Here is a 115,343-nt window from a genome sequence, read left to right on the forward strand (position 1 = left end):
GCAAAAGTACGTATTACAGGAATAAATCGTGCAAAAATTAGAGTTTTTCCACCATGCTTTTCATAAAAAGCATGAGTTTCCTCCATGTGTTTTGGATTAAAAAGCCTGGATTTTTTTTGGGTAAACATACGGGGGCCTATTTTTTTACCAACCCAGTAATTGACTTGATTGCCTAAAATTGAAGCCAGCAGAAGTAATGCAAACAAAATTAAAATTTGCAATGAATTACCAGGTTGCGCTGCAATGCTCCCCGCTGCAAAAAGTAACGAATCTCCAGGTAAGAAAGGAGTCACAATGAGTCCCGTTTCGCAGAAAATAACTGCAAATAAAACAAAATAGGTAAAAATACCATATTGTGAAACGAAACTGTTTAAGTAAACATCTATATGCAGAATCATATCGAGAAGGTGGTGTAAATAATGCATTGTACCTCTGTTAATCTTTTATGCTCGAACCCGTTTCAATATTTGATACTAAGCACGCTGGTAAATTAGTTATTATTAACGAATTCTATTAATAAGTCTAAATAAAATAAAAAAACATGGAAAAAAATCCATACAAAATATACAATTAATATACAAATCACGATGAGCGATAGTAAGTTAATCATTATAATGAATCAGGGAGGATGCAAATGAGAATCTGGCAATCAATAATAATGGGGCTTGTTCTCTCCTTATCAATCAACAATGCTAACGCTCTCGGGACAATTTTAACTAATTTTATTCAATTAGTCAGGGCTGTTGAAAATGGTGATGATGTTAAAGCCATTATACGTTTTGATAATTGTGACCTGAGGGATGAATTTTTTTCGAGTCAATTTCAGGGACAAATAAGAAGAAGACTAGAAGGGGCTTCCACTCGATTTAATTTTACAAAATATTTTCATTCTAAAGAAAGAATTAACGAGCAACTAAGAGATACAGTAACTACTTCCATGACAAATCACATAGATCTACCTTTAGGAACAGGTGAATTATGGACTGTATTCGGGCGTTTAAGCGTGTTCGACGATAATACGGCAAACCTCCATGTTGGTTTGTTTGATCCCCAGCATAAAAACCGCCTCAATATTGAGTGGGACTGTGACATAAGTAATGGCAGAGATGACAACGGGTTAGTGTTGTTTGATTTTCCCTAGCACAGCATCATGACACAATGCTATTGTGGTCTGGTGTTGCAGAATAACCAATTGCTTTACTTCCACGTCTCGCGACTTGTTCCAGAGAGTTGCTCAGCAAATTTAATCATAACTCATTGAGTAATTTGTTAATTTAGTGGCAAAAGAACTGCAGCCACCAAAGTGATTATTACGGTTAATGGTCCAACTTAGTACCATAGAGTCTATCACCTGCATCTCCCAAACCGGGAATGATGTACCCTTTATCATTCAATTCTGTATCTATTGCGGCAGTATAAATAGTAATATCCGGGTGTTCTTCGTGAAATGAAGAGACCCCTTCCGGGGAGGCAAGTAAACAGAGAAATTTAATGGATTTGGGATTCATTGCCTTGATTTCATTAACCGCTGCTATGGCCGAATTGCCAGTTGCCAACATGGGGTCCACTACAATGACATCTCGATCTTGAGTGTGTTCTGGTAATTTAAAATAATATTCAACAGGTTCTAATGTTTTAGGATCCCGGTACAGGCCAATATGACCTATTCGTGCGGTGGGAACCAATTGCAACATGCCATCAACCAGACCATTCCCCGCGCGCAATATAGAAACAAAAACCATTTTTTTCCCCTTTAATACTGGAGACATCATGGTGGACAGAGGGGTTTCAATTTCTTCATATTCAACTTCTAAATCACGGGTTACTTCGTAAGCAAGTAGCATACTGACTTCGTGCATTAAGGCGCGAAATTTAACTGTGCTTGTAGACTTTTTGCGCATAATGGTTAGTTTGTGTTTTATTAAAGGGTGGTTGATGACAACGGTTTGTGGTTTATCCATTATAATTCCTTATTAAAAGACAGTTCCATCACTAATAATCTGGATGGGGGGAGTTCCTTGTGCTCGATTTTTTTTTGCAATTCTTCGTCCAGCTTCCCAGGTACCACCTTGCAAAATTTTAGCCAAGGGGAGTGTGGTCTCGTCCTGGTCAAGTTGCTTTCTGATTAATTCGGCAAGTTCATCAAGAAGGGATACAGTTAATGCCCGCCATTCGATTATGGCCTCAGAGCCTGGATCCTGCGGTTGTAATAAAAGATTTTTATTTTTTATCTGTAATAATTCTGTATCGATCAGCAACCCCCCATTCCTGTATTCAGGCAATCCCGTTAGCTTATCCAAGTCAGTTACAGCAATTCCTGTTTTCTCAAGCGGTTCAATTAAAGAATAGGATAACCATTGCGATAATTTGTGAAAAGGGATGTATTCAGAGCCAGGAGTATTTGTTTTTAAAGCGTTATGAATCCATACATCGCCTAATGAAACATTCTGAAATAACAATCTCACCGGCCATACATTACTAAAGCCATTTAATACTGCTTGGAAAATTTGGCTTATTGAAATAGTGTTTCTCGTTTTTAAGGTGGTGATGTAAGAATAGAAATCACCCAGGCGACCCTGGGTACCGAAATATTGGGAATTTTGGTTGATGGTGCTGCCTAATCGGTTAAGTAATGTGACACGCCCTTGGACTCCCTCAAGAGGATTGGTTGGCGTTACTTGAAATCCATTTAGCAAATCTTTTTCATTGAATTGAAGCAATTGTTGGGCATCAACACGCAGCGGTTCTTTTGGATTATTACTAAAACTGCCATTTTGGTAAAGAGCTAAACTGGCAAGAGCCAGTCCTTCGGAGCGGCTGTATTCTTTTTTGGTCTCTTGATCGATATAACGCCATGATGAGCCAGCACCCGCATCCAGAAAAACACTGATAATAATCAGTTCATAAAGGATTTTTCCTCGCTCTTCCGGGCTTAAGTGAGTCAGTTTTTCTTGCAGATTTTTTATTCTATCAATCTTCCCAACTTCGAAATGTCGCCATCGGCTGTGATAGGGAATATTGAGATCAGGGTATTGATCTTTAATCACATCAATAACAAAAGAAGCAGTAGCGGTCATTTTTTCTGGATCGATGGTAAAGTGCTCCAGACGATCTTGCTTTGCCAGATTTAAAATACGATGTGCTTGTAAACGAATTGTCGCGGGATCGCGAAGCTTGGTGATTATCTGGTTTGCTTGCTGTTCTTCGTTATTCATGAAGACCCCGTCCTTTGGGTTGAGCCAACTCGTTAATGTCCAGGATGCCATCAGGGGAATAGTAACCTGCTGCGCGTTTGGCATCCATCTCCACCTTGGCATCTTGAGGAATTAGTTCATCCGGAATTTTGACTCGTTCTCCTACATCGATTCCTGACTTCTGTAAGGATTCAAATTTCATATTAGACATGGAAACAAATCGATGAATTTTGGAAATTCCCAGCCAGTGGAGTACATCAGACATTAATTCTTGAAAGCGCATGTCCTGAACTCCAGCAACACACTCCGTTCTTTCAAAATATTTCGCAGCAGTATCGCCGCCTTGTTGTCTTTTACGCGCATTATAAACCAGGAATTTAGTGACCTCGCCTAAGGCTCTTCCTTCTTTACGATTATATACAATCAGGCCAGCCCCGCCTCTCTGCGCTGATTCGATACACAGTTCAATTCCGTGGGCGAGATAAGGCCTGCAAGTACAGATATCAGAACCAAAAACATCTGACCCGTTGCATTCATCATGAATTCGGCACGTTAATTCGATTTTGGGGTCGTGAATGGTGGTTATATCACCAAAAAAATAAGCAGTTAATCCGCCTATAGGGGGTAAAAAAACGTCCAAATCGCTGCGGGTGACTAATTCGGGGAACATACCACCGGTTTGTTCAAACAATGTTCGTCTTAATAAGGACTCTGAAACTTCAAATCGTTCTGCAATACCTGGTAAATACCATACCGGCTCTATTGCTGCTTTGGTTACTACTACATCTCCAGACTCACTCAGAATTTTACCATCGGGTTTTAATCGTCCCTTCTGCATCGCGGTATGTAATTCAGGAATATTAATATGAGCCCTGGTAACGGCTATAGTAGGTCTAATATCATACCCTTGATTTATTTCATCCTGGAACACCTCCGCTACAAGATGTCCCCAGGGATCAAGGGAAACTATCTTACCTGATTCACTCCATTGTTTGTGAGGGCCTAATGCTATTGGTGGAGTAGTGTTCGTTAAATCAGGTACGTGTTCGGGATCAAGAACTCCTGCAGCCACTGCAAGAGCGCGATAAACAGAGTATGAACCAGAATGAGTACCTATCGCATTACGGTTTTTAATATTAGTAAGAGACGCTAAAACTGGTCCACGTTCTTTAGGATTGGCTTCCCCCCATTTAATTTTTAAAGGTGCGGCTGTATGGCCGGCAGGGTGGGAGGATAAAATAATGTGTCCTTTGGATTTTTTCTTTAGATCATCTGGTGTCATAGTACTAATCCCTTTATTTTCATGAACATGGAGTACTTTAATTCCAGGCTCTTAACTTTATCATAGCAGATGTAGATGTTGGGTAGAAGACGGTCAGGACAGGTGTTTTGCAAGATGGGTTTATCAACAGGTCGTGATTTGCTTATATTTTTTATATTTAAAAATGATAATTGAATTGGGTTTTTAATCTGGTTATGATGCATGCAATAGTTACGTTATTTTCCAGGAAAATCCATAATGACTACTTTGTTGGCGTGTTTGCTTATTGCAATTATCTTACCTTACCTGGTTAAACTGCCTGTAGGGTACGCAATGCAGAAAGCAAAAGGAGGTTATGACAATAACCATCCACGTGAACAACAAGCCACTTTGACCGGATTTGGCGCTCGGGCAGTTGCTGCTCATCAAAATTGTTTTGAATCGCTGGCTGTATTTTCTACTGCAGTGTTGACTGCTTTGGTAACGCACCATGTTTCTCTATCCATCCAGACTCTGGCTGTTATTTATATTATTTCACGTTTTATTTATGTTTTTTTATATTTAATAAACCTGGCTGCGTTAAGATCAATTATTTGGTTTATTGGGGTTATCTGTTGTCTTTCAATTATGTTTTTATGTCTTTCCTAGTTCTTGATTAAGTTACCAATTTTATTTTTGCAGCATTGAGTTTTTGGGAGGGAACCAACGAGTGAACTCTTTTTTATCAGGATTAGGAAAACCCAATTTTGAGATAGGTAATGCGCCAGGTTACACCCTTTTATGCATCACACCAAGAAACAGCTCTGAATTTAAAAAAGTGTGCAACCAAGCCTGAAGGTGTCTATATTCACTGTCCTCAAACCATTGCTTATCCACCATGTAAAACTGTCTGATGAACGGAACAAGTGCGATGTCAGCAAAACTGATACGGTTAGCGAGTAAGTAACCGTTATTCTTCAACAATAAATTTAATTGTTCAAGGTATGTTTTGGCTTTTTCTCTGTAGTAAAAGGGATCTTTTTTCTCTGATTTTTGTGGGTACTTATAATGATCCAGAAGGGGTTTAAACGTGATGTCATTTAAGTAAATTAATTCATTACCCTTATCTTTAAATTCTGTACTCAACCAACCGTCAGGATCAAATTGACTTAATGCCCAAATGACAATATCCATGCTTTGTTCAATGACACGACCATCCTCAAACAATAGGACTGGTACAGTACCTTTAGACGATGCTGCAAGTAATTCCGGAGGCTTATTTTTAAGGTCAACCTCGTGCTGATTCACCTCAATCCTGGCATAGGTTAATGCCATTCTGGCTCTGATGGCATACGGACATCGCCTGAACGTATACAGTATTGGATAATCCATAAATTTTAAACCGTTTTGTTGTTAAAACAAGAGGGTATAATCAGCCACCCTCTCTCTAATTCTCAATTGATCTTCAGTGATCATAGTGCAAAAGACTAATCAATGACAATTGAGATGAGTTATTTAAATTTATCGATTATTTACCTGTTGGCGAAACCCCCGAGTTCTTGTTGAACGTAGATTCTGAACTGAAGCCTCAAAGATTCAATTAAAAGAGCAGGGGATGACAGCTGGAGCGTCATATTGATATCAAAATGCTGATTTATTGATTTTTTTGAGCGAACCGATGAAAAAAATAACCCTTAATATATCCTTAATAATAATCAATTAAAATGCATTATAATTTATTTGATTGAGGTGATAATGCCATTTCCTAACGATAAAATTACTGATTTTAAAAATAAAATAAAAAAAAATATTAACTTGTTAGATAACTTGAATCCAGATAATAACACCGATGCTCTAGTTAAATTTGAAAATCAACTCAGTTTGAATGAGCTGAAAAATTGCTTGGATTCATCTTCCGACCCTGACGAATTGGGGAAAAGCCTGGAGATTTTTCTGGCAAAGCGTTGGGAAAGGATCGCTAATTCATCTGCCTGTTACACGCAACAGCCAGTAAATGAAGTCAACTTGTTGTGTCTTGAGTTGGCAAACATCCTCTCTCCTCTCCCGGCGGATCGAGAAGATTATAATAATCTAGAGTTCGGCATAGGGCCTTATTTTTTAATGATGCCCAGTTTAAAAGTACATCAAACCGTTTCATACGAAAATATTCACCAATTAAAATTACATGAGTTTGTTTTGTCAGATAATGGCGAACTCTATATTCCTGTAGTCTCCTGCCTGGATCGCGCTTTTATCAGTGATACAGGGGAAATGACTCATCTCATGATGGTTCCCGGGTCAGGTGCATTTTTACCTCCGCCATTAACATCAACCGAATTGGCGCGGGTTACGGGGCATTCTGAGGAAGTTATAGAATATTATAATTTAATAAAGAAATACAACCAGAGAAGACTTCATGATTCTAATTTAGGCAATGAATTATCAAAATTAGCCCAGGCTCTACTCGCTGGAGGTATGCATCAGAGAGGGCAGGATACAAATGCCGGAGTTGCAGCAAATCTGGGTATATTCGAATTTACGGAGTTCTGGAAAGACTATCCTGAAGAGGAAAAGAAATGGGCTTTAGCACATTACCAAAATCCTTCATTGGAGGATATTCTGGGACGTTTAATGCGACCTGCTGATACGGACTATTTGAGCGTAAGCTATTGTGTCGAGCTTATCGCAAATAACTATATTGGTCCCCTGGTAGAGCAAATTCAGCAAGAGGAAACTGAACTCCAGGAGCTTAAACACCAAGTTAATGCTCAACAAACAAATGTTGAGATGGCGATGCAATCAACTGCTTATCCCGCACTCATCCAATACATCACAGCGAAAAAACCCAGGATTATTCGTGAAATTTTTGAGCTAAGAGAGCAAAAAGATGCAATTTTTGCGCACACCCCTTGTCCCAGTGCGTTGCTTTATGCGCTAGAATACGAACCTCTAACTTTGCCTCAATATATCGATCTTTTAGATGAAACTGAGAAGTCTCTGCTGATTTCCACTCAATTTGTGAATTCTAAAACCGCGTTAACTATTGCTGCAAGAGCAGGAGGGAAGGAGTCAGTCGCTGCCAGCCAAGGAAGCGAGGAACGAGCGAGGCTGGTAGTCCCTGGTAGCCTTAGAGCCGGATGTTTTGCCGCAGGCAAAATATAAGGCATCCGAAAAGGCGTCAGTCATTGGGGTAGCGTTGTTTTTGAACCCCGAATGGGGTGAAAAAACAAGCGGACACAGGACGGCCAGGGCCGCCGGAGGCATACTTGTCGCGTTTGCGAGTCGATTTCAGCCATGGATGGCTAAAATCAATCACGAGCTTAGCGACACTATCGAGCGTTATTACTTGGACTAGGTGCTAATGCAAATGCCGTGGACGATAAGGGTAATACCCCTTTACATTGGTCTGCAGCTAACGGGCATAACGAGGTTGTCACGCTTTTACTAGATAATGGCGCTATTTTAGATTGCACAGGTGCTCATCAGAAGACCCCCCTTCATTATGCCGTGATGCGAGGGCATACTGCTGCTGTGGCCACCCTGCTTGATCGGGGTGCTAGTATAACTGCAACTGCAAAAGTCTACCAACAAACAGGTTACTGGCGCAGGGAGCTAAATGCTATCGACTTAGCAATAGAATATTGTCCGGAATTAATTCCACTATTGCTGTTAAAAGCCATTACCTTGGATGCTGTTCAACAACAATCCTGCTTCGAACTCATAGAAGGTAATAATTCAAATGTCTTGCTGTATGCTGCAAAAAATCATCCATTGCTCTTGGATGATTTAGTCGCTGAATTTAAAAAGCAATCGCCAGATGCAATACAATTGATTTTAGACGCAACAAATCAGAGCGGTAAAACACCATTAATGTTGGCCGCCAAAATAGGGCGCAATAACGCTGTTCGGGATTTACTCGAATTAGGTGCTGATATAACTACCAGAGACTTGAGGGGCGACAATGCGCTTGATATCGCAAGGGAACAACAAAATTCCAAATCAATAGAACTCTTGCTTTTAAAAGCCTATACCTTACTACCTGAGCAACAAAAATTATGTTTAAGCCAGATTGAAAACGGCGCTTATGATAGTGTACTGGTTTATGCAATGTGTGAGCATCCTGAGGCAGTGAATGGCTTATTGCTAAGCAATGGAAGGTTAGAGCAATGCCTTGCTGGGCAGCAGGCAATGGATGATTTCTTTGATATTGACGAGCATATTGACACCTTTAGCAAAAAACTCAAAGAGATGGAACCCAAGGTGAGTAAAAATTATCGTTATGTTCAAGCTGTGCAGTCAACTAAAACTTTAATAAGAGACTTAAAGATAGCAAAAGCCGAGTTTATATTAAATCAAGAAATGAGCCTTGAGAATAAAAAAGCTGTATTCAAGCAGAGATGTCTCGATGCTGCTGAGGATGCTCGCCCTGTTTTAAAAAACCATCGGGAGTTGGGGAAACTGATTGCTTCGCTCACTCTAATAATACTGACTCTTCCTATTTCGTTGCCTCTCCTAGCCTTGGGAATTTTTTCATTGAAAACCAATTCGGCGCAGAAATTAGCTTCATTTAAAGAAGATGTGGATTACCTGAGCACATCAGATAATCTTAATACTATGGGCCAGGGTTAGAAAAAAATAGTGGCACTATTTGCTTTGTAAACCAGCCTATATAGGATTCTTTCCGGGCGTCATTCCTAAAGGCAATGGCGTCTGGTTTGTGGGCCATACTCTTCCAGGAAATGAATCGTTGTTTCCAAATGCAATAAAAAGGGTGACGGTTTCCTGTATGGAACGGTTTCGTTGTAGATAATATTCTATACTGTTTATATTGATTGTCTTGAATTAAGATAAATTTATCTGTATCAATATAAGTGTAAGTGGAGAAATTATGAAGCTACTCCTGGCCCAAATTTTCGATCTCCTGGCAGCGATGCAAGACATTGCGACCGCACAAGGCAAACATTCATTAAGTGAATTACAAATTTCTTCAATGCGCGCAGTCTATCAGCACGTTTTTACCCATGAAGATGAATTGGAATTTTCAATGCTGCCATCAATGACTGCACAGAAATTCCCGCAATGCTTTTCGGAAAAAAATACAGCTGAGTATGTATTACGTTTTTTGGTGGTTACTGCCTTAATGGATGGTGAAATTAATCAGGAAAAAATTCAATCTGTATTGGATTATGCTAAAGCTGCCAACCTTTATCCTCATTATTTATTGCAATTACAAAAAACCCTGGATGGAGATATGCCATGGTTAATAAAAGACATCATGCACAAAAATCTTGAAAGCTTCGATCTTTTTCCTGACCTCCATGATGATAAGGAAATTGATAATTGGCTTTTTCCATATCGAGGTGATAATAAAAATCCAAAGCTTGTGGCGGAATACGAACATTTAAGCACATTACCCAAAGATTCCTTTGGTCATGGTATCTGGAAACAGTTTAAAGACAATCAATATCATTTTCCAGGAGAGGAGGAGGGGGTGAATTATACCTTTGTTATGCCTCATGATTCCCTGCATGTATTAAGTGATTATGACACAACTCCACTTGGCGAGTTATTGGTCTCAACGTTTACCTCAACGATGTTGGAAAAAAAATCAATAGAAGGGCATATTATTCCCGTAATGTATTCTTTCTATTTGGGTATTAAGATAAATGATCTTGCTGGGGCTTCACGTATTAACATGAATCCTTATGCTTTTTGGGAGGCATGGTATCGAGGTTCCCAGATGCAAGTTAACTTATTCTCTTCCAATTGGAGTATTTGGGATGTAGCGGAAATACCTCTTGCCAAATTACGTCAATTATATTGTGTCTTGCCAAAACGCATCAAATAAGTATTTCTTGGTACAAGGTCGCTGCTGATATTATTTAAAAGGATTCTAACGACCAAACCTGATAGGAAGGTACTTCATAAGGATGGGCAAATTTTAATGCGGCAATCACCTCGTCAATGCAGGATTTGTCACAAACAGTTTCTACCTTGTACTCGGCAACTTGTTCTAATTGACATACGTCACCAATGAATGCGTTACTCCCAGCTAATGGCATAAATTGTCCTTCACCGCATACTTGCCAGCAACAATGGCTGTATTGACCCATCCTTCCAGCACCAGCATTAAAAATAGCATGTTTAACGTTCTCCAAATGAGTTTCTGGAACATGAAAACAGAGCTTGTACATATTATTTCCTATAAGAATTAATGGAATCTGGGAAACAGTTATTAGTTATGGCAGTTTGGGATTGGAACCAAAATACTCATTATAGATGTTCAAGTAACTTCCATCCTTTTCCATATCGATCAGGATGTTATTTATTTTATTAATTAATACGGTATTACGTTTAAGAGTAATAACACCATAGCCGCTTCCTATGGGAATTTTACTGCCAATCAGTTTTACTTTTGCTCCACTCATGCCAATCATATATTTAGCTGCATAATGATTTATCAAAATAAGATCTATGGTTTTTGCCACCAGTGCATTTAATAATTCGGCAGGATCGGTGTATTCTATGAATGTATTATTAGCGTTGTATTTACGCAATACCTCTGAATCAGTGAAAATAAATTTAAAATAACCAATCTTTTTTTGATGAATATCACCCACGCTGTTTAAAGAGCCAGATGCCAAGGCTAAAAATTGCCCATGGCTAGCTAAATACGGCAAGCTGAATACATATTTGTCTGATTTTGAAGAGGTAGAAATCGGGCTTGGTGTGAATGTGACATCCATAATACCCTTATCCAGCCCATCAAATTCGCCATTCTTGGGAATTGGCACAAACTCACATTGATCATGAAGCCGCTCACAAATAACATTCATCAGGTCAATTACAAAACCATAATAATGATTGGTAGTATCCGATTTTGATGAAAAAGGTGGAGCAAATTGCAATACTCCTACCTTAAGTGATTCGCTATAAGTAAGCACATTACTTATAAATAACACAAAAAATACTATCAATTTCATGCTTTAAATCCTCCAAAGATATTGAGACTTTATGTGGAACAAGGATAGTTGTCAATTGAAAGAAAAATTTGCTAGATTTATGATTCAGCTTCCTATAAAGGCATATTGATCACTTATGTTTATAAAAAACAGTAGAGAATACTTTAAAAAAATTATCATTATTTTTTGGACATTATGGTGGTTTATTGCCTTATGGACAGATATAGTCGGTGGCCTGGCTCATTATGGTTTGCTTGTAAAAAGTTGGGCACCAGATACCAATTATCCTTTTATACTCAATTCATTAAAAATGTATCCTTTGCCAGAATGGATTCCTCCGTTGCTTTTTATAGGTATCTTGCTTTGGTCTTTACTATCCACTGTTGTTTTTTGCTGGGCTTGTGCCAGTTTGAATAAAAACCCCAAAATATGGATGCATCGGGCTGATATCGCCTTTATTGTTTCACTTGGCTTTTGGCTTGCTTTTTTCCTGGCAGATCAGCTCGTAATGAAATTTGATTTGGAGGAAAATCATATGGTGCAAGGTGGATTCCAGTTATTGACTTATTTAACCCTTTATTTATTACCCTCTGGTAACCAAAGGACTAATCAATAGCCTCTTTTTTCTTGCTTTTTAGGACTTATCCAGCTTTCGTATCAGATGCCGCGAGACGTCCAAAGAGGGGTGATAACATTTATTGCCCCATGTTTTATTTTCGTTTCTCTACCAAACGCAATTTATCCTATACTTCATATGTTAGCTGTATTGTAACAATTTTTAAAAGTGCACATTATTCCATGCAACCAAAGTAATTATTGAACATACAGGGAGTACTAACATGGATACCTCTAAATTCTTAAGCAAGGTTATTGGAATTTATCTGATTATCATCAGTTTAGCTATGTTTGTTAACATCCATCAGTTCACCCAGTATTTTTATAAAATGATTAATGATGTTCCATTGATGTTTGTTGCAGGCTTTTTCACTCTGATTTTGGGGTTATTAATTGTGGTAAGTCACAATATTTGGCAATGGAGCTGGCGGGTGATAATAACCATTATTGGCTGGCTAATTTTGTTAAAAGGAGTGAGCATCATCTTCTTTCCAGAATTCATCGATAGTCTGTCTCTGAGTTTTGTACACCATCTGAGTTTTGCTTATATGAGTGCTGGTTTTGATTTTATTCTTGGCGCACTCCTGACTTACTTGGGATTTAAACGCTCTTAAGATAAATTGACTACCTTAATTTATGTGAAATCATGCTATGAATGCCGACTGCTTTAGGTGGGTAGTTGAATCTATCTATTATAGAAATAATTAAGCCGGGATTTAAAGCTATTGTGAGTTAACTTAAGGAAACGTGTTAAAATGGTACTGAATCAGCAGGCGTATGTCCTGCATTAGGGGAATACTGGCTGTCCACGGATCCTTTGATAATTTAAGGAACGTAACGTAACGTAACGTTGCTTAACTGGCAGAGACTTTTAGCGTGGGATGTTTTAATCCTTTAGAAGAAATAAATTTTTATGAGTCAGACTTTATCATTTAAAAAAATTACAGCTATTATTATGGGGAATGCAATTGAATGGTATGACTACTTTGTCTATTCCTTTTTAAGTGTCTACCTGGCTAAAATTTTTTTTCCAAGTTCGAACGATTTTAATTCCCTTTTAGCTATAACCGCGACTTTTGGAGCAGCATTTTTGATGCGTCCCTTAGGTGGTATTGTTTTGGGGGTAATTGCCGATAAATATGGTCGGATCAGAGCAATGAACTGGTCTATTGGACTGATGATCCTTTCATTGGCTTTAATTTCATTTGCCCCTACATACAATCAAGCAGGGATCATCGCTCCATTAATTATTTTATTTGCCAGACTCATCCAGGGGTTTTCTGCAGGAGGGGAGTGCGGTATCTCACCTGTCATTTTATTTGAGTCATCATCGCCGGAGCAAAGGGGATTTTATTGTTCCATGCATACCTTTAGTCAGATGGTTGCAGTACTATTAAGCTTAATTGTAGGTATCTCATTAGCAAAAAATTTATCAGATTCTCAAATTGAAGCTTGGGGATGGCGTATTCCCTTTCTGTTTGGATTGGTAATAATTCCCGTTGGACTCTATATTCGGCAATATTTGAAGGATCCTATTCCAATAGTCTCCAATGGAGTGCCCCATTCACTGTTACATACATTGCGATGCAATATAAAAAACTTATTTATAGTAATAGGGCTAGTTAGTGGCGGCACTGTTGCGATGTATGTTCTTTTATCCTTTATGCCAACTTACGTGTCGTTGTATCTGCATCTTCATGTTTCTGATGCTTATGCTTCAACCTTGATTGGTGTCGGTCTGATGATTTTCTTTATTCCTTGCTTTGGTTGGCTATCTGATAAAGTGGGAAGAAAAAATTTATTATTACTGTCCATGATTGGTTGTTTTATTGAAATCTATCCTTGCTTTGTGTGGCTGAACACAGCCCCTTCATTTCAGCGACTTGTTATCATTCAATGTATTATTTGTTTCACACTTTCAATATATTATGGGGCAATACAAGCTGCAATAACGGAGCTGTTTTCCTTTGATATTCGTTCAACCTGTTTATCCTTTAGTGTGAATGTTTCCGTATTACTGTTTGGGTCGTTCGCTCAATTTTTTGTAACCCTGCTTATTAAAGTATTTGCTAATCCATTAGCAGTAATTGTCTACCCGTTAATGAGTATAGGAATTTCTTTAATAAGCGCTATGTTTTATCAGGAAACTAAGATACTCCAAGAGGCTACTTTACAAGAAGAATGGTTGACAACTTAATCTGTACTTCAACAGCAATTGGATTATATTAATAGATTATAAAGGCTCATCGTTACATTTTTATCATAACACAGGGTATCATAATTTATTTTCTTCCATTTTTTGCAGGCTAACTGCAGCTTGTTCGCGAATGGATTTTTGTTTTTCCTGTCCAAATTTATCCCATGTAGAGTAAACATAATTCATGCGCTGATTACCACGGAATGTGTCATCATGTCTCGCTAAAAAATCCCAATAAAGCGCATTAAATGGACAAGCTTTTTCGCCTATCATTACCTCAGGATCATAGACACATTTCTGGCAATAATTGCTCATGCGATTAATGTATTTTCCGCTCGCTGCATACGGCTTGCTGGCTACTACACCACCATCACTAAACAGTGCCATGCCCAATGTATTGGGCATTTCCACCCATTCGTAGGCATCAGAGTACACTGCGAGATACCACTCCTGAACCTGTTTTACGTTGAGTCCGGTAATTAATGCAAAATTACCTGTAATCATCAGTCGCTGTATGTGGTGAGAATAGGCGTGGTCGCGCGTCTGGCGGATGGCCTCACCCATGCAGAACATTTTTGTTTCCGCTGTCCAGTAAAATTCAGGCAGTGGTGTGGTCGCGTTTAGGCTGTTACGTTTACTGTAGTCGGGCATAAAATACCAGTACACACCGCGAATATATTCCCGCCAGCCAAGAATTTGGCGGATGAACCCTTCAACGGCATTGAGCGGCGCAATCCTGGCATTATAGGCTGCTGATGTGGTCAAGCAAATTGATACACACCAGTTAAGCGACTTTTTTTAATTGTATTATTTGCTCATTTTCAAACTGATTTGGACTTTTATATCCAAGGAATGAATGTAAGCGGTTACTGTTATAAAACATTGTAATATAATTCAGGATGTCTTGTTGTGCCTCAAAGCGAGTTTGGTAATTGCGCCATTGGACTCGCTCTTGTTTTAACCTCCCGAAAAAGCTTTCAGCAACAGCATTATCCCAGCAGTTACCTTTACGACTCATACTACCGATGCAACCATAAGTAGTTAATAGCATGCGATAAGCATTACTCGCATATTGAACGCCTCGATCGGAATGGGTTATTACTCCAGTATTGGGTTTGCGTTGCCAAAGCGCCATTTTAAGGGCGTCACAAGCCAGGCTTGCCTTCATCCGCGAACTCATACTCCAACCGATAACTTTTCTTGAAAACAAGTCGATAACAACAGCTAAATACAACCAACCCTCTTGTGTCCAAATATAGGTAATATCGGAGGCGTAAGCTTGATTAGGCTTTTCTACAATAAACTGTCTATTAAGTACATTTTCAAATATAGGCTGCTTATGCTTGCTGTTTGTTGTTACCCTATATTTCTTTCTGTAACGTGCGTGTATTCCTGCTTCCTTCATTAGATTTCGGGCTTTATTTCTCCCAACAGGATAACCTAATGCATTTAATGCTTTTTTCATTCGACGGCTTCCATAAGTATAATGGCTTGATTCTGCTAATTTTTTAACCCAATCAAGCATCTCCACATGCAATGGATCTGGTGGTTTATTACATTTAAGATAATTGTAAAAACCACTTCTTGTAACACCCAGCAATTGACACATCACGTCAATTGGCCAGGCCTTCTTATTCTGGGCAATAAATGAATATTTCACTTCATTTCTTTTGCAAAGAAGGCCGTCGCCTTTTTTAATATTTCTTTTTCCATTGTTACGCGTCTTAATTCTTCTCGTAAACGACGTATCTCTAGTTGTTCGTCAGTTAATTTACCATTACCTCTAAATGCTTGCCCTTCCTCTTTGGAGTGTTCTTTGATCCACCGGCTTATCAACCTGGAATCAATGCCCAGACTTTGTGCAGCTTCTGATTGCGTATAATTCTGCTCCAAAACAAGACTAATAGCGTCTAGTTTAAATTCTTTAGTATATTTCGTTGCACCCATTTTATTACCTCCAGTTAAGATGATTATCTCTTATCTGGAGTGTACAAATCCATTAGACCACATCATGCTGCTGAAAAACAAATACAAGGATGGAGTCGCAAGAAGAAGGAGGCGCTAATGAATAGAAATTGGGCAGCATTATCATATCATGCAAAACGTAAAAACTGAATTTTGTGTGTGCTGTCGAGACAGCGCTAACCCTTCACCTCACTACGAACGGATTTGATAATAATTATAAAGCCAAACCCGCAGCTCATGGCTAGGTAATAATGTGTCATTAATGAGTCTGCATTTGCCCCAAATGAAAAGGATAATCGTGTCGGCAACGGGCATAGGATGCGCCTATTTTTGATGGATTAGCATAAAAAGCGTAATGAGTTGCGTTGTAGGCGCAGCAAGGAACTGAGCTGATAAAGCATCCTCTTTTGGCATTCCACACGTACCCCACCTCAGACAGATCCAATGTCCTTCCATCAAAACAGACGTAACGAGGCTGAGAAGGCTGGCCTCCCTGGATGCAGCCCTGAGCCTGGATTCCATTCGTCATCATCAGCCCAATAAGGATTATTTTTATTCTCATTTTTTTTACCTTAACTTGCTATACTTCTACTAATAAAGTTAGTTCATGTTTTGATCTATGCAAGGGGTAGGGAAAAAATAGTGGCAAAATTTAAGGATAACTTAAGAAATAAAGCTTAAAATGAACATATACAAGATTCGCGGAGCAAATTTATGGCTATGAATTCAAGCTTTTTAACGGCACTTCATTCAATTTATCGGGTAGCAGAAATTGCAGATTTAACACAACGCGCACAACACGAAAAAATGCGTGATGATGCGTTAGACGCCGTATTAAAAAGCGATCCTTCGAACACTGATGAGTTTAGGAAAGCAGTGAGTGACCATAACGCTTTTTGGACTTTGTTTCTGTCTATGCAAGGTGCTGTTGACTCTAGCCAATTGCTGGATCCTAATGATTCTGATCCACAACTTTCTTTCTCCAAATTACATCAAAAGGCTGCGGAAGAAAGAGTTCGAGCTAACTTATATAAAGTCGATAATCAAGTGTTAATTGCTATTCTTGCTAATAATCCTGATGAGTGTCGTGCCTATTTAGCTGACAAAACAGAACTGGGTTTATTAAAAAACGCCAAAGGTTGGCTTCCAAACGTAACGGTTCTCAATCCTACAACAAATACCCAAGTTCCTGCAGTACCTCCTCAAAATAAATCTGTTGCTGTTTTACCTGATGAGGCAATAAAGCAAATTCAGCAATTTGCCAGCATCTATTTATTAAATAACTTAATATTTAAATCTACTGATAAAGTAGCTTTAAAACAACTACTAGATGCAAGCAATCAGTCTGAGTTAAATGCAGCTATGCAGGCCTTGGGTTTTCCACAACAAGCACTTTCTCCTCCAGCACCAATTCGTATAACTCATCCGTTAAATAAATTGCTATCTGATAATTTTAAGGGTCGTGAACTGGAAGTAAGACAAACTTGGGCAAAGGATAATTTTGAAACATACGTAAAAAATCTTCCCATAGATCAACTGCTGGGAAAAAAAGAAGCTCTAGAAGCTACAACTTTGGAAAATTACCGTAAGGGTCTTGGTGAAATTTATAAAAACGATCTATCTGAACCAGATTTAAAGGATTCTATTGGCATTTTAGGCGCGCGTTATTTACAAGTTGTCATATCTCAAACTGAAGAAAATGAAAACTTCCTGACAGCATTGAATGCAAATGATAGCGACCTGGTGAACGCTATAGGGTCTTTTGAAGACGTGAGAGAATCTGATTACATAGCAGCGGCGGTAAAGTTTGATGCACCGGGAATAAGACAGGGGTTGCTTCAACGTTTTATTAGTAGTTTGGATACGAGTGCCGCGAATATAAAGCTTCTTTCTGAAATCAATTCTGTAAAGACTACAGAGGACTTTATAGCAGGATTGAGAAAGTTGGGAATTACTAATGTTGACTGGATAAATAAAGATGAGTGGAAGGCAATGCAGGCATGGAGTCATGCCAAAGCTGTAGAGATGGTTCAAGAACAAGTTCTGAGCATGGAGAACACTCCAGCTAATCAAGCGACTTTAAAAAATATTAATTTAGCAGCAACCCTGGATGAATTTAAAGGCGAGCTTATAAAAATAGGTATTGATCCGGTTGATTGGGTAACTAATTCAAATAGAATTAAGATCCAAAATACGACCCGCAACCATGCTTTTAAAATGCATATAGAGGATGATAAATTTGGTGAGTTATATCGTCCCGAATTACTTAAAGCTTTAAATCAATTGCCGCAGAAAAAACAAGAAGCTTTATTGGAAAAACCCCAACAATTGCGTCATTTGTTACATGCCAAAGATGCTAATGCAGTCAAATTCTATTTAGGTAGAGATGCTAAAGGGATTAATGAGGTTGTACAAGAAAATACAAGACTGGCTGGTTTTCAAAAACTTCATAATGTGCCGCTAGCTAAAGCATTAGCAAACTGCAGGATTGGGATAAGCTTAAATGCTAAACAAATTGTCGCCATTAATAAAATTATTAAAGATGAAGGTGGTAGTTATACAGATGTAGATAAATACAAAAGTTTTGTCGATAAAATTAGCGCTGTCTGTACTATTCCTACACCTAATCGAGAATTTTATAGAGCATTTGATTTAAATGATGACGGCAGTGCACTGATATCTGCTAAAGCAGAGACTTTAGCTGATCCTATAATTAATCAACACGCTTATAACGCAGGCTTATATAATTTTACTGCTAACAGTACTGATATCAGTAAAAAAATGCTAGTTGATCTGCTTTTACGGGTAGAGAAAAAACAGGCTCTTTCTGATGCTCACATCAACAAGATAGACTCATACTTTAAGAGCTCTAAAGATGTTAATGCTTTTCTTAAAAAGATTAGTGAAGATTCAGAACCGGCTATAAAGTCATTAAAAACTGGAATTCAGAATGAATTACCGGCTATTCTATTCAACCAGCTGAAAATTCAAAGCTTAGCGACCCCATTGCGTGGAAAAAATACACCTCAGTTTAATAACTCCCTAAAAATGATAAACGAGCAGTTAGACGGTATGACCGAAGCGCGCAAATCGTTTTCAGATAGTGCTGATAAACTCAAATTTTTAGCTGATGTTGATCAAACTCACTTAGCTGCGCCTCAGTTTGTAAGGGAGTCTAAGGATGATCCTGATGGGATGAGAGCTAAATTTGAAGATTTAGCCGATAAATGTGATGCCATAGTAGATAAATTATTGCGCAACCGATCCTTAATTAAGGCCCAATTGGCAAGTATCCCCACTTCCAAGACACTCCCCCAAGGACCCTTTTACTTTGAAAGATGGAATCGAATCCGTGATTTAAAAGATGATCTGCAAGAGGAACAGATAGCTATCGAAGAGAGTCTGAAGACTTTTCAGGATTATCAAACCAGATTGTCGGGCCCATCAGGAATTTTAAAAGCCATTGATGATGCGATTGCTGGTAAAAAGAACGATTATTATGAGCCTGCTACATTTACCACCTCCATTGTAAAAGCAGGTAATAGCATCACGACTGCTCCGCCTGTAGCCGCTACTTCAATTGCAGCTTCCGCATCTTTAGGTTCATCAGGCAAGGTCAACAATTTTCTAACTGGTGATCGCTTGGAACCAGGAGATAAGTGTGAATACAAAATGGATCACACGATAATAAATGGGCAACCCCCGACTACCTTTAGGGCTCAGGGCCAATTTACTGAAAGCTATGATCAGACAGATTCACCCGCTCCATCCAAATTGAAAGATGGCAAAATTAAGAAACAAGAAGAACGTACCTTTAATGTTGATCAGATTCCCACTCAAATCCAACTGCCCTCTTCTCGACAGACCGGATCAGATCCACGACTTAAAGAAAGTAAAGTGAATTTTTACATGGGGATGGCGGTGGCCATAGTCGCTTGTTTTGATCCCTCAAATCCCCCCTCTAAAGGGAATCCTATCCGCATGAACGGTGTCAGTGAACAGGAAATGCGCCATTTATGGACCGCATTGGTTGTTTTAGGGGAGAAAAATGAGAAAAATATGCGCTTTAAACGGGATGTAATAATAGTAGAATCAGGTCCTTTTAATCCCGCTAATGAAAGAGGTCGTTTCGGATTTACCAGTGAATCACTTTACAAGTCCTATAAAAAAGAGCATGAAAATACAGTAACGGCCAAAGTAACAGATGCCCAAGGGATGGCAAAAAGGCAGACAGAGCATATAAAAGCAGAGGAACGTGCTGAAAAAGGAATAGAAAAGTTCAAAAAAGGACTAAGCGATATGAAAACTAAATCGGCTGTTGCTGAGTCAGAAAAAGACAGGGAAGAGGAGGGCGCCGCGCCTGAGACGCCCTCAGTGGGATTTAAGCACTAACAAAGGCATTGTATTTCAAGTGATTGTAGGTCGTGCTTTAAAAGAAACATCGCCAACAGCCCTGATGTTTTTTGCGTTTTGCTAGACAATAATAAGGAGAATGCAATTGAATTCCAAGCAATTGGCGATTGGTGTGTTTGATTCAGGCATGGGTGGATTAACGGTATTAAAATCATTAAGAGCCCTTTTGCCAAATGAATCCTTTGTTTATTTAGGAGATACTGCCCGCCTTCCTTATGGCACTAAAAGTCCAGATACTGTAAAACAATACGCCATGCAAATGGCCAGGCTTTTAGTTGAGCGACGCATTAAAGCGTTAGTGATTGCTTGTAATACCGCCACCACGGCAGCATTACCGCATTTGCAAAATATGCTTCCGGAAATTCCCGTGTTGGGAGTGGTTACACCGGGCGCATCAGCAGCAGCTGCAGCAACCAGCAGTCAACGCATTGCTGTTTTAGCTACGGAAACGACCATTGCTTCTCATGCCTATCAGAAACTGATAACGCAACAACTCCCGGAGGCACTTATAACCAGTCGCGCCTGTAGTGTGCTGGTAGCTCTAGCGGAAGAAGGAATGGTGAATAATTCCGTAGCTCATGAGGCTTTAAAGCATTATCTGCACGATTTGAGTCACGTTGATACTGTTTTATTAGGCTGTACCCACTTTCCTGTGTTTAGGCCTTTGCTTGAGAGCCTACTGCCATGTGAGGTTGCTGTCGTTGACTCCGCACAGGCTACTGCTTTATCTCTTCATGCTTTATTGGAACAACAGGATTTACTCAACAACGATTTTACTGTCCCTGCTAAAGTCAATTATTTGGTAACGGATTCCGTGCAGCGATTCCAGACTGTAGGCAAGATATTTTTAGGCGAAGAGTTACTAATACGGGATATCGAATTAGTAGATGCCAGGAGTTGAGTTTGAGGTGTTGCATTGCAGCCTGGGGTGACGGGGTAGCTAATAGGTGCAGTTATTCCTCCTTGGGGGGGCGACTCATTAAAATCCCTACTGCCTGTTGGGCATTAATTTTATTTTCCAAAAGGGCGTTGATTTGTTCGCAAATAGGCATTTCTATTTGCTTTGTTTTAGCGATAGCACAGATTTGCGCTGAGTTATGCTTTCCTTCTACTACTTGTCCAATTTGTTTTTCTGCCTCTGGTATAGAAACATTTTTTCCTAACAGCAAACCAAAGCGACGATTGCGGGATTGATCATCCGTACAGGTGAGTACCAGGTCACCTACACCAGCTAAACCTGAAAAGGTATCCTGTCGTGCGCCCAGACTAAGTCCTAAACGACTCATTTCCGCCAAACCACGAGTAATTAGCGCCGCTTTTGCATTGGCACCATAACCTAGACCATCACTGATTCCACAGGCTATAGCTAATATATTTTTGACGGCGCCACATAACTGAACTCCTATAATATCTTCACTTAAATAAACACGAATGTTATGGTGATGGAGGAGTTGATGGATTTTTTTTTGATAGGTTAAATCATTGGCTGCTAAAGTAAGGGCAGTAGGTAAAAAACGTGCGACCTCTTTGGCAAAAGAAGGACCTGAAATAACGGCTACAGGAAAATCGGCGCCAAAACGTTGGAAAACCAGATCACTTAATAACCGGTTACTAAGAGGATCCACTCCTTTAGTAAGCCAGGCTAGTCCCTGGGGAGGTTGCTCAATTTTTGCCACTAAATCTGTAAATGCATGCGATGGTACAGCAATAATAACAGCATCTGCTTCCCGGATGCATTGGTTTAAATCGTCCACAGGGAACAGGTTATCAGGGAAGTGAATGTCGGGAAGATAGCTTAAATTGGCACGCTTTTCTCTCATAAGGGCGACATGCTGTGGGTTATGCCCCCACAGCAAGACACGATGTGCACGTTGAGCTAAATGTAGTGCAACCGCAGTGCCCCATGAGCCGGAACCCAATACGGCAATAGTATCTTTAGTCATCATTCTAATGAGAAGCTTGTTCTTCCTTGATTCCTGCAGCATTTTTCTTCTCTTGCAATTGTTGCATATATAAAGCATCAAAATTAATAGGCGCTAAAACCAGTTGTGGGAAGCTGCCACGAATAACTTGAGAAGAAATAGCTTCACGTGCATAGGGGAAAAGAATGCTTGGGCAGAAACTGTTTAGCAAGTGCTCGAGCTGGTTAGTTGCAGCACCTTGAATGGTGAAAATTCCTGCTTGCTTTACTTCGACAAGAAAGGCTGTTGTTTTGTTATTGGCAACAGTCGCAGTAACGGTTAATACTACTTCAAATACACCATTTTCAAGCTGAGTACTTGTGGTATTCAGATCCAGATTCAGCTCTGGTTCCCACTGTTGTTGGAATACTGCTGGCGTATTGGGTGTTTCATAGGATAAATCTTTTACGTAGATTCGTTGAATCATGAATTGAGCTTCGTCATTTGGCTGTTCTGTATTAGTTTGTTCAGTCATGATGTTTCTATCCTTTTAAAAGTTGGTTCAGTTTCCCCTGATGTTCCAGGGCATATAAATCATCGCAGCCACCAATAGCTTGGCCATTAATGAAAACTTGGGGCACAGTATGTCTGCCGCTTTTGGCAATCATTTCGTTGCGTAGTTCAGGCTGTAAATCAACCCGAATTTCAGTAAATACAACATTTTTTTTGTGTAATAATTCTTTGGCTTTACTGCAATAAGGGCAATAACCTGTACTGTACATAATAACTTGAACCATAGTATTAACCTTTTGCCTTAACCAAAGGAAGGTCGGCACCTTGCCATGCTGCAATACCACCACCCAGAACTACGGGCTGATAGCCTTGGGTGCGAATTTTGGCAGCAGCAGCTGGAGATTGCAAGCCACGGGCACAGACTAAAATGATATTCTTGTTTTTATATTTATTCATTTTGGGTAGTTCAAAGTCTTCAACAGCAGCTTGAATTGAATCGATAATATGTCCGTTTTTAAATGCTTCCTTATCGCGTAAATCAATGACTACTGCATTTTCATTATTAATCATGGCGACTGCAGCATGGGGTGCCAGTTCTTTTGCTTTCTTTTTCTGTGTTATTAATTCATAGATAAAAGTTAAAGCTAAAACGCCAATAAAGGCTAGCCAAAGCAGCCAGTGGTTCATGATAAATTGACCTAAGTGTTCCATAATATACTCGAGAAATTTGGATGATTTGGCGAATTATCCTTAGAATAGTGAATTAACGCAAGTGATGGATACTTCTGTCACAAATCTTCTCTATTTCTTTTTAAAAAAACATAGACAGCACCATGCCCGCCATCCTTTGCCTGAGCGCTATGAAAGGCTAATACTTCATCAAATTGCGGTAACCATCGATTAACCAGATTTTTGATGACTGGAGGGGCACCTTGATGTCCCCCTTTACCATGAATTATAAGCAAACAGCGTTTGTTCTTATTTGCCTCTGCCTGGATAAATTGACTTAAGGAATCACGAGCTGCTTCTGTTTTTAAGCCATGTAAGTCCAATCTGGCCTCCCATGGGATCATACCATTCTTTAAAGCTCGAAATCGCTTGATCGGAACTCCGGGATTACAATAAGACAAAACAGTGTCAGACAAAACGGTTTCGCTAATAAAATCGGATAAATAGTATTCTTTTTTAGGTGGCTGTTTATTACTAACCCCAGGTCGTCGGTTGGGTATTTTTGGTGATTTTTCGGCTGATAACGAGATGCAACGGCTAATCCGTTTGGTTTTTTCGTTTAAGGGCTTTACAGACCGCATCTGATCGCGAAACAAAGCTTTGTCCTCATCGGACATGAAATCATCACCCATTATTCACAGAAATTTAATAAATATGATCAAAGTATAACTTAGGTTATAGAAAGCAGGACATCTTTTCTAACTTAGAGTACAATTTGTACTTTTTCTATCGCAAACTCAAAAAGCGATACGGGTGGAGCACTAATGAGTAGTTATATAATGAAAGAAACGGAAGAGCTGGTTACTATCCTTGATTTTCTACGTTTCAGTTTAACCAGTGCTTCCAGAGCACATTTGTATTATGGACACGGTACTGATAACGCATGGGATGATATGCGTTCGCTAATTTTGAGAAGTTTGGCTTTGCCTTATGATTTGGATCCTCATCTGCTCAATGCACGGCTTACTGCAAGTGAAAAGAAACATTTATGCCAGCAATTGGATAAGCGCATTAATCAGCGAGTTCCGGTTCCTTATCTAATCAAAGAAGCTTATTTTTGCGACTTGCCATTTTATATCGATGAGCGTGTGTTGATTCCTCGATCACCCATAGCTGAATTAATTAATAATCAATTCTCACCCTGGATAGAAGCTGAGAATGTTCATCACATTCTAGATTTATGTACTGGAAGTGGCTGTATTGCTATTGCCTGTTGTTATGCCTTCCCCGATGCGCAAGTGGATGCTGTTGACATTTCTTCAGAAGCTCTTGCCGTAGCCGCGATTAATTGTGAACAACTGGAAGCAGGTGATCAACTTGCTTTGATCGAGTCCGATTGTTTTAATAACATTCCACCTCAGCAATATGATTTAATCGTCAGTAACCCGCCTTATGTGGGTAAAGAAGAGATGCAGACTTTGCCGGATGAATATAGGCATGAGCCCGTTTTGGCCCTGGAAACGAGTAATAATGGTTTGGCAATTGTTGAAAAAATTCTTGATAACGCCCATGCTTATCTAAAGGATGGAGGTATTTTAGTAGTAGAAGTTGGCAACAGTGAAGACGCTTTATGTGAGGCTTATCCCTTAGTGCCGTTTACCTGGCTTGAGATGAGTCACGAAGGCCAGGGTGTATTTTTATTAACTAAAGAACAGTTAAAAGAGTTTTTTAATTAAGCGAGTAGGCCATGTCAGGAAATACGATTGGAACATTATTTTCAGTAACCACTTTTGGTGAAAGCCATGGCCCTGCCATTGGCTGTATTGTTGATGGTTGTCCACCCGGGATGCTTTTACACGAGAATGATATTCAGCCTTTTCTGAATAAGCGTAAACCTGGCCAGTCTAAATACACTACTCAGCGACGCGAAGACGATAAGGTGCAAATTCTCTCTGGTGTTTTTGAGGGTAAAACAACCGGCGCTCCCATTACTTTATTGATTCACAATAGCGATCAACGTTCTAGCGATTATGAAGAAATTAAAAATTTATTTCGTCCTGGGCATGCTGATTATACTTACCACCATAAATACGCTCATCGAGATTATCGTGGGGGTGGGCGTTCATCAGCTCGAGAGACTGCAGCACGGGTTGCTGCAGGAGCTATTGCCCGGTTGTATTTACAACGGAATTTAAATGTGGAAATAGTTGGTTATTTACAACAAATGGGTGATTTGGCATTGCAATTTGAAGAGGAAGCAGAAATCAACAATAATCCGTTCTTCTGCCCGAACAACAAACAAATTCAAGAACTTGCTGATTATATAGAGCGTTTACGCCGGCAGGGTGACTCGGTTGGCGCTCGGGTTAAAGTAATCGCTAAAGGGGTACCTGTTGGGCTAGGGGATCCGGTTTTTGATAAACTGGATGCGACCCTGGCCTTTGCGATGATGTCTATCAATGCCGTCAAGGGAGTAGAAATCGGAGCAGGTTTTAGTTGCGTAACCCAACAGGGTAGTGAGCATCGGGATCAAATGTCCCGGCAGGGATTTTTAAGTAACAATGCCGGCGGAATCTTGGGCGGAATATCTACAGGACAAAATATAGAAATAAGCATGGCATTAAAGCCCACCTCGAGTATTACTACTCCTGGGCAGACAATTAATACCTCGGGAGAAGAAGTGACCATCGTGACTAAAGGACGCCATGATCCTTGTGTTGGAATCCGGGCTGTGCCTATAGCTGAAGCAATGATGGCTCTGGTATTAATGGATCATTACTTGAGACATAAAGCTCAATGTAGATAATTATGATGAAAAAAAGAGGTAATAATGAGCAGACAATTAAATATAGCCATAGTCGGTGCAACTGGTGCTGTTGGGGAAACCTTTTTAACGGTATTACAAGAAAGGAATTTCCCGGTAAAGACCCTTTATCCCTTGGCCAGCTCTCGCTCTGTAGGTAAAACAGTTACTTTTAAAAATCAACAATTAGAAGTTTTGGATTTAGCTGAATTTGATTTTAGCAAAGCGGATCTAGCCTTGTTTTCAGCAGGGGGATCAGTATCTAAAGAGTATGCACCCAAGGCCGTTGCTGCTGGCTGTGTGGTTGTAGACAATACTTCTTGTTTTCGTTACGATGCTGATGTTCCTTTAGTAGTACCTGAGGTGAATCCACATCGGATTGCCGATTATACTAAAAAAGGCATTATTGCTAATCCAAATTGTTCTACCATCCAGATGGTAGTTGCTTTAAAACCTTTGTATGATGCTGTCGGAATTTCCCGGATTAACGTTGCTACATATCAGTCAGTATCAGGCACTGGTAAAAAAGCAATCAGCGAACTCATCGCTCAGATGGCCGATCTGTTGAATGGCCGCCCAGCAAAAGTTGACGTTTATCCGCAGCAAATCGCTTTTAATGCCATTCCTCACATCGACCAGTTCGAAGACAATGGCTACACCCGTGAAGAAATGAAAATGGTTTGGGAAACACGTAAAATTATGGAAGATGAACGCATCATGGTTAATCCAACTGCAGTTCGGGTTCCTGTGATTTATGGTCATTCGGAAGCGATTCATGTCGAATTAAAAAAACCAATGACCGCAGCTCAGGCTCGTACCCTTCTTTCAAAAGCTCCAGGGGTTAAAGTGATTGATAATATTGGTAAAGCAAGTTACCCGACAGCAATAAAAAATGCGGTAGGACAGGATGAAGTATTTATAGGACGTATCAGGGAAGATATTTCTCATCCTTGTGGTTTAAACTTATGGGTGGTTGCAGATAACATTCGCAAAGGAGCGGCAACGAATGCAGTGCAAATTGCAGAAATTCTGCAAAGAGAGTTTTTATAATTAAGACAAAATAAAAGATCAATTTATTGAAGTAAATATCTTTCTATGCGGCTTGGGTGAGAGCGATAGCTGTAACCCGGCGCACTGCCACTAAGTTAAGGATTTTACACCGAACCGTTCGGGCTGAGGAGAGGCAGCAGCCTCGTATCGAAGCCCTAGTGCATAGGCTTCGAGACGGCGTAAACGCCTCCTCAGCCCGAACGGATCGAGATAAATTTGAACAAAATCCTTAATTTAATAGAAGTGTAACCCGGGGTGTGGTGACATATCATCTCATAGCCCAAGCTAAAAATTTAGCCGTGCCTTTTCTCGATCCGTTCGGGCTGAGGAAGCGCTTTAGCGCTGTCTCGAAGCCTTTCTGGTCTTGGCGTAGAGGCTTCGAGACAGTGTAAATGCCTCCTCAGCCCGAACGGCTCCTGTGTATGTATAAGATTCTGTGATGAGCAAAAATCTCCTGGCTCGACGGCTATGCACGTCATCTCGGATTGCGCAGCGTACACAGTTGATGTTCCAAAAGAAATGTCCCAAACTACGGCAGCTTGGTACTAATAACGGAAACATGTTCAATTGTTCGTATCCTGTCAGAATCGCCGGGTAAGTGTCTGCCACTGAGTCCGGATTAATCCGAGCCGCGCGCGTCAGCAAGCGGAATTCTTTAAAAATATTCAAAATACCTATTGACACGGTTTTTCTGTAAAACTGATGTTTTTCCATATCAAACGTAAGTCATGCAATATGCATGCCCTAAGATCCCCAAGATCACAATGTAGCCCCTTTCACTAATAAAACATCTCCCTCCTGAGGTCAGATTTTTTCTTAGCCCTTAGTGGCGTTAAAACTCGAAAAATGCGTTCAAAAAAAGTCATGTTATGATTGCCGTATCAGCATTAGTAACGCAGTGGTAGATGATGAAACGCCAAGAAATCAAACAAGTTTTAGATGAGTTAACAAAAGATATCGATAGTCTTGCCGACAAAAAGGCCGTGACTATCATTAAGGTATTGGTTAATTTGGTCGAAATGCTTGCCGAAGAAAATGCTTTGCTCAGAGAGGAAAACCAAGTATTACGTGATGAGATAAACCGCCTTAAGGGTGAACAGGGCAAACCTAATATTCGCGGTCAATCCAAAGGTAGCAATGGCGATAATACAGGCAATTCCAATCATTCATCTGAAGGAGATCGCAATAAACGTGGTAAAGGGAACAATAAAAACACAGGCAAAGACAAAAAAAACGTACGTATTGATAGACGTGTTACGATTGCTCTGGACAAAGCAACGCTGCCAGATGACGCCAAGTTCAAGGGTTTTGAGATTCGAATCATCCAGGATCTAAAAATCATCACGGATAATGTTGAATTCAAGCTGGAAACGTATTACTCACCATCTTTGAAAAAAACCTTTATTGCGCCGATTCCTGGCGAATATAAGGGCAGTGAATTTGGTCCTGGGGTTAAAGCGCTGGTCATCACATTATACCGTGATGCAGGGATGACGGAGAGCGCCATTGAGCGCTTTTTAAAAACATGTGGTATTCAAATATCACATGGTAAAATTGCTTCCATGCTGACAGAAGGCAATGATATTTTTCATCAGGAAAAAGAAGATATTGTCGATGCCGGTAGCAACGCAGGCTTGTACCAGCAGATGGATGACACAGGCAGTCGTGTTAACGGCAAAAATCACTACACCCATGTTTTATGTAATGACTTTTTTACAGCATACTTCACTCGTCGTAAAAAAGATCGCTTGACCTTATTGGAGTTGCTGTGTCGAGACCAATTAAAGTTTATGTTTAATCAGGAGGCTTATGAGTTAATGGATGAGTTTGGTCTCGCAAAAAAATGGTTGGATCAAATTAAACCAATGCTGCATGCACAACCCCTCACACGTGAATCAATCGATAGTTTGATGGGAACACTTTTTCCAAATCCAAAAAAACACAGCACGAATCGACGCATAATTCTTGAGTCAGCAGCTCTTGCCTATTATCAGCACTCGAAATACTTCATCCATTATTTAATGACAGATGATGCGCCTCAGTTTAATAAATTGGCCCTACATCATGCGCTGTGCTGGATCCATGAAGGTCGTCATTATAAAAAACTCACTCCATTCTCAGATATGAATCAGAATATATTGGCTGTATTTCTTGAGCAATTATGGGATTTCTACCATGCATTATTGACTTACAAGACGGCTCCATCTCAATCAATGGCCCAACAACTATCAATGCAATTTGATACTTTGTTCGCAACCACGACAGGCTATGATGTTTTAGATCAACGCATTGCAAAGACACGTGCTAAAAAACAAGCGTTATTATTGGTGTTAGACCATCCATTTCTGCCATTGCACAACAATGCCTCTGAATTAGGGACACGGTTTCAAGCAAGGATACGCGACATCAATCTCCAAACGGTCTCCCAAAATGGCACCAAATCAAAGGATACGTTTGCCACGATTGTACAGACGGCCAGAAAACTGAAAGTTAACGTTTATCAGTATATTTACGATAGGGTGACTAAAAAATTTGAAATGCCATCATTGGCTGAATTAATCTTACTTAAAGTGCGGCAGGTTCCATGCACCACATAAGCATCTCGAGATAATTCCGCTTGCTGACGCGCGCGGCTCGGATTAGTCCGGGCTCAGTGGCAGACACTTACCCGGCGATTCTGACAGGATACAATTGTTCGCTTTTATTTTTAGGTATATACTCAATTTATGGGCATAATAAAAGAAACAGAGTGCTTAAAGCGTTTAGTACTAGTCTGTTCTATTTTTATAAATAATGTTCTACTTTCTTTAACCTAAGTTATACTTTAGTTATAACTGTTTAATTATAGAGAAAAATGGCTAAAAATTATTCTTTATCTGATTTTATTAGCGAGCCTGTTTTTTCTGACTCTATTTTGTCATACTCCAATCCAAGAGTACCCACGAAAAGGTTTCATGCGCTTAAAAATGGCCAAATTTCCTGGGATGGAATGCTGGATTTAAAAGGCTTTAAAACCGAAGCTGCTCGAGAAACCTTATCTCAGTTTGTCCAAAAGCAAGCACAAAGTCATGAGCGATGTTTGCTGATTATTCACGGAAAAGAAAGCAGTCATGGTGCACCACCCTTAATAAAAAACCTCCTGAATCAATGGTTGCCCCAATTTGATGAAGTGTTGGCTTTTCATAGTGCTCAGGCTGACGATGGTGGGCTTGGGGCAGTATATGTATTATTGAAAAAAGTATCTCAAGCTGAATTGCCTGGACGATTGCCGCCTAAAAACCGCGAAAGTTCTTTTTTAGTGGCTGAAACCAAGTCCATGGAACGAAAAAGACGACTTGCAGAACAACAGGGTGAGCGACAATTAGCACCAGTTAAAGCGCGAGAACATTCCGATGAAGAATTAAAAAGCAGTCCAGAGGGAGAGTTGCAAAATACTATTTTGCAACATCCTGAATTGGATAGTCAGCGCTTTGACGGAATAGATCCTAATTTGAATCCCGAGCCTCCATTAAATACCGAAGCGCGACGTGAATTTGATAATGAGAAAAGAGAACAGGAAAAAGAAAAACAATTACGTCTGGGCAATATGCCTAAATTCACCTCCGCCCCTACTCCCAGGGGGCCATAAATGACTATTGCGAGTGATATTATCAGCCATCGAATGCCTGAGTTTGAAGCCTACTTACGTGAAGGGGATTCTCTGGATGATATTGATGAGTACGGCTTTACTCCATTAATTGAATGCGCCATAACCCGTCAGGTCAAGATTGCTGAACAGTTAATTAATCATAAAGTGGATGTGAACAAACCTGACGTCACCGGCCGTACTCCGCTGCATTGGGCTGTAGATAATAATGATTTGGAGATGGCCCGCTTGTTGCTAACTCATGGGGCTGATGCTAATGCATACACCCGAAATGGGCTTGCGGTATTAGTCTATCCTGTACTGCGAGGACAAGACTCTTTAAAACATTTGCTCTATCAATTTGGTGCGAAACTTGATTTTGCTCAGGATTTTATTAATGCCAAACTTTTAGGGCATCGATTTGAGCTTCAGGGTGATGTGGATATCGTCAATGCCAAAGGTGAATTTATTGAGTTAGACTATGAAGGATTTATTTTAGAGTTTACAGTTGCTGTAGTTAAAGACTCCTTACGTCGTTTCATCAGTAGTTATTCTACTCGTCACCTAAGAGACTATTTTCCCTTCATCCATAACATTATGGATGCATTTACAGATGCTGCTGAACTCTTGCAATACCAACATCAGCCCAGACTTAATGAGATACACATTAAACGTATTGGTGATTTACTAAAATCACCCATGTTAATTCTTCCCGCAGCCAGTCGCGGACATGCCCTTGGTTTTGTACGTTTTCATCAGTGGTGGGCGAAAATTGACAGAGGTGAAAACAGTTTAAAGGAAGGCAGCGCCAATATTTACAGGATAACAAGGCCCGAAGCCCTGACCACTCAATTCATCCAGGATTTTCTTTATAAAAAACAAAACAGACGCTATTTCCATCATGTGATTAACCAACAATTAGGTTTATTGCCTATAGCCCAGTTACCTATTAGCCCACAGATTAGTGGTAATTGCTCCTGGGCTAACGTTCAGGCTGTAGTTCCAGTTGCTTATGCCATGCAAGAATTAAGTAATGTTGATAATTTTAACCCTGATGGTGCAATGCACATTCATGATGAATGGGTCGAATGGGATAAAGACAGAGCATTGGATGAGAGCATTCAGCGCTTCTATATTGCTAGCCCTGAGCGCAAAGCAAGCATTGTCGCCATGCTTGGTGCTGTTTTGTTTCAAGCCTGTGATCATGGGATTGCCCTGCATTTGGAACGAGCAGAAAAAATACTGAGTATTATGATTTTGCCTGAGTATTATTATGTTTTAAAAAGTTATCTGGATGAATATTGTATTAAACGATTGACACGCAAGGGTAATAATTTACTTAAGCTGCTTGATGATTGTGGGGTGAATCCTAATATTGGAATCAATCCTATTGCAACAGGATTGTAAGTAGCAGCCAGGATCAGCTAACTTTACCATCTCACAGGATGGGCTGGGGCTGACTAGGTCAAGGATTTCATCTCGCTCCGTTCGGGCTGAGACGGCGTAAACGCCTCCTCAGACCGAACGGAGCGAGGAAAATTTGAACAAAAAAACTTAACCTAATGGTCGTGGGGGTGGGGCGTTACAAAAATATTAATTTTGCTTTGGAAACTCATCTTTAATTTTGTAAAATTGATCCCATTCAAAATCTATATAATCTTTGATTATTTTTTTTATTTCCTCCTGTGCACCATCCATGGTAGGAAACTCAGTAGCAAAATTTATTTTTGGATTATTGGATTGTTTATTTCTAAGACACTCCGCATAACCATAAGCTTTGTATAAATTAAGATAATTTTTCTCAGGTTTTATATCATAGTTTATTTTAAATTCCCTATAGGTGTATTCTTTCATTTAAATTCCATGCTCCAAGTCAGCTGATTATGAATTAATTATAGCTTATTATCTTATTTTGGCTTTCCTGGACATCAATTTGTACACAGCTGCTCAGACTAAGTTCCCGAAAACACCCAGAGAAGATGCGCGAAAAACGTACATTGTGTGAATAAAAAGTATCATTACAGGCGAAAATATTGTATAATTATACGTCATACATTTCTACATCAGGATAACGCGTGAAACTTAAACATATTATAATGGGTACATCCCTAAGAGCAACTTTGACATGGTCTGATAATGAACCACTTCGCCCTGTTTTTTTTAAGCCTTATAAATCTCCATCAGATGTGTTTTTTAGAACGACTTCAATTGGTACTGACTCTTTATTTTTCACAGTTGGAACGGCATATTATGCTTTAGTAGCAGGATTTGAGTTTTTAAAAAGCATTGCAAATTTAATAACCTTAGATTTCATTGCCGCTAAAGAAAATATCGTTGATGCGCGCGATGCCTTAATTGGTGCATTGATCCTGTTTGTTGGTGTAATAGCCAGTCCGTTCATTAACTTGGTTGACTTAATTGGTGGCGGAGTAACGTCTTTAATGCAAAATGAAGAAGAGGAAGAACAACTCGAAGCCACACTAGCTAATAATTCGTGATGTTACTTCACTTTGAGGTTTGCAGTTGTGTCTGCAAGCCTGACTTTTTTATAATGTCGTTATCTCAGTAAATAGTTTATCCTTTATATTTTGTATCAACATCTTAAAATCCAATCAAATGCAACGTTAGCAGCATAAACTGACTGTACTGTTCATTCCTGTAACATTAGCTTCAAAATAGAACAATAGATTTGAAGGGTGATCTCAGGGAGCCTTGGTTATCTTGCCCCACTTTCTTGACTTGTAAATCAGAGTTGATATTGTAGAACAGAACAAGACGAGATGAACAAGACAGATAAGGTAATCCTGAATGACTGAATTTTTTCAACTACCGCCTGAACTTGGCAATCAGTATGATGAAGACCGGGTTCTTAAGTCTTATCTTGAATGGAAGCTTCCTCCCAATGTTCTCGCAGAGATTGTACCCGAGTTGCAGCGGATGGGACAAAGAGCGATTAGCGATATCTACCATTTAGGTCGGGCTGCTGAAGCCGAACCTCCTCGGCATATTCCTTATGATCCCTGGGGTAGAAGGATAGATTTAATTGAAGTGTCCCAGGCATGGAAGGATCTTGATAAAATTGCAGCAGAAGAAAAATTGGTCGCTATTGGCTATGAACGCAAACACGGTGCTTTATCACGTATTCATCAATTTGCTAAATTATATCTCTTTCACCCTTCTTCAGCGATTTACACCTGTCCTCTTGCCATGACTGATGGAGCAGCACGAGCACTGGAGCTTTTTGGAGATGAATATCTCAAGAAAAACGCGTTGCTCCATTTGATTTCATCCGATCCAAGTCAGTTTTGGACCTCCGGTCAATGGATGACAGAGCGCACCGGTGGTTCTGATGTGAGTAACACCTCCACTATAGCTAAACCTGATGGTTCTCAATTTCGCCTTTATGGTGTCAAGTGGTTCACTTCAGCAACGACTTCTCAGATGGCTATGACGCTTGCTCGTATTGAAGGAGCTCCCGAGGGAAGTAGGGGACTTAGTCTTTTTTATTTGAAACTTCGAGATCAAGAAGGCAATCTTAATGGTATCCGTATCAATCGCCTGAAAGATAAACTGGGCACCCGCGCTCTTCCTACCGCAGAGCTGACACTAGATGGTGCATTCGCCACAATGGTTGGAAGACCGGGCAATGGTGTAAAGAAAATCTCCTCCTTGTTTAATATTACGCGAATTTACAATGCCTGCTGTGCTGTTGGATATATGCGACGAGCTATTGCTCTTGCCCGTGATTATGCCAGTAAGCGTATTGCTTTTGGTCGTCCTCTTTCAGAACATGGGTTGCATCTTGAAACGCTATCAGCACTTCAAGTTGAATTTGAGGCTGCTTTTCATTTAGTATTTCACGCCATTGAGCTTTTGGGAAAAGAGGAGTGATGTGGTCTAATGGATTTGTACACTCCAGATAAGAGATAATCATCTTAACTGGAGGTAATAAAATGGGTGCAACGAAATATACTAAAGAATTTAAACTAGACGCTATTAGTCTTGTTTTGGAGCAGAATTATACGCAATCAGAAGCTGCACAAAGTCTGGGCATTGATTCCAGGTTGATAAGCCGGTGGATCAAAGAACACTCCAAAGAGGAAGGGCAAGCATTTAGAGGTAATGGTAAATTAACTGACGAACAACTAGAGATACGTCGTTTACGAGAAGAATTAAGACGCGTAACAATGGAAAAAGAAATATTAAAAAAGGCGACGGCCTTCTTTGCAAAAGAAATGAAGTGAAATATTCATTTATTGCCCAGAATAAGAAGGCCTGGCCAATTGACGTGATGTGTCAATTGCTGGGTGTTACAAGAAGTGGTTTTTACAATTATCTTAAATGTAATAAACCACCAGATCCATTGCATGTGGAGATGCTTGATTGGGTTAAAAAATTAGCAGAATCAAGCCATTATACTTATGGAAGCCGTCGAATGAAAAAAGCATTAAATGCATTAGGTTATCCTGTTGGGAGAAATAAAGCCCGAAATCTAATGAAGGAAGCAGGAATACACGCACGTTACAGAAAGAAATATAGGGTAACAACAAACAGCAAGCATAAGCAGCCTATATTTGAAAATGTACTTAATAGACAGTTTATTGTAGAAAAGCCTAATCAAGCTTACGCCTCCGATATTACCTATATTTGGACACAAGAGGGTTGGTTGTATTTAGCTGTTGTTATCGACTTGTTTTCAAGAAAAGTTATCGGTTGGAGTATGAGTTCGCGGATGAAGGCAAGCCTGGCTTGTGACGCCCTTAAAATGGCGCTTTGGCAACGCAAACCCAATACTGGAGTAATAACCCATTCCGATCGAGGCGTTCAATATGCGAGTAATGCTTATCGCATGCTATTAACTACTTATGGTTGCATCGGTAGTATGAGTCGTAAAGGTAACTGCTGGGATAATGCTGTTGCTGAAAGCTTTTTCGGGAGGTTAAAACAAGAGCGAGTCCAATGGCGCAATTACCAAACTCGCTTTGAGGCACAACAAGACATCCTGAATTATATTACAATGTTTTATAACAGTAACCGCTTACATTCATTCCTTGGATATAAAAGTCCAAATCAGTTTGAAAATGAGCAAATAATACAATTAAAAAAAGTCGCTTAACTGGTGTGTATCAATTTGCTTGACCACATCAGAGCTTGGCCAAGCAAGCGGATCGGAGTCGGCCGTATTAAGGATTTTAACCCCATTGGCTAAGCTGTATACTGCAAAGCAAGCCATTGCCGTGGTGAGTGAAGCATTGGAGGCCTTTGGTGGGGCAGGTTATGTCGAAGACACCGGTCTTCCCCAATTACTTCGTGACGCTCAGGTTTTATCCATTTGGGAGGGAACGACTAACATCCTGAGTCTTGATGTATTAAGGGCTATCCGAAAAGAAAACGCAGGAGAACCTCTCTTGCAGGATATTGTGGATCGGATGGTTGGTATTGACCTGCAAGAGCTTGCCTCATCTAAAGAAAGAACCCTGAGTGCTGTAGCGAACCTTAAAGAGTATATGAATTCGATGTCGACCATGAGCGAGGAGAGCCAACAGGTCGCTGCGCGCCGTTTAGCATTTAGCATGGCTCAAACTTATGCGGCCAGTTTACTCCTGGAGCATGCGAATTGGGCTGCACTGAAAGGTGCTAATCCATTAGCCGCAATTACGGCGATAAGATGGTGCTCCCACAGTTTAACCCAGGTCCTGCATCCGTCAGAGGCACATTGCAATGAGTCCCGAATGCTGGGACTTGATGTAGGGGAGTAAGTTCTCTCGAGTCACTTAATTGTTGACTCAACTATGACTTACTTTGATGTAAACGCTGTCATTCATTTGAATGAAAATCCCAATAGTATTTGCAATTAATGGATAGAAATATATTAATATGAAATAAAAATATACATTAATGCCTGATTAACATGCTATTTTAGCTTAAACTCACTTTTATGGGCATCCAGTACGCGCACAGGTATGGTGGTGATGTTTCTTCGTTGCAAGAGCTGGAGTCTATATTGATGGGTACAAGGTATGCACCAGTTTACGAACCCTCATCATTGTGGTTCTAGCGCAGTGAGAGAGGTCATTTAAAATTTAATCTGTTATTTATTTCCAGCCAATAGACGCAGATCAACCTATCGGTTCAATATCGTTAAATCGAACGGCAATTGGATCTTGAAATTCCTGGTTTTGGATATAACCTGCACGCAAATAGAGATCACCTTGTGGAGGGGATGCGAATCCGCCCCAAAGGGTGTCTTTTGACTGGTGGCAGCTATCTGCAGTTTTTGTTTGTATGTTTAGAGGCCCGCCATGAGGAACGCCGCAAGGAGCCAGCAAACATTCGTGTACTCCCATTTCAAACCAGTGATCATTTAGAAATCCACGTGCAGCACCAGACCAGACAATGACACATTCATCAGAAACAGGATGTGTATGGGCTGCAAACAAATCACCTGTTGCGCAGCGGGTTAGATGAAAACCACATTGGCGTGCTCCGTGGCCTGGCCATAAAATAAAGCGCATGGGACTGCCATTGGCATTAAATTCCGCCCCTTTAAACATGTTAAATAGTCCACCCTTTTTTCTGATATCTTTTGCTTTTAAATTCCAGGCACGAAGTTCTGGATGGGTTTCACGATAACGAAGTTGATTTACCTTAGAGAGTTTACCGGGAACACTCATTTTTTTTGCTGCCTCAGCTGCATCAAAATCCATTTTCCCCAGTTCTTCAATATAAAAGCCAGAGTCAATATATAAGCTGACGAGAGGTGGGGTAATAGAGCTGACCAGAATAAAATCTTCATGATGTTTACCTGCATTTCGGATACCATGCTTGATATTTTCAGGAAAATAGGCGATATCGCCAGGTTCAATCATGACTGCGATTTTTGGCTAAATAATCTTCTTTACTGTCCATGTCCGTACTCCATTCAAGAGAGCTTGCTAAGGCGGTAAAAATAAGTATTTCTTTCTCCAGAAGCTTTTTCTAGTATAGAGGATTTTTTTGCAGTTTTCTCATTTCAAGGTATGCAGTTTAAAAAACGTGATGCTTATTAGGGGCAGTTGACAATTCGCCTGACAACGTCGGCAACTGGTTCGCAGAATCCATTTAGAGTCTTTGTGAACAAGATGGCTGTTCTTTTGTACTAAATTTGTGGATGTCTCGAACAAGTCGCGGCAGGGAGCGTATGACGGTTATGAAGCAAAATCATTTATTAATAACCACACGTATTGCCTGAAGTTTTAATGTTGCACTATTTAGGTAGTGTTCACTATCGACAATTTGCTTTTTGAGGAACATAATTTCTTCTTCACGAATAGCCGGATTAACTTTTTGTAAACCCTCCAGTCGTCTCACCTCATGACTGATACTTCCTTTCATCTCGGAGTGGGCACGATGAATCATTTCTCGCATCTGTTCCTCAGCAGTTTCATTACTTTTATCTAATATCTTCTCAAGATCATGATGTACCTGCTTTACAATCGGGTAGCCTAAATGACGCTTAACTGGCTCACACATTTCATTAAGTTGTGTATAGCTTAGTATTTTTGAAAGATTTTTACCTGTAACATCCATCAGAATCCTGATTGGGGTCAGCGGTAAGAATCGATCGAGTTGGAGCTCTTTGGGAGCTGCACAATTTACGGTGTAAAAGGTCTCCAGAAATAAAGTTCCTGGCATAATAGTTTTAACAGAAATTGTGGCTAAGGTAGCATTCCCTACTTCTGAGTCAAGAATCATTTCCATAGACTCACTAACCATTGGGTGCTCCCAACTTAAGAACTCCATATCTTCTCGAACTAAAGCTTTGGTTCGAGAATAAGTCACTGTCATGCCATCTTGTTTTAATCCAGGGAAATGGCTTGTTTTCATATGCTCAGTTGGGCGCAAGACCTCTGCATATTCAGAGTGATATTCATGTTCTATAGCGTATTCATGAAAGACTTTAGTCATGTAATTTTCCAGCTCCAAGCAATTTTCTTCTGCTTCTATGGCAGCAATAAGTTCTTTTGCTTTGGGTAGATCACAGGAGTTCATTTCTAGCAATTTATCACGTCCAGCCTGTAGTTCCTGGCTTATATGTTCAGTATAGGCTTTAGTATCATCAATAAGGGCATCAAGGGCTGCTTGACCTGTTTCTTCGTCCATGGCTTTTTCAAGAAGAGGTAGAAGCCGGTCTTCGAAAGCTTCAAAAATAGAAAAGCCAACGGAGCAACTTTTTTCAAATAAATTAATGCCTTCATGATACCAACGCAGTAACAACTCTTGAGCCGTATCTAGTAAGTAGGGAACATGAATTTCGATAGTATGTCGCTGGCCTATACGGTCCAGTCGACCTATGCGTTGTTCAAGCAAATCCGGATTTAATGGTAAATCAAATAAAACAAGATGATGGGAAAATTGAAAGTTTCTTCCCTCGCTTCCTATTTCAGAACATACTAGAGTTTGTGCTCCATTTTCTTCTTCTGCAAAATAAGCTGCAGCTCGATCACGATCGACAATAGTTAATCCCTCGTGGAAAGCAGTGCTGCGAAACGCTTTTTTTACCTTTAAGTACTGTTCCAGTGCAATGGCTGTTTTGGCTTTTGCACAAATAACCAGAACCTTTTTCGGGAAAAGATGATGTAATTGATTGACAAGCCATTCCACCCGAGGGTCATTCTCTATCCATGTTATATCCAAAGCAGCTTCTGGAAAAAGGTTAATTACTCCGGATTGTTCACTTGGTGAGGAGTAAATTGTCGTTTTTGGTAAGGGGTAGAATTGAACGTGTCGGTCCGGAAATCCCTGAATGGCGCTACGGGTATTGCGAAAGAGTACGCGCCCTGTTCCATGCCTATCAAGCAAAATTCTGATAGTCTCATTGATATTGGAAGCAGTTTGATCCCCAAGATAGGGGCTTAATTCGGATCTTAGTTCGCTGTTTAATTCGTCTGTTTGTGTTTCATTGCGGTATTCAACTAATTTTTGCACTACCTTGTTGATTTCCCGATAATGCTCTTCCTCTTTTTTAAAAACAGAAAAATCATAAAAGCGTGATGGATCAAGAAGACGCAGACGGGCAAAATGACTTTGAATACCTACTTGTTCGGGAGTGGCTGTGAGCAGTAACAGCCCTTTACTTTGCTCTGCTAATTGTTCAATACAGCTGTATTCAGGACTTTTGTTCTTCTCTGACCAATGTAGATGATGCGCTTCATCAACAACAAGAATATCCCAGCTGCTTGCTGTAGCTTGTAGACGCGCATTTTCATTTGCCATTAGAAAATCCAGACTACATAAAACAAGTTGCTCAGTGTCGAAAAGATTCTCTTCGCTTCTGGTTTCAACGAGTTCACTATTTTCCTCATCGTCATCATACTCAGCCTTGGTACCGTGGATGGCATCATACCGACTTTGATCAAAAATCGAGAAATATAAATTAAACCGCCTAATCATTTCTACAAGCCACTGATGAATTAAGGTATCAGGGACAACGATAAGTATTCGATTGGCTCGTCCTGTGTGCAATTGATAATGCAAAATCATCCCTGCCTCTATAGTCTTACCTAGTCCCACTTCATCAGCAAGCAAAACACGAGGAGCATAACGTTGCGCTACTTCACTGGCTATATAAACCTGGTGAGGGAGATGACTTGTTCTGGAACCCAATAAACCTCTTACAGGTGATAGTTGTAATCTGCTGGTATGATTTAGTGTTTCAATTCTTAATTTAAAGGAATTTAACTTATCCAACAAGCCGCTAAAGAGTCTTTGCTCCGGGGTGCTTAGTTTGATAAAACAATTGAGAGCCAACTCTTTTACCTGCGATTCATTCCCTGTTTCATCAGTACCTGTATAGAGCACCAGTCCTTGGTGTTCCGTTACATGAGTAACGGTTATTTTGTTTTGATCGTTGGTGATTATTTCTTCACCTTCTTTATAAATAATACGGCTTAGAGGAGCATTATCGATAGCATAAATACGTTCTTCGCCTGCTGCAGGGAAGCTAATACCTACTTGTCTGCCCTGTAAATCGGTAATAATTCCCAAGCCGAGTTGTGATTCAGTGTTGCTTATCCAGCGTTGGCCAATGGTGAATGTCATAGGGATAAATGTCCTATTTTATAGTTTATTAAATAATGGAATTAATTGCGTATGTAGTCTGCAGAAATCCTTGTTTATTACGGATTTTATTTCCGGGATTGTATCAATTTTTAATAGGATAGACATTATTTTTTCATATTTTTATAAACGACAACATCAAATCCTTAACGGGATTCTTTAGAAAGTTGTGTACGTTGGCGGCTAATGAAATAGTTAACCTTTTCAATAAGTTAAAATATTGTACTAATTTTTATTTGGTAATTGTGTATAGAAACATCTATTCCTGAAGTCATTTTAATTTGAATAAAAAGCAATTAGTTCTTGTTTTATTCAAGTTTTATGATTAAAAATAATAGGTAACGGAAGATTTTTAATTGCAAGGAGCCAAAATGTCTAATGCAGAATATGAACTTCAAAGCTTATTAGATAAATCCACAAGATCAGAATCATCAATTAGTACCGTAGCAGAGAAGCAGGAAAATGCAAAAAAAATAGAGGCCGAAATTAGTGAATCTGAGGCTCCGGAAACAACCAGTCTGGAAAAAATTGTTGAGACAAAGCAACAAATTTCTCAAGTCAAGGCAAGCCTGGGAACTATAATTGATACTATGGCTCAAAATCCAAGTATATTTAATCGGGTAGCCACTTATTATGGTGAATTTCCTTTATGGCAAAAAATTGCAATCGGTGTCGGAATATCAGTGCCCACTTTGGCTATGGGGATATTTGCCGAAATTGGTGCACTTCTCGTTATTGGTGGTGTAACTGTAGTGGCTTATACTGCCACGGGTATTGTTCTTGATGATCATCATCACTGTAATGTTAATATTGCTGAACGTTTAAAAGCAGGAATTATTAGTTTGGCAGATGTTCTTGAGCTGACAATTAAAGCATTGGACCGTATAAGTGAAAAATTAGCAGAAGAAATTGAAAAATTTAAACAAGAAAATTTAAAACTTGCGACACACGTAACCGATTTAGGTGATCAGATTGAGTCATTGAGCTCCCAGGTAGAGCTTTATATTGAAACAGAAAAATTGTTGCGAGGCACTAAAGAGAATCTTGAAAGAACTGCAGAAAACCTCAACAAATCAGTCACCAACCAATCTGAACTCTTAAGACAAAATCAAGAAGAGTTAGCACGAGTTTCCAAAGCATATAATCGAAGTCAAAAGCAATTATCTGAAAAAATAGGCGAGTTAACTTCAGTACGAGTTTCAATGGGAAAGGAAGTTGATAAAGCAAAAAAATTAGCAGCAACTTTAGAACGAACTATAACCGCTTTATCAGGATCAGTAATTGATGATAAAAAGCAACGAGAGGCTTTTCAAAATAAACTGGAGCACTTTATTGGTGAGAAAGAGAGTGGCTATGAATTTGTAGCTGATCGTTTAGGTGATGCTGAACGGGAGCTTTCATTTGGAAAGGAAGAGTTTAAATTTGCTAATTCGCGTTATAATGAACTGTTAAAAAGACAAGAAACTCTGGTTGCTCGTCTGGAAGAACTGGATAACAAACTTAGTTCCGAACAATTAAAGCCGAAAGAGCATGTAGCTGAATTATTGGCTCTCAATGGTATCTATGCACCAAAAACAGTGCCAGATGTTCCATCAAGGCAGGGTTTGACAGCAGATCCTTGCATCTAATACAGTAAATAAATGTGCGGTATGGTAGTGAGGCGGCAAATAGGTTGGGTCATTTTGACCCAAATCCGTCAAGCTAAGGAGTTTTAGCCATGTCTATCCTCGATCCGTTCGGGCTGAGGAAGCGCTTTAGCGCTGTCTCGAAGCCTTTCTGGGCTTGGCGCAGAGGTGTCGAGACGGCGTAAACGCCTCCTCAGCCCGAATGGCTCATGTGTATTTCTTTTGATCCTTAAAGGCCTCATATGGATCAAGCAAAGGTTTCTTACCTTGACGGCTATGGGGCATTTTGACCCAACAAAAAAGACATTAGATTCCTCGCTAAGGATCGAGATAAGGGAAAGCATTATTCAAGGTTGAGACAAACTCAACCTTAAATAATAAATATGACTTACTTCTCGGCTTGCTCTTTAGCTAATGAAGGTTCCCTTTTTTTATTAGCCTCATTTTTGGCAGTAGCAGATCGATTACCTTGTTGTCCACCCTGATTCTGTTGATTTGGATTAGGTCTTCTGCGTTGTTGGTTTGGATTAACATTAGGATTTGTATTTCCACCGCTAGCCACATTAGTACGTTGTTGTTGAGAACCACCTGGACGACGTCTGCGATTAGGATTGTTTTGTGGTCGTCTGTCACCTGGACCTCGAGCCACTGGTTTTGAATGACTGGGTGAACGAGGTTGATTCTTTTTAGCCTGTTCCTGAATTGCCGTACTGGATGACTCAGTATGTCCACCAAACAAGCTGGTCCATAAGCGCTTGATAAAACTACTGGACGGGTGTTTTCGGGTGGGGTGGTCAGAAAAAGCTTTAACGGCTGGCTCGTCATGGATCGCCGGATGTTGATCGGTACTCGTTACGAGTAGTTCAGGTTGTTGAATTAAAGTATAACTGGGCTTTTTGGATTTACCTACGTTATCTTCTTTTAAGCGGGTGATGGAGTACTGAGGTGATTGCAGGTAAGGATTGGCTACAATGACTACACTTACACTGTGCCTTTTTTCAATATCTCTAATGAAATCACGCTTTTCATTCATAACGAATGTTGCCATTTCCGGTGGAAGCTGCACTTGTATTTCAGCAGTTTTTTCTTTTAGTGCTTCTTCTTCAATAAGGCGGGTAATAGATAGACCATGCGACTGAATATTACGAACCGTACCACGTCCTTCACAGCGAGGACAAATTTCCTGAGCCGTTTCACCAAGGGATAATCTCAGTCGTTGGCGAGACATTTCCAAGAGGCCAAACCGAGAAATACGACCTACTTGTATTCTGGCTCTATCCGCTTGTAATGCTTCTTTCAAACGATTTTCAACGTCACGTTGGTTTTTGCTTGAGCTCATATCAATGAAATCAATAACCACCAGGCCACCTAAATCACGTAGCCGTAATTGACGTGCAATCTCATCCGCTGCTTCGAGATTGGTGTTTAAAGCGGTTGCTTCAATATCTGCTCCGCCTGTTGCTTTAGCCGAGTTAATATCAATTGAAACTAGGGCTTCTGTTCTGTCTATAACAAGTGCACCACCAGATGGCAACATAACCTGACGCTGGTATGCAGTTTCAATCTGACTTTCGATTAGATAGAAATTAAACAAAGGAACGCTGCTGTTATATAATTTCAGGTTAGGCAGAAACTCAGGTTTTACTCGCTCAATGTATTGTTTGGCTTTGATGTAAGAAATCTGATCATCTATAATAATTTCACTAATGGATTTACGTAAATTATCCCGAATAGAACGGATAATGACATCACCCTCTTGATGAATCAGGCTGGGAGCTAGCTCTGAATTGTATGCCTGTTTGATTGATTGCCATTGGTTGCACAACATATTCAAATCGTCCTGCAACTCTTCCTGACTTTTTCCTACGCCAGCCGTGCGGATAATTAAACCCATATCCTCTGGCAATGTTAATGCATTTAAAGTTTCACGTAACTCGTCCCGTTCCTCGCCCTCTATGCGGCGGGATATCCCACCAGAGCGGGGATTATTAGGCATCAGAACCAAATAACAGCCTGCAAGTGTTATAAAAGTGGTTAGTGCCGCGCCTTTGTTGCCTCGTTCTTCTTTGTCTACCTGAATTAATAAATCCTGGCCTTCACGAATTAATGAGGTAATGGGTGGTTTGTCATCACCAAAATCGTCTGGATTTCTGCTTAGATATTCAGGCGCAATTTCTTTAAGGGGTAAGAAGCCTTGCCGCTTGGAACCATATTCAACAAAAACGGCATCAAGACTGGGTTCTCGTCTGGTGACTACTGCTTTATAAATATTACCTTTTTTCTTAACTTCTCCTGGACATTCAATATCCAGATCAAATAAATGATTGTTTTTAATTAGCGCAACACGAATTTCTTCAGTCTGCATTGCATTGATCAACATTTTTTCCATCTGTAACCCCATAATTTAGGGCGCTGGCATTTAAGTTGAGATAGTGTAAGGCTCAATACAGGGAATGACACCACTTCTACATGACTGACATCAATCGTTAATCTTCCTGGCGCTTATGGTGCGGGAAAATTAACGGTTTGGTATTCGTTCTTGCGAAATGGCAGCAATCCTCTCTCTAATAGCTCAATTTGGTGTTTAAAAAACACTCTTTTTGAACAAGAAGAAAGGTAATCTTTAAGCTGACCCATGACCTTGTGGACAGACCATACGCATGCTCCTTGGAGATTCAAAGGTGCATACTGGGAAATGTACCGTTTACGGATTAGGTGGGATGAAAAATAAAGCCTGTTAATAAGGCGTGCGAAAGCCCTGAAATAATTCGTAATCGGTAAAAAGCATGTCTCACATGCGTAGGTATCTGTTGAAAAAATTATCAATTTAGCTCTGGTGTTGGGTCGCGTCCTTATATCTTCAACTTAAATGGAAGCGCGTCTGGTTTTTCTTTAAGCATCTACCCACCCATCTTGAATAAGGTAACAGTCTTGATTTTCAATTTCTTATTCAAGTTGCATTATAAATTCAAGCCTTTTGCCTTTGCTTGGGTAGTTGCTACTTTGGTTTTATTTATTATCAATTTAGTTGAAATTATTTTTATCCTGTTCATATTTTATTTGATATTTAATAAAATATTTAAGGAAAATGATTAATTTTAACTAATTAACAACAAATCTTTTGTCGATAATTAGTCGACTATTAAACTTTTTCTTTGTTTATGCGTTATAATTCGGTCGCATAGGGACTATTCCCATGCGATATATAATCATATCAAAAAATTCACGCTCAGCAAACAGGTTTATTGACAATGAGTGAAGTAAGCTATAAAGAGGTCGGTATAGAGGAAGAGGGACAGCGTTTAGATAATTACCTTATTCGTATTTTAAAAGGCGTTCCTAAAAGTCATATTTATAGAATTATAAGAGGTGGCGAGGTTCGAATTAATAAAAAAAGATCGCAACCAAGTTCTCGCTTGCACCAGGGGGATATAATTCGTATTCCTCCAACCCGTATTTCTGATTCAAAAGAAATTTTTGTTGGAGATGCTTTGGCAAAACGGCTTAAAGAATGTATTATTTTTGAAGATCCGTGCCTTTTGGTTATTAATAAACCTGCAGGTATTGCCGTACACGGCGGGAGTGGACTAAGTCTTGGAGTTATCGAGGCATTGAGAAAAACCAGACAGGACTTGGCATATTTGGAATTGGTTCATCGATTAGACAAAGATACCTCAGGGTGTCTTTTGTTGGCTAAAAAAAGAAGCACTTTAAGAGCGATTCAAGCTTTATTAGAAGCGCGCGAAGTCCAGAAAACTTATTGGGCTTTATTAACTCACCCATGGGAAGGTAAAAAGAAAGTGACTGTTAATGCCGCCCTTGAAAAAAATATATTGAAATCGGGCGAGAGAGTGGTTTCAATTAAAGATGATGGTAAAGCCTCTGAAACCGCTTTTAAACTTCTTGAGAATTATCAGCAGGCATGTTGGGTTGAGGCATGCCCCAAAACTGGGCGTACGCACCAAATTCGTGTTCATAGTGCACATTTAGGTCATGTTATCGTTGGTGATGAAAAATACGGTTCGCTTGCAGGAGAAGTAGAAGGGATAGATAATCATCATAATCGTCTTTATTTACATGCAAGAGCCATTCAATTTGAGTTGAATGGTACCAAACAATTATTTCAGGCTGATGTAGATGACCGATTTGCCAATACACTAAAACAATTGCGCGCAAGGAGATTCGTGAGCAATGAGTAATCCATATCAATTGGTGGTTTTTGACTGGGAAGGTACTGTTTCTGACACTTTAGGGTTGATTCTACATACTGTTTCCTCTGAAGCTAATAGACTTGGTTTTGGCGAGATAGATCCTTATGAAGCAAGAAAATACGTTGATTTAGGGTTGGTACAGGCATTACGTAAAACATTCCCTGATTTATCGGGTAAACAACATGACGAGTTATTACAAGCGGTACATCAAGCGATGATTTCTCGACCGGCAGAGGTGTGTTTAATTCCCGGTGCCCAAAAGTTTATAGAGCAATTGCATGATGCGAAAATTGATATAGCTATTGCAACCAATAAGGGGCAACACTCCTTACTTCGTGCGCTTCAGGCTACCGGACTTGACGGGTTATTTAAGGTAACGCGCTCCGCTGGCCAGACACTTCCTAAACCCAGCCCGCAAATGTTAGAAGAAATTATGGAGGAGTTTGGTAGAGACTCTTCTGTAACATTGATGATTGGGGATTCAGCTACCGACATGGAAATGGCAAAAAATATCAGTGTTTCTGCTATAGGGGTGGATTTCTACCATCAGCAGGAGGCAGCACTAAAGGCTGCTGGCGCCTTAGCAGTATTTGATGATTATCAGCTGTTGGCGAACTTTTTAGGATTGCCAAAAGTTTAAATGGAGGATTAAGTAGTGAGTACATTAACGAGCTTGCCAAATCTCTTAACTTTGATGCGTATAGTGCTTATTCCAGTATTTGTCATTGTATTTTATTTGCCTTTTAAATGGGCGCATTTGATCGCGGCTGGAATTTTTGCTGCAGCCGGTTTTACCGATTGGCTGGATGGTTATTTAGCACGTAAACTTCAAATGATGTCCCCTTTCGGAGCATTTCTTGATCCAGTCGCAGATAAATTATTGGTATCTACCAGTTTATTACTGTTAGTCGGGGCAAAAGATATTGATTATATTACCATTCCGGCCATAGTGATTGTAGGACGAGAGATCGTGATTTCTGCCTTACGTGAGTGGATGGCTGAAATTGGAAGCCGTGCCAGCGTTACAGTAGGCTATATAGGTAAAGTGAAGACAACGCTGCAAATGATTGCGTTATTTTTGTTACTTGCGTTTTACCCTGTTGTTTCCTGGTGGGGGAGCATTGGTTTTATATTACTTTATGTGTCTGCAATTTTGACTATTTGGTCTATGGTTATTTATCTGGCGATTGCCTGGCCAGAATTAATGAAAAAAAATTAAATTTGTGGTTGACAGGTTCTTTATTTTCGGTAGAATCACACCCCGTAGAGACGCGGGAATAGCTCAGTTGGTAGAGCACAACCTTGCCAAGGTTGGGGTCGCGAGTTCGAGTCTCGTTTCCCGCTCCAAATCAAAGCGACGACATAGTCGCTTTTTTTTTAGAGTAACAAAGATAGATAAAATGAGGCTGTGTGGCAGAGTGGTCATGCAGCGGCCTGCAAAGCCGTGTACGCCGGTTCGATTCCGGCCTCAGCCTCCAGCCTGCCCAGGTGGCGAAACAGGTAGACGCAAGGGACTTAAAATCCCTCGGTGGTAACACCATGCCGGTTCGATTCCGGCCCTGGGCACCAATTACACATTTTGTAATTGTTCGTAAAGGTTCAAATTAGTACGTAACTCATTGATTAATAATAAAATAACATGGCTCTTTCCCATTTAAGGGGGCAGCTTTAATCATCCGCAGAGCACCTTAACACGCACTCTATAATTTTCAAAATTCCTAAACCCATACGCCCTTCGTTGTATTAGTTTCATCTTTCGATGGAAGCCTTCAGTTATTCCATTTGATTTAGTAAATCGCCACATTCTAGCCACTTCATCTTTCCAAGTAGTCAACGTTTTACCTAGAGCAGCCAAAGCTTTAAAAGGACTTTGTTTTAAATCATTAAGCATCTCCAGAAAGATAGGTATCACTTCACGACACTTGTTTTGATTTAAAGCCTTGTTCATTAAAAGTTGATGAAGTTGCTGTTGAAATTGATAAATAGCGTCTATGGCTGGATTTTGGGCCAAGAAGGCGTCCCGTTTTTTTTGTTTATCAGGAGTGAGGCGGTCTGCTCTTGTTCTTAATAGTGCGAGGATGCCCCGATTATTTTTGACCTGATGAGAGAGTTCTCGATAGGTCATCATGCACTGATGCTGCATTAGACGTATGACATGAAACCTATCGGCCACTATAAGCGCATTAGGAAAATACTTTTTTACCAGTGACCGATAAGTACTGCTTAAATCCATACAAATGACCTTAACTTTTTCTTTGCCGGGCAATTGATTTAAGTAGGCTGATAAGTCCTGTTCACTACGTCCAAGAACGACATCAAAGATTTTATGTTTCCTTAGGTCACATAAAGTAGTAGCAAACCCCTCTTTTTTGGCTCTTTCCCATTTAAGGGGGCAGCTTTAATCATCCGCAGAGCACCTTAACACGCACTCTATAATTTTCAAAATTCCTAAACCCATACGCCCTTCGTTGTATTAGTTTCATCTTTCGATGGAAGCCTTCAGTTATTCCATTTGATTTAGTAAATCGCCACATTCTAGCCACTTCATCTTTCCAAGTAGTCAACGTTTTACCTAGAGCAGCCAAAGCTTTAAAAGGACTTTGTTTTAAATCATTAAGCATCTCCAGAAAGATAGGTATCACTTCACGACACTTGTTTTGATTTAAAGCCTTGTTCATTAAAAGTTGATGAAGTTGCTGTTGAAATTGATAAATAGCGTCTATGGCTGGATTTTGGGCCAAGAAGGCGTCCCGTTTTTTTTGTTTATCAGGAGTGAGGCGGTCTGCTCTTGTTCTTAATAGTGCGAGGATGCCCCGATTATTTTTGACCTGATGAGAGAGTTCTCGATAGGTCATCATGCACTGATGCTGCATTAGACGTATGACATGAAACCTATCGGCCACTATAAGCGCATTAGGAAAATACTTTTTTACCAGTGACCGATAAGTACTGCTTAAATCCATACAAATGACCTTAACTTTTTCTTTGCCGGGCAATTGATTTAAGTAGGCTGATAAGTCCTGTTCACTACGTCCAAGAACGACATCAAAGATTTTATGTTTCCTTAGGTCACATAAAGTAGTAGCAAACCCCTCTTTTTTACTAAAGAAATGTTCATCGATACCTAATACTTGCGGACAAGGTCTATTGAGTAATTCTTGATGTTCGAGACGATAACGACGTTGGTACCAACGTTCTATGGTCGCTTTCCCTTTCTTATAATAGTTCGCCAAGTCTTTCTGAGATACGCCCTTAGTATGGCTATGAAATACTTCTCCTTGTAACCGCTCAGTTGACCTTTGGTGTTTGGCTATTCCGGGAAATTGCTGGTTTCCGTAGCGTTTACAAACATTACAATACAGCTTATAAGCTTTAAATCGCAATAAAGTTCTTCTATGACCGATTAACTCATGATGTACTTCTCTTATCTTGCTGGATTTCTTCCTTACCTCTTTGCTTTTACAATGGGAACAGCGGGCTTTTCGTTGATACACCACATCTAGTATTAATGGGTGATAACTAATATAGGCGCGGTTTTCTGGACACAAAAAAAGGTTTTTTAAGAGCTATTCTTCTTAATACAAAGAGGAGAATAAAATGTCTAAAAAGCGAGCTTATTATACGGCGGCCAAGAAGGCAAAAATAACGCTAGCTGCGATTGAGGGGAAACTCACACAAGCGCAAATTACCAGTGAATACGGTGTTCACGCAACGCAGGTAAAAACTTGGAAGCAATCGGCCATCAAAGCCATTAACGATTTATTCTCTGGGGCTAATGAAAAAGAAGCCAAGTCCCAAGAGCAGCTTGTTGAGGCATTATATCAAGAAATTGGTCGACTTCAAGCGCAGCTATCTTGGCTAAAAAAAAAGCATGAACTTTAGTCTGGATGAAAAGCGCGTCATGATTGATCCTCTTGCCGAGCTCACCATTCGTGAACAATGCTTGCTATTAGACTTGCCTGTTTCAAGTTATTATTATAGTGCCAAGCCCATTTCTGTCGAAGATGAAGCGCTTATGGCGCTACTTGATGAGCACTATCTGCAGTATCCATGTGAAGGTAAAATTAAGCGGGCAAGATGGCTGTCAAAAGAAGTAGGCTATCCTGTTGGTAAACGTCGAGTAAAAAAGTTGATGGAAATGATGGGGTTATCGACTGTTTACCCAAAGCCAAATACAAGCGTTCCCAATAAGGAGCATGAGGTGTTCCCTTATTTATTAAAAGAGGTGGATATCACCAAACCAAATCAGGTTTGGGCCGCAGATATCACCTACATCCGCATGAAAGGAAAGCATGTGTATTTAGTAGCTATTATGGACTGGTATAGTCGTTATGTGATTGGATGGGCTATTTCACCTACTATGGAGGCTGAATTTTGTATTGAGGCGCTTAGAAACGCTTTGCTGCATTCGCGTTGTGAGATCTTTAACACGGATCAGGGTTCTCAATTTACCTCAAAAGATTGGATAAATACGCTAAAATCTCACCACATTTCTATCAGCATGGATGGGCGAGGACGTTATTTAGATAATATATTTATCGAGCGATTGTGGCGTAGTGTTAAGCAAGAAAAAATCTACCGGTATGATTTTGATACAATTGAAGAGGTTGAGCTGGCCTTAACGGAGTATTTTGAGTATTATAATAACCGAAGGCTTCACCAGTCCTTTAATTATTTAACGCCCGCAGAGGTGTATTATGGCCGGAAAAGACCATAAACCCTAAATGAGAGCGTCATGACTTACCCACAAGGCCCACAGGCCTATACGAGAAAGTGAAGCTCTCCTGACCTGTGGACTTGTGGATAAGTCATTCTGATAGAGTTGTGGTAAAATGACCTAAGACAATTCGTAGTAGCAATCACTATTCATACGGTATTGAGTAGGTTTAAATAGGTTAATTTGAGTGAATTTTTAACTATAAATGATGGATGAATAGCTCTTATTTTTCCTTAATTTTGTTCCAGACATGCGGACCCATATCAAACCACTCACTTTTACTATGGCAAACCCAGGTAAATTTAGGATAAGATTATATCCAGGCACTTTAATCTCCTTTTTGACCGTCAAATCAATAGGTTAGTTTAGACTAATACGATTAAAGTGCCCCCTTAATTGGTGTAGAGCCGATTAAAAGCCATCTTTGAATTTGCTGTTGGCGCATCTATTACAAGCAATTATCCGTTCATCGGGTTGCATAAAGCACTTGTTCCCAAGCCCAAAGTCGTAAATCAGCCAGCTATTAGTTCGCATGAAGCCCATGATATGTTAGCGATTATCAGCAACAGCAACGCTACAAAAATTACGAAAATTTATATTGAACTACTTGCACACTTGTTTACTAGGCCCTCGGAACTTCGGCTTGCTCAATGGAGTGAATTTAATTTTCATGAAGCAGAATGGCACATTCCTGTTGATCGTATGAAGATGGCTGTTGCACATTGGGTACCGCTATCGCTACAAGTATTAAAATTATTGAGAGAGCTAAGATTGATTACTGGTTTTACACCGTATCTATTTAATTCCCCCACTTTAAATAAACCTAAACCAATTAGTGAAACGAGTATTCGTAAGATTTTACATAACGCTGGTTATAAAAACCGACATACTGCTCACGGTTTTCGTTCTCTGGCTTCAAGTGTACTCCATGAGCAAGGACACTTTAGAAGTGATGCTATAGAGGCTCAGCTTGCGCATAAGGTACAGGGCGTTCGTGGTGTTTATTTACGCGCAGACTTTAAGCAAGAGCGAAGGCAATTAATGGAATGGTATAGCAACTGGTTAGTAAGCAATAGAACTACCTCAACAAAAAGTACATCTGGAGCAGGAGAACAATTGTGCCAATAATGATACAAAATGAAATTATAGAACAGGCCATCAATGCAATAACAAAAATGGAAAAACAAATGTCGGGTGATGGTTTGTTTAGTATTCTTAAAGACCCTGATTGCAATGAAGGGCAGCGATATAATCTTGCAGCAATTATCAAGGTCAATGCACTATTGCCACAGGAAGTAAATATACTTATCAGGCCATGGTACAGAGCTAATGCACTTACCTCATACTGGGAACAAATAGGCTGGAGTAAGAAGAAAACAAAAGCTAAGGCTTGGATGAATCTTATTAGTGGCTTTGAAAAAATGTTGAACGAACAAGATGATATCAACCAATTTTTCTTTGGAAAAACTCCAACCTATCCTGACCCGAATAATTTATCCGTTTTAAAGCAACAAAAAGAATTGATTAATGATTTTCTTAGCATCAGTTTTTCGAATGGTATGCCTTACAACGATAACTTCCTTATTAAATATGCGCACCATAGTTTATTTCATATGGCGGAACGAATAGGGTTAGAAAAAGATGGAAGACCTTATCAGATCAATCAATATATAGACGAAATTGTAGGAGAAAAGGAATATGTGAAAAGAAATAAAATAGCCCTTTCCTATAGGGAGGATAATTTGCTAAAGCTGTTTTATCAAAATAGAAATACCTTGCACCGGATTATTTACAATCCTTACTGTAAAGATACTTATAAAATTTTAAGACAGATCAGACTGCGACAAATCTTTCAAAACCAAAGTGCAACGTTCTCTTAATACAAATTATTCCTGACACCCTCTGAAATTAGTTGGTGTCAAGAATATATCATCCGCTGAAAGTCTTTCATAATCCTTAAGAATGTTCGAGAAGGCATTCGATCAGAAGTCTATTGATAAGAGGAAATAAGAATATGAAAGATGATAAACCACTACTGTTATATCCATATCAAGCACGCAAGCTTTTGGGTGTTCAATCAACTAAATTTTACGAACTGGTAAAGCTCCCTGACTTCCCCAAGCCTAGAAATCCACTTGGTAAAAGGCCCATGTATCTGAGAAAAGAAATCGAAGCGTGGGTAAATAATCTTGCTGAAACCTCCGCAGGTAATTAGACCAGTCTTCAGTTAATAAGTTACCAGGGGGGTATTCAAATGAAGCTTAGTAAAATTATTGATCACTTTAAAACGGAAATGATTAACAAAGGGATTGTTCCTCCTTCTCAAATAATGCTCGATGGACAACTGCATCGTTTTCATATTGAAGGAGATAATCGCGCATCAAGAAATGGATGGTATGTTTTATATACAGATAATATTCCTTCTGGTGCATTTGGAAATTGGAAAACTGGCATTAATCAAACATGGAGTATCAAAGCTTCCAGTCATGTAGGTCTTTCAGTTGGTCTAGAACTTCAAAGGAAAATGGTAGTTGCTAAAAAACTAAGGGATGAAGCCAAAGCAATCGAATATAAAAAAACAGCAGCACTTGCCAAAGAAATTTATGACCGTTGCCATACAGCTGATCCAAGTAACCCTTATCTATTACGCAAACGAATTAAAGCATTTTGCGCTCATCAACTTGATGGTCGGCTTGTACTGCCTATCATAGATACTGAAGGTAACCAATGGAGCTTACAGTTTATATTGTCCAATGGTGATAAACGATTTTTGTCTGGTGGCGCCATCAAAGGGCATTTTATCCCTATTCAAAATAGACCCACAAATGATGTCTCTATTTTAATTTGTGAAGGCTTTGCAACTGGAGCAACTCTTGCTCAAGTTTACTCTGATACATGTGTCATTGCAGCATGTAATGCAAACAATTTGAGACACGTCGCCGTACACATACGAGATAAATTACCTAGCATAGAATTAATAATATGTGCTGATGCTGATGAAGTAGGGCTTGTAAAAGCGAGGGAGGCTGCAAAAGACGTAGGAGGAATACTTCGGGCGCCAAAATTTCCAAAAGACATTGCAGGCAAACTAACGGACTTTAACGATTTGTTTTGTTTACATGTTTCTCAGGAGATGCTGGCATGAGTATAGAGGCATTGGATGCGGTAAGAAACTTCACGGAGGAGGAACAATTTGGAATAGTAGCTAAAAATCTAGATCAATTTTTACAAATGGATTTACCACCACGAGAAAACTTATTAGACCCTTGGTTACCTAAAGGTGGTATCTGTATGGTTTATGCCAAACGTGGTGTAGGTAAAACTTATTTCGCTCTTGAAGTTGCGATAGCTGTAGCATATGGAGGTCAATTTTTATCCTTTGAAGCAAGTAAGCCAGCTAGAGTGCTTTATATTGATGGGGAGATGCCAGCGAATGTAATGCAAGAACGATTGGCAGGTATTGTCAGAAGACTCCAGTTGAATGAAATTAGTGATTCTCTTTGTATCGTTACACCGGATTTACAACATGACTTCATGCCTGATTTAAGCACCTCATCAGGACAAGAAACGATTCGCCAAGATACAGATAAAGCTGATCTAATAATTGTTGATAACATTTCCACATTGGGTGGAGGTGGCAAAGAAAATGAAGCTGAAAGCTGGCTACCTTTTCAACAATGGGCATTAGGATTAAGGCGGCAAGGTAAAAGTGTATTGTTTATCCATCATGCAGGTAAAAATGGTGCTCAACGTGGCACTAGTAAGCGCGAAGACATATTAGATACGGTCATTGTATTAAAGCACCCCTCCGATTATGAGCCAACATCTGGTACATGTTTTGAAATACATTTTGAAAAAGCTAGAAGTATGTATGGTGATTCCGTTAAACCTATTGCTTGTTGGCTAATAGATGAGGGCTGGCAATACAAACCCGTGGAAGAAAGTAATTATCTAAAAGTTGTTGAACTGTTTAGTGAGGGGGTAATGCAAACTGATATTGCAGAAGAGCTTGGTTTATCAAAGGGGCAAGTCAGTAAATTGGTTGCAAAGGCTAGAAAATCGGGTGCGTTAAAAAATAAGTAAGTCGTAGGTGTCTAGCAGCATTGATATTTACATGGGGGTTTCCTGTTTTTTCTGCTTAGAAAATGAAACTGGAAACTTGGGGGTGTCAGAGCAACTCTTAAAGAAATAAAATAATTAACGTTCGGATGACAGCCCTCTATACTACACGGTTTCATGGGAAATTTTTAGGGAAACAAATAGGAAACATTCAATTAATCATAAGGAAACTTTGTGCCTCATAAATACCCCTGATGTTTCCAATGGCTTACTGTAAATAATCAATTAATTTGAGCGAGATCATTATGCCAAAACTTAATTTAAAAAAAAGAACGGCCGTTAATAAAACTGGCGAAGCTGTCGAAGCAAAAGAAAAATTTATCAAACGGGTTGTTCATAGGAGTGCTCTTTCAACCAACAATATCAGGGATGAACCGTTTGATATGGATAAGTCGAAACAAGAAAGCAATGATGCTCTGGCAGCATTAGGTGTGGATGATGGTTTGCAATCAATGCTTGCTGCTCAAATGCTATCTATTCATGATTTACAGCAAAGGACAATGATGCATGCTATTGCTTGTGATGGTTTGGAGCTAAAGGAATCATATATTAATTTAGCGGTAAAACTGACAAATTGCTTTACGCAACAAGCTAACACGCTTGCAAAACTACAGGGGGTTGGTGGGCAAAAAATTATTGTTGAGCGTGTAGACGTCCATCAGGGCGGCCAAGCAGTAGTAGGAAATATTCAAGGGGGTATGGGTAATAAGGAAAAAACATGAAAACAACCTCAAGAACCGAGAGTAAACATTATGCTTTTGAGAGTGCTCCACGCTGTGGCGCACGTACAAAAGGAAACTATGGCAAGCCCTGCCGTTGCCCTGCGATTAAAGGTAAAGCTCGATGTCGTGTTCATGGTGGTGCTAAAGGATCCGGCGCTCCAAGGTACAACCTTAATGCTTTGAAGCATGGCGAAACAACTGCTGAAGCCAAAGCATTCAAGGCTGAGGTAAGGGATGCTATTCAAATAAGTAAGTTATTTCTCCACGAGCTTTGTTGATCCTTTTATGGTTTTCATCGTCTCAATACTCCATAATCATTTTCAGCTGAATAATCTTTTGGGTGACTGCTGAAAGAAGCCCATACATAGAAAACTGCAATGGCGATCAATACTACTGCCCCTATTTTATCTTTAAAATTTTCCATCTAACTATCCTCAACAAAGCTTCGCTTTCAACAGCGAAAGTTAGTGTAATCAAATTTTTTTAATCATTGCATTCTCGCTTAACGATAAGTACGAGGTGCAGAGTTACGATAGTTGCTTGTTATATCTCTGCTATTGCCAGGGTGGTTTATATTATTTTCCAGACCCCTGCGCGTGTAGGTATCATTATTTTCACGCGCTATCTCTTTTTGTATATTGTATGAGTCTCGCGCTTCTTGCGGTGTTTGTAAAAGTGGCTCAAATGGAGACGCGTAGCTGTTCAAGCAGCATATTGACATTAAAGTAAGGCATAACTTTTTCATATTTAAATATCCTGTTGGTTTAAAAACACTCGATAAAACTATGCAAGGTTCTAGGCTGGTAATGTTTTGAGGCTGGGCATCTTGCAGGGAAAAACCATCCACTCAAAAATGGTCTTAATTTAACCAAAAAACAGTATCCTGTCAGAATCGCCGGGTAAGTGTCTGCCACTGAGCCCGGACTAATCCGAGCCGCGCGCGTCAGCAAGCGGAATTATCTCGAGATGCTTATGTGGTGCATGGAACCTGCCGCACTTTAAGTAAGATTAATTCAGCCAATGATGGCATTTCAAATTTTTTAGTCACCCTATCGTAAATATACTGATAAACGTTAACTTTCAGTTTTCTGGCCGTCTGTACAATCGTGGCAAACGTATCCTTTGATTTGGTGCCATTTTGGGAGACCGTTTGGAGATTGATGTCGCGTATCCTTGCTTGAAACCGTGTCCCTAATTCAGAGGCATTGTTGTGCAATGGCAGAAATGGATGGTCTAACACCAATAATAACGCTTGTTTTTTAGCACGTGTCTTTGCAATGCGTTGATCTAAAACATCATAGCCTGTCGTGGTTGCGAACAAAGTATCAAATTGCATTGATAGTTGTTGGGCCATTGATTGAGATGGAGCCGTCTTGTAAGTCAATAATGCATGGTAGAAATCCCATAATTGCTCAAGAAATACAGCCAATATATTCTGATTCATATCTGAGAATGGAGTGAGTTTTTTATAATGACGACCTTCATGGATCCAGCACAGCGCATGATGTAGGGCCAATTTATTAAACTGAGGCGCATCATCTGTCATTAAATAATGGATGAAGTATTTCGAGTGCTGATAATAGGCAAGAGCTGCTGACTCAAGAATTATGCGTCGATTCGTGCTGTGTTTTTTTGGATTTGGAAAAAGTGTTCCCATCAAACTATCGATTGATTCACGTGTGAGGGGTTGTGCATGCAGCATTGGTTTAATTTGATCCAACCATTTTTTTGCGAGACCAAACTCATCCATTAACTCATAAGCCTCCTGATTAAACATAAACTTTAATTGGTCTCGACACAGCAACTCCAATAAGGTCAAGCGATCTTTTTTACGACGAGTGAAGTATGCTGTAAAAAAGTCATTACATAAAACATGGGTGTAGTGATTTTTGCCGTTAACACGACTGCCTGTGTCATCCATCTGCTGGTACAAGCCTGCGTTGCTACCGGCATCGACAATATCTTCTTTTTCCTGATGAAAAATATCATTGCCTTCTGTCAGCATGGAAGCAATTTTACCATGTGATATTTGAATACCACATGTTTTTAAAAAGCGCTCAATGGCGCTCTCCGTCATCCCTGCATCACGGTATAATGTGATGACCAGCGCTTTAACCCCAGGACCAAATTCACTGCCCTTATATTCGCCAGGAATCGGCGCAATAAAGGTTTTTTTCAAAGATGGTGAGTAATACGTTTCCAGCTTGAATTCAACATTATCCGTGATGATTTTTAGATCCTGGATGATTCGAATCTCAAAACCCTTGAACTTGGCGTCATCTGGCAGCGTTGCTTTGTCCAGAGCAATCGTAACACGTCTATCAATACGTACGTTTTTTTTGTCTTTGCCTGTGTTTTTATTGTTCCCTTTACCACGTTTATTGCGATCTCCTTCAGATGAATGATTGGAATTGCCTGTATTATCGCCATTGCTACCTTTGGATTGACCGCGAATATTAGGTTTGCCCTGTTCACCCTTAAGGCGGTTTATCTCATCACGTAATACTTGGTTTTCCTCTCTGAGCAAAGCATTGTCATGGGTCACGATTACTAGCCCACCCTCTGGCCACTCAAAGTAGCCCACTTAGGGTAAATTTTTTTAACTCACTTGTCATCTACTAAATTAAATTTCGGTATAAATTTTTTCCTGTATGACTCCCCATCAAGAACAATTCGATAAGCTTTATTTACGATACGATCTAATGCTGCGTTTGCCATAACCGGATCATAAAATAGCTCCATCCATCCTTCTATTTTACGGTTAGTAGTTATAATTAGCATAGAGTTTACATGGATAGCTGCTATTAAATCATACAGATCAGTGGACTGTTCTGGCGATAATGCTTTCAGCCCGAAGTCATCTAAAATAAGCACATCGTATCGTGAGTAACGTTTAAAAAGCGCAGTCCATGTTTCATCCGCTCTTGCTTGGTGGAACTGATTTAACAGTTCATTCGCTCTTATAAAGCAGACTTTTTTATGTCGTTGACATGCCATTAGACCCAGGGCTTGAGCCAGGTGAGTCTTTCCGGTGCCAACAGGTCCCATGATGATGACATGGTTTTTTTCTTTGATAAACTTCCCTGTCATCAGGGTGCGGATGGCTTGTGTGACTTGTGTTGAATATCGAGCCAGTTCAAAATTTTCAAAACACTGAGGCTCCTCAAATCGAGCTTGCCTTACACGCCCAGCAAGCAATTTTTGTTGACGAGCCTCATCCTCATCCTGAAACAACATTGAGAGCAACTCTTCATAAGAGAGGGACGCTGCGCGAGCCTGTTCTACTCTTGCTAGCAGTGTGTCTGGGATCCCTGTCAAACGTAGTTTTTTTGCAAGCTCTAACATATTGATATCACTCATAATGAGCCTCCATCGTTGAGCTGTAATCACTTGCTGCGCGAATATAGGCAAAGTTCTCATGATTGGCCGAGCGCTTAGTGGAGAATGTTCTCGTGTCTTTTTTATCCAGGCCTTCCGTGAGGATTTTTTTCAATGATTGATGAGTATAATTATCAAATAAAATCGCGCGTAAACATGCATTTTCAAGGCGCTCATTACCGTATTCCTCAACCAAGCGGATGATAGCCTGGGCTTTTCTTAAGCTCGTTCTAGAGCCTTCAGCCAGTACCTTTGTGACCATTTCCTCCGTTGCCTGACCAATTGCTTTGGCCGCTTCAATACAAACGCCAGCAGTATTTTCTAAGTAATACTTTGCAGAATTATGGTAGTCATTGGGATCCGTTTCCCACTGTCCACGCCCGTAGTTACGAATATGGGTCTTAATCAAAGCATGATTCACATAGGCCTGAACGGTCTTCAAGCCAACTCTAATTTTAACCTTTGTCCCGATATGTATCGTTGGCACAGAATAAAAATTACCAGCAACAACAAAATGATGGTCACGATGAACTTGAGCATCCATCCAAATGGGCATATCAAAAGCGCCTGCTGGCAGTGGGTTTAATAAATTAAATTCTTCATTTTTAAATACGTCAATTGGCTTTTCACCAGTGGTACTGCAGATGACGTGCGATACCTTATTAGCGCACCAATCACGTGCAAAGGCGTTCATCGAGGCCAAATCATCATAGGTTATCCCCGCGATAACCTGTTCTTTTACCAATTGAACACTACGCTCAACCTTCCCCTTGTGCTCGGGCGTTCGAGCCTTCGCCGGATCGGCTATAAAGTCATAAAAGCGAGATAACTCTGCATAGGTTTCATTGACCGTTGGATCATAAATATGTGCTTTAATAATTCCCGATTTCAAATTGTCTAAAAGAATGCAGTTGGGCACGCCTCCAAAAAAATGAAAGGCATTGATATGGCTTTGCGCCCATGATTGCTGATTTTGAGAATGTACAAACTCAACATATCGATACCGACTATGTGATAACGTCATAATAAAAGCGTATGTTTTTTTATTATTGATAAACCCAACAAACGCATAGTCAACTTGTGCTTCATGCCCAGGCTTTGTTAACAAATGTACCGTAGCCTTAGGCAACGAGGGGAAATGACGTTCAATATAACGACTAAGACTTCTTCGACTGCTAACAAGACCATTATCGCTTAAAATTCGGTGTATCTGCATATGGGTAATCCACTTCTCAGTGAGGAGTGATGCTATTTTTTCGTGATGCGCCTCAAGTTCTTTTTCTGATTTATTGGGTCTGTTGTTGGCTGTAGTATTAACGATTTTATTATGTATCTGCAAAGCGATAACTTCGAGCTCATCATTGGAAATATCCTCCTGATAACCCAAATCCTTGGCCATTGAAACGTACTTGCGTATGCTCATTCGTGAAACGCTTAGAGACTTTTCAATATTGCGTTGAGTCATCCCTTTTTTGTGCTGATATAGCACCTCTCTAATTTCTGCCATTGTTTTAATCCTCATCTCATAACAAATCCGTTAGTTATTGGTAATGACCAAACTAACACTGTTTATTTGCTACTCAAAGTGGGACTCAGAGATGGCCATGGAGTGGGCCATTAATCGTGGCCAAACCCGACCTTTAGTGGGCTAGTAATCGTGGCCCATGACAAGCATTTTCTTCGGCAAGCATTTCGACCAAATTAACCAATACCTTAATGATAGTCACGGCCTTTTTGTCGGCAAGACTATCGATATCTTTTGTTAACTCATCTAAAACTTGTTTGATTTCTTGGCGTTTCATCATCTACCACTGCGTTACTAATGCTGATACGGCAATCATAACATGACTTTTTTTGAACGCATTTTTCGAGTTTTAACGCCACTAAGGGCTAAGAAAAAATCTGACCTCAGGAGGGAGATGTTTTATTAGTGAAAGGGGCTACATTGTGATCTTGGGGATCTTAGGGCATGCATATTGCATGACTTACGTTTGATATGGAAAAACATCAGTTTTACAGAAAAACCGTGTCAATAGGTATTTTGAATATTTTTAAAGAATTCCGCTTGCTGACGCGCGCGGCTCGGATTAATCCGGACTCAGTGGCAGACACTTACCCGGCGATTCTGACAGGATACAAAATTTCGAATTCAATTGCTACAATAATGCTGATTCTTGCTACCAACCAAGCCACTTCAATGAACCTGAAGCAAGGACATTTTTTATTTGAAATGGGTACGTTTAGTGCCACTCAAGGTGAAGCACAAAATATAGAGATCAATGGGTTAATAGGTGATAGATTTAATGTGAGTGATCGCCATGATAGCAACGTATTATTTGGATTAGGCTATCTTATCGATGGCTTTAAACTTGATAAATTTAACCTAAATTACGGAGTAAATGCCTTCTACCTTGCCAAAACGAAGGTATCTGGAACAATTGACCAAGAGCTGCTGTTCACCAATTTAGCATACAATTATCAGGTCATGCATTTACCTGTTTATGCATTAACTAAAGCTGAGCTTCCTACCAAATCAGATAAACTTGCGGTTACTTTTGACGCAGGAGTTGGCCCTAATTTTATGAGCACCAGCAATTACCATGATTGGTCCTTAGATGGAGGAATGACCTTACCTGATAATGCTTTTTTAGGTCGTTCTAAAGTTACTTTAAGCGCCATGGCAGGAATAGGATTAAAGTTCACTCCAACCACAGGTCATGCACCATTTGAGTGTGGCTATCGATTCTTTTATTTAGGTGAAGGTGATTTCAATGCCCGTACCAATCAAATACGAAATACCCTTAAAACTGGCACTAACTATGCCCAGGCCTTAATTTGTACTGTGACTGCCTAACTACTCCATAGTTAGTTCTATAAGGAACACATCATGAAACGTTTTTTTCTAACCGCAACGCTACTGTTATCACTTTTTATATCTTCTTTATGCACAGCGATTACTGCTCCGTTATTTAATGTTGTTACGACAAATAAGGGACTGACTATTACCTCAGTTGTCCCCAATCATTTATATCCGGCTGCAGGAATAAAAATTAATACTCCAGGATACTCACTAGCATATCCTGGCCAAGAATGCAGTCCGGCAAGCAATGGATTTTGTTTGTTTCCCGTAAGCAGTAATACCCCCCGAACAATAACGATAAGGGGAAGTATTGATGGTGAAATAAGCATAACATTATGCTTGAATGGTTCTGGTGCTTTATCCTGCCAAAAGTATACAGTGCAAATTTCCGTATTAAAATTTGCCTATATAACTGATGCTATTAATGCCCTGTTAAAATGTGTTGTGGACGGTGAAACTGGTAACTTTAGTGACTGCCAGGACACAGGAGTAACTGGACTGCAAGTCCCGCGTGGCATAGCTTTTAATCCCTCGGGAACATTGATTTACATAGTAAATGCTGCCTCAAATGAAATCAAAAAATGTGCGGTTGACCCTGTAACAGGTGATTTAAATAATTGTGTTAATTTTGCAAATATAGGGCTAAGCAGCCCCACAGATATTACCCTGAACCCTGAAGGCACCTATATTTACATAGGAAACTTTAATACATCTGATATTACTAAATGCACTGTTGACTCTGTTGCGGGTAATTTAACTGCTTGTATTAACATAGATTCTCTAGACTTGAATACTCCGCGTGGTATTGCCCTTAATCCTACTGGAACAATGTTTTATCCATCTAATTTTTTTAGTAATTCGGTTTCAAAATGTATCGTAGAACCGGTTACCGGGCTTATAACCAATTGTTTTGATTCAGGAATCAATTTTAATGGCCCCTATGGTATTGTATTCAACTCTGCAGGCACATTTGTATATATAAACAACAATATCGTTAATGGCACCACAAAATGTGAGGTTGAATCCGTATCGGGCGACCTGATTAACTGTATAAATTTTGCGAATATGGCAAATAATTTACGTGATATTACATTAAACTCTGAAGAGACATTTGCTTACATCACAGCTTTAAGCCCCGCCAGCGTTCAGAAGTGTTCTATTGCACCAGGAACAGGAAATTTAAGTAATTGTACTATTATTTTAGAGGCGCCAACTATTTCACTTCCCCAGAGTATAAAACTTAACTAAACGGGTACTTGGTCTTTAATATTACGGAGGTCATGTTTGGAGCTTTGTTCATCCTGGCACATAATCAATCGATTAAGTGCCAGGATAGATTAAAAACTGTATAAAACCTGGTAACAATAATTATTGTTAGCTATTCATTTCACTCATGTTACTCATATAGTCTTGCAGTTTGACTAAAAAGCATTAGAATTTTGTCCTTAATTTTAGGGAGGGAATTAAATGGATATGCTTGGTATTTATAGTTATAATTTGATTTTCCAAAACAAATATGCAAATAAAAGAGATAGCCTGTGGTGATATTAAAACCAATTCTGTATTGTCTAGCCTGAAATAGAATGCACGACTATTCAATTTAGAACGCATTTCAGATATAAATTTAATTCAATATAAATTTTGTTATTTATTTGGGTTCCAATTTTGATATCGCTGCATTGATTTTGTTATAAAAATCCTGCAGCGGGTTCATAGGCTCAATGAGTTTTTGAACGTTTATAAGTTCAAAAAGAACCGGGTACCCTTTTTCATGCAACTGAGACCAGTATCTGGCACTTATTTGCAGATTTTTATAGTTTTCTGAGGTAACGTCTTCACCTAATTTTTTGGCTAACACATAAACCGCTATATCATCACCTTTAATAGCGAGTGATTCTAACCTCGCAATGTATTCCTGGGGCTTTTCTTTACTATTGGGCTTGTAGTCTGGTGAGTTCATACCATTGTCCAAGCTTGTAATGCTCCGTTTAAACAGAGCAAACAGTTTTGAATGCTGTCTATAAAATATTGAAGTGAATTTTTTCAATTCCCATCTTTTTGAGTCTAACTCGGTATCCACATAATCATCAACGTTAGCCGATGCAACGATTTCTCGTTCCTGTTTTTTAATTTCCCTCTCTAAAATATATTTCCATTTTTCTAAACCAGATATTTTTAAATTTTTTAGTTGAGGCATTAATTGAAGCATAGGTTCTATTTCTTCTTTCTTAATATAAGCTAAACCGAGATCAATGCTGGTTACTTTCTTAAGGTCAGTACCATAATGATTGAACATTAAAAGAGGATTGGCATGTAAAGATAAATTGAGATGGCCTTCTCTTATTTTAGGAAAGTGACTCACTTTTCTTGTTAGGAGATAGACTAAATTACTATCATTTAATTTACTGGGATGATATTGAGCATTCCAGCCAATTTTTTTTGCATTCTTACGAGTAATCAGAACTTCATTTTCACCACCTAAGACCATCAGATCTGCTACCCGATGTGCCTGTTGGAAAATTTCCAAAGCTTCAAACGTATTGTTGATGACCAAGCGAGTGATTGAACCACTTGCGATAATGACCACCAAAGCATGCTTCATGTTGTTTTGAAATTTCTCTTCTTCAACTATCTTTTCTAAAGAATGAGCTTGCCCTATTTTAAATACGTATCCGGGAAATTTCGTTTGTGCTGCGCGTATATTTTGCTCATTCGGGTCTATCCCTATAGCCCTAAATTTTACTGGGAGAGTTTGCATCATTTTCATAGTGAGATCCAGACAATCACCCAAACCTGTACCTATATCTAGTAACAGCACATCAGGGTTTGATTGTTTTTGCATGAAGTTTAAAACATCATTTGCAATAGATTGCCTTATCATCTCATAATTATTATGGGTGTAAATCAGCATGCAAAAATGACCCCCTTTTAGGGTAAATCAGCATCCAATTTTGACCCTCTAAAATCGAGTAAAACGTGTACTCTAGATTTTAATAATCTAGAGGGAATTAGAGGATGTTGATCATGGAAACAGAAGCAAAAATTAGGCGCATGTTTCATGTGCAAAAATTAACTATTGCGGAAATTGTTCGCACAACAGGATTATCGCGTAATACAGTTAGACGGGTAATCCGAGCAGAAAAGTCTGGGAAAAATTATCAACGCTCCATTCAACCACTACCTGCACTGAATATCTTCAAAGAGACGTTGGTATCATGGTTGAACAACGACCACAAGTTATCGAAAAAGGAACGCCGTAGTGCAATGAAGTACTACACTCAACTAAAAGAAAGTGGCTATTGCGGTTCTTATGATAGTGTCCAGCGTTTTGTTAAAGTATGGCGCTGTACGAGTCGAGAGTCATTAAAAGCCTATATTCCACAATACTATCATCCCGGAGAGGCCTATCAGTTTGATTGGAGTGAAGAAACTGTAGAGCTTGCAGGCGTTGTTCAAAAAATCAAAGTAGCTCAATTTCGTTTAAGCTACAGCCGTAAATTTTTTCTTGTAGCATATCCTCGAGAAACTCAAGAAATGTTATTTGATGCGCATAATTTAGCCTTCAAATTTTTTGGTGGCTTAACGCTAAGAGGTATTTATGACAACATGAAAACGGCGGTAGATAGTGTTTTCAAGGGTAAGGAGCGTGCTTTTAACCGGCGATTTTTGGCATTAATGGATCATTACTTAATTGAACCTACAGCCTGCAATCCCGCAGCCGGATGGGAAAAGGGGCAGATTGAAAATCAAGTTGATAATGTACGTGACTGGGTATTTAAACCACGTCTTAAATATGAAACCTTGTCGTTATTAAATGAACATCTTCAGCAGCAATGCCAATTATTGGCCGAGAAAAGGCATCACCCAGAACAACAAGAACTAACTGTTGACGCTGTATTTCAAGAAGAAAGAACTCATTTTAGAGCGTTAAATCATCCATTTGATGGGTATAAAGAAGTTTCAACTCTAGTACATTCAACCTGCTTGATTCATTGCGATAGAAATCGTTATAGCGTTGATTGTGCCTATGCCAACCAGATGGTGACGCTCAGGATATACGCATTAACTATAGAGGTATTTTCAGGTAATGAGTCCATCGGTTGCCACCAACGCACCTTTGGCCGCAATAAAACACTGTTTAATCCATGGCATTATTTACCTTTACTGGAGCGCAAGCCAGGGGCATTACGCAATGGTGCTCCATTCAAAGACTGGCAATTACCACCAGCCATTTTAAAAATCAAAAGCATTCTCATGAAGCGCCGTGGTGGTGACAGAGAATGCGTTGAGGTGCTGTTGGCAATGAGTGAGCATGGCATTGAGGCGGTGAGTGTAGCCTGTGAATTAGCGCTAACAGAGCAGGTGGTTAGCCGTGATTATATTCTTAATGCGTTGCATCGATTACGGCCTACAGCACTTCCTCAAGCAACGACAATGCCCGCTGGATTAATCTTAAAGGAAGAACCCACAAGTAATTGTCATAAATATAATTTACTCTTAACGGGAGCAAATCATGCCATTCACTAAATTATCTGAGTTGCTTAAGATATTAAAATTACAAGGCATGTTAGATAGGTTGCTAGCCTATGAAGAGTCGAAGCCTTTGGTGAAACTAACTCATTATGAGTGGTTATCTATGCTATTAGAAGCAGAACAAATAACACGCAAAACGCGTGCTATTAATTATCAACTGAGTGTCGCAAAATTCCCGGTCAATCGTAATTTAAGCCAATTTGATTTTACGCAACATCCTGTTAATGAAGAAGAAATAAGTTTATTGCACGCAGGGAGCTTTGTTGATGCTGGGCGCAATATTATTTTTGTGGGTGGCACGGGCTCTGGTAAAACGCACTTAGCTATTGCTATAGCAACTAATTTAATTAAGCAAGGAAAGCGGGCTTGTTTTTATAATGTTGTTGATCTGGTCAACAAATTAGAACAAGAAAAAAAACAAGTTAATACAGGACGGCTAGCTAATCGCCTGCAAAATTTTGATGCTATTGTCCTGGATGAGCTTGGATATTTACCATTTTCTGAAGCGGGCGGAGCTCTGTTGTTTCATTTAGTTAGCAAATTATATGAAAAAACATCATTAATCATTACAACAAACTTAAATTTTGGTGAATGGCCAAAGGTGTTTTGTGATACAAAAATGACCGCAGCCATGCTGGACAGATTGACTCATCATTGCTCTATTGTTGAGACTGGAAATGAAAGTTATCGCTTTAAAAATCGAAGCTAAAACAGTAAAGTAAATAATCAATGTGATATGTTTTTGAGGGTCAATTTTGGATGCGGTTTGAGGGTCAAAATTGGATGCTGATTGACAATTATGGGTATTTATGTCATATAGCTGCAAATTATTAAACGCTGTAACAGGTAAAGCGGACAACCTAGGACGCAAAAATGCAGCTTCTGGATAAATATCTGCAAGTTGAAACAAAGGCTTTATTTTTTCAAAAGTTTCGGGTTCTAGCTGGGATAGACTTAACTCCCCAGATCGATCAGTCATTTGTACAATAATTCCGAGGGCTTTAAGAGGATCACTCTTCATATCGAACACTGTAAACAGTTCTGATTTAGAGACTTTATTATGTGTTGATGATCTGATCGAATGAGTGGTAATTCCAATACTATCATCCATCAGTTGATGTAAAAAAAGTTCCTCTTTATTTAACGGCTGAATAGCAACAATAACCGCATCAATGACATCATCTACCACTTTCATAAGAATTTAGTTTCTATTTTAAAACTGAAGCCCTTATGCTGGATCAACTGATGGAACAAACGGGAATTCCTCATTAGGATCTTGCATTGCATAATCTTTACAGGCTTGAGCGAATTTAACTTCTTCTTTATAAAATCCATAAAGTTTAAGTGCTGTAAATCCGGTACTTACCATAAAGAGTCCCACACCTAGGGGACTAGCCAAAAACAGGGCTGCAGAGGCTGAAATTGCCATGACCAACAACCCCATCATTGCATCATGAAATAGAATACTTTCATACGCTTTGAGCAGGAAAGAATAATTAATTTTATCTGGGTTCATCGATATGTGGGCCGCGTTAAGCACCTGATCTGCCTTTAATAACTGCCCATTAAAAGAACCATAAGTTTGATTTTCATTCTTATACGCAAAGAGATAGCGGAGATTTTGTACTCGTTTGAGCTGTACATTCAATTGAGATAAATGTTCTTCTTTTAGCTCTGGTTCCACCTCAACTTCTTCTATTCTGTGCCGTAGTAAATATTCCATATCTCGAATGCGATGCATTACCTCTGCTACCAAATCATAAGTATCATCTGTTCTTTTCTCATCCAAAGCTTCTTGTTCAGTGACCTGGATGGAAGATCCCCAAAATAAAGAATTAGTGCCCCACTCCCGGTTAAAATAGACATTGCCTGTACTTCTGGAAATGGTTTTTTGGGGCTCACCAGTACTGATTAAACGTATTGGAGGTAATGAAAGTGAAGAAAAACGTGGAAATGCCGTTGTCGCTCTATTGCTTATAAGCTGATTTCTTATTTTCTCAGGGATAATGTGATTTCGGGTTAATACTTCTAAAGAATTATCTTTACAAGTATAAGAATCACTACTATCCAACCCATTCATTGTAAGTTTCATAGTAAAATGGAACGGTTTTAATCGAGGCATTCTTCCTTCGGCTGCAGCCTTTGCTTTCTCTGCAATATAGCGAGTATGGCCATTAGGCTCTATCCCTTTAAGGGTCAACTCCAAATTAAGCTCGCTAATCACGTCTTCCTGGGTTTTCATCATTTGATGATAATCTTGAAGTGTTTGTGCAAATTGCTCTGGAGTGACTGCAAAGCTAATACCACGTAATCCATCTCCATCAAGATTACGCATAGCTTCTTGCTTAAGAATCCCATGTCCGTCTTGCAGATCAACATTAAAACCAAGAACGTGTTTTAAACCTTTCAAAAATGGATTTGTCGTTGTACTGGGTTGACTGTAAAATCCGACGCTGTCTACTACTTCAATAGAAGTATCATTCTCTTGCTGGGAAAAAATCAAACAAGAGTGGCCAAATGGATTAGCACCTGCATCAGCATCCATGACACAATAAGTAACATAATATTTTGGAAAACTCATACACCCCCATTTAATGCCCACGTTTAAATCAACATGTAACAAACAGCGACTAATATGCCCCATTATAAGACAATGTCATGTCTTTATACAACTAGTTAATAAAAATGAGGAGTTGAAGAAGAGTGTATAATATAAATGGTTTAAGTTTGGTGGTTTGGTCACCCTATTTTATTTTGACAAACCCAGAAAATTGATCTATTTTTTTACAATAAGACAAAAATAGAGACTTGAATGACATTTCAACCGCAGTTTTTTGTAGCTACAATAGATTTGAAAGAAAAAATCAAACATCAAGAACAACTTAAACCAGCGGATTTCACTATTTTATCCCATTTATTAACTGATGATCTTGAAGCGAGCTTATCTCTTTTACACGAATGCATTGTAGCTTTCCCTAAAGAATTTGTAAGAAATTTGGTTTGTCTTGAACCTGATAGATTGATTGAACACGAAATTCTCGCGCAACTCCAGGCAACTATAAAACTTGATAGGACGGTTGACGATGAAACAGACTCTTTTGGTTACGCTTTCACCCAGGTTCAGGCGGTCCTGAGCAGAGATTCTAAACAAGAGCTTCTTGAGGGTCGTTGTGAGAAGTTGTATTCAGAAACAAAAAATGAGATTTCCGGTTTTTTTGGTACTTTAATTGAAAATAAGGGACTAGAGGAAATCACATTTTCGCCAAAGGAAATTCTCCAACTCACAGGCTTTTATCAACAGCTTGCAGAAAACGAACCTTGGAAAAATAATGCACAACTGCTACAGGCGGTTTGCGAACAAAGAGGAATGGCTCTAATTTACACGCAACGAGCCCAAGAACTTATTGGTAATGTTATCAAAGAAGAAATAGATGTTTTATGTGATGCTGGAAAATTGGAAAAATTAGACCCTGTTAGCAAAAAAAATGGGGTAGGAATTTTCACCACAGGAGGAGTCGCTTCCGGAAAAGGAACCTGTCTTCAAAATATATCAGACTCTCTAAAAGAGCGTCGCCCAGTAGCAATCAATTGGAATGAGCTTGTTCATCATAATGCGGATAGACTCAAACCCTTCCTTTTACAGCCACAAAAAGATCCAATGAAATATTCCCAGTTTACCTATGAGGAATCATTGCTAATTAAAGAAAGAATAATGAAAATTATTGAACAACAAGGGAAAAAGTCTGGCTTTTACCCCCATTTTTTACATGATCAAACAAAACTGAAAGCCGATGAGCTCAAAGAGGCAAATCAACGATATGACGAGTTAATTATTACCGCCGTATCAACTGATGCAGCTTCTGCTATTGAAAGGGCTTTTGCTCGCGGAGAGAAAACAACCAGATATGAACATACTGAAGGGCTTTTAGGATCACATCAAGCAGTGCCTGGGGAATTGATTAAATCTTTAACTCAAGAAGAGTTAATTGGTAAAGGAAATATTAGCGTAGCCATGTATGATAATAATAGTCCATCCAGAATGTTAAGTATGTTTGCGTCAATTGATATGCAAAAAAAAGAGATTATTGTGTATGACGATGTGGCCATGCAAAACTGGATTAAAAAAGAAAATATTAATCCCAAAGCAAAAACAGAAGAGGAGCTCTATCTGGACAAGCCGGTGCGACAAACTGAATTGTATTTTCACCCAATGATACAACAGGGTTTCACTCTTGCTATTGTAGCTAAAGCAGAAATAGGCCAGACGATGACACCAGGAAATCAAGTGGAAGAAAACGCAAACGATAGGGGATTTACAACTCCTTAAACTATCCGTTTTAAGTATTCTATATTGAAATGAAGTATAACAATAAGTGCTATAATGAATTTTTAAAGGAGTGAATACTATGGTAAAAAACCCACCGCCAGACTCAAAGGCCTTGACCCGCCAGAAAAAATGGTCTTTTATAGAAACATCAAAAAAAATTATTAAAAATCAAGTATCTGGATCAGTAGAAAATGAACGCGAGTCAACAAGCCAGGGAGATAATTTAAGTGAAGGTGAACCTGTTTTAAAAGAGCTTCTGAAAACCCATTCGCCTAAGCTATAACTCAGCAGAAATCGATTAAGTATACGAAATCGAAGTTTCTGTAAGAAAGGAGTTTTGGTACTTACTTGGTTTCGTTGCAGTACAATCCAATTTCCGTCTAATTTCTTATTGGAATAGGCCTGTCAATTTATTTATTATTTAAATTTCTGTCGCTAATAGACTGTCTTAGGCTTTTTCTATTTTAGACAATACGCCTTCCATGCCATTTTCTGATACTTCTAAGAGTAGTGTCGATATATCAGCCTTTTTTAGCTTAAGGATATTTTGAGCAACTTCTCCTCGAACAGCAGCATTCTTTTGTAATTCGATCTGATCCAGTTCTGTGAACATATTTTGCATATTTTGGTTATAGTTTATGCTTTTTACTCCTTGTTGAATAAGACTTGGGATAGTCATCGTTAATGACTTATATTTCATCGCGTCCTTGTAATAAGAATCCGCGGTTGTTTTTCCACAAATACGTAATAATGCCAGTAAATTATTCGCCGTAAGACTAATATCTTCTTCAACAAATGTGACAATAATTGCATCAATATCAGTACATAAATTCGTAAGTCCCTTTAAAATTTGAATATTTTCAGGTTTGCTAAAATCAGCCCACTTCCTAAAGCCGGCCACTTGTTTATGAATGGTATTAAGTACATTATCTATCCATTTTAATTCATATGCGTCAATTTCCTTCTGGGTCCCATACTTATCAATAGTTAATAACACCTTATCATGTAGTCGCAGATGATCTCTGCCCAGGCCTTTTGCAGTAGTCCTGTGCGTTGGGTTCGTATTTTTTTTAGTTCTCATATACTGTTCGCCTACAACATTTTTATTGGCAACCACATCGATATATAATCCGTATTTTTTAAATAATTCGTTTTGTAAATTTCTGGCAAGACCTACTCCTTCACAGACGCTCATCACCAAAGTCAGGCGAGGTTTCGTATCAGGATTTTTAAACACATGACTTTTCAATATTCTCCCAAAATAGGCAGCTACTTCATCTAACTCATATATGTGTGCCTCTCCTGTACGCTTATCTAGCACGCAATGATCAAGTCCTTCTCGTCCATGGGCTGAGAAATATATTTTCGAATAATTAGTGATATTTTCAGGAAATTGACTTTCATCTTGCATGTCACCAAGGTTTATTCCTTCAGGTATTTTTATGAGTTCAACGGCCTTTTCATGGATCGTGAGGGTATCAATAACAGCTGTTACTTGATCTTGAGCCAGATTGATGTAAACAATTTTATCGTATTGAGAATGCACGGGATAATCCCATTAGTTGCCTCTTAGTCTATTATAGTACGTCCCACACTAAATTCAGGAGCTTCGCAAAGAATCTCGATACATACTTAAATAGTACAAAAGTAACAAAGCTAATAAATACTGTTCATGGGAACCCTGATGACTCAAGAGGTTTCAATACGTCACAAGAAAAGGTTGCGAGACATATATCAAGTTTTCAAATAAGGTCATCAGGGCATCTCTTACTAAACCAACATAGAGTCGCGAAGTTATACATTAAACAAATAATTTAGTGAAAACAAAACTTGATCCTGCTCTATTTTGGCTTTATGTGTGTAGTTTTGGCCTGGGAAATTACCATAATTTGATATATTTCCAAACCAGGTATGCGCATATTCCATACCAAAGTTTAAATTTTCATTCAAACTTATTAAAGTGCCAAAACCACCTTGGAATCCAGCCCTGGTTTGTCCAAAAGTACTGCTGCTATTGGCTAAAATACCACGGCCAGAAGTACTGGAATCATTTGTAAGCGACATATCCCATTTGGCAGCTTCAACTCCGGCCAAAAAGTAAGGTGTCGCTGTTCCAAATCGTTTACCTAAACGAACACTAAGACCATATTGAAAATCGTTTTTTAAATTAACATCCATGGTCGTGACGCCTGTCGTTGCAGATGTAGATAATCGAATCTGGGTATCATAACTATTGTACAAAAAATTGCCAACAAGAGCTGCATACAGGTCGTTGGAGAAGTATTTTTGAATACCTAAAAGACCTCCTCCTAAAAATGAATTTCCAGATGGTTTTGAGCCATGAATATCTAAACTACCATTACTTAAAGGGCTTGTAGCTTTGTAGTCTCCGCTATAAGCACCAATTCCCAAAGCACCACCAACAAACAAACTATATTCGGGTTGAGCTTGCATCTCACCCATTGTTCCGGCAAGAGAAACTGAACTAACAAGCAGAAGCGGAATTGTCATTTTTTTCATTTAAATATCCTTATTTCAAGATGATATGTTGCGAAGTCTATCTGTCTTAAATTTTTCTTGATGCCAGGACATCGATAAACCAAGCAAATGATTGTAGCAACAATTCTAAAGAAGTAAAACACAAACGGGTTTTACAATTCAGACATCTGCATTCCCTTCCATACTTAAGTAAAATGGAACAATTCGAATTGATCCCTGGACGTTGTACTAAAGATACTCTTTTATAACACCTCTCCTCAATAAAACTTTCAGAAGATTTTCTAAAGGTTCAGGAAAAAGGCCATGATTTCTACTGATATGGGTCCGCATGTCTGGAACAAAATTAAGGAAAAATAAGAGCTATTCATCCATCATTTATAGTTAAAAATTCACTCAAATTAACCTATTTAAACCTACTCAATACCGTATGAATAGTGATTGCTACTACGAATTGTCTTAGGTCATTTTACCACAACTCTATCAGAATGACTTATCCACAAGTCCACAGGTCAGGAGAGCTTCACTTTCTCGTATAGGCCTGTGGGCCTTGTGGGTAAGTCATGACGCTCTCATTTAGGGTTTATGGTCTTTTCCGGCCATAATACACCTCTGCGGGCGTTAAATAATTAAAGGACTGGTGAAGCCTTCGGTTATTATAATACTCAAAATACTCCGTTAAGGCCAGCTCAACCTCTTCAATTGTATCAAAATCATACCGGTAGATTTTTTCTTGCTTAACACTACGCCACAATCGCTCGATAAATATATTATCTAAATAACGTCCTCGCCCATCCATGCTGATAGAAATGTGGTGAGATTTTAGCGTATTTATCCAATCTTTTGAGGTAAATTGAGAACCCTGATCCGTGTTAAAGATCTCACAACGCGAATGCAGCAAAGCGTTTCTAAGCGCCTCAATACAAAATTCAGCCTCCATAGTAGGTGAAATAGCCCATCCAATCACATAACGACTATACCAGTCCATAATAGCTACTAAATACACATGCTTTCCTTTCATGCGGATGTAGGTGATATCTGCGGCCCAAACCTGATTTGGTTTGGTGATATCCACCTCTTTTAATAAATAAGGGAACACCTCATGCTCCTTATTGGGAACGCTTGTATTTGGCTTTGGGTAAACAGTCGATAACCCCATCATTTCCATCAACTTTTTTACTCGACGTTTACCAACAGGATAGCCTACTTCTTTTGACAGCCATCTTGCCCGCTTAATTTTACCTTCACATGGATACTGCAGATAGTGCTCATCAAGTAGCGCCATAAGCGCTTCATCTTCGACAGAAATGGGCTTGGCACTATAATAATAACTTGAAACAGGCAAGTCTAATAGCAAGCATTGTTCACGAATGGTGAGCTCGGCAAGAGGATCAATCATGACGCGCTTTTCATCCAGACTAAAGTTCATGCTTTTTTTTTAGCCAAGATAGCTGCGCTTGAAGTCGACCAATTTCTTGATATAATGCCTCAACAAGCTGCTCTTGGGACTTGGCTTCTTTTTCATTAGCCCCAGAGAATAAATCGTTAATGGCTTTGATGGCCGATTGCTTCCAAGTTTTTACCTGCGTTGCGTGAACACCGTATTCACTGGTAATTTGCGCTTGTGTGAGTTTCCCCTCAATCGCAGCTAGCGTTATTTTTGCCTTCTTGGCCGCCGTATAATAAGCTCGCTTTTTAGACATTTTATTCTCCTCTTTGTATTAAGAAGAATAGCTCTTAAAAAACCTTTTTTTGTGTCCAGAAAACCGCGCCTATATTACTACAGCATGGTATATAATTAAAATAAATTCGTTGGAATCTATAAAATGTTTCATTTAATTTCAGCAGACATTGAGGAGCAACAGACAAAATGTCTTGATATTATTATACCTTATGTAGAGTTTGAACATGAATTATTTCAGACTCAAACCATTCAAAGCCTGGAACAACTTGGAAAAGCTTATCGTATCTGGACTTGGAAGGAAAATAAGGAATTAAAACTTCAACGCGTCTATCCTAAAGATTTAGAAGTTGATCCAGCCAGGGATCCTTTATTTTTAATCTTTATGGCTATAAAAACGAATGCGCCTATCATGTTTGGTAGTGATGGGGCTTTTGGGAGTTTTCCTTATTGCGTCAGTATGGGCATAAACGAGTTGCTCGTTACTCGAGATCGTGTTGAACGATCTGAACATTGCTCTAACATTAAAAATTGTTTTAATACATTTATTTTTTTTAATCTTAATAAAGAACAACTCAACAAACAAAAAGAAACTGTAAATTCAGAGCTTGGCCCTATAGTCAGGATGTATGTAGACCCCGAAAAAGCAAAGCTAAGATTAGTACTTGGATGGGTCTTAAACTTATTTAGTCCGGCAAAAAAGATCATAAAAACTGAAGGTCAATTTCGCCATGAATTAATTGAAAAACTGGAACACTATATAAATAGAATTTCTAGCTATCATGGTGTTTATACCCATGGCTTTTTATTTTTTAAAAATTCACGCGCAACAAACAGACAGGTAAACCATCTCCTCTCGGAACAATTACTCAACCGACTTCAGAAAAATGAGCCCATTGAATCAGTTTTTAAAGACATTCAGGCACAGCGTGACGCAGTCTTGGTTCGTAACATGGGATTAAATAAATCCGATCTGGCCAAGTATTTAAATACGGGTATTCACAGTACAGAACTCAGCACGATTGTTAAGCAAGCGGATCAATACATCAAACAAACTGTGGACTCGCAATCCCCAGTTTTTAATCAGCGACCATAAGACTGTGCAATTTTCACTATTGATGGTTCAAAAAACTCTGATTTAGCCTCAAGAAATTCCTGGATAGATTTGGGAAAGAGCAGGTTCACCTGAGAGTCCTCTGGCAGGCAGTGTACTGCCTGCAATGATTAATGTAGGGTTGCAGGTGCTTTTTGCTCGCTTTGGCACAAACTACAAAACTGCAGTCTATAATCCTTGCGGATTGAGTAAATTTCGAGAAGCTTCATTATTGAATCCATATTTCGCTGCTCTTCATACAGGCTACATTTTTTGAGCTGTCCACTAGTACAACGTTTCACTGATTCTGTCCTGTTGCATTAAGGACAGGATACAGCTTTTTTAATTTAATTCTGGCATCCGCAGTTGTAAATTGCCAATCAATTGTTGCTTCCTCTGCGTTTCTTTCGCTGCCAGCCAAGGAAGCGAGGAACGAGCGAGGCTGGTAGTCCCTGGTAGCCTTAGAGCCGGATGTTTTGCCGCAGGCAAAATATAAGGCATCCGAAAAGGCGTCAGTCATTGGGGTAGCGTTGTTTTTGAACCCCGAATGGGGTGAAAAAACAAGCGGACACAGGACGGCCAGGGCCGCCGGAGGCATACTTGTCGCGTTTGCGAGTCGATTTCAGCCATGGATGGCTAAAATCAATCACGAGCTTAGCGACACTATCGGCTGGTTCCATTCGGATATTTCACGAACAAAGGTCTCTTTATCAGGAATCCGTCGATCAAGACATTGCCTGCTTAAATGGCTTAGTTCAATCTCAGCCATATTTAACCAGCTTCCATGCTTTGGCGTATAATGAATTTCAAGTTTATCCAAAATTCTTTTGGCTTCCACCGGCTCAAAAGCTTCATATAAGGATGAACCAGCATGAGTGTTCAAATTATCCATGATCAATATAATGATATCCGCTGAGGAGTAATGGGTATCGAGCAACTCTCTGATAAAGTGCGCCCAGTCAATTTTTTTACGCTGCTCCGTTACCTTTGTTGTTCGTTTTCCCTTTAAAGGCTCACAACTTAAAAAAATATTACACGTACCATTTCTTTCATATTCTGCATCATAACGTAAACTCTCACCTGGGCTTGCTGGAATTGGTGTTCTTGTTTCTTTGATCAACTGTTTACTTGTTTCATCCATACAAACAACGGGACGTTTTGAATCATAGGGTCGTTTATAAATATCCAAAACATCTTCCATTTTACAAACAAATTCAGCATTAGCCTCAGGGATACACCATTCTCTCTTTTGCCATGGCTTTATTTCGTTTTTTTTAAAACCCTACAAATTGTTGAAGGTGAAACACTGTCAATAATTTCCAACGCCACTAATTTATGTGCTAACAATTTTAGCGTCCACCGACTCCTAATATAGGCGCGGTTTTCTGGACACAAAAAAAGGTTTTTTAAGAGCTATTCTTCTTAATACAAAGAGGAGAATAAAATGTCTAAAAAGCGAGCTTATTATACGGCGGCCAAGAAGGCAAAAATAACGCTAGCTGCGATTGAGGGGAAACTCACACAAGCGCAAATTACCAGTGAATACGGTGTTCACGCAACGCAGGTAAAAACTTGGAAGCAATCGGCCATCAAAGCCATTAACGATTTATTCTCTGGGGCTAATGAAAAAGAAGCCAAGTCCCAAGAGCAGCTTGTTGAGGCATTATATCAAGAAATTGGTCGACTTCAAGCGCAGCTATCTTGGCTAAAAAAAAAGCATGAACTTTAGTCTGGATGAAAAGCGCGTCATGATTGATCCTCTTGCCGAGCTCACCATTCGTGAACAATGCTTGCTATTAGACTTGCCTGTTTCAAGTTATTATTATAGTGCCAAGCCCATTTCTGTCGAAGATGAAGCGCTTATGGCGCTACTTGATGAGCACTATCTGCAGTATCCATGTGAAGGTAAAATTAAGCGGGCAAGATGGCTGTCAAAAGAAGTAGGCTATCCTGTTGGTAAACGTCGAGTAAAAAAGTTGATGGAAATGATGGGGTTATCGACTGTTTACCCAAAGCCAAATACAAGCGTTCCCAATAAGGAGCATGAGGTGTTCCCTTATTTATTAAAAGAGGTGGATATCACCAAACCAAATCAGGTTTGGGCCGCAGATATCACCTACATCCGCATGAAAGGAAAGCATGTGTATTTAGTAGCTATTATGGACTGGTATAGTCGTTATGTGATTGGATGGGCTATTTCACCTACTATGGAGGCTGAATTTTGTATTGAGGCGCTTAGAAACGCTTTGCTGCATTCGCGTTGTGAGATCTTTAACACGGATCAGGGTTCTCAATTTACCTCAAAAGATTGGATAAATACGCTAAAATCTCACCACATTTCTATCAGCATGGATGGGCGAGGACGTTATTTAGATAATATATTTATCGAGCGATTGTGGCGTAGTGTTAAGCAAGAAAAAATCTACCGGTATGATTTTGATACAATTGAAGAGGTTGAGCTGGCCTTAACGGAGTATTTTGAGTATTATAATAACCGAAGGCTTCACCAGTCCTTTAATTATTTAACGCCCGCAGAGGTGTATTATGGCCGGAAAAGACCATAAACCCTAAATGAGAGCGTCATGACTTACCCACAAGGCCCACAGGCCTATACGAGAAAGTGAAGCTCTCCTGACCTGTGGACTTGTGGATAAGTCATTCTGATAGAGTTGTGGTAAAATGACCTAAGACAATTCGTAGTAGCAATCACTATTCATACGGTATTGAGTAGGTTTAAATAGGTTAATTTGAGTGAATTTTTAACTATAAATGATGGATGAATAGCTCTTATTTTTCCTTAATTTTGTTCCAGACATGCGGACCCATATCATCCTACCCTCTGGTGGTGTTGAGCAGCATAATGCAACCAAATGAGCCTCTTGTTCGCCGTCAATTTTACGAGATTTTGGATTGGCATGTGGCCTACGTGATAGTGCTGATTCCATACCTTCCTCAACAAATCGTTGGCGTATCCGAGCAACCGTTTTACTACTCACATGCATTTCAGTAGCTATTTCTTCATCCGTTTTTTGTTTTAATTTTGTATCATTTGCATCTGCAGACAATAACACTCGCGCATGCATTAATTTATTTGCCGCTTTTTTCCCAACTCGAATCAAAATCAACAATTCTTCTCGTTCTTCTAATGTTAATTTTACGATATACTTTTCCATGTGTGCTGCTTTCCAATGCGCCTCAAGAACGCGGAAGGTTAGCACACCTTGCCATAACAGGACAGAATCAGTGAAACGTTGTACTAGAGCCAATGCGCATATATAAAAAAATGGTAAGTGTGGTAATCCCCCCATTGAAGATCCTAAGTGGTTAGGTGTGATAAGCAATCACCCGGCTTGAACGATCTGAATTTTTTGCGGTGCAATAAAAAAATTTAAGACTTGTGATTAAAATTAAATTCTTGTTATTCACTTAAAATTTCAATATAAATGATTTATAGTTACGACCATGATTGAAAAGGGAATTTTACTTATGCTTAAACGGATTATATCATTTATTTCAGTCATTACTTTATATCTATCGCCTCTGTGTTTGTCACAATCTTTGCACGCAGAAGATTCATCTAAAACAAATCAGTATTGGTGGCCAAAAATACTGGATCTTAGCCCTCTTCGCCAGCCTAATGCCACTTCTAATCCAATGGGAAAACAATTTAACTATGCTGAAGCATTCAACAGTCTTGATCTGAAAGCAGTTATTGAAGATCTCAGAAAGTTAATGACGACCTCTCAGGAGTGGTGGCCTGCTGACTTTGGCAATTATGGCCCTCTATTTATTCGTATGTCATGGCACTCAGCGGGAACTTACAGGATTTTTGATGGCCGAGGTGGAGCCAATGGTGGTTTTCAACGATTAGTCCCGCAAAACAGCTGGCCAGACAATGCAAACCTCGATAAAGCTCGACGTTTATTGTGGCCAATCAAACAAAAGTATGGCAACAAAATCTCATGGTCTGATTTACTGGTTCTTGCTGGAAATGTCGCCATGGAATCCATGGGCTTCAAAACCCTGGGGTTTGCTGGTGGTCGTGAAGATGCATGGGAAGCTGTTAACATAGACTGGGGCTCAGAAGGAAAGTGGTTGGAGAGTGATCGCCATGCTCCGGACGGAACACTTAAAAAACCTCTCGCGGCTTCAGTTATGGGTTTGATTTACGTTAATCCAGAAGGGCCAAACGGTGTGCCTGATCCTCTTGCAGCAGCTAAAGACATTCGCGAAACTTTTGGACGTATGGCAATGAATGATGAAGAAACTGTTGCACTGATCGCAGGAGGACATGCATTCGGTAAAGTTCATGGTGCTGCATCCACCCAAAACCTGGGACCAGCACCTGCAGGTGCCGACATTGAGCAACAGGGTTTTGGCTGGAAAAGCAGCTACGGCACGGGTAAAGGTAAAGACACTATTACAAGTGGTTTGGAAGGAGCCTGGACTGTATCACCCACAAAATGGAGCCATAATTACCTGGAAAATCTCTTCGCGTATAATTGGATCCAAACAAAAAGTCCTGCAGGGGCTACCCAGTGGACTCCAGACAATACAAGTGCTTCAAATATGGTACCTGATGCTTTTGACCCAAACAAACGTCATGCTCCAATGATGCTAACAACGGATCTGGCTCTTAAATTTGATCCTGTTTACAGCAAAATCGCTAAACGATTCCTCGAAAATCCCGCTGAATTCGATGAAGCATTTGCAAAGGCCTGGTTTAAGTTGATTCACCGTGATATGGGGCCAAAGTCACGTTACCTCGGTCCATTAGTACCCAAGGAAACGATGATTTGGCAAGATCCTGTTCCAGAAGTTGATTATAAGTTAGTTGATGAAAAGGATACTGACCTACTTAAAAAACAAATCCTTAATTCAGGACTGACCACTGCTGAACTTCTAAAAACAGCCTGGGCTTCCGCATCTACATTCCGTGGTACTGACATGCGTGGTGGTGCAAATGGAGCGAGGATTCGACTTGACCCTCAGAAAAACTGGGTGGTTAATGATCCAGCGGAGTTAGCTAAGGTTTTAAAAACTCTCGAAGGAATTCAAGATGATTTTAATAAAACTCAGACAAGGGGTAAAAAAATATCACTCGCCGATTTGATCGTCCTTGGAGGCAACGCTGTAATTGAACAGGCCGCTCAAAAATCAGGCTACACCATTAAAGTTCCTTTTATGCCTGGACGCACTGACGCGTCACAAGAGATGACAGACGTAATTTCTTTTGAAGTACTTAAACCGGCTGCGGATGGTTTTCGTAACTACTTTGATAAAAATAATCAAAAATCACCACCTGAAATGCTGATTAGCAAAGCAAGTTTGTTGAACTTAAGTGTTCCGGAAATGACAGTTCTAGTTGGAGGGATGCGGGTACTAAATGCCAATTCCGCGAAAAATAAGTATGGTGTCTTTACTGATAAACCGGATACATTAAGCAATGATTTTTTTATCAATCTGCTAGACATGTCAACAGAGTGGCAAAAATCCAAAGATGAAGATGGAGTCTACGACGGTTTTGATCGGAAGTCAGGACAATTAAAGTGGAAAGCGACTTCAGTGGATCTTATTTTTGGCGCCAATTCCGAGTTAAGGGCTGTTGCTGAATTTTACGCAACCCATGATGCCAAAGAAATATTCATAAATGATTTCGTTAAGGCCTGGGTAAAGGTAATGAATGCTGATCGTTTTGACCTCAAAGATAAGGGTGCGATGAATCGATACAGCAACTCGCCTGCTGCAGAATAAAATAGCATCGATGCAGCTCTCTCTCATCATTAAACCTCGTCATAAGGCTTTAATTGATAAGGTTTATGAGCGCTGTATTTTAGATGAGTAGCCCTTTATTTTCCATAACCGTATCTTCAGCCTAAATACACAATCACAACCTTATAGGATATTTGTCGATTTATCCTCAATTAATAAGCTTGTCGGGATTTCGATTCCCTGCATCACTCTTATTTTACCATTTAAAATTAAGTACTTAGATTAATCAAAGCTCGAATTGTTAAATATAAAACTCAACTAAATCACATTACCATTAATGTATAAACTAATCGTTAGAACCAACCAGATTGTCTGTCAAGAGCTTAAAAATATGCCCCCTTAAAATTGATTATGCGTCAGATGATAAATTCAATTTCATTTCGGTTTTTTAATTAAATCGACTATGTAGGTTAATCCTGAATCATCCAGTTTTATAGACATTGATTCTTTTGGTAAATCAATAACATTGCAGAAGCTTTCTAGAAGCTCTTTGCTTCTCATTATTAACCTCCAATTGAACACAAGCTCCATACCCAATCGGTATGGATTTGGTTCGGCAATATTGGTAAAAACAAACTTACCGCCGGTAACTAATTTCTCGTAGCAATTTTTTATAATGAACGCAATAATTCTATTACTTATGTAATCAAAAACTCCACCGGTTACAACCAGGTGTAGTGGATCTTTACTTGACAAGAGTTTAACAGCACGCACAATATCCATGTTCAACGGAATTAATTTGTTAGAAATTTTAGAACAGCGGTTTAGAGTAAAATCGATAGCATCTTTATGTAAATCAGCATGCAAAAATGACCCCCTTTTAGGGTAAATCAGCATCCAATTTTGACCCTCTAAAATCGAGTAAAACGTGTACTCTAGATTTTAATAATCTAGAGGGAATTAGAGGATGTTGATCATGGAAACAGAAGCAAAAATTAGGCGCATGTTTCATGTGCAAAAATTAACTATTGCGGAAATTGTTCGCACAACAGGATTATCGCGTAATACAGTTAGACGGGTAATCCGAGCAGAAAAGTCTGGGAAAAATTATCAACGCTCCATTCAACCACTACCTGCACTGAATATCTTCAAAGAGACGTTGGTATCATGGTTGAACAACGACCACAAGTTATCGAAAAAGGAACGCCGTAGTGCAATGAAGTACTACACTCAACTAAAAGAAAGTGGCTATTGCGGTTCTTATGATAGTGTCCAGCGTTTTGTTAAAGTATGGCGCTGTACGAGTCGAGAGTCATTAAAAGCCTATATTCCACAATACTATCATCCCGGAGAGGCCTATCAGTTTGATTGGAGTGAAGAAACTGTAGAGCTTGCAGGCGTTGTTCAAAAAATCAAAGTAGCTCAATTTCGTTTAAGCTACAGCCGTAAATTTTTTCTTGTAGCATATCCTCGAGAAACTCAAGAAATGTTATTTGATGCGCATAATTTAGCCTTCAAATTTTTTGGTGGCTTAACGCTAAGAGGTATTTATGACAACATGAAAACGGCGGTAGATAGTGTTTTCAAGGGTAAGGAGCGTGCTTTTAACCGGCGATTTTTGGCATTAATGGATCATTACTTAATTGAACCTACAGCCTGCAATCCCGCAGCCGGATGGGAAAAGGGGCAGATTGAAAATCAAGTTGATAATGTACGTGACTGGGTATTTAAACCACGTCTTAAATATGAAACCTTGTCGTTATTAAATGAACATCTTCAGCAGCAATGCCAATTATTGGCCGAGAAAAGGCATCACCCAGAACAACAAGAACTAACTGTTGACGCTGTATTTCAAGAAGAAAGAACTCATTTTAGAGCGTTAAATCATCCATTTGATGGGTATAAAGAAGTTTCAACTCTAGTACATTCAACCTGCTTGATTCATTGCGATAGAAATCGTTATAGCGTTGATTGTGCCTATGCCAACCAGATGGTGACGCTCAGGATATACGCATTAACTATAGAGGTATTTTCAGGTAATGAGTCCATCGGTTGCCACCAACGCACCTTTGGCCGCAATAAAACACTGTTTAATCCATGGCATTATTTACCTTTACTGGAGCGCAAGCCAGGGGCATTACGCAATGGTGCTCCATTCAAAGACTGGCAATTACCACCAGCCATTTTAAAAATCAAAAGCATTCTCATGAAGCGCCGTGGTGGTGACAGAGAATGCGTTGAGGTGCTGTTGGCAATGAGTGAGCATGGCATTGAGGCGGTGAGTGTAGCCTGTGAATTAGCGCTAACAGAGCAGGTGGTTAGCCGTGATTATATTCTTAATGCGTTGCATCGATTACGGCCTACAGCACTTCCTCAAGCAACGACAATGCCCGCTGGATTAATCTTAAAGGAAGAACCCACAAGTAATTGTCATAAATATAATTTACTCTTAACGGGAGCAAATCATGCCATTCACTAAATTATCTGAGTTGCTTAAGATATTAAAATTACAAGGCATGTTAGATAGGTTGCTAGCCTATGAAGAGTCGAAGCCTTTGGTGAAACTAACTCATTATGAGTGGTTATCTATGCTATTAGAAGCAGAACAAATAACACGCAAAACGCGTGCTATTAATTATCAACTGAGTGTCGCAAAATTCCCGGTCAATCGTAATTTAAGCCAATTTGATTTTACGCAACATCCTGTTAATGAAGAAGAAATAAGTTTATTGCACGCAGGGAGCTTTGTTGATGCTGGGCGCAATATTATTTTTGTGGGTGGCACGGGCTCTGGTAAAACGCACTTAGCTATTGCTATAGCAACTAATTTAATTAAGCAAGGAAAGCGGGCTTGTTTTTATAATGTTGTTGATCTGGTCAACAAATTAGAACAAGAAAAAAAACAAGTTAATACAGGACGGCTAGCTAATCGCCTGCAAAATTTTGATGCTATTGTCCTGGATGAGCTTGGATATTTACCATTTTCTGAAGCGGGCGGAGCTCTGTTGTTTCATTTAGTTAGCAAATTATATGAAAAAACATCATTAATCATTACAACAAACTTAAATTTTGGTGAATGGCCAAAGGTGTTTTGTGATACAAAAATGACCGCAGCCATGCTGGACAGATTGACTCATCATTGCTCTATTGTTGAGACTGGAAATGAAAGTTATCGCTTTAAAAATCGAAGCTAAAACAGTAAAGTAAATAATCAATGTGATATGTTTTTGAGGGTCAATTTTGGATGCGGTTTGAGGGTCAAAATTGGATGCTGATTGACACATCTTTATCTTGATCATTGATATAAATTACTGCGTTTGACTTTAAAATCATGTCCTCTACTAAACTTAAGTCAATTCCACTACCGCAACCGAGTATGGCTATACGAGGAGCGTCATAATTTATAAGCGTCTGTTTAATTACTTCAGCTTGATACAAAATTTTATTTTGGTGTTGATGTGTGATAGGCAAAGAATATAAATACTCATCAAGCATCCACTCAAGACTTCTTGGGTATTCCTGCGAACGTGATCACCGATTATCGCCTAGCGTGATCACCTATTACTGCGCTGTTTTTACAAGCGGTGAGATTATTACAAAGTGATCACGATGAAGCAATTTCTTTTTTTCTCATGGACTCTCCGTTGAGTTCTATTCGATGTGCATTTTCAGAGATGCGATCGAGTATGGCATCGGCGATGGTTGGCTCACCTAAATACTCATGCCATTTAGCCACAGGAAACTGGCTTGTAATAATGGTCGATTTTAGCTGATACCGATCTTCAATAAGATTAAACAAGTCGTGGCGTTGTGCTGCATTGATTGCTGTTAATCCAAAGTCATCAAGAATCAGTACATCATCCTTGTGTAATTGCGTCATTAACTTGGCATAGCTTCCATCGGCATGTGAGATGCTCATTTCTTCTAAAAATCGCGTTAACAATAAATAGCGAACTTTATAACCTAGACGGCAAGCTTGGTTTCCGATAGCGCATGAAAGATATGTTTTCCCGCAGCCGGTAGGTCCGGTTATAAGTAAATTTTGATGGTGACGAACAAAGTCACATTTAGCAAGAGCCATCACTTTTGCCTTTTCCAAACCCCTCTTATTTTTATAACAAACATCTTCAATGGCTGCAGATTGCCTGAGTTTTGCTCGCCGCTGTAAACTCTGCACACGATTATTGTCTCTGCGTAGTATTTCGCGGTCCAACAAGAGACTTAACCTCTCTTCAAAGCTTAAGTCGGCGTGTTTGGGTTGGCTTTGTTGTTCACGAAAGCCCTCCTGCATGCCCGTCATTTTTAGTTGTCTCATTTGTTCTAATACGGATTCATTGTTCATTTTTTTCCTTGTTTTTTAATTAAAAATTGTTGATACAGACTCAGTGGTAATACTGAGAGCCCCTAATGTTGTCATGCGTTAATCCATGTAGGTTCACGTCACGTGATGCATGAATTTTTGCTCCTTGGTCAAGGTTATTTTCTAGAATGGATAACACGCTTTTACGGCTGTATGCCCCCTGGTGTACACCATAGGAGCAGGCTTGCTCTAAACGGATTTCTCCATAGCGTTTCGCTAGTTTCAAAATACCAAGGCAGGAACGGTAAGCCTGTTCGGGGTGAGGTTTTTCATCAAATATTCTTTTTACGACCATGTGTGTGCAAGCACCTATCTCGCTCGCCCACCGTAAATATCTCTCTTTTGATTGCTCGGTGTGTATGCGGTGCCTCTTGGGCATGTGATGAGAAATCGTGGATTGTTTACCTGGTATGCTTGAATACAGATGCATCGCTATGCGCTCTCCTTCAAAATAACATTCAACCGTATGCTGGTTAAACCATAAATCAATGAGCTGGCCGCAGTACCTATGAGGCACGCTGTAATAATGCCCTTGAAGCACAACATGGTAATCAATACCTGCGCGAGACGCTTTGTACTGCCTGTAATAATAGGCATCTGCTGGTAACGGTTTTAATACAGGTTTGTCCATTTCCATGAAGACTGACTCGCGACATCCAGGTAGTTTTTGAAATGGTTTTTGGTTCATTATGGTTAATAGCCGTGCAATCTCTGCATTGAGTTCATTAAGACCCACAAAGGTTTGATGTCGTAATCGGGCTAATATCCAACGTTGAGCAACTTGAACACCTGATTCAACAGATGCTTTGTCTTGAGGACGATAAGGCCTTGCTGGAAGTACAGCTGTGCCATAATGCTCAATGAAGTGTGCGTATGTTGGATTCGTATCAGGCTCATATCGACATGATTTACTGATGGCTGAACGGAGATTATCTGGCACAACAAGTGCTGGAACACCGCCAAAAAACTCAAACATCCGGCGTTGAGAACCCAAAAAGTCAGGAAGTTGCTGAGACCATGTGGCTTCAGCAAACGTATACTTAGAGGCACCCAAAACACCTACGAAAATTTCAGCAGCCCTGATGTCATTTGTTTCAGGATCAATAATACTGAACGTAACACCGCTGTAATCAATAAAAACCTTATCTCCCGCCTTATGTGTCTGACGCAACGAGCGTTTTAGGCTTTGCTTATAAGCACGATAGTGGTAACAATAACGAGAATAGCTTAAAGCGCCTTCTTGTTCTGATTGATGTTCATCCCAAAGCAACTGTAATGTGACGCCTTTTCGGCTTAATTCTTGGTGAGTTTTTGCGAAATCTATTAAGTCTAGCGCCTTGTTTAGGCTGGCATGAGCGGCTTTCGGCTTTAAAATTTCAAGTAAAGCTGGCTCGTCCATCCCCTCAGGAAGAGGCCATGAAAGATTTTTATCCAGGGCTCGATTGATGTATTTGATAACCACACCAACCGATACACTAAGACTGTTTGCTATTTGGCGCCTGCTTAATTTTAACTCAAAATGAAGACGCAGTATCTGAATCAATTTACGCATAGATGTTCCTTTTGCTGACATTTTTACTCTCCGATTAAACTAACTAGTATAACCGGTGCTAATGCTTGCAAAAGCCACGCCCCATATGGAGTGGTGGCATCGTGATCACCTATTCCTGTTTTTTGGGAAAAGTGATCACGATCAGGCGATAATCGGTGATCACGATCAAGCGATAATCACTGATCACGGTAGGGCGATAATGACTGATCACGATGGGCAGGAATACCCACTTCTTGGAGGATGCACGTTTTTTTTGAAATACAGAGTTTCTATTGTTTCAAAGTCTCCTTGATACCCCCGAGGCCATTTTTTTATTCGAGTGGCAAAATTAGATGAAAAAAGTTGGCTTACTGGGTACAATATAGTGGACCCCAAAAATGAGACAGTGGTGTAAAATAGAAACCATTGTTAAACGGGGTACCAAGTGGCTAAAAAAAAATTTACATCTGACTTCAAAGCAAAGGTAGCAATTGAGGCATTAAAAAGTCACAAGACGACCAATGAATTGGCATCTGAATTTGAGGTGCATGCAACACAAATCAATCTGTGGAAAAAACAATTACTGGATGGAAGCAAGCAATTGTTTAGCGGCAAGCATGACAAAGACATGGACTCCATCATACAAGAACGAGATCGATTATACACGCAAATAGGCCAGCTAGCGGTTGAGTTAGACTGGCTTAAAAAAAAGACCGGTCATCTAAGTTGAGCGTGCGGGAGAAGCGAGCCATGATTGATGTCAATCACCCTACACTCAGCATCGTACGCCAATGTGCATTGGTTAATTTGTCACGCGCTAGCTACTATCGCACTGCTGGCGAAGGAATATGTACCGAGAGCCCAGAGAATCTGGCTTTGATGGTCTTGATTGATGAGGAATACATGCGCCATCCTTTCTATGGAAGCAGAAAGATGCGTTCTTATTTACGTCGCCTTGGCCATGACGTTAACCGTAAGAGAGTGCAGCGTTTGATGCGGATCATGGGTCTGGTTTCAGTGGCACCAAAGCCGAATACGAGTAAAAAGAACAAGGAACAAAAGGTTTATCCCTACTTGCTACGTGGTTTAGTGATTGATCGACCCAATCAGGTTTGGTGCACCGATATTACCTACGTTAGGATGCAAGGAGGCTTTGTATATTTGGTGGCAATAATGGACTGGTATAGCCGCAAGGTGCTCTCTTGGAAGGTATCAAACAGCATGGATGATGACTTTTGTGTAAGCGCGTTGGAGAGCGCCATCAGGCTCCACGGCAGGCCTGATATTTTTAATACGGATCAAGGCTCCCAGTTTACCAGTAAGGCGTTTACCGATGTTTTAAAAGACCATGACATCAAAATTAGCATGGACGGGAAAGGTCGATGGATGGATAATGTGTTCATTGAACGGCTATGGCGTTCAGTCAAATATGAAGATATTTACATAAAAGAATACGGAACAGTTTTAGCACTACGAAATGGTTTAAGGGTGTATTTCAAGTTTTATAACGACGAAAGACCTCATCAATCATTTGGAATATACACGCCGTCAGAGGTTTATGCTGGCCTATATGAGGCTGCAGCGTAATGGAATGCCTGTGGATATGTGGACGCGTCCTGCGGATCAGCCATCGCCCTTCGGGACATGTGGACAAGCCATGGATAACAAAAAGACGTTATCCACCGCTTGACCACACTCGATGGCTTCGCGCCCACATACCCACAGGCTCAATAACAGGTGTTTCATTAACTGCTATTGTGGTTGACTCGTGTGCTACGCACCCTCGTCAACGAAAGAAAGTAGAATTAAAGTTATATCTTAAATTAAACGGATCGCTGTCTTGACAATGGGGTCCACTGTACAACGCCTTTTTTATTAAGTTGGGGGAAATTTCAATTTGTTCACACATATCCATAGCTTGAGTAAGTTTTATCATTTCTTGGGAAAAATGAGGAATTGTATCTTCGTTATATAGTTTTTTAGTATTGTATTCCTTAATAATTTCACAAGAAATAAGCCTCACCGCGTTATATTTTAGCAATTGGTTTTGAGACATCGAAACATCCATCTCCATGTGTTTTTTTTTCATATGTTATTTCCTCAAATTATATAAAACAGCTTTTTATGTTATCATTAAGTACATTTCGCTTAATTATAGACTAATTTGGGTAATTTTAATTTAATGAGATTAAGTGGCAGTTTTTTTATTTATCTTATGAGAGAAAGAGTGCCGCGGTACGGAGGGCGATGGGGTAAATTATCAACACCCCCTATAAGATAGCTTTTACTGAGCAATTTTTTGCACCGAGTTGGATATTCTCACGATTACAACATGCCATTACTTTTTTTATAGAAACTCTCCTTCATTTTAGTTAACATAATTCATATACAATAAGACCATATTGGAATTTTTCCCCTTTTATTGTCAGGAACATGGAGTTCTAGGATGAACATTGACCTTTTGAATTTATCAGATGAAACCATTTTTTACTTGAAAAAACTTGTTAAGGATTATGCATCTCTAGGTGATTCAAGTTTTTTAAATAAATCGACCTACAAAATCCAGGTTCAGGAATATAGTTCCCCTATTCTTAAGTCCGATGAAAGCAGGAAAGAAAAAGAGTTCATACAACCAGGTAGTACAGGTTTGGCCAATCAAATTTGCCAATATCTTGCTCTCAGTATAAAAAATTTCCCGTCATTTTTTATGGTACCTTCCCCAGTATCCCCGTTGACAGTAGTCCCGAAGCCGCCAAGACAGCATTACCTGGATATTGAATTATCTCATCATATACTTGTTAAAAAAGAAGCGAATCAATTTCGTGGCTACATCGTAGCCAAAAATACCTTAGGCTCTGGGGCATTTGGATCGGTTTTTGATTCTCCGGCATCTTTTGTTTTTGATATAAAAAGCGATGAATTGACATACAATCTCACAGATCATGTTGTTAAAAATTTGGCGAATCAAGGTGACTCTAAGGCCAGAGCCAGGGAATTTAATCATTTAAAGCTAATATTCCCATCAACTGATTTAGTTGAGATCAGTCGAGATCAGGCAAGCACCCAAAATTTGTCAAATACTTTCAACACTCCATTCAAAACTAATGACTATTGGATTGTAACAAAGAAAATTGAAGGTTTAGCACTAGATAAAGTCAATGTAGAAATTTTAACAACCCCACAAAAACTTAAAATTGCTTTGTCATTAATGTGGGAGCTCTATCAGCTTCATAACCCAGCTCTTCTTGGCGGTTTACACATTCATAATGATATAAAACCTTCGAATATTATTGTGACTAAAGACTGTGAGGCTCATTACTGTGATTTTGGTTCCGCGACTGATAAAGACGAGCCGGTCCAGACTTTCACTATTAAATATTCAAATAAAACCAGTTTTAGTCAACCCGCAAAACAAGCAGGAGATATTTATAGTTTGGCCATAACACTATTTCAATTGTTTATATCTTCCAAATACATTACACAAGAAATTAGCCGTTGGAACATATTACCCAAAGGAAAAAATGAGAAATTACATAAAATCTGGAAGTTCAAGAGTGCAGACACGGGATTGCTTGGAGCGAAAGTTCTGAAAACAAATTCGCAGCAAAAAATATACCAATTTTTTCACCCTAAAACCAAAACACTTGTCTGTGATATTGGTGAATTAGATAAAAAACAAAAAAACCAAATTGTTACTCTCCTTAAACAAATGCGCAAAGACAATCCTCTAACTATTGAGGAAGCATACAATACGCTATTAGAGCTTGCATCCGCAGTAAAAGGTTTTGATGCTGACTATTTTTCGGATAAAAAAACAGATGATATCCCCTTACCCCTATATGCATTGAATTAAATTATCGAAACTGGATACTTTAAGGATTCAATTGCCCTATAGAAAGATTAAATCACATCTTTTAGGGCTACATTAAATAAAAGATTGCATTTAAAATAATACAGTTCAGAATATTGGATCTAATGTTACCCTGCCCTTAATTTTTCTAATCCTTCGATAATTTTCTCAGTGGTGTAGTCTAATTGCTCTTTCTTATGCAGTGCTGAAATGAATAAACGCACTCTGGATTCATTTTCAGGAACAGCGGGAGGGATAATAGGCGCGGCCAGAATAGCATTCTCATTAAGATACAAACTGAGTTGAATGGCAGTGTTCTCCTTACCAACATTGATAGGGATTATGGGTGTGCTTTTAGATAACCCTGTATCAATAGATCTGCTTTTTAGTGCTTCGAGAATGTATTCTGCATTTTCCCCTAGACGCTTCAAGCGCCAATCTTCATTTATCATTATTTCTAAGGCGCCTAACGAAGCAGCAACATTCGGTGGGGAAATTCCTGTAGAAAAAATAAACCCTTCTGATTTAAATTTTAAGTAATCAATAAGGATTTTGCTGCCGGCTATATAACCTCCACAACTGACTAAAGATTTACTCAGGGTTCCCATAAGGACATCAACCTCGGTAGGATCAATATTGAAGTGCTGGCATACACCACCGCCGGTTTTTCCTAATACGCCAATAGAGTGGGCCTCATCAATATATAGCAGGCCACCATATTTGTGCTTTATTTCAACTAAACGTGGTAAATTACAAATATCGCCATCCATACTAAAAATACCTTCTGATATAATAAAAACAGTCTGATATTGGCCAACAGCCTTTTGTATTAACTGTTCGAGATGATCCATATCATTATGACGATATTGGAAACGTACTGCTTTAGTATGTGAAATGCCCTGAAAGGCACTGTTATGAATGTAGGCATCGTATCCTGTCAGAATCGCCGGGTAAGTGTCTGCCACTGAGCCCGGACTAATCCGAGCCGCGCGCGTCAGCAAGCGGAATTATCTCGAGATGCTTATGTGGTGCATGGAACCTGCCGCACTTTAAGTAAGATTAATTCAGCCAATGATGGCATTTCAAATTTTTTAGTCACCCTATCGTAAATATACTGATAAACGTTAACTTTCAGTTTTCTGGCCGTCTGTACAATCGTGGCAAACGTATCCTTTGATTTGGTGCCATTTTGGGAGACCGTTTGGAGATTGATGTCGCGTATCCTTGCTTGAAACCGTGTCCCTAATTCAGAGGCATTGTTGTGCAATGGCAGAAATGGATGGTCTAACACCAATAATAACGCTTGTTTTTTAGCACGTGTCTTTGCAATGCGTTGATCTAAAACATCATAGCCTGTCGTGGTTGCGAACAAAGTATCAAATTGCATTGATAGTTGTTGGGCCATTGATTGAGATGGAGCCGTCTTGTAAGTCAATAATGCATGGTAGAAATCCCATAATTGCTCAAGAAATACAGCCAATATATTCTGATTCATATCTGAGAATGGAGTGAGTTTTTTATAATGACGACCTTCATGGATCCAGCACAGCGCATGATGTAGGGCCAATTTATTAAACTGAGGCGCATCATCTGTCATTAAATAATGGATGAAGTATTTCGAGTGCTGATAATAGGCAAGAGCTGCTGACTCAAGAATTATGCGTCGATTCGTGCTGTGTTTTTTTGGATTTGGAAAAAGTGTTCCCATCAAACTATCGATTGATTCACGTGTGAGGGGTTGTGCATGCAGCATTGGTTTAATTTGATCCAACCATTTTTTTGCGAGACCAAACTCATCCATTAACTCATAAGCCTCCTGATTAAACATAAACTTTAATTGGTCTCGACACAGCAACTCCAATAAGGTCAAGCGATCTTTTTTACGACGAGTGAAGTATGCTGTAAAAAAGTCATTACATAAAACATGGGTGTAGTGATTTTTGCCGTTAACACGACTGCCTGTGTCATCCATCTGCTGGTACAAGCCTGCGTTGCTACCGGCATCGACAATATCTTCTTTTTCCTGATGAAAAATATCATTGCCTTCTGTCAGCATGGAAGCAATTTTACCATGTGATATTTGAATACCACATGTTTTTAAAAAGCGCTCAATGGCGCTCTCCGTCATCCCTGCATCACGGTATAATGTGATGACCAGCGCTTTAACCCCAGGACCAAATTCACTGCCCTTATATTCGCCAGGAATCGGCGCAATAAAGGTTTTTTTCAAAGATGGTGAGTAATACGTTTCCAGCTTGAATTCAACATTATCCGTGATGATTTTTAGATCCTGGATGATTCGAATCTCAAAACCCTTGAACTTGGCGTCATCTGGCAGCGTTGCTTTGTCCAGAGCAATCGTAACACGTCTATCAATACGTACGTTTTTTTTGTCTTTGCCTGTGTTTTTATTGTTCCCTTTACCACGTTTATTGCGATCTCCTTCAGATGAATGATTGGAATTGCCTGTATTATCGCCATTGCTACCTTTGGATTGACCGCGAATATTAGGTTTGCCCTGTTCACCCTTAAGGCGGTTTATCTCATCACGTAATACTTGGTTTTCCTCTCTGAGCAAAGCATTTTCTTCGGCAAGCATTTCGACCAAATTAACCAATACCTTAATGATAGTCACGGCCTTTTTGTCGGCAAGACTATCGATATCTTTTGTTAACTCATCTAAAACTTGTTTGATTTCTTGGCGTTTCATCATCTACCACTGCGTTACTAATGCTGATACGGCAATCATAACATGACTTTTTTTGAACGCATTTTTCGAGTTTTAACGCCACTAAGGGCTAAGAAAAAATCTGACCTCAGGAGGGAGATGTTTTATTAGTGAAAGGGGCTACATTGTGATCTTGGGGATCTTAGGGCATGCATATTGCATGACTTACGTTTGATATGGAAAAACATCAGTTTTACAGAAAAACCGTGTCAATAGGTATTTTGAATATTTTTAAAGAATTCCGCTTGCTGACGCGCGCGGCTCGGATTAATCCGGACTCAGTGGCAGACACTTACCCGGCGATTCTGACAGGATACTAGGCATCGTATAAAATTAAATCATCAGCACCGCAAAGACAAGCAATGGTGCTGAAATTGGTATCATAGCCTGAATTATATATTAATGCTTCCTCAACACCGATGTGCTTTGCAATAGCCTGTTCTAATTCCTGGGTAATTAGTCTGTCCCCGGCAACTAAGCGGCTGGCTGATGCCGATGTTCCATATTGATCAATCGCTGCCTTAACCTGCTTTATAATTTGGGGATGATCAGCTAAGCCAAGATAGTTAAAACTACCAAAATTAATATAGGCTTCACCGCGTAGGATAATGGTATCTGATCCTGCGCTTTCATACGGGTTGCAAAAAACCTTATCTTTTAGTTTAATATTTAGGGATGAATGGTAATCTTTTATTTTATTTATATTTTCGATGCGTGAACAAAACCTTGTCGTTTTTTGAGTGGATTTTTCCTGTCTATCAAGTGACATATAAGTACTGATGTCCCTAAGATTACTCTGCAGACCAAGTCTCTCCAAGGCATACTTGTGCTCATCTTGCCTGAAATATTGGCTTGCTTGAGTCATGAGCTCAGCAAAATGTATTGAATCGAAACCCAGATTCTTTAAAGGAGCGTCAAAAGACAACTTTTCTTTGTCTTTTAACCTCAAAATCGATGCTGCTATTTTTGCCAATTGTTTTAAAGAGGAATTGTCCTTAAGACTATCGTCCTGGTAACTATTTTCTGTTTTTTCTCCAATGCTGTTATCTATTATTACCTGACTGTCTATATCACCTGTTTTAACGCCCTGAGCTAATTTTAAGCGCTGTATCTTGCCGCTGGATGTTTTAGGGATTGCGCTGTTTTTTAAAATATAGATTCGTAACGGTCTAACCGCGTGATAGCTTTCAATGATTTTTTCAACTTTGTCCGCCAGCTCTTCATTCGTTAAGGATATTTTTCTAGGATTAGCCAGAGCAACAGATAAGTGTTCCTTGCTATTCTGTTCCTCTGCAAAAGCAACAACGTGCCCTGGATTTAGTCCTTCAATATTCATAATAATTGAATTCTCAAAGTCGGTTGGGAAATGATTCACTCCGTTGATTATAATCAGCTCTTTTAAACGGCCAAAAACATACAGTTTTTCATTTTCCATCATCCCCAGGTCACCTGTTTTTAAATAGGTTATCCCCTTGATTTCATGAAAGATGCCTCTGTCAACTGGAGCAGAGTTGTTCCAGTATCCTGGGGTAATACTTTTACTCTGCAGCAGAATTTCTCCTTCTTGTTTCTCGTCAAGGATTTCTTGAGTGTCTGGATTAGCAATCAGTGTATCCATCAACGGTTTGCCACAGCAGGCGACTAGTTTTGCATGCCCATTATGAATTATTTCTTTAAAAGCAGGGGGATTAATAACGTCTTCAGTAGAAACAAAAACCGTGGCTTCCGCCAAGCCGTATCCTGGTGTAAAGGCTGTTTTTTTAAAACCGGCAGATGAAAATTTCTTAAAAAAAACTTCGAACGTTTTCTTATGAATAAATTCTGCGCCACATATAGCTATTTCCCATGGACTTAGGTCTAAAGAGGCAAGGTGGTTCTCTTTGATTTTTTCAACACAATAGGCATAGCCGAAATTAGGTGCTGCAGAATAGCGGATGTGATGGTCGGTTATCATCTGTAACCATTTTTGGGGGTAGTGTATAAACATATAAGGCGACATAAAATGAAGGGTTGAACCAGTAAGCAGTGCGGTAAGTATCATAGCTATTAACCCCATATCATGGTATGGAGGAAGCCAACTTCCCATATGGCATGGGGATGATGATAATTGTAACTGGTTGGCACCCAATTGTATGTTGTGCAGTACATTGGAGTGTAAATTTATGACCCCTTTAGGAAAACTTGTTGACCCCGATGTATATTGTAAAAAAGCAATGGGGTGGTAGACAGGTTCAATTATAGGATGAACTTGATCTAGCACTTGTCTATCAACTGAAAAAATGGGATGCTGGGCTATTTCTGATAGCAAGCTATGATAATTGCCTACCTCCTCTGTTGGTTTTTTATCTGGATTTAAGTCGAGATGTGAATCAATTAATATGAGGCTTGGCGTGCAATCAGCAATAATATTTAAAATTTTTGTAGCTAATGTAGCGTTTACTGGCTGAGGGCAGGGCACAGCGATGGCGCCGTTATACATACAGGCTAAAAATGAAAGAATATAATCCATCCCCGGGTGCAGGAGGATGAGTACACGATCACCGGGCTGAATTTTTTCTTTAAGGACAAAAGCTAATTTTCGAACCTCAAGATAAAGTTGTTGGTAACTTAAGCGTTCATCTTCATCTGAATTGTAATGATGCAATGCCTCGTAATTAGCCCTTTTCTCTGTAACTGCAATTAAACGATCGATGATTGATTCTACATTGTTCATGGAAACTCCCCTCTAACGAATACAACCAATATGAATCATAATTAACTTTATTAACTATTTATAGCACAATATTGTCAGTAATAAAGCATATGTGAATGTAAGAAAATTGGATATTTTGTCGGCTCCTGGAGCCTCCCAATTAGTTTTGAGTTTTCCAAAACGAATTCTAAGCCAGTAATATGTGATTGCGCATTCAAAGGGAGGGGGCCGCTCATTAAATCAGAACCGTTGACTTGGGCTCGTATATTAAGGTTTGAGGGTTGGGTCTTTTGCTGTTTAACTTAAAATTCAGGTGCGTATATGGAGGGCGCCAAAATTAAATCCTGCTCCAAAAGAAACCATTATCATATTTTTATTACTGCTCATTTCTTTTTGATAACAATGATAAGTGACAGGAATGCTGGCGTTCACGATATTACCGTGATTCTTGATAATGCTAAACATTTTAACATGTTCAGGTCGTCCGAGTTTATCGTACACTGCATCAGAAATGCGCTGGTTGGCTTGATGTGGAATGATATAGTGTATTTCCTTGCTAGATAATCCGCTTTTTTCAGTAACTTTATCGATCATACTGGTCATTTTATTTACCGCATTTATGAATACCTCTTTACCCAGCATAGTGACATAATGCTCATTGTTTAAAAGTCTCTGGCTAGTCATTGGTATTTCAGAGCCACCTGCTTTAATAAAAAGTTTATCTACACCCGTGCTATCACTACCCAGCACCGTAGAAATGATGCCTTTGTCTGAATGTGAAGATTTTTTTAAGAGAAAAGCACCCGCTGCATCCCCAAAAAGCGTACAAGTGTATGGATCTTCCTGATTAATGATTGCAGACATTTTATCCGAACCAACTACAATCCCAGATTGATATAAACCGGATTGGATAAATGCATTCGCTACCGATAATGCATACAAAAATCCTGAACAGGCTGCCATAATATCAAAACAAAAAACATCATGATTCAAGTCTAGCTTGTTGCAAATTTTATTTGCTGTGGAGGGCAGTAAGGAGTCTGGAGTGGATGTGGCGCATAAAATAAATTCAATTGGCTCACTGTTTCGACTTAATATCGGTTTAATAGCTTCAACGGCTAAATCAGAGGTAGACTGAGTCTCTTCGGCGAGGTGTCTTAATTGAATTCCTGTTCGTTTCTCTATCCAGTTTTTTTCAAGGTTAAATTTCTTTTCATACACATCGTTAGATACTACCTGTTTAGGAACATAGACACTGGAATCAATTATTATGGTTTTCATGTTGCTCCTTTAATAATAATTTTCTCCTCGTAGATTAGAGATATTCTTTTCAAGCTGAATGATTTTATCTTTTAGCTTTGCTATTTCGTTTTTCGAGTTGTTTTGCAACCAGCCAATAATCACAACAGGAGGGACATTCAGCATTAAGGAGATTTCTGCAGGAGTTTTTCCTTCGTTTACAAGTAAATGAAGTGCATATAAACTGATATCTCTTATTTCCGATGTATTCTTTACCATAATATATATCTCTTAATATAAAAACATATTTTTTACATATAGATTATATTTTAGACAATGTAAAGTGGTTCATAGACAAAACAAGGTTCTTGTTTGATAGTAACCGCCATTTTTAATATTAAAAGAGTTATTATGATATCTGGCCGTTTTACCCTAACAGGAACATAAAATGCCGAAGACTCTTTCATCTAATTGATAACTGGAGCCTTGATCGTTAAATAAGCTCTTTCAAAGAATCCGAGTTGCACTAGGCTGCACCCGATATTTGGCAAAGGTACTTATCCCTGCCTTCAAGACCTGGCAGTCAACTCACCGTAAAGAATTCAAATTACCAGATCAAAAGCGCTGTATTACTTTTTCATAGTAGTTCGTGTGGAACAGGTGGAAATAGATATAAAATAACTCTATTATTTATCCCAAGCAGTACCCAAATGTGGAACAAGAAGTAGTTTGGGAACATGGAGTCATTGATTCAAGACAAGGTATGTTCATGGAAAGAAATTCTGCGGCATTTTTCCATGGTCAACCCTTATCCAATAATTTATAAACCATTTAGTGATTTAAGGCCTCGTTTAGGACGAAAAGATGATGCCCCTTGGTATCAATATACCTTTACAGACTAAAATACAAACAAAATTAAGGGAAACAATTATGTCCCACCCTAAAAAAAATAGACTCGTAATTGGCATCAGCGGCGCAACTGGCATTATTTATGGTGTTAGATTGTTAGAACTATTAAAGCAAACTACTGATATTGAAACTCATTTAGTGGTTTCAAAGGCCGGACACCAAACCCGTGCCTATGAAACAACTCTTTCCTCAAGTGGTTTAACTGACTTGGCAGATTTTAATTACAATAATGCTGATATCGCAGCATCGATTTCAAGTGGCTCATTTAAAACCATAGGGATGATCATTGCACCCTGCTCAATGCGGACTCTTGCCGATATCGCTTGTGGAACCACATCAACCCTTATTAGTCGTGCAGCTGATGTAGTTTTAAAAGAGCGTAGAAGACTGGTGGTTATGGCCCGTGAATCACCCCTCAACCTGGTGCACATTGATAATATGAGGAGAGTGACTGAAATGGGCGGCATTGTTGCTCCTGCTTCACCAGCTTTTTATACACAACCCGATTCAATTGATGATCTGATTAACCACAGCATTGGCCGTATACTGGATTTGTTCGACATTGATCTCGATATTGTCAAAAGATGGGAGCCCCCTTTCCATCCAAAATCTTGACAGATATTATTGTTTTTCATCCCCTCTGATATTTTATCTATTTGGGATTCAATTCGATACAATGCCTATGGGTTACTAAAGTTGCGTGATACTAATGGTTGGCAAAGATAAATGGTCCAGACTTAGAGTCTGGATGAAACAACTTGATATTAGTGAGGATGATGTTGTTGAAAAATTTATTGTAGGCAGTGGCAAAGGCGGCCAAAAATTACACAAAACATCCTCCAGTGTCTACTTAAAACATGTTCCTACAGGGATTGATATTAAATGCCAGAAAAGCAGGAGTCGTCAAGATAACCGTTATTTTGCCCGCATAAAATTATGTGAAAAATTACATGCTTCAATAGGTGATGAACAAACCAAAGAACAACAAAAAATTGAAAAACTAAAACGCCAAAAGAAAAGGCGGTTAAGAAGATCAAAGCAAAAGTTGCCAGATAATAAATCGATATAAGGCAACAGAATAAAATACTTTTAAGTTAACGCTGATAGGATCTTATCCCAAGCCAGGTGATCTTGCGGTTAATTAAAATGGTTTTTAGTTCAGGTGGGGGAAAGAGAAAATGGATAATAAGTTGCACGGTGAGTTAACTGTTGAAGAGCGTAATAGAATACAATCTTCTTTAGTTGAAATTTATAAAGAAAAGATTAACTCCAGCCTTAATCCACTCTCATCACAACCCCCATCAATTGGCAATCTAAAGGAAGCAAGAGATCAGCGTCAAAGCACAATTTCAGAAGTTTTAAAGTCACCTGACTTAAACCTTGAAGATTGTCAAAATTTAGACAAAATAGCAGCTCATGCAAACATTAATATAGGCGCGGTTTTCTGGACACAAAAAAAGGTTTTTTAAGAGCTATTCTTCTTAATACAAAGAGGAGAATAAAATGTCTAAAAAGCGAGCTTATTATACGGCGGCCAAGAAGGCAAAAATAACGCTAGCTGCGATTGAGGGGAAACTCACACAAGCGCAAATTACCAGTGAATACGGTGTTCACGCAACGCAGGTAAAAACTTGGAAGCAATCGGCCATCAAAGCCATTAACGATTTATTCTCTGGGGCTAATGAAAAAGAAGCCAAGTCCCAAGAGCAGCTTGTTGAGGCATTATATCAAGAAATTGGTCGACTTCAAGCGCAGCTATCTTGGCTAAAAAAAAAGCATGAACTTTAGTCTGGATGAAAAGCGCGTCATGATTGATCCTCTTGCCGAGCTCACCATTCGTGAACAATGCTTGCTATTAGACTTGCCTGTTTCAAGTTATTATTATAGTGCCAAGCCCATTTCTGTCGAAGATGAAGCGCTTATGGCGCTACTTGATGAGCACTATCTGCAGTATCCATGTGAAGGTAAAATTAAGCGGGCAAGATGGCTGTCAAAAGAAGTAGGCTATCCTGTTGGTAAACGTCGAGTAAAAAAGTTGATGGAAATGATGGGGTTATCGACTGTTTACCCAAAGCCAAATACAAGCGTTCCCAATAAGGAGCATGAGGTGTTCCCTTATTTATTAAAAGAGGTGGATATCACCAAACCAAATCAGGTTTGGGCCGCAGATATCACCTACATCCGCATGAAAGGAAAGCATGTGTATTTAGTAGCTATTATGGACTGGTATAGTCGTTATGTGATTGGATGGGCTATTTCACCTACTATGGAGGCTGAATTTTGTATTGAGGCGCTTAGAAACGCTTTGCTGCATTCGCGTTGTGAGATCTTTAACACGGATCAGGGTTCTCAATTTACCTCAAAAGATTGGATAAATACGCTAAAATCTCACCACATTTCTATCAGCATGGATGGGCGAGGACGTTATTTAGATAATATATTTATCGAGCGATTGTGGCGTAGTGTTAAGCAAGAAAAAATCTACCGGTATGATTTTGATACAATTGAAGAGGTTGAGCTGGCCTTAACGGAGTATTTTGAGTATTATAATAACCGAAGGCTTCACCAGTCCTTTAATTATTTAACGCCCGCAGAGGTGTATTATGGCCGGAAAAGACCATAAACCCTAAATGAGAGCGTCATGACTTACCCACAAGGCCCACAGGCCTATACGAGAAAGTGAAGCTCTCCTGACCTGTGGACTTGTGGATAAGTCATTCTGATAGAGTTGTGGTAAAATGACCTAAGACAATTCGTAGTAGCAATCACTATTCATACGGTATTGAGTAGGTTTAAATAGGTTAATTTGAGTGAATTTTTAACTATAAATGATGGATGAATAGCTCTTATTTTTCCTTAATTTTGTTCCAGACATGCGGACCCATATCACACCGATTATTGTCTGCTCTAATCAGAGTATGGGTACGACCATATAATTTATTATCTTGATTACAATGTGTTAACAAAAAAATTACTTTATTGCATCTGACATAAAAATAGCTGCGATCTGTGGATAAAATTTTCACATGATTAGTGAACAGCAATTGACCCAAAGGAATATTAGTATTAAGTACATCCGCTATTATTTTATTGGGTAACTCATTAAAGTTTATGGTAATAAAAGCTAATACAACCACCATTATTTCACTCTTCTTTTGTGCAAGCCTCACGTCATTTCTGACTTTATTATAATCCAACAGCATTATAATCGATCTGCTATATGTATTATTGCGTTTATTTTTTCTTGCATAAATTGTCTGAATAACGGGTGTTCTCTGGTAATATTCTTCCACTCCTTTTGTCATTAGTGGTTGAGTTAATAAATAACGATAAGGAATTGGCAACATAGACTGATTAACTCTGATAGCTATTTTATCGATATTGGCGAGGCTCTTAATCTTTTGTAGCATGATTTTCGATTGTAGATCTACAGCAATGGTAGCAGTGTGCGATACATGAACAATAATCATGATCAGATAAAAAAAATATCGTTTTTTAATCATATCTCCGCTCTTCTTGACGATTTCATGGTTAGATTCAAAAATTGAATAGTAAATTTTGAGAGTCTATGCTTCCTACTGTTGTTTTTCCTGATCCCATCACCGGACTTTAAATTATGATGCCATATATCAGGTGCAAATTGCTTTTATTGAGCACTCTTTTTATGGATGCTCTATCAAGATCAAGCGCTTTATAATTTCAGTTTGTTAATCTCGGGCTTAAGCATATCTCATAGCCAAACATCCATGTAAAAATTATGTCGATCATGCATTGAAGCTAAAGATGAAATTCAAGATATAAGCTAAAAAGTCCCAGACTCTAATCCTTGAGGGGCACGCCATTTAAAATGGCTCATTCTTGGTTCATTAATAATGCTCCTTGTGTGAATTACAGACTTATCGTGATAAAATGTAAAGTTAATTTGTTATATCCCATGAGTACAATAAGTGCCAATAACGAGCAACTACACACTTCAAGTCGAATCCTCAGAAAGAACGTACTGTAGTACAGCTAATAATGGTGGCGTTATTGATGTGGGGCGTATGTTGCAGAATAAGCCTTTTTGGCGACAACCTCAGGGTATGACCCTGGAGATGAACAAAACTCTAATAATCAATGATCCAGCTATAGCTTGCTGGGACCATAATCAGTGTATCGTAGCAGCAGAGCGATTTAACGTATTGCAGCAAGAAGGATTTAAAATTTATTTTTATCGAAAAGGTGCCTTCTCTGAACTTAATACATCTTCATTAAAATCCCCCAAATCAATAGTTGATGCAACACCTGTAACTGACCTGCAAATTAGCCAACTTGCTGCAATAAAACTTCGCTTAAGCTATGATCACTTGTTGGTACTCAATCACGAACACCTTGTTGCATTAATGCAGGGTACTGATGATGACTGGTTAAATTTGAACTCTTTTCAGCATATAGATCTTCGAGAAACCAATATAAATACAGCTTCATTAACCACATTACTTAAAACCTTTGGGGATAGGATTAAATCTCTAAACCTGTCTCGTTGTGTCAATCTTAAAGAAGGCACGCTTCCTGGCGACATTGATTTAGTGAGCATGGAAGAGTTAATTATAACTGATGAATTTGATAACAAGTGCACTATCCCGGCTTTAAATCAAGAATACAGCCCAAGAGAAAACAATCTGAGTGCAGACTCTATAAAACATCTACTCCAGTCCACCCGTATCCTTAAAACACTTAAATTAGGTCGAGGCTTTAATCGTATAAGAGATATCATTACTGATTTAGAGTTCCCCTTCCTGGAAAGGATCGATTTATCGAGCTCGAACATCACGAGCATGTCTTTAAACACACTTTTGGCTAAAACGACATGTATTAAAGAGCTTAATTTAAGTGATTGCATGAAACTTGACGATAACCAGTTGTTTGATCACTTGAACACTGGCTTACTGGAAACGCTTGATTTAAGCGGCTCTAATATCACTTGCCATTCTTTAGGCCGGCTTCTGGCTAAGGCGACACAACTTAAAATACTTGATTTAAACTCGTGTTACGGCCTTGACGATGAACCACTACCCAACGACTTCGACCTGTCCGCTCTGGAAACCCTTAATTTAAGCCGCTCTAACATCACCAGCCAGTCATTAGGCAGGCTACTGGCCAAGGTGACAAAACTTACCATACTTGATTTAAGAGGATGCCTACACCTAGAGGATAACTCACTACCTAATCACTTGAACCTTGCCTCGCTGGAAGAGCTTGATTTAAACGGTACTAACATCACTAGCCAGTCTTTAGGCAGGATTTTGTCCAAGGCGACAAAGCTTAAAATACTTGATTTAAGAGATTGTGAGGAGCTTTACAATAACCCACTACCTGAATATTTAGACCTCTCCTCGCTGGAAACCCTTGATTTAGGCGGCACTAACAACATCAGTAGCCAATCTTTAGGCAGGCTTTTAGCCAAGGCGACAAAGCTTAAAATACTTGATTTAAGCGGCTCTGAAGTTACTATCCAATCTTTAGGCACGATTGTTGCCAAGACAACAAAACTTACAAAACTTGATTTGAGTTCTTGTAATATCCTTGTCAAAAACCAACTACCCGTTAACGTTGACCTGTCAGCCCTGGAAACGCTTGATTTGACCCGATCTAGCATTACGAGCCAGTCTTTAGGCATAATTCTTGCCAAGGCGTCACAACTTAAAGTCCTTAATTTAACCAATTGTTATCAGCTTGCCAATAACCCACTACTCCATGATTTAGACCTGTTCAACCTGGAAAATCTTAGTTTAAGCCACTCTAACATGACTAGTCAGACATTAGGCAGGATTCTTGCCAAGACGACACAACTTAAGGTACTGGATTTAACCAATTGTAATAACCTTGACGATACCTCTCTGCCCCATAACTTAGACTTCTCCTCCCTGGAAGAGCTTGATTTAAGAGACTCGAACATTGGTTGCCAATCTTTAGGCAGCATCTTAGCCCAGGCAACCAAGCTTAGAATGCTTGATTTAACACGATGTCCATATCTTGCTGATAACCAAATACCTGATTATTTATCCTTCTCCTCGCTGGAAGAGCTTGATTTAAGTGGATCTAACCTCACTAGCCAGTCGTTAGGCAGAATTCTTGCCAATACAAAAAAACTTACAAAACTTAATTTAAGTGGTTGTGATAATCTTGCCAATAAACAACTACCCAATGACTTAGACCTGCCCACCCTGGAAACGCTTGATTTAACCCGCTCTAGCATCACGAGCCAGTCTTTAGGCAGGATTCTTGCCAAGACAACACAGCTTAAAATCCTTAATTTAACCAATTGTTATAACCTTGACGATAACCAACTAGCCAATGACTTAAACCTATCCTCCCTGGAAACGCTGAATTTAAGTCACTCTAACATCACTTGCCAGTCTTTAGGCAGAATACTTGCCAAGGCGACAAAGCTTAAAGTCCTTAATTTAACCAATTGCAGTAACCTGGGCGATAACCAACTACCTCAAGACTTAAACCTTTCCTCGCTGGAAGAGCTTGATTTAACCGAATCTAAAATCAATTGCCAGTCTTTAGACAGGATTCTTGTCAAGACAACAAAGCTTACAAAACTTAATTTAGGTGATTGTAATAACCTTGCCGATATTCAACTACCCAAAGATCTAGACCTCCTCTCCTTGGAAATGCTTAATTTAAGCGGTTCTAACATCACGGGCCTGTCCTTAGGCAGGCTAATGGCCAAGGCGACAAAGCTTAAAATACTTGATTTAAGAGGATGCCGAAACCTTGATGTTAACCAAATAACCAATGACTTAAATCTGTACGCCTTGAAAAAGCTCGATTTAAGCCGTTCTAAGATCACGAGCCTGTCTCTAGGCAGGATTCTTGCCAGAACTACGAAGCTTAAAATACTTAATTTAAGTGATTGCTCTCACCTTGCCGAGACTCAACTACCCAATAATTTAGACCTGTCTAACTTGGAAAGTCTGAGCCTATCTAACATCACTAGCCAGTCTTTAGTAAGACTTCTAACCAAAACAATGAACCTTAAAAAACTTAAGTTAAAAAATTGTCATAACATTGCCCCTATTCAACTACCCAATGAATTTGACCTCCCCGCGCTGAAAACGTTAAATTTAAACCATTCTAATATGACGAGCCAGTACTTAAACAGGATTCTAGCCAATACAACCAGGCTTAAGAAACTTAAGTTAAAAAATTGTTATAACCTGGCCAATATTCAACTACCCAATGAATTAGACCTTTCCTCGCTGAAAGAGCTTAATTTAGCCGGCTCTAGCATCACGAGCGATCCCTTATACCGGATTCTGGCCAAGACAACAGCTAAGCTTACAAAACTTGAGTTAAAAAACCGTCATAACCTTGATGAATCCGACTTCACGGATAACATGGATCGTGAGCCCCTGGGCCAAATTACTCTTGAAAAGAGCGCTATCTCACCTGATCTGCTAAAAAAAATCAAGGCCAAAGCACTGCATCAAATCACCACTGATTATCCAGGAGAGCTAAGCAGCATACCCACCTCAAGTGATAAAAGTATCAGTAACGTTCGAAGTGCTGACGACACTAAAAGTCTTGATGCAGATACTCAGTTTAATCCCAACTTACAGCTCCACCTGACACGAATCTTTTATGCTAAGGATGAAAAAAATCACCCTTGTCCGACCGAGTACCGACTCGAGGCTTTTAATAAAATTACAGTGAATGACGCCCAGTGTGGGCTCAATAATGCATTTAACTTAAGTAACATTAGTCTTGATGTAAACATTGAAGCACGCAATATTACGCGAAGCCTCGAGGACCTAAAATCGCAACTGACTGAGGAGAATCAATACTACGGCATTCAGAAAATAAACCTCAGTACCACATGGCAATTTCTGGCTTCTCTGGATGCCGAAGAGATCATGACGCATTATCACCTGAGCCATCCCGATGAGGTGGAAATTGGTTATTCAACGCGTGACAATATGTATTGTATACGCAGATCGCCGGACTCAAGCCAGACCAATAATCCAATTACCATTGGGTTCATTCTCAATATACCCCAAAAAAGGAGTCAGGATTCATTTCCTCATGGCATTCAACAAAAGATAGGTGAGTGCAGCGAGTTTACAGCCAAACCTTTAAAAATAACCCAGGATCATCCAACAGGAGCAGACTATCTCTCAGCCCTGCAAGAGCAAAAGGTCGGAGCTTGCCGGCACCGAGCCTTGATATTTAAAGCATGGATGGATGAGCATCACCCCGCTTTTAAAACCCGTATTATTAATAATGACTGCCATAGTTATGTCGAGACCAAACACCAGGAGCACTGGATTACCTGTAATTTAGGGGGCTATCCAGCAGACTTGATGATTGATGAGCCCAAGAAACCTGAACGCATCCCAAAGAAGTATTTTCAACCAGACAATGTAGAGGAAAAATTTCCACTTCAAACACATCTCTACATGCAGCATCTGTTGTCTTCACCAGGTATTAAAAAATTAATTCATGTGTCCAGTTCTCAAAGTCTTAATGGCTTTCGCCATCATCTGCAACAGCAATGTAAGAGTACGTCAAGACCATGCTTCTATATCCATTCGCCACAAGATTTGATTTGCTCCGCGCCTTATATTAAACGAGATGGAACTACAGGCCTAATCAAAAGAGGCCCGGGCGGTCCTTTGCATCAATTTTTAATGGAGCACAGCAAAGACGGCAGTAACCCTGTATTAATTGTGAACTACGACCGCTTTAGTGCCACTGACATCGTGCGCTTTAACGCCTTGCTGGATAAGGAGCGTTTAGCGGATGGCAGTCCTTTACCCGAAAAAGCAACGGTGATTGGTTTAATGAACCCCAATAAACCCGGTGCCTATCATGGCGCTGATTTTCGCTCACGGTTTGCTGCGATTCGTACCAATAAATTGCCTGACGGGAACCTGGTTATTCCACCAGTTACTACAGAAGAACGTAATTTAACACAGGATGCTTACAGTATTAACCTCTATGGTGGTGCTGATTGGGAAGACCGTCTTCTAGGGCATTGGGTCTTGCAGGGGAATACGCTTCAATTCGTTGAAGGCGCATTGCTTGCAGCGCTTAAAAATAAAAATTCAACTATTGAATTAAAAAACGCGCCTTGGGCTAATGAGGCATTTCAATGCTTTTGGCAAGGGGCATTATTGTTTGGCTCCTTTCAAAGTCAAGGGAGACGTTATCAGTTGCCCAAGGATTTTAAGCTCCACAAGAGTGAAGGCTACTCATTCCATAACATGAACATTACGATTAATGAAGACGAGGATATTCCTACCGATGCCCTTGCTTTAAATCGCGGGACGCTGGCTCATTTTTTAAGCCAATATCATTGTGATAATGCAAGAAAAACCATCCAATACGGAGAAGGACTCCTTGCTCTAAATCATAACAACACAGTATCTCTTTATTTAAGCGACTCCCTGAGCTTAAGTTCCTGGGCGCTCTTTTTAGATGCCTGTCAACAACACAAGGTTTCTATTAATCTAACCCTAGCTCCAGGTGTGACGTTACCCAAAGAGCTTGCCATCGACACTAAAAAAAGAACAGCAGCAGCTGGGCTCCCGTGGTCTTCTGAACACCTGCCGGATACAGCTTGCGTACACAGCACCGATATGGACGTCACTTTAGCTACTATGAGTGACGAATCAGCGATCATCATTGACGTGTCCGAAGTATTGCCAGCTAATCTTTTAATGAGGCTTGATGGGACCTTTGATGATAAAACCTTAACCTTTAGTTTTAATGAGCAAGAAGGTGCCTTGTTATCCGCTATTAAGGCCAATAAAAACGTCATTTTAAAAGGACGGATTCAGGAAGATTTACGCCATGCTTTAGCCAATTTTTTATTGCAACGACAACACGACCCAAAACCAAAGGGTCGTTTAATCGTGATATGCGACCAAGCTCATTTATTTCCTATGGTTTCTTCATTTACCCATGAAGTGCGCCTTGATGAAAAAGAGCAACTGTTACTACCTCATCAGTTCTCCAGAGAGCTGATTGCAAAGCACTCTGCTTCTGAACTTCAGGCCATGACACGACATCAAAAACTGCATCCTGATGAACCAGGAGAAAATGCGTGGCAGGGATTAAGAACGATATCCCTCTCTGTCACTCCTGGAGAAGTTGACCTAAACGATGCAGAGCAAGTAGCCGCAGAGTTCGATGAGCAGCGCCTAAACAAAGTGGCTCAGGTTTTAATGCAGTCCCCTTTCGTATTTCTTGCTGGAATGACCGGAGTTGGGAAAACCACGTTCATCCATGAAGTATGGAAGAAAATTCACAGCAGGCTTTATCTTGGAGAAGCAAGTCTACTCGCTTGGGCTAAAGATACAAATTCGGGTATTAAAACCCTATTTATTGATGAAGCCAATATCTCATCTCGGCAATGGAGTGATTTTGAGGGGTTGTTTCATAAACCGCCAAGAATATTAATTGGCAACCAGGTCATAACCCTTAGTGAACAGCATAAGGTCATTTTCGCAGGAAATCCACTGTCCTACGGTGGCGATCGCCAAATCCCTTCCTTGTTTGCACGCCATGGTAACAGCCTTATTTTTGACCCCATGCCCCCTGCTTATTTGTATGTAAAGCTCCTCAAGCCCATTTTAGATAACTCCGAATTAAACAGTAAAGAACTGGCACAATCTATTCTTGAAGCTGCTCAGTACCTCAGCGCTCTTGATAGGACAACAGTATTAATCACCCCACGCGAATTAAGCATGATGGCTTTACTCACCGTAAGCTACTGCAAACAAAATCCTGAATCCGATTCAATTGAAGTGGCTCGATATTATGCCTATAACTTGGCTAAAAACTACGTTCCTGATCACGCTAAACAGGCTTTTCAAATCCGATTCAAGCCCCAAGAGGCACTGCAGCGAAATGCGATTGAAAAGCCTGATAAGCTCCTTATCACCACCACCAATCAGCCCGCTTTTGAGACCCTTTGCGACTTATTGAATTTAAGAGCCTTGCGTCAAATGAAAAGCATTCAACCAGAGGGTGGTCTTGGCGGTCTCATTCTTGAAGGCGAGCCGGGTCTTGGCAAAACAGAACTCGTAGTTAAAACATTGCTCGCTCACGGCCTGGAAAAAGGCAATATCAATGACCAAGCGCTGGATAAACAGGTTTTTTATGTAATGCCGGTAAGCATGGCATTGGCTGAAAAGGAGAAAATGTTATTAAAAGCCTTTCACGAAGGTGCGCCTGTAGTTATTGATGAAATTAATAGCGCTCCTATGATGGAGCGCTTGCTAAATGATTTATTAATGGGAAAAGATCCCAATGGTAATCTCGCCAATAAACCAGGATTTATGGTGATTGGAACCCAAAATCCTCCTACCATGGCTGGCCGCACATCCACCAGTACTGCCCTCGAACATCGAATGCTACAAATCACTCTCACCCAATATCCCAAAAACGAAATGATTGAAATCCTGACTTACAAGGGTTTACCTCAAAATATCAGTCAGGATATGGTAGAGGAATTTCTAAGCCTACAGCAAAAATCACTGCAGGAATCATCCCCAACCCTATGCTTTCGCGATTTACTACAGCGAGCGGAGCAAGAGCTACTTGCTTTATCAAAATTAAGCCAAGCCGTTAGGACCTCAAATAAACTTGAAATAAATATTGATACAAAAGCAGAGGCTATGTGGGATAGCAGCTGTACTCTATTTCGGCCTATGCAATATAGCTCACCTCGCATCACAGATGCTTTTAAACTATCCAGTACTATTGAGGAGTTTTATGGCACCGATTCAGAGGTATCATCACCGTAAGCTATTACTTCCTGACTTTTTTTAATATATGCGAGATCATTTTGTAAGTTTTTATGGATTTAACTCTAATTAGACAAACCCATGGAGCTTATCTTTGTTGCCACTGAATTTAAAATGACAGCTCTTGTTGTATTCGATATAATTCCTGCGTTTTATCCGAACCAGGAAAGTGTCCGGTAAAGACCATTAATATAATTAAATAAGGACCAACGGAATGACAACGTATCAATTTAATCCTCCTCACCCCAAAGCTCTTTTAAACAGCTTGGCACCCAATTGAACTTAGACCATCATTGGCATAAAAGTGCTTTACCAAAATGAAACGGGATCTGGTTCAAATCCTTTCAATAAAGGATAAAATAGACTCCTGCACCGCACTAATGTAGTCTTGAATAAATAAGGAAACGAAGGAATGACAGGCACAACAGGCAATACAACCCAGGAAGAAAAAATGAGTCGGGATTCTTTAAGTGAAAACAGCGAGCACTTATCTAAAAACATCAATCAAATCCTGGTGACCCAACACAATGTAGAGCAAATAAAAAAAAACATAGAGCGACTAATTGAAGCTCAAGCACAAAATCCCAGTCTATTTTCACGTATCTCACAATATTGGGGTACATTACCTTTATGGAAAAAAATTAGTGCTGGAGTTATTTTAATTGCTCCCACATTAATCATTGGTATAGCTGCACAAGTACCTGTGCTACTCACTATCTGTTTTTTTACTTTGTTTACATACAGTTTATTCAGCTATCTTTTTGATAATCATCACAATCAGAATGAGGCGAATGCTCATCGTTTGCAAAAAAGTATTTCATCTCTTGTTGATACTTTAGAAAGCGTAATCGTATCTTTGACGTTGCTACACGAACAGCTAGCGGAACAAATAGAACTTTTCCAACAGGAAAATGAGCATTTAACACTTCAGATAAGTCAATTGACCGAACAAATTGTTACGTTATCCAATCAAACAAAACAATTGATGGAAACGGAACATAACCTGCGCACCACCCAAAAAGAACTGGAGCAATCTTCAAAAACTTTGGAGAGTTCCCTCACGCAACAATCTGAATTACTGCAAAAGAGCCAAAAAAAATTGGTGAAGGTCACCCAGGATTATGAAAAAACTCAATCAGAATTATCTGAAAAAGTTATTGAGTTAAGCCATATCAAAGTAGCCATGAATCTAGCAGTTGAAAAAGCAAAGCATACAGTGGGAACCCTACAAGGTACTGTTGAAATGTTAACCAATAATGTGATTGCAGATGGGGAGCGACGCTCTTCTTTTCAACAAAGATTAAATGATTTTCTAAACAACAAGGAAAAAAGTTTTGACCAGGTAGCAGAACGTATTTGTGACGCGGAACACAAGTTAGCTTTTCTTTCAGAACGGTTAAAGGACTGCAATCTAAGATATCAGGAGTTACTCGATCAACAAGAACATCACGTCGAGCGTTTACAAGGAATTAAAGAACGTCCATTACCTGAACATCAGACTCGAATCCTAAACCAGGCAACGAACCTTAATATTTTGGGCATCTATGCTGTAGATGTCCCTCTTTCACAACCAGATACAGAATTTACTCCCTATAACAAAACTACTCTGGTTCACTAATTTAAAATTCCCCGAAAATAATAAGGATAACCTTGTCTATAAGTAAGGAAGTATCTTCTAACTTTAAAACTTATCAACTACAAATTTAGTAGTTTGAATTGAACCCCGAACGTTATATTTTGAGTTCTTTAAAATGACTATCATCAAGCGTATTGCTGTCTTTTAATTTTATCACAGACTGTTATACCATCTGACAAGAGAATTGAAAAACTCTCTTGTCAGATGGTATATTTATCAAGGCTGTTTAGTAGAACAGAATGGCTCAAGAGGTTGATCTTTCTTATCAGAAAAGGTGTCAATGTATTCAACACGACTTATCAAGTCCTGATTAACTCCCATAATGGCTTTTAAACTTATAACAGCATCAATAACCGCTTGATTTCTCATATCTTTTTCATTAAATGCTGCAGCCCGTTTTAACTGCACAAGAACATTATTAACCGACCTCACCTGGGTACAAAACAAACTACTCCCATAGAAAGTATGATTGACATAATCCTGGAGTAGAGTTTGCGCAAGGATTAATGGATCGTCTAAAGAATTGGTTTGACGTATCAGTTCACAGGAGAGATAACCTGCTATTTTTTTGTGTCCCTCATCTTTTGCAATCTGTAACACACTTTTAACGTAGGTAATGAGTTCATTTTTCCCGTATGAGCCACAAATAAATTGGACAAGTTCAAGATTTCCTTTTCTTGTCGCAGTTTGCAGGGACATACCCATTGCTCTTTGGTCGGGTTGGTATAATTTTTTAAGTTCCTTAAAAATATCTCCTTCGGGAAGAGATGCTGCTCTCATGAATGCATTATTTACTATACTCTGAGAGAGGCTTTTCGCGTGATTCTGAGCAAAAAAACTCTGAACAGGCCCCAACTGCCCAGCTGAAACTAAGGATAATAGCTTATGAGTAATTAGTTTCTGTTGTAGGGGTTGCACTAAGAGGTTATGATTCATTAGTTCCTGTTGTAGGGGTCGCACAATGTCAAATGGATCTTTTAAAGAATTAGTTTGACGTATCAGTTCACTGGAGAGATAACCTGCTATTTCGGTTTGTCCCTCATCTTGTGCAATCTGTAACACACTTTTAACGTAGGTAATGAGTTCATTTTTCCTGTATGAGTCACAAATAAATTGGACAAGTTCAAGATTTCCTTTTCTTGTCGCAATTTGCAGGGACATACCCATCGCTCTTTGGTCGGGTTGGTATAATTTTTTAAGTTCCTTAAAAATGTCTCCTTCGGGAAGAGATGCAGCGATCATGAATACATAATTTATTCTACTCTTAGAGGGTTTGGCCTCGTGTTTCTGAGCAACAAAACTCTGAATAGGCCCCAACTGCCCAGCTAAAACCAAGTCTATGAGCTCATGATTAATTAGTTTCTGTTCAAATTTTGCCAATTTCTCTAGTCTGTCTTTAAAAAGTTCAGCATCAGTCGGTAAACACGCAATGATTTGACGAACTGCATTCACAGCCTTAAGAGATCCTTTCGCCTCTGCGAAGGCTATTTCTAATGTTTCATCAATTACTTTTCTACCTGGTTTACGTGCTGGAGCAACTAAATTGGAAAGAGCTATAACAAATTCCCAATTATTGGTTTTAACTGCTGCTGCTGTTGCTCTAGTAAATGCCTTATCTATAATTTCCTGATCTAGTCGAAGTTCCTTACATAAGTTCACAACAATTTTCCAATGTCTATTCGCCTCGTTTGCTGAAGCTTCCGATGCTGTATTAATTGCCTGGTCCATTACTCCAGGTTCTTGATCATTCATCTGCTTTAATGCAGATAATAAAAATTGATGGGTGCTTACAGCTCTAAGTAATGCTCCGGGGGCAGTAGAATTTTTCTTGGTGGGTGTAAATTCTCGCATGTTGTATCATCTATAAAAATTAAAAGT

At 39.5% G+C, this 115,343-nt stretch carries 99 protein-coding genes, 3 tRNA genes and 2 pseudogenes (1 of these 104 only partly in view); 57 read left to right on the forward strand and 47 right to left on the reverse strand.

The genetic code is table 11. From position 1 onward, the window contains the following. Nucleotides 1-425, reverse strand: the 5' portion of a protein-coding gene (locus HRS36_RS04525) for a DedA family protein (protein ID WP_173236402.1). It extends 232 nt beyond the left edge of the window; the window shows 425 of its 657 coding nt (coding positions 1-425); it begins with the start codon at nt 423-425; its stop codon lies off the left edge, out of view. A 209-nt stretch (nt 426-634) separates the two neighbouring features. Between HRS36_RS04525 and HRS36_RS04530 the strand changes: the two genes are divergently transcribed. Next, nucleotides 635-1,141: a hypothetical protein gene (locus tag HRS36_RS04530; RefSeq protein ID WP_173236403.1), complete on the forward strand. Its 507-nt coding sequence runs from the start codon at nt 635-637 to the stop codon at nt 1,139-1,141. Between the two features lie 175 nt (nt 1,142-1,316). On the opposite strand, the gene upp is transcribed toward HRS36_RS04530, so the two are convergent. From upp to HRS36_RS04545, 3 genes are read right to left on the reverse strand one after another with little or no spacing between them, the layout of a single operon-like run. Then, entirely contained in the window at nt 1,317-1,961 is a 645-nt protein-coding gene (gene upp, locus HRS36_RS04535) for a uracil phosphoribosyltransferase (protein ID WP_173236404.1), read from the reverse strand. A 12-nt stretch (nt 1,962-1,973) separates the two neighbouring features. Then, complete coding sequence (locus HRS36_RS04540; protein WP_173236405.1) at nt 1,974-3,215, reverse strand: URC4/urg3 family protein; 1,242 nt, start codon at nt 3,213-3,215, stop codon at nt 1,974-1,976. Continuing rightward, nucleotides 3,208-4,476: a GTP cyclohydrolase II gene (locus HRS36_RS04545; protein WP_173236406.1), complete on the reverse strand. Its 1,269-nt coding sequence runs from the start codon at nt 4,474-4,476 to the stop codon at nt 3,208-3,210. Before HRS36_RS04545 ends, HRS36_RS04540 begins: the two co-directional genes overlap by 8 nt. A gap of 237 nt (nt 4,477-4,713) precedes the next feature. On the opposite strand from HRS36_RS04545, the gene HRS36_RS04550 reads away from it, so the two are divergent. After that, nucleotides 4,714-5,103, forward strand: a complete 390-nt coding sequence (locus HRS36_RS04550) for an MAPEG family protein (RefSeq protein ID WP_173236407.1) — start codon at nt 4,714-4,716, stop codon at nt 5,101-5,103. A 120-nt stretch (nt 5,104-5,223) separates the two neighbouring features. Here HRS36_RS04550 and HRS36_RS04555 read toward each other — a convergent pair whose 3' ends face one another. Continuing rightward, nucleotides 5,224-5,826: a glutathione S-transferase gene (locus tag HRS36_RS04555; protein ID WP_173236408.1), complete on the reverse strand. Its 603-nt coding sequence runs from the start codon at nt 5,824-5,826 to the stop codon at nt 5,224-5,226. A 363-nt stretch (nt 5,827-6,189) separates the two neighbouring features. Here HRS36_RS04555 and HRS36_RS04560 point away from each other — a divergent pair, with 363 nt between their 5' ends. The 3 genes from HRS36_RS04560 (at nt 6,190) to HRS36_RS04570 (ending at nt 10,282) form a co-directional block, all read left to right on the forward strand. Beyond that, on the forward strand, nt 6,190-7,596 hold the full coding sequence (locus HRS36_RS04560) for a hypothetical protein (RefSeq protein ID WP_173236409.1): 1,407 nt from the start codon (nt 6,190-6,192) through the stop codon (nt 7,594-7,596). Between the two features lie 210 nt (nt 7,597-7,806). Then, entirely contained in the window at nt 7,807-9,063 is a 1,257-nt protein-coding gene (locus HRS36_RS04565; RefSeq protein ID WP_173236410.1) for an ankyrin repeat domain-containing protein, read from the forward strand. Between the two features lie 259 nt (nt 9,064-9,322). Continuing rightward, the gene (locus tag HRS36_RS04570; RefSeq protein ID WP_173236411.1) at nt 9,323-10,282 is read left to right on the forward strand and encodes a hypothetical protein; all 960 of its coding nucleotides are present in this window, start codon (nt 9,323-9,325) and stop codon (nt 10,280-10,282) included. A gap of 34 nt (nt 10,283-10,316) precedes the next feature. On the opposite strand, the gene HRS36_RS04575 is transcribed toward HRS36_RS04570, so the two are convergent. Together HRS36_RS04575 and HRS36_RS04580 are read right to left on the reverse strand one after the other, a co-directional pair. Further along, complete coding sequence (locus tag HRS36_RS04575) at nt 10,317-10,628, reverse strand: YqfO family protein (protein ID WP_173236412.1); 312 nt, start codon at nt 10,626-10,628, stop codon at nt 10,317-10,319. 45 nt (nt 10,629-10,673) lie between these two features. Further along, entirely contained in the window at nt 10,674-11,417 is a 744-nt protein-coding gene (locus tag HRS36_RS04580; RefSeq protein WP_173236413.1) for a transporter substrate-binding domain-containing protein, read from the reverse strand. Nucleotides 11,418-11,532: 115 nt separating this feature from the next. Between HRS36_RS04580 and HRS36_RS04585 the strand changes: the two genes are divergently transcribed. The 3 genes from HRS36_RS04585 to HRS36_RS04595 all read left to right on the forward strand — a co-directional run bounded on the left by HRS36_RS04585 (nt 11,533) and on the right by HRS36_RS04595 (nt 14,208). Beyond that, on the forward strand, nt 11,533-12,012 hold the full coding sequence (locus HRS36_RS04585) for a hypothetical protein (protein WP_173236414.1): 480 nt from the start codon (nt 11,533-11,535) through the stop codon (nt 12,010-12,012). A gap of 223 nt (nt 12,013-12,235) precedes the next feature. Beyond that, entirely contained in the window at nt 12,236-12,625 is a 390-nt protein-coding gene (locus HRS36_RS04590) for a hypothetical protein (protein WP_173236415.1), read from the forward strand. Nucleotides 12,626-12,924: 299 nt separating this feature from the next. Next, the gene (locus tag HRS36_RS04595; protein ID WP_173236416.1) at nt 12,925-14,208 is read left to right on the forward strand and encodes an MFS transporter; all 1,284 of its coding nucleotides are present in this window, start codon (nt 12,925-12,927) and stop codon (nt 14,206-14,208) included. Nucleotides 14,209-14,286: 78 nt separating this feature from the next. Here the strand turns inward: HRS36_RS04595 and HRS36_RS04600 are convergent, their stop codons facing one another. The 3 genes from HRS36_RS04600 to HRS36_RS04610 form a co-directional block, all read right to left on the reverse strand. Then, nucleotides 14,287-14,973, reverse strand: a complete 687-nt coding sequence (locus tag HRS36_RS04600) for a cryptochrome/photolyase family protein (protein ID WP_197933210.1) — start codon at nt 14,971-14,973, stop codon at nt 14,287-14,289. Nucleotides 14,974-14,992: 19 nt separating this feature from the next. Then, a protein-coding gene (locus HRS36_RS04605) for an IS3 family transposase (protein WP_226905474.1) occupies nt 14,993-16,155 on the reverse strand; the annotation gives its coding sequence in 2 pieces (ribosomal slippage) (nt 14,993-15,894 and nt 15,894-16,155; 1,164 coding nt in all). 277 nt (nt 16,156-16,432) lie between these two features. After that, entirely contained in the window at nt 16,433-16,735 is a 303-nt protein-coding gene (locus HRS36_RS04610) for a hypothetical protein (RefSeq protein ID WP_173236418.1), read from the reverse strand. A 152-nt stretch (nt 16,736-16,887) separates the two neighbouring features. Here HRS36_RS04610 and HRS36_RS04615 point away from each other — a divergent pair, with 152 nt between their 5' ends. Both HRS36_RS04615 and murI read left to right on the forward strand, forming a co-directional pair. Then, nucleotides 16,888-20,565, forward strand: coding sequence for a hypothetical protein (locus HRS36_RS04615; protein ID WP_173236419.1), 3,678 nt, complete (start codon nt 16,888-16,890; stop codon nt 20,563-20,565). A 100-nt stretch (nt 20,566-20,665) separates the two neighbouring features. Further along, nucleotides 20,666-21,487, forward strand: coding sequence for a glutamate racemase (gene murI, locus HRS36_RS04620; protein ID WP_420814316.1), 822 nt, complete (start codon nt 20,666-20,668; stop codon nt 21,485-21,487). A gap of 52 nt (nt 21,488-21,539) precedes the next feature. Here murI and HRS36_RS04625 read toward each other — a convergent pair whose 3' ends face one another. The 5 genes from HRS36_RS04625 to HRS36_RS04645 form a co-directional block, all read right to left on the reverse strand. Further along, nucleotides 21,540-22,529, reverse strand: coding sequence for an NAD(P)H-dependent glycerol-3-phosphate dehydrogenase (locus HRS36_RS04625; protein WP_173238456.1), 990 nt, complete (start codon nt 22,527-22,529; stop codon nt 21,540-21,542). A gap of 4 nt (nt 22,530-22,533) precedes the next feature. Then, nucleotides 22,534-23,022: a protein-export chaperone SecB gene (gene secB / locus HRS36_RS04630; RefSeq protein WP_173236421.1), complete on the reverse strand. Its 489-nt coding sequence runs from the start codon at nt 23,020-23,022 to the stop codon at nt 22,534-22,536. Nucleotides 23,023-23,029: 7 nt separating this feature from the next. Continuing rightward, on the reverse strand, nt 23,030-23,284 hold the full coding sequence (gene grxC / locus HRS36_RS04635) for a glutaredoxin 3 (RefSeq protein WP_173236422.1): 255 nt from the start codon (nt 23,282-23,284) through the stop codon (nt 23,030-23,032). A gap of 4 nt (nt 23,285-23,288) precedes the next feature. Further along, nucleotides 23,289-23,711 (reverse strand): rhodanese-like domain-containing protein, encoded by a 423-nt coding sequence (locus HRS36_RS04640; protein WP_173236423.1) that lies wholly within the window; start codon nt 23,709-23,711, stop codon nt 23,289-23,291. A 77-nt stretch (nt 23,712-23,788) separates the two neighbouring features. Beyond that, a complete protein-coding gene (locus HRS36_RS04645; RefSeq protein ID WP_173236424.1) occupies nt 23,789-24,361 on the reverse strand; it encodes a Smr/MutS family protein in 573 nt (190 codons plus the stop codon). A gap of 132 nt (nt 24,362-24,493) precedes the next feature. Between HRS36_RS04645 and prmB the strand changes: the two genes are divergently transcribed. The 6 genes from prmB (at nt 24,494) to ankH (ending at nt 32,554) form a co-directional block, all read left to right on the forward strand. Continuing rightward, entirely contained in the window at nt 24,494-25,405 is a 912-nt protein-coding gene (prmB, locus tag HRS36_RS04650; RefSeq protein ID WP_173236425.1) for a 50S ribosomal protein L3 N(5)-glutamine methyltransferase, read from the forward strand. Between the two features lie 11 nt (nt 25,406-25,416). Continuing rightward, nucleotides 25,417-26,475 (forward strand): chorismate synthase, encoded by a 1,059-nt coding sequence (gene aroC / locus HRS36_RS04655; RefSeq protein WP_173236426.1) that lies wholly within the window; start codon nt 25,417-25,419, stop codon nt 26,473-26,475. 24 nt (nt 26,476-26,499) lie between these two features. Continuing rightward, complete coding sequence (locus tag HRS36_RS04660; RefSeq protein WP_173236427.1) at nt 26,500-27,522, forward strand: aspartate-semialdehyde dehydrogenase; 1,023 nt, start codon at nt 26,500-26,502, stop codon at nt 27,520-27,522. Between the two features lie 905 nt (nt 27,523-28,427). Next, nucleotides 28,428-30,119 (forward strand): IS66 family transposase, encoded by a 1,692-nt coding sequence (locus tag HRS36_RS04665; protein WP_173235423.1) that lies wholly within the window; start codon nt 28,428-28,430, stop codon nt 30,117-30,119. Between the two features lie 257 nt (nt 30,120-30,376). Continuing rightward, complete coding sequence (locus HRS36_RS04670) at nt 30,377-31,150, forward strand: Smr/MutS family protein (protein WP_173236428.1); 774 nt, start codon at nt 30,377-30,379, stop codon at nt 31,148-31,150. Further along, the gene (ankH, locus tag HRS36_RS04675) at nt 31,151-32,554 is read left to right on the forward strand and encodes a Dot/Icm T4SS effector AnkH/LegA3 (RefSeq protein WP_173236429.1); all 1,404 of its coding nucleotides are present in this window, start codon (nt 31,151-31,153) and stop codon (nt 32,552-32,554) included. A 186-nt stretch (nt 32,555-32,740) separates the two neighbouring features. Here the strand turns inward: ankH and HRS36_RS04680 are convergent, their stop codons facing one another. After that, on the reverse strand, nt 32,741-33,001 hold the full coding sequence (locus tag HRS36_RS04680; RefSeq protein WP_173236430.1) for a hypothetical protein: 261 nt from the start codon (nt 32,999-33,001) through the stop codon (nt 32,741-32,743). 221 nt (nt 33,002-33,222) lie between these two features. On the opposite strand from HRS36_RS04680, the gene HRS36_RS04685 reads away from it, so the two are divergent. From HRS36_RS04685 to HRS36_RS18605, 4 genes are all read left to right on the forward strand, one after another. Continuing rightward, the gene (locus HRS36_RS04685) at nt 33,223-33,645 is read left to right on the forward strand and encodes a hypothetical protein (RefSeq protein WP_173236431.1); all 423 of its coding nucleotides are present in this window, start codon (nt 33,223-33,225) and stop codon (nt 33,643-33,645) included. A gap of 310 nt (nt 33,646-33,955) precedes the next feature. Continuing rightward, a complete protein-coding gene (locus tag HRS36_RS04690) occupies nt 33,956-35,038 on the forward strand; it encodes an acyl-CoA dehydrogenase family protein (RefSeq protein ID WP_226905575.1) in 1,083 nt (360 codons plus the stop codon). Between the two features lie 62 nt (nt 35,039-35,100). Beyond that, nucleotides 35,101-36,263, forward strand: a protein-coding gene (locus HRS36_RS04695) for an IS3 family transposase (RefSeq protein ID WP_226905474.1) whose coding sequence is annotated in 2 segments (ribosomal slippage) — nt 35,101-35,362 and nt 35,362-36,263 — 1,164 coding nt in all. Because the reading frame shifts where the segments join, the coding sequence is not laid out codon by codon here. Between the two features lie 85 nt (nt 36,264-36,348). Further along, the gene (locus tag HRS36_RS18605; RefSeq protein WP_267313932.1) at nt 36,349-36,906 is read left to right on the forward strand and encodes an acyl-CoA dehydrogenase family protein; all 558 of its coding nucleotides are present in this window, start codon (nt 36,349-36,351) and stop codon (nt 36,904-36,906) included. A gap of 360 nt (nt 36,907-37,266) precedes the next feature. Here HRS36_RS18605 and HRS36_RS04705 read toward each other — a convergent pair whose 3' ends face one another. Together HRS36_RS04705 and rapA are read right to left on the reverse strand one after the other, a co-directional pair. Then, nucleotides 37,267-38,016: a cupin domain-containing protein gene (locus HRS36_RS04705; RefSeq protein WP_197933211.1), complete on the reverse strand. Its 750-nt coding sequence runs from the start codon at nt 38,014-38,016 to the stop codon at nt 37,267-37,269. Nucleotides 38,017-38,347: 331 nt separating this feature from the next. After that, a complete protein-coding gene (rapA, locus tag HRS36_RS04710) occupies nt 38,348-41,227 on the reverse strand; it encodes an RNA polymerase-associated protein RapA (RefSeq protein ID WP_173236432.1) in 2,880 nt (959 codons plus the stop codon). Between the two features lie 389 nt (nt 41,228-41,616). On the opposite strand from rapA, the gene HRS36_RS04715 reads away from it, so the two are divergent. Beyond that, nucleotides 41,617-42,873 (forward strand): LegC2/C7 family Dot/Icm T4SS effector, encoded by a 1,257-nt coding sequence (locus HRS36_RS04715; protein ID WP_173236433.1) that lies wholly within the window; start codon nt 41,617-41,619, stop codon nt 42,871-42,873. 385 nt (nt 42,874-43,258) lie between these two features. Here the strand turns inward: HRS36_RS04715 and HRS36_RS04720 are convergent, their stop codons facing one another. After that, on the reverse strand, nt 43,259-45,259 hold the full coding sequence (locus HRS36_RS04720; protein ID WP_173236434.1) for an Rne/Rng family ribonuclease: 2,001 nt from the start codon (nt 45,257-45,259) through the stop codon (nt 43,259-43,261). An 862-nt stretch (nt 45,260-46,121) separates the two neighbouring features. On the opposite strand from HRS36_RS04720, the gene HRS36_RS04725 reads away from it, so the two are divergent. The 6 genes from HRS36_RS04725 (at nt 46,122) to HRS36_RS04750 (ending at nt 48,650) form a co-directional block, all read left to right on the forward strand. Then, nucleotides 46,122-47,069, forward strand: coding sequence for an RluA family pseudouridine synthase (locus tag HRS36_RS04725; RefSeq protein ID WP_173236435.1), 948 nt, complete (start codon nt 46,122-46,124; stop codon nt 47,067-47,069). Beyond that, the gene (locus HRS36_RS04730) at nt 47,062-47,721 is read left to right on the forward strand and encodes an HAD-IA family hydrolase (protein WP_173236436.1); all 660 of its coding nucleotides are present in this window, start codon (nt 47,062-47,064) and stop codon (nt 47,719-47,721) included. The genes HRS36_RS04725 and HRS36_RS04730 overlap by 8 nt, the downstream gene beginning before the upstream one ends. A gap of 15 nt (nt 47,722-47,736) precedes the next feature. Next, on the forward strand, nt 47,737-48,300 hold the full coding sequence (pgsA, locus tag HRS36_RS04735; protein WP_173236437.1) for a CDP-diacylglycerol--glycerol-3-phosphate 3-phosphatidyltransferase: 564 nt from the start codon (nt 47,737-47,739) through the stop codon (nt 48,298-48,300). Nucleotides 48,301-48,352: 52 nt separating this feature from the next. Then, nucleotides 48,353-48,428: transfer RNA gene (locus tag HRS36_RS04740), tRNA-Gly, on the forward strand. Between the two features lie 57 nt (nt 48,429-48,485). Beyond that, nucleotides 48,486-48,559 (forward strand) — tRNA-Cys (locus HRS36_RS04745). 4 nt (nt 48,560-48,563) lie between these two features. Further along, a tRNA-Leu gene (locus HRS36_RS04750) sits at nt 48,564-48,650 on the forward strand. 103 nt (nt 48,651-48,753) lie between these two features. Here HRS36_RS04750 and HRS36_RS04755 read toward each other — a convergent pair. Continuing rightward, nucleotides 48,754-49,452, reverse strand: a pseudogene (locus HRS36_RS04755) (ISL3 family transposase); the annotation flags it as partial. 31 nt (nt 49,453-49,483) lie between these two features. Beyond that, a complete protein-coding gene (locus HRS36_RS04760) occupies nt 49,484-50,629 on the reverse strand; it encodes an ISL3 family transposase (RefSeq protein ID WP_173236438.1) in 1,146 nt (381 codons plus the stop codon). Nucleotides 50,630-50,678: 49 nt separating this feature from the next. Between HRS36_RS04760 and HRS36_RS04765 the strand changes: the two genes are divergently transcribed. The 9 genes from HRS36_RS04765 (at nt 50,679) to HRS36_RS04805 (ending at nt 56,917) form a co-directional block, all read left to right on the forward strand. Further along, nucleotides 50,679-50,963, forward strand: a complete 285-nt coding sequence (locus tag HRS36_RS04765) for a transposase (RefSeq protein WP_173235475.1) — start codon at nt 50,679-50,681, stop codon at nt 50,961-50,963. Then, entirely contained in the window at nt 50,953-51,798 is an 846-nt protein-coding gene (locus HRS36_RS04770; RefSeq protein WP_173235473.1) for an IS3 family transposase, read from the forward strand. The genes HRS36_RS04765 and HRS36_RS04770 overlap by 11 nt, the downstream gene beginning before the upstream one ends. Before the next feature lie 474 nt (nt 51,799-52,272). Next, entirely contained in the window at nt 52,273-52,926 is a 654-nt protein-coding gene (locus HRS36_RS04775; protein WP_173236439.1) for a tyrosine-type recombinase/integrase, read from the forward strand. Continuing rightward, nucleotides 52,917-53,678, forward strand: a complete 762-nt coding sequence (locus HRS36_RS04780) for a hypothetical protein (RefSeq protein ID WP_173236440.1) — start codon at nt 52,917-52,919, stop codon at nt 53,676-53,678. The genes HRS36_RS04775 and HRS36_RS04780 overlap by 10 nt, the downstream gene beginning before the upstream one ends. A gap of 134 nt (nt 53,679-53,812) precedes the next feature. Beyond that, nucleotides 53,813-54,013, forward strand: a complete 201-nt coding sequence (locus HRS36_RS04785) for a helix-turn-helix transcriptional regulator (RefSeq protein ID WP_173236441.1) — start codon at nt 53,813-53,815, stop codon at nt 54,011-54,013. Between the two features lie 39 nt (nt 54,014-54,052). Further along, nucleotides 54,053-54,943 (forward strand): toprim domain-containing protein, encoded by an 891-nt coding sequence (locus tag HRS36_RS04790; RefSeq protein WP_173236442.1) that lies wholly within the window; start codon nt 54,053-54,055, stop codon nt 54,941-54,943. Continuing rightward, nucleotides 54,940-55,881, forward strand: coding sequence for an AAA family ATPase (locus HRS36_RS04795; protein WP_173236443.1), 942 nt, complete (start codon nt 54,940-54,942; stop codon nt 55,879-55,881). Before HRS36_RS04790 ends, HRS36_RS04795 begins: the two co-directional genes overlap by 4 nt. 281 nt (nt 55,882-56,162) lie before the next feature. After that, the gene (locus tag HRS36_RS04800; RefSeq protein ID WP_173236444.1) at nt 56,163-56,639 is read left to right on the forward strand and encodes a hypothetical protein; all 477 of its coding nucleotides are present in this window, start codon (nt 56,163-56,165) and stop codon (nt 56,637-56,639) included. After that, nucleotides 56,636-56,917, forward strand: coding sequence for an HGGxSTG domain-containing protein (locus HRS36_RS04805; RefSeq protein ID WP_173236445.1), 282 nt, complete (start codon nt 56,636-56,638; stop codon nt 56,915-56,917). Before HRS36_RS04800 ends, HRS36_RS04805 begins: the two co-directional genes overlap by 4 nt. A 14-nt stretch (nt 56,918-56,931) precedes the next feature. Here HRS36_RS04805 and HRS36_RS18825 read toward each other — a convergent pair whose 3' ends face one another. The 5 genes from HRS36_RS18825 to HRS36_RS04825 all read right to left on the reverse strand — a co-directional run bounded on the left by HRS36_RS18825 (nt 56,932) and on the right by HRS36_RS04825 (nt 61,822). Next, on the reverse strand, nt 56,932-57,063 hold the full coding sequence (locus HRS36_RS18825) for a hypothetical protein (RefSeq protein WP_267313933.1): 132 nt from the start codon (nt 57,061-57,063) through the stop codon (nt 56,932-56,934). 546 nt (nt 57,064-57,609) lie between these two features. Beyond that, the gene (locus HRS36_RS04810; protein ID WP_173236446.1) at nt 57,610-59,184 is read right to left on the reverse strand and encodes an IS66 family transposase; all 1,575 of its coding nucleotides are present in this window, start codon (nt 59,182-59,184) and stop codon (nt 57,610-57,612) included. Between the two features lie 59 nt (nt 59,185-59,243). Further along, a complete protein-coding gene (istB, locus tag HRS36_RS04815) occupies nt 59,244-59,999 on the reverse strand; it encodes an IS21-like element helper ATPase IstB (protein ID WP_173235440.1) in 756 nt (251 codons plus the stop codon). After that, nucleotides 59,992-61,539: an IS21 family transposase gene (gene istA, locus HRS36_RS04820; protein ID WP_173235442.1), complete on the reverse strand. Its 1,548-nt coding sequence runs from the start codon at nt 61,537-61,539 to the stop codon at nt 59,992-59,994. Before istA (HRS36_RS04820) ends, istB (HRS36_RS04815) begins: the two co-directional genes overlap by 8 nt. 118 nt (nt 61,540-61,657) lie before the next feature. Next, a complete protein-coding gene (locus HRS36_RS04825; protein WP_173236447.1) occupies nt 61,658-61,822 on the reverse strand; it encodes a hypothetical protein in 165 nt (54 codons plus the stop codon). A gap of 191 nt (nt 61,823-62,013) precedes the next feature. On the opposite strand from HRS36_RS04825, the gene HRS36_RS04830 reads away from it, so the two are divergent. Both HRS36_RS04830 and HRS36_RS04835 read left to right on the forward strand, forming a co-directional pair. Beyond that, nucleotides 62,014-62,871: a hypothetical protein gene (locus HRS36_RS04830; RefSeq protein ID WP_226905578.1), complete on the forward strand. Its 858-nt coding sequence runs from the start codon at nt 62,014-62,016 to the stop codon at nt 62,869-62,871. Between the two features lie 33 nt (nt 62,872-62,904). Then, a complete protein-coding gene (locus HRS36_RS04835) occupies nt 62,905-64,125 on the forward strand; it encodes a beta-propeller fold lactonase family protein (RefSeq protein ID WP_173236448.1) in 1,221 nt (406 codons plus the stop codon). Nucleotides 64,126-64,525: 400 nt separating this feature from the next. Here HRS36_RS04835 and HRS36_RS04840 read toward each other — a convergent pair whose 3' ends face one another. Beyond that, on the reverse strand, nt 64,526-65,788 hold the full coding sequence (locus HRS36_RS04840) for a class I SAM-dependent methyltransferase (protein ID WP_173236449.1): 1,263 nt from the start codon (nt 65,786-65,788) through the stop codon (nt 64,526-64,528). 104 nt (nt 65,789-65,892) lie between these two features. On the opposite strand from HRS36_RS04840, the gene istA (HRS36_RS04845) reads away from it, so the two are divergent. Both istA (HRS36_RS04845) and istB (HRS36_RS04850) read left to right on the forward strand, forming a co-directional pair. After that, the gene (gene istA / locus HRS36_RS04845; RefSeq protein WP_197933184.1) at nt 65,893-67,404 is read left to right on the forward strand and encodes an IS21 family transposase; all 1,512 of its coding nucleotides are present in this window, start codon (nt 65,893-65,895) and stop codon (nt 67,402-67,404) included. Then, nucleotides 67,391-68,119, forward strand: coding sequence for an IS21-like element helper ATPase IstB (istB, locus tag HRS36_RS04850; protein ID WP_173235816.1), 729 nt, complete (start codon nt 67,391-67,393; stop codon nt 68,117-68,119). Before istA (HRS36_RS04845) ends, istB (HRS36_RS04850) begins: the two co-directional genes overlap by 14 nt. 519 nt (nt 68,120-68,638) lie before the next feature. On the opposite strand, the gene HRS36_RS04855 is transcribed toward istB (HRS36_RS04850), so the two are convergent. Further along, complete coding sequence (locus tag HRS36_RS04855; protein ID WP_173236450.1) at nt 68,639-69,991, reverse strand: hypothetical protein; 1,353 nt, start codon at nt 69,989-69,991, stop codon at nt 68,639-68,641. A gap of 231 nt (nt 69,992-70,222) precedes the next feature. Between HRS36_RS04855 and HRS36_RS04860 the strand changes: the two genes are divergently transcribed. After that, nucleotides 70,223-71,737 (forward strand): hypothetical protein, encoded by a 1,515-nt coding sequence (locus HRS36_RS04860; protein WP_197933212.1) that lies wholly within the window; start codon nt 70,223-70,225, stop codon nt 71,735-71,737. A 79-nt stretch (nt 71,738-71,816) separates the two neighbouring features. Further along, nucleotides 71,817-72,020 (forward strand): hypothetical protein, encoded by a 204-nt coding sequence (locus HRS36_RS04865; protein ID WP_173236451.1) that lies wholly within the window; start codon nt 71,817-71,819, stop codon nt 72,018-72,020. A 165-nt stretch (nt 72,021-72,185) separates the two neighbouring features. Here the strand turns inward: HRS36_RS04865 and HRS36_RS04870 are convergent, their stop codons facing one another. The 4 genes from HRS36_RS04870 to HRS36_RS04885 all read right to left on the reverse strand — a co-directional run bounded on the left by HRS36_RS04870 (nt 72,186) and on the right by HRS36_RS04885 (nt 75,936). After that, nucleotides 72,186-73,283 carry a hypothetical protein gene (locus HRS36_RS04870; RefSeq protein WP_173236452.1) on the reverse strand — a complete coding sequence of 366 codons (1,098 nt, stop codon included), beginning with the start codon at nt 73,281-73,283 and terminating at the stop codon, nt 72,186-72,188. Nucleotides 73,284-73,531: 248 nt separating this feature from the next. Continuing rightward, nucleotides 73,532-74,257, reverse strand: a complete 726-nt coding sequence (locus HRS36_RS04875; protein ID WP_173236453.1) for an outer membrane protein — start codon at nt 74,255-74,257, stop codon at nt 73,532-73,534. 559 nt (nt 74,258-74,816) lie between these two features. Continuing rightward, nucleotides 74,817-75,662, reverse strand: coding sequence for an IS3 family transposase (locus HRS36_RS04880; RefSeq protein WP_173235473.1), 846 nt, complete (start codon nt 75,660-75,662; stop codon nt 74,817-74,819). Next, on the reverse strand, nt 75,652-75,936 hold the full coding sequence (locus tag HRS36_RS04885; RefSeq protein WP_173235475.1) for a transposase: 285 nt from the start codon (nt 75,934-75,936) through the stop codon (nt 75,652-75,654). Before HRS36_RS04885 ends, HRS36_RS04880 begins: the two co-directional genes overlap by 11 nt. 123 nt (nt 75,937-76,059) lie before the next feature. Between HRS36_RS04885 and HRS36_RS04890 the strand changes: the two genes are divergently transcribed. After that, nucleotides 76,060-77,010, forward strand: a complete 951-nt coding sequence (locus HRS36_RS04890) for a hypothetical protein (protein WP_173236454.1) — start codon at nt 76,060-76,062, stop codon at nt 77,008-77,010. A 295-nt stretch (nt 77,011-77,305) separates the two neighbouring features. Here HRS36_RS04890 and HRS36_RS04895 read toward each other — a convergent pair whose 3' ends face one another. Beyond that, complete coding sequence (locus tag HRS36_RS04895; RefSeq protein ID WP_173236455.1) at nt 77,306-77,527, reverse strand: hypothetical protein; 222 nt, start codon at nt 77,525-77,527, stop codon at nt 77,306-77,308. 126 nt (nt 77,528-77,653) lie between these two features. Continuing rightward, on the reverse strand, nt 77,654-78,271 hold the full coding sequence (locus tag HRS36_RS04900) for an IS630 family transposase (protein WP_173238459.1): 618 nt from the start codon (nt 78,269-78,271) through the stop codon (nt 77,654-77,656). A gap of 180 nt (nt 78,272-78,451) precedes the next feature. On the opposite strand from HRS36_RS04900, the gene HRS36_RS04905 reads away from it, so the two are divergent. Next, entirely contained in the window at nt 78,452-78,736 is a 285-nt protein-coding gene (locus tag HRS36_RS04905; protein WP_173235475.1) for a transposase, read from the forward strand. After that, entirely contained in the window at nt 78,726-79,571 is an 846-nt protein-coding gene (locus tag HRS36_RS04910; protein WP_173235473.1) for an IS3 family transposase, read from the forward strand. Before HRS36_RS04905 ends, HRS36_RS04910 begins: the two co-directional genes overlap by 11 nt. A 195-nt stretch (nt 79,572-79,766) precedes the next feature. Here HRS36_RS04910 and HRS36_RS04915 read toward each other — a convergent pair whose 3' ends face one another. Then, nucleotides 79,767-80,180 (reverse strand): helix-turn-helix domain-containing protein, encoded by a 414-nt coding sequence (locus tag HRS36_RS04915; protein ID WP_173236456.1) that lies wholly within the window; start codon nt 80,178-80,180, stop codon nt 79,767-79,769. Between the two features lie 313 nt (nt 80,181-80,493). Here HRS36_RS04915 and katG point away from each other — a divergent pair, with 313 nt between their 5' ends. Next, on the forward strand, nt 80,494-82,761 hold the full coding sequence (katG, locus tag HRS36_RS04920) for a catalase/peroxidase HPI (protein WP_173236457.1): 2,268 nt from the start codon (nt 80,494-80,496) through the stop codon (nt 82,759-82,761). A gap of 393 nt (nt 82,762-83,154) precedes the next feature. Here the strand turns inward: katG and HRS36_RS04925 are convergent, their stop codons facing one another. After that, nucleotides 83,155-83,586: a hypothetical protein gene (locus tag HRS36_RS04925; RefSeq protein WP_173236458.1), complete on the reverse strand. Its 432-nt coding sequence runs from the start codon at nt 83,584-83,586 to the stop codon at nt 83,155-83,157. A 100-nt stretch (nt 83,587-83,686) separates the two neighbouring features. Here HRS36_RS04925 and istA (HRS36_RS04930) point away from each other — a divergent pair, with 100 nt between their 5' ends. Both istA (HRS36_RS04930) and istB (HRS36_RS04935) read left to right on the forward strand, forming a co-directional pair. Next, nucleotides 83,687-85,198, forward strand: coding sequence for an IS21 family transposase (gene istA, locus HRS36_RS04930; protein WP_197933184.1), 1,512 nt, complete (start codon nt 83,687-83,689; stop codon nt 85,196-85,198). Then, the gene (gene istB / locus HRS36_RS04935) at nt 85,185-85,913 is read left to right on the forward strand and encodes an IS21-like element helper ATPase IstB (RefSeq protein WP_173235816.1); all 729 of its coding nucleotides are present in this window, start codon (nt 85,185-85,187) and stop codon (nt 85,911-85,913) included. Before istA (HRS36_RS04930) ends, istB (HRS36_RS04935) begins: the two co-directional genes overlap by 14 nt. Nucleotides 85,914-85,977: 64 nt before the next feature. Here the strand turns inward: istB (HRS36_RS04935) and HRS36_RS04940 are convergent, their stop codons facing one another. From HRS36_RS04940 to istA (HRS36_RS04950), 3 genes are all read right to left on the reverse strand, one after another. Continuing rightward, nucleotides 85,978-86,214 (reverse strand): hypothetical protein, encoded by a 237-nt coding sequence (locus HRS36_RS04940; RefSeq protein ID WP_173236459.1) that lies wholly within the window; start codon nt 86,212-86,214, stop codon nt 85,978-85,980. 109 nt (nt 86,215-86,323) lie between these two features. Continuing rightward, entirely contained in the window at nt 86,324-87,061 is a 738-nt protein-coding gene (istB, locus tag HRS36_RS04945) for an IS21-like element helper ATPase IstB (protein ID WP_173236264.1), read from the reverse strand. Between the two features lie 40 nt (nt 87,062-87,101). Continuing rightward, complete coding sequence (istA, locus tag HRS36_RS04950; protein ID WP_173236263.1) at nt 87,102-88,652, reverse strand: IS21 family transposase; 1,551 nt, start codon at nt 88,650-88,652, stop codon at nt 87,102-87,104. A 403-nt stretch (nt 88,653-89,055) separates the two neighbouring features. On the opposite strand from istA (HRS36_RS04950), the pseudogene HRS36_RS04955 reads away from it, so the two are divergent. Further along, nucleotides 89,056-90,197 (forward strand): annotated as a pseudogene (locus HRS36_RS04955) (IS3 family transposase). 199 nt (nt 90,198-90,396) lie between these two features. Here HRS36_RS04955 and HRS36_RS04960 read toward each other — a convergent pair. Next, nucleotides 90,397-90,699: a hypothetical protein gene (locus HRS36_RS04960; RefSeq protein ID WP_173236460.1), complete on the reverse strand. Its 303-nt coding sequence runs from the start codon at nt 90,697-90,699 to the stop codon at nt 90,397-90,399. A 357-nt stretch (nt 90,700-91,056) separates the two neighbouring features. Between HRS36_RS04960 and HRS36_RS04965 the strand changes: the two genes are divergently transcribed. Continuing rightward, nucleotides 91,057-92,463 (forward strand): protein kinase domain-containing protein, encoded by a 1,407-nt coding sequence (locus HRS36_RS04965; RefSeq protein WP_173236461.1) that lies wholly within the window; start codon nt 91,057-91,059, stop codon nt 92,461-92,463. A 125-nt stretch (nt 92,464-92,588) separates the two neighbouring features. On the opposite strand, the gene HRS36_RS04970 is transcribed toward HRS36_RS04965, so the two are convergent. From HRS36_RS04970 to HRS36_RS04990, 5 genes are all read right to left on the reverse strand, one after another. Then, entirely contained in the window at nt 92,589-93,311 is a 723-nt protein-coding gene (locus tag HRS36_RS04970) for an aminotransferase class I/II-fold pyridoxal phosphate-dependent enzyme (RefSeq protein WP_267313934.1), read from the reverse strand. A 170-nt stretch (nt 93,312-93,481) separates the two neighbouring features. Then, nucleotides 93,482-95,173: an IS66 family transposase gene (locus HRS36_RS04975; RefSeq protein ID WP_173235423.1), complete on the reverse strand. Its 1,692-nt coding sequence runs from the start codon at nt 95,171-95,173 to the stop codon at nt 93,482-93,484. 331 nt (nt 95,174-95,504) lie between these two features. Then, nucleotides 95,505-97,901 carry an AMP-binding protein gene (locus tag HRS36_RS04980; protein ID WP_173236463.1) on the reverse strand — a complete coding sequence of 799 codons (2,397 nt, stop codon included), beginning with the start codon at nt 97,899-97,901 and terminating at the stop codon, nt 95,505-95,507. A 288-nt stretch (nt 97,902-98,189) separates the two neighbouring features. Then, nucleotides 98,190-99,161, reverse strand: a complete 972-nt coding sequence (locus HRS36_RS04985; protein ID WP_173236464.1) for a 3-oxoacyl-ACP synthase III family protein — start codon at nt 99,159-99,161, stop codon at nt 98,190-98,192. Between the two features lie 9 nt (nt 99,162-99,170). Then, the gene (locus HRS36_RS04990) at nt 99,171-99,398 is read right to left on the reverse strand and encodes a hypothetical protein (protein WP_173236465.1); all 228 of its coding nucleotides are present in this window, start codon (nt 99,396-99,398) and stop codon (nt 99,171-99,173) included. Between the two features lie 651 nt (nt 99,399-100,049). Here HRS36_RS04990 and HRS36_RS04995 point away from each other — a divergent pair. The 5 genes from HRS36_RS04995 to HRS36_RS05015 all read left to right on the forward strand — a co-directional run bounded on the left by HRS36_RS04995 (nt 100,050) and on the right by HRS36_RS05015 (nt 102,651). Continuing rightward, nucleotides 100,050-100,643, forward strand: a complete 594-nt coding sequence (locus HRS36_RS04995) for a UbiX family flavin prenyltransferase (protein WP_173236466.1) — start codon at nt 100,050-100,052, stop codon at nt 100,641-100,643. Between the two features lie 94 nt (nt 100,644-100,737). Further along, on the forward strand, nt 100,738-101,097 hold the full coding sequence (locus HRS36_RS05000) for a peptide chain release factor family protein (RefSeq protein WP_173236467.1): 360 nt from the start codon (nt 100,738-100,740) through the stop codon (nt 101,095-101,097). Between the two features lie 109 nt (nt 101,098-101,206). Beyond that, nucleotides 101,207-101,497 carry a hypothetical protein gene (locus tag HRS36_RS05005; RefSeq protein WP_173236468.1) on the forward strand — a complete coding sequence of 97 codons (291 nt, stop codon included), beginning with the start codon at nt 101,207-101,209 and terminating at the stop codon, nt 101,495-101,497. Nucleotides 101,498-101,531: 34 nt separating this feature from the next. Beyond that, a complete protein-coding gene (locus HRS36_RS05010; RefSeq protein WP_173235475.1) occupies nt 101,532-101,816 on the forward strand; it encodes a transposase in 285 nt (94 codons plus the stop codon). Next, a complete protein-coding gene (locus tag HRS36_RS05015) occupies nt 101,806-102,651 on the forward strand; it encodes an IS3 family transposase (protein ID WP_173235473.1) in 846 nt (281 codons plus the stop codon). The genes HRS36_RS05010 and HRS36_RS05015 overlap by 11 nt, the downstream gene beginning before the upstream one ends. Nucleotides 102,652-102,874: 223 nt before the next feature. Here HRS36_RS05015 and HRS36_RS05020 read toward each other — a convergent pair whose 3' ends face one another. Beyond that, a complete protein-coding gene (locus HRS36_RS05020) occupies nt 102,875-103,531 on the reverse strand; it encodes a hypothetical protein (protein WP_173236469.1) in 657 nt (218 codons plus the stop codon). A gap of 444 nt (nt 103,532-103,975) precedes the next feature. Between HRS36_RS05020 and HRS36_RS05025 the strand changes: the two genes are divergently transcribed. Further along, the gene (locus tag HRS36_RS05025) at nt 103,976-111,829 is read left to right on the forward strand and encodes an AAA family ATPase (RefSeq protein ID WP_173236470.1); all 7,854 of its coding nucleotides are present in this window, start codon (nt 103,976-103,978) and stop codon (nt 111,827-111,829) included. Between the two features lie 412 nt (nt 111,830-112,241). Next, nucleotides 112,242-113,447, forward strand: a complete 1,206-nt coding sequence (locus tag HRS36_RS05030) for a LegC2/C7 family Dot/Icm T4SS effector (protein WP_173236471.1) — start codon at nt 112,242-112,244, stop codon at nt 113,445-113,447. A gap of 234 nt (nt 113,448-113,681) precedes the next feature. Here HRS36_RS05030 and HRS36_RS05035 read toward each other — a convergent pair whose 3' ends face one another. Continuing rightward, nucleotides 113,682-115,316 carry a hypothetical protein gene (locus HRS36_RS05035; RefSeq protein WP_173236472.1) on the reverse strand — a complete coding sequence of 545 codons (1,635 nt, stop codon included), beginning with the start codon at nt 115,314-115,316 and terminating at the stop codon, nt 113,682-113,684. Between the last annotated feature and the right edge of the window lie 27 nt (nt 115,317-115,343).

The sequence above is a fragment of the Legionella antarctica genome, from assembly GCF_011764505.1.
Taxonomy (GTDB): domain Bacteria; phylum Pseudomonadota; class Gammaproteobacteria; order Legionellales; family Legionellaceae; genus Legionella; species Legionella antarctica.

Excerpts from the sequence above, each read along its gene's own strand:
- HRS36_RS04670 (WP_173236428.1), top strand. The coding sequence starts at position 30,377 with ATGGCTAAAAATTATTCTTTATCTGATTTTATTAGCGAGCCTGTTTTT.
- HRS36_RS04730 (WP_173236436.1), top strand. The coding sequence starts at position 47,062 with ATGAGTAATCCATATCAATTGGTGGTTTTTGACTGGGAAGGTACTGTT.
- HRS36_RS04975 (WP_173235423.1), bottom strand. The coding sequence starts at position 95,173 with ATGATGAAACGCCAAGAAATCAAACAAGTTTTAGATGAGTTAACAAAA.
- HRS36_RS04770 (WP_173235473.1), top strand. The coding sequence starts at position 50,953 with ATGAACTTTAGTCTGGATGAAAAGCGCGTCATGATTGATCCTCTTGCC.
- HRS36_RS04575 (WP_173236412.1), bottom strand. The coding sequence starts at position 10,628 with ATGTACAAGCTCTGTTTTCATGTTCCAGAAACTCATTTGGAGAACGTT.
- HRS36_RS04610 (WP_173236418.1), bottom strand. The coding sequence starts at position 16,735 with ATGAGAATAAAAATAATCCTTATTGGGCTGATGATGACGAATGGAATC.
- katG (WP_173236457.1), top strand. The coding sequence starts at position 80,494 with ATGCTTAAACGGATTATATCATTTATTTCAGTCATTACTTTATATCTA.
- HRS36_RS04720 (WP_173236434.1), bottom strand. The coding sequence starts at position 45,259 with ATGGAAAAAATGTTGATCAATGCAATGCAGACTGAAGAAATTCGTGTT.
- HRS36_RS04895 (WP_173236455.1), bottom strand. The coding sequence starts at position 77,527 with ATGACTGACGCCTTTTCGGATGCCTTATATTTTGCCTGCGGCAAAACA.
- HRS36_RS04825 (WP_173236447.1), bottom strand. The coding sequence starts at position 61,822 with ATGATGAAACGCCAAGAAATCAAACAAGTTTTAGATGAGTTAACAAAA.
- HRS36_RS04865 (WP_173236451.1), top strand. The coding sequence starts at position 71,817 with ATGGTAAAAAACCCACCGCCAGACTCAAAGGCCTTGACCCGCCAGAAA.
- HRS36_RS04860 (WP_197933212.1), top strand. The coding sequence starts at position 70,223 with ATGACATTTCAACCGCAGTTTTTTGTAGCTACAATAGATTTGAAAGAA.
- prmB (WP_173236425.1), top strand. The coding sequence starts at position 24,494 with ATGAGTAGTTATATAATGAAAGAAACGGAAGAGCTGGTTACTATCCTT.
- HRS36_RS05010 (WP_173235475.1), top strand. The coding sequence starts at position 101,532 with ATGTCTAAAAAGCGAGCTTATTATACGGCGGCCAAGAAGGCAAAAATA.
- HRS36_RS04570 (WP_173236411.1), top strand. The coding sequence starts at position 9,323 with ATGAAGCTACTCCTGGCCCAAATTTTCGATCTCCTGGCAGCGATGCAA.
- HRS36_RS04660 (WP_173236427.1), top strand. The coding sequence starts at position 26,500 with ATGAGCAGACAATTAAATATAGCCATAGTCGGTGCAACTGGTGCTGTT.
- HRS36_RS04560 (WP_173236409.1), top strand. The coding sequence starts at position 6,190 with ATGCCATTTCCTAACGATAAAATTACTGATTTTAAAAATAAAATAAAA.
- HRS36_RS04985 (WP_173236464.1), bottom strand. The coding sequence starts at position 99,161 with ATGAAAACCATAATAATTGATTCCAGTGTCTATGTTCCTAAACAGGTA.
- grxC (WP_173236422.1), bottom strand. The coding sequence starts at position 23,284 with ATGGTTCAAGTTATTATGTACAGTACAGGTTATTGCCCTTATTGCAGT.
- HRS36_RS04990 (WP_173236465.1), bottom strand. The coding sequence starts at position 99,398 with ATGGTAAAGAATACATCGGAAATAAGAGATATCAGTTTATATGCACTT.
- HRS36_RS04690 (WP_226905575.1), top strand. The coding sequence starts at position 33,956 with ATGACTGAATTTTTTCAACTACCGCCTGAACTTGGCAATCAGTATGAT.
- HRS36_RS04615 (WP_173236419.1), top strand. The coding sequence starts at position 16,888 with ATGGCTATGAATTCAAGCTTTTTAACGGCACTTCATTCAATTTATCGG.
- HRS36_RS04580 (WP_173236413.1), bottom strand. The coding sequence starts at position 11,417 with ATGAAATTGATAGTATTTTTTGTGTTATTTATAAGTAATGTGCTTACT.
- istA (WP_173236263.1), bottom strand. The coding sequence starts at position 88,652 with ATGTCAGCAAAAGGAACATCTATGCGTAAATTGATTCAGATACTGCGT.
- HRS36_RS05020 (WP_173236469.1), bottom strand. The coding sequence starts at position 103,531 with ATGATTAAAAAACGATATTTTTTTTATCTGATCATGATTATTGTTCAT.
- HRS36_RS04665 (WP_173235423.1), top strand. The coding sequence starts at position 28,428 with ATGATGAAACGCCAAGAAATCAAACAAGTTTTAGATGAGTTAACAAAA.
- rapA (WP_173236432.1), bottom strand. The coding sequence starts at position 41,227 with ATGACATTCACCATTGGCCAACGCTGGATAAGCAACACTGAATCACAA.
- istB (WP_173235440.1), bottom strand. The coding sequence starts at position 59,999 with ATGAGTGATATCAATATGTTAGAGCTTGCAAAAAAACTACGTTTGACA.
- HRS36_RS04915 (WP_173236456.1), bottom strand. The coding sequence starts at position 80,180 with ATGGAAAAGTATATCGTAAAATTAACATTAGAAGAACGAGAAGAATTG.
- HRS36_RS05030 (WP_173236471.1), top strand. The coding sequence starts at position 112,242 with ATGACAGGCACAACAGGCAATACAACCCAGGAAGAAAAAATGAGTCGG.
- HRS36_RS04550 (WP_173236407.1), top strand. The coding sequence starts at position 4,714 with ATGACTACTTTGTTGGCGTGTTTGCTTATTGCAATTATCTTACCTTAC.
- istA (WP_173235442.1), bottom strand. The coding sequence starts at position 61,539 with ATGAGGATTAAAACAATGGCAGAAATTAGAGAGGTGCTATATCAGCAC.
- HRS36_RS05005 (WP_173236468.1), top strand. The coding sequence starts at position 101,207 with ATGGATAATAAGTTGCACGGTGAGTTAACTGTTGAAGAGCGTAATAGA.
- HRS36_RS04965 (WP_173236461.1), top strand. The coding sequence starts at position 91,057 with ATGAACATTGACCTTTTGAATTTATCAGATGAAACCATTTTTTACTTG.
- istB (WP_173235816.1), top strand. The coding sequence starts at position 67,391 with ATGCCATTCACTAAATTATCTGAGTTGCTTAAGATATTAAAATTACAA.
- HRS36_RS05000 (WP_173236467.1), top strand. The coding sequence starts at position 100,738 with ATGGTTGGCAAAGATAAATGGTCCAGACTTAGAGTCTGGATGAAACAA.
- HRS36_RS04725 (WP_173236435.1), top strand. The coding sequence starts at position 46,122 with ATGAGTGAAGTAAGCTATAAAGAGGTCGGTATAGAGGAAGAGGGACAG.
- HRS36_RS05035 (WP_173236472.1), bottom strand. The coding sequence starts at position 115,316 with ATGCGAGAATTTACACCCACCAAGAAAAATTCTACTGCCCCCGGAGCA.
- istA (WP_197933184.1), top strand. The coding sequence starts at position 65,893 with ATGTTGATCATGGAAACAGAAGCAAAAATTAGGCGCATGTTTCATGTG.
- aroC (WP_173236426.1), top strand. The coding sequence starts at position 25,417 with ATGTCAGGAAATACGATTGGAACATTATTTTCAGTAACCACTTTTGGT.
- HRS36_RS04785 (WP_173236441.1), top strand. The coding sequence starts at position 53,813 with ATGAAAGATGATAAACCACTACTGTTATATCCATATCAAGCACGCAAG.
- HRS36_RS04835 (WP_173236448.1), top strand. The coding sequence starts at position 62,905 with ATGAAACGTTTTTTTCTAACCGCAACGCTACTGTTATCACTTTTTATA.
- HRS36_RS04885 (WP_173235475.1), bottom strand. The coding sequence starts at position 75,936 with ATGTCTAAAAAGCGAGCTTATTATACGGCGGCCAAGAAGGCAAAAATA.
- istA (WP_197933184.1), top strand. The coding sequence starts at position 83,687 with ATGTTGATCATGGAAACAGAAGCAAAAATTAGGCGCATGTTTCATGTG.
- HRS36_RS04765 (WP_173235475.1), top strand. The coding sequence starts at position 50,679 with ATGTCTAAAAAGCGAGCTTATTATACGGCGGCCAAGAAGGCAAAAATA.
- HRS36_RS04585 (WP_173236414.1), top strand. The coding sequence starts at position 11,533 with ATGTTTATAAAAAACAGTAGAGAATACTTTAAAAAAATTATCATTATT.
- HRS36_RS04805 (WP_173236445.1), top strand. The coding sequence starts at position 56,636 with ATGAAAACAACCTCAAGAACCGAGAGTAAACATTATGCTTTTGAGAGT.
- HRS36_RS04790 (WP_173236442.1), top strand. The coding sequence starts at position 54,053 with ATGAAGCTTAGTAAAATTATTGATCACTTTAAAACGGAAATGATTAAC.
- HRS36_RS04855 (WP_173236450.1), bottom strand. The coding sequence starts at position 69,991 with ATGAGTTTTCCAAAATATTATGTTACTTATTGTGTCATGGATGCTGAT.
- HRS36_RS04875 (WP_173236453.1), bottom strand. The coding sequence starts at position 74,257 with ATGAAAAAAATGACAATTCCGCTTCTGCTTGTTAGTTCAGTTTCTCTT.
- HRS36_RS04540 (WP_173236405.1), bottom strand. The coding sequence starts at position 3,215 with ATGAATAACGAAGAACAGCAAGCAAACCAGATAATCACCAAGCTTCGC.
- HRS36_RS04940 (WP_173236459.1), bottom strand. The coding sequence starts at position 86,214 with ATGCTTGATGAGTATTTATATTCTTTGCCTATCACACATCAACACCAA.
- HRS36_RS04590 (WP_173236415.1), top strand. The coding sequence starts at position 12,236 with ATGGATACCTCTAAATTCTTAAGCAAGGTTATTGGAATTTATCTGATT.
- ankH (WP_173236429.1), top strand. The coding sequence starts at position 31,151 with ATGACTATTGCGAGTGATATTATCAGCCATCGAATGCCTGAGTTTGAA.
- HRS36_RS04840 (WP_173236449.1), bottom strand. The coding sequence starts at position 65,788 with ATGCTGATTTACACCCATAATAATTATGAGATGATAAGGCAATCTATT.
- HRS36_RS04680 (WP_173236430.1), bottom strand. The coding sequence starts at position 33,001 with ATGAAAGAATACACCTATAGGGAATTTAAAATAAACTATGATATAAAA.
- HRS36_RS04640 (WP_173236423.1), bottom strand. The coding sequence starts at position 23,711 with ATGGAACACTTAGGTCAATTTATCATGAACCACTGGCTGCTTTGGCTA.
- istB (WP_173235816.1), top strand. The coding sequence starts at position 85,185 with ATGCCATTCACTAAATTATCTGAGTTGCTTAAGATATTAAAATTACAA.
- HRS36_RS04645 (WP_173236424.1), bottom strand. The coding sequence starts at position 24,361 with ATGGGTGATGATTTCATGTCCGATGAGGACAAAGCTTTGTTTCGCGAT.
- HRS36_RS04795 (WP_173236443.1), top strand. The coding sequence starts at position 54,940 with ATGAGTATAGAGGCATTGGATGCGGTAAGAAACTTCACGGAGGAGGAA.
- HRS36_RS05015 (WP_173235473.1), top strand. The coding sequence starts at position 101,806 with ATGAACTTTAGTCTGGATGAAAAGCGCGTCATGATTGATCCTCTTGCC.
- HRS36_RS04545 (WP_173236406.1), bottom strand. The coding sequence starts at position 4,476 with ATGACACCAGATGATCTAAAGAAAAAATCCAAAGGACACATTATTTTA.
- HRS36_RS04910 (WP_173235473.1), top strand. The coding sequence starts at position 78,726 with ATGAACTTTAGTCTGGATGAAAAGCGCGTCATGATTGATCCTCTTGCC.
- HRS36_RS04995 (WP_173236466.1), top strand. The coding sequence starts at position 100,050 with ATGTCCCACCCTAAAAAAAATAGACTCGTAATTGGCATCAGCGGCGCA.
- HRS36_RS04905 (WP_173235475.1), top strand. The coding sequence starts at position 78,452 with ATGTCTAAAAAGCGAGCTTATTATACGGCGGCCAAGAAGGCAAAAATA.
- HRS36_RS04800 (WP_173236444.1), top strand. The coding sequence starts at position 56,163 with ATGCCAAAACTTAATTTAAAAAAAAGAACGGCCGTTAATAAAACTGGC.
- HRS36_RS04980 (WP_173236463.1), bottom strand. The coding sequence starts at position 97,901 with ATGAACAATGTAGAATCAATCATCGATCGTTTAATTGCAGTTACAGAG.
- HRS36_RS04890 (WP_173236454.1), top strand. The coding sequence starts at position 76,060 with ATGTTTCATTTAATTTCAGCAGACATTGAGGAGCAACAGACAAAATGT.
- HRS36_RS04970 (WP_267313934.1), bottom strand. The coding sequence starts at position 93,311 with ATGGATCATCTCGAACAGTTAATACAAAAGGCTGTTGGCCAATATCAG.
- HRS36_RS04595 (WP_173236416.1), top strand. The coding sequence starts at position 12,925 with ATGAGTCAGACTTTATCATTTAAAAAAATTACAGCTATTATTATGGGG.
- HRS36_RS04960 (WP_173236460.1), bottom strand. The coding sequence starts at position 90,699 with ATGAAAAAAAAACACATGGAGATGGATGTTTCGATGTCTCAAAACCAA.
- HRS36_RS04880 (WP_173235473.1), bottom strand. The coding sequence starts at position 75,662 with ATGAACTTTAGTCTGGATGAAAAGCGCGTCATGATTGATCCTCTTGCC.
- upp (WP_173236404.1), bottom strand. The coding sequence starts at position 1,961 with ATGGATAAACCACAAACCGTTGTCATCAACCACCCTTTAATAAAACAC.
- HRS36_RS04705 (WP_197933211.1), bottom strand. The coding sequence starts at position 38,016 with ATGATTGAACCTGGCGATATCGCCTATTTTCCTGAAAATATCAAGCAT.
- HRS36_RS18825 (WP_267313933.1), bottom strand. The coding sequence starts at position 57,063 with ATGGAAAATTTTAAAGATAAAATAGGGGCAGTAGTATTGATCGCCATT.
- HRS36_RS04715 (WP_173236433.1), top strand. The coding sequence starts at position 41,617 with ATGTCTAATGCAGAATATGAACTTCAAAGCTTATTAGATAAATCCACA.
- secB (WP_173236421.1), bottom strand. The coding sequence starts at position 23,022 with ATGACTGAACAAACTAATACAGAACAGCCAAATGACGAAGCTCAATTC.
- istB (WP_173236264.1), bottom strand. The coding sequence starts at position 87,061 with ATGAACAATGAATCCGTATTAGAACAAATGAGACAACTAAAAATGACG.
- HRS36_RS04530 (WP_173236403.1), top strand. The coding sequence starts at position 635 with ATGAGAATCTGGCAATCAATAATAATGGGGCTTGTTCTCTCCTTATCA.
- murI (WP_420814316.1), top strand. The coding sequence starts at position 20,666 with ATGCAATTGAATTCCAAGCAATTGGCGATTGGTGTGTTTGATTCAGGC.
- HRS36_RS04625 (WP_173238456.1), bottom strand. The coding sequence starts at position 22,529 with ATGACTAAAGATACTATTGCCGTATTGGGTTCCGGCTCATGGGGCACT.
- HRS36_RS04830 (WP_226905578.1), top strand. The coding sequence starts at position 62,014 with ATGGAAAAACATCAGTTTTACAGAAAAACCGTGTCAATAGGTATTTTG.
- HRS36_RS04555 (WP_173236408.1), bottom strand. The coding sequence starts at position 5,826 with ATGGATTATCCAATACTGTATACGTTCAGGCGATGTCCGTATGCCATC.